The sequence below is a fragment of the Lactococcus sp. NH2-7C genome (assembly GCF_029953655.1).
Classification (GTDB): domain Bacteria; phylum Bacillota; class Bacilli; order Lactobacillales; family Streptococcaceae; genus Lactococcus; species Lactococcus lactis.
Map to the genome: position 1 here is coordinate 2,012,470 of NZ_CP124538.1, position 115,343 is coordinate 2,127,812.

106 protein-coding genes, 17 tRNA genes, 3 rRNA genes and 3 pseudogenes (2 of these 129 only partly in view) are annotated in these 115,343 nt (G+C 35.3%); 104 read left to right on the plus strand and 25 right to left on the minus strand.

Features of this window, described 5'->3' with window-relative positions; translation table 11 throughout:
• A protein-coding gene (locus QJV49_RS10125; RefSeq protein WP_225512688.1) for a transglycosylase domain-containing protein crosses the window boundary here: on the minus strand, positions 1-357 show its 5' end (the start). The gene continues 1,656 nt to the left of window position 1, outside the view; the window shows 357 of its 2,013 coding nt (coding positions 1-357); it begins with the start codon at positions 355-357; its stop codon lies off the left edge, out of view.
• 67 nt (positions 358-424) lie between these two features.
• The gene (gene recU, locus QJV49_RS10130; protein ID WP_225512680.1) at positions 425-1,063 is read right to left on the minus strand and encodes a Holliday junction resolvase RecU; all 639 of its coding nucleotides are present in this window, start codon (positions 1,061-1,063) and stop codon (positions 425-427) included.
• Positions 1,064-1,143: 80 nt separating this feature from the next.
• On the opposite strand from recU, the gene QJV49_RS10135 reads away from it, so the two are divergent.
• The 29 genes from QJV49_RS10135 (at position 1,144) to QJV49_RS10275 (ending at position 19,490) form a co-directional block, all read left to right on the plus strand.
• Positions 1,144-1,668: an SLOG family protein gene (locus tag QJV49_RS10135; RefSeq protein ID WP_225512681.1), complete on the plus strand. Its 525-nt coding sequence runs from the start codon at positions 1,144-1,146 to the stop codon at positions 1,666-1,668.
• 160 nt (positions 1,669-1,828) lie between these two features.
• Complete coding sequence (gene spx, locus QJV49_RS10140; RefSeq protein ID WP_010905435.1) at positions 1,829-2,215, plus strand: transcriptional regulator Spx; 387 nt, start codon at positions 1,829-1,831, stop codon at positions 2,213-2,215.
• A gap of 90 nt (positions 2,216-2,305) precedes the next feature.
• The gene (locus QJV49_RS10145) at positions 2,306-2,587 is read left to right on the plus strand and encodes a UPF0223 family protein (protein WP_225512682.1); all 282 of its coding nucleotides are present in this window, start codon (positions 2,306-2,308) and stop codon (positions 2,585-2,587) included.
• The gene (locus tag QJV49_RS10150; protein ID WP_225512683.1) at positions 2,553-3,332 is read left to right on the plus strand and encodes an inositol monophosphatase family protein; all 780 of its coding nucleotides are present in this window, start codon (positions 2,553-2,555) and stop codon (positions 3,330-3,332) included. The genes QJV49_RS10145 and QJV49_RS10150 overlap by 35 nt, the downstream gene beginning before the upstream one ends.
• Before the next feature lie 92 nt (positions 3,333-3,424).
• Positions 3,425-4,705 carry a UDP-N-acetylglucosamine 1-carboxyvinyltransferase gene (gene murA / locus QJV49_RS10155; RefSeq protein WP_225512684.1) on the plus strand — a complete coding sequence of 427 codons (1,281 nt, stop codon included), beginning with the start codon at positions 3,425-3,427 and terminating at the stop codon, positions 4,703-4,705.
• Complete coding sequence (locus QJV49_RS10160; RefSeq protein WP_225512685.1) at positions 4,705-4,896, plus strand: DNA-directed RNA polymerase subunit beta; 192 nt, start codon at positions 4,705-4,707, stop codon at positions 4,894-4,896. The genes murA and QJV49_RS10160 overlap by 1 nt, the downstream gene beginning before the upstream one ends.
• Positions 4,897-5,052: 156 nt before the next feature.
• Positions 5,053-6,336 carry a trigger factor gene (gene tig / locus QJV49_RS10165; protein WP_225512686.1) on the plus strand — a complete coding sequence of 428 codons (1,284 nt, stop codon included), beginning with the start codon at positions 5,053-5,055 and terminating at the stop codon, positions 6,334-6,336.
• A 409-nt stretch (positions 6,337-6,745) separates the two neighbouring features.
• Positions 6,746-8,292, plus strand: a 16S ribosomal RNA gene (locus QJV49_RS10170).
• Between the two features lie 93 nt (positions 8,293-8,385).
• Positions 8,386-8,458, plus strand: a tRNA-Ala gene (locus QJV49_RS10175).
• Positions 8,459-8,596: 138 nt separating this feature from the next.
• Positions 8,597-11,497 (plus strand): 23S ribosomal RNA (locus QJV49_RS10180).
• 83 nt (positions 11,498-11,580) lie between these two features.
• Positions 11,581-11,696 (plus strand): 5S ribosomal RNA (gene rrf, locus QJV49_RS10185).
• Together the 16S, 23S and 5S rRNA genes with 15 tRNA genes alongside form the textbook arrangement of a ribosomal RNA operon.
• Positions 11,697-11,699: 3 nt before the next feature.
• Positions 11,700-11,772 (plus strand) — tRNA-Val (locus QJV49_RS10190).
• Between the two features lie 29 nt (positions 11,773-11,801).
• A tRNA-Asp gene (locus tag QJV49_RS10195) sits at positions 11,802-11,874 on the plus strand.
• A 17-nt stretch (positions 11,875-11,891) separates the two neighbouring features.
• Positions 11,892-11,964 (plus strand) — tRNA-Lys (locus QJV49_RS10200).
• Between the two features lie 8 nt (positions 11,965-11,972).
• Positions 11,973-12,054: transfer RNA gene (locus QJV49_RS10205), tRNA-Leu, on the plus strand.
• A gap of 12 nt (positions 12,055-12,066) precedes the next feature.
• Positions 12,067-12,139: transfer RNA gene (locus tag QJV49_RS10210), tRNA-Thr, on the plus strand.
• 26 nt (positions 12,140-12,165) lie between these two features.
• Positions 12,166-12,237: transfer RNA gene (locus tag QJV49_RS10215), tRNA-Gly, on the plus strand.
• 39 nt (positions 12,238-12,276) lie between these two features.
• Positions 12,277-12,350 (plus strand) — tRNA-Arg (locus QJV49_RS10220).
• Positions 12,351-12,355: 5 nt separating this feature from the next.
• A tRNA-Pro gene (locus tag QJV49_RS10225) sits at positions 12,356-12,429 on the plus strand.
• A gap of 37 nt (positions 12,430-12,466) precedes the next feature.
• Positions 12,467-12,540 (plus strand) — tRNA-Met (locus tag QJV49_RS10230).
• A gap of 12 nt (positions 12,541-12,552) precedes the next feature.
• A tRNA-Ile gene (locus QJV49_RS10235) sits at positions 12,553-12,626 on the plus strand.
• Between the two features lie 7 nt (positions 12,627-12,633).
• A tRNA-Phe gene (locus tag QJV49_RS10240) sits at positions 12,634-12,706 on the plus strand.
• A 10-nt stretch (positions 12,707-12,716) separates the two neighbouring features.
• Positions 12,717-12,787 (plus strand) — tRNA-Gly (locus QJV49_RS10245).
• A 26-nt stretch (positions 12,788-12,813) separates the two neighbouring features.
• Positions 12,814-12,887 (plus strand) — tRNA-Ile (locus QJV49_RS10250).
• Between the two features lie 42 nt (positions 12,888-12,929).
• Positions 12,930-13,017: transfer RNA gene (locus QJV49_RS10255), tRNA-Ser, on the plus strand.
• Between the two features lie 179 nt (positions 13,018-13,196).
• Entirely contained in the window at positions 13,197-15,110 is a 1,914-nt protein-coding gene (dnaG, locus tag QJV49_RS10260; protein ID WP_225511537.1) for a DNA primase, read from the plus strand.
• A gap of 259 nt (positions 15,111-15,369) precedes the next feature.
• Complete coding sequence (rpoD, locus tag QJV49_RS10265) at positions 15,370-16,530, plus strand: RNA polymerase sigma factor RpoD (protein WP_026138868.1); 1,161 nt, start codon at positions 15,370-15,372, stop codon at positions 16,528-16,530.
• 324 nt (positions 16,531-16,854) lie between these two features.
• On the plus strand, positions 16,855-17,193 hold the full coding sequence (locus QJV49_RS10270) for a hypothetical protein (RefSeq protein ID WP_003130824.1): 339 nt from the start codon (positions 16,855-16,857) through the stop codon (positions 17,191-17,193).
• A gap of 50 nt (positions 17,194-17,243) precedes the next feature.
• Positions 17,244-19,490: an ATP-dependent Clp protease ATP-binding subunit gene (locus QJV49_RS10275; RefSeq protein WP_225511538.1), complete on the plus strand. Its 2,247-nt coding sequence runs from the start codon at positions 17,244-17,246 to the stop codon at positions 19,488-19,490.
• Positions 19,491-19,788: 298 nt separating this feature from the next.
• Here the strand turns inward: QJV49_RS10275 and QJV49_RS10280 are convergent, their stop codons facing one another.
• Entirely contained in the window at positions 19,789-20,259 is a 471-nt protein-coding gene (locus tag QJV49_RS10280) for an Rrf2 family transcriptional regulator (RefSeq protein ID WP_225511539.1), read from the minus strand.
• 172 nt (positions 20,260-20,431) lie between these two features.
• Here QJV49_RS10280 and gap point away from each other — a divergent pair, with 172 nt between their 5' ends.
• Entirely contained in the window at positions 20,432-21,445 is a 1,014-nt protein-coding gene (gene gap / locus QJV49_RS10285) for a type I glyceraldehyde-3-phosphate dehydrogenase (RefSeq protein WP_003130818.1), read from the plus strand.
• Between the two features lie 142 nt (positions 21,446-21,587).
• Here gap and def read toward each other — a convergent pair whose 3' ends face one another.
• Positions 21,588-22,223 carry a peptide deformylase gene (gene def, locus QJV49_RS10290; RefSeq protein WP_003130816.1) on the minus strand — a complete coding sequence of 212 codons (636 nt, stop codon included), beginning with the start codon at positions 22,221-22,223 and terminating at the stop codon, positions 21,588-21,590.
• A gap of 153 nt (positions 22,224-22,376) precedes the next feature.
• On the opposite strand from def, the gene QJV49_RS10295 reads away from it, so the two are divergent.
• From QJV49_RS10295 to QJV49_RS10310, 4 genes are all read left to right on the plus strand, one after another.
• On the plus strand, positions 22,377-22,832 hold the full coding sequence (locus tag QJV49_RS10295) for an RNA pyrophosphohydrolase (RefSeq protein WP_225511540.1): 456 nt from the start codon (positions 22,377-22,379) through the stop codon (positions 22,830-22,832).
• A 10-nt stretch (positions 22,833-22,842) separates the two neighbouring features.
• Positions 22,843-24,921, plus strand: a complete 2,079-nt coding sequence (gene uvrB, locus QJV49_RS10300; RefSeq protein ID WP_225511541.1) for an excinuclease ABC subunit UvrB — start codon at positions 22,843-22,845, stop codon at positions 24,919-24,921.
• Between the two features lie 195 nt (positions 24,922-25,116).
• Positions 25,117-25,926 (plus strand): ABC transporter substrate-binding protein, encoded by an 810-nt coding sequence (locus QJV49_RS10305; protein ID WP_081037457.1) that lies wholly within the window; start codon positions 25,117-25,119, stop codon positions 25,924-25,926.
• 14 nt (positions 25,927-25,940) lie between these two features.
• Entirely contained in the window at positions 25,941-27,059 is a 1,119-nt protein-coding gene (locus QJV49_RS10310) for a M20 family metallopeptidase (protein WP_225511542.1), read from the plus strand.
• Between the two features lie 67 nt (positions 27,060-27,126).
• Here the strand turns inward: QJV49_RS10310 and fabZ are convergent, their stop codons facing one another.
• Positions 27,127-27,582 (minus strand): 3-hydroxyacyl-ACP dehydratase FabZ, encoded by a 456-nt coding sequence (gene fabZ, locus QJV49_RS10315; RefSeq protein WP_003130498.1) that lies wholly within the window; start codon positions 27,580-27,582, stop codon positions 27,127-27,129.
• A 275-nt stretch (positions 27,583-27,857) separates the two neighbouring features.
• On the opposite strand from fabZ, the gene fabI reads away from it, so the two are divergent.
• From fabI to QJV49_RS10335, 4 genes are all read left to right on the plus strand, one after another.
• On the plus strand, positions 27,858-28,610 hold the full coding sequence (gene fabI / locus QJV49_RS10320; protein WP_012897290.1) for an enoyl-ACP reductase FabI: 753 nt from the start codon (positions 27,858-27,860) through the stop codon (positions 28,608-28,610).
• Between the two features lie 262 nt (positions 28,611-28,872).
• Positions 28,873-29,025, plus strand: a complete 153-nt coding sequence (locus QJV49_RS10325) for a hypothetical protein (protein WP_225511543.1) — start codon at positions 28,873-28,875, stop codon at positions 29,023-29,025.
• 323 nt (positions 29,026-29,348) lie between these two features.
• On the plus strand, positions 29,349-29,990 hold the full coding sequence (locus QJV49_RS10330) for an ATP-binding cassette domain-containing protein (RefSeq protein WP_225511544.1): 642 nt from the start codon (positions 29,349-29,351) through the stop codon (positions 29,988-29,990).
• A complete protein-coding gene (locus QJV49_RS10335; RefSeq protein WP_225511545.1) occupies positions 29,971-30,891 on the plus strand; it encodes an ABC transporter permease in 921 nt (306 codons plus the stop codon). The genes QJV49_RS10330 and QJV49_RS10335 overlap by 20 nt, the downstream gene beginning before the upstream one ends.
• Before the next feature lie 124 nt (positions 30,892-31,015).
• On the opposite strand, the gene yidC is transcribed toward QJV49_RS10335, so the two are convergent.
• The 6 genes from yidC to QJV49_RS10365 form a co-directional block, all read right to left on the minus strand.
• Positions 31,016-31,978, minus strand: a complete 963-nt coding sequence (gene yidC / locus QJV49_RS10340) for a membrane protein insertase YidC (protein WP_003130506.1) — start codon at positions 31,976-31,978, stop codon at positions 31,016-31,018.
• A 173-nt stretch (positions 31,979-32,151) separates the two neighbouring features.
• On the minus strand, positions 32,152-32,910 hold the full coding sequence (locus QJV49_RS10345; RefSeq protein ID WP_225511546.1) for an HAD-IIB family hydrolase: 759 nt from the start codon (positions 32,908-32,910) through the stop codon (positions 32,152-32,154).
• A gap of 94 nt (positions 32,911-33,004) precedes the next feature.
• Complete coding sequence (locus QJV49_RS10350) at positions 33,005-33,595, minus strand: ECF transporter S component (RefSeq protein ID WP_003130510.1); 591 nt, start codon at positions 33,593-33,595, stop codon at positions 33,005-33,007.
• 16 nt (positions 33,596-33,611) lie between these two features.
• Entirely contained in the window at positions 33,612-34,148 is a 537-nt protein-coding gene (gene coaC, locus QJV49_RS10355) for a phosphopantothenoylcysteine decarboxylase (RefSeq protein WP_017864177.1), read from the minus strand.
• Complete coding sequence (locus QJV49_RS10360; protein ID WP_225511547.1) at positions 34,141-34,836, minus strand: phosphopantothenate--cysteine ligase; 696 nt, start codon at positions 34,834-34,836, stop codon at positions 34,141-34,143. Before QJV49_RS10360 ends, coaC begins: the two co-directional genes overlap by 8 nt.
• 145 nt (positions 34,837-34,981) lie before the next feature.
• Positions 34,982-35,167, minus strand: a complete 186-nt coding sequence (locus tag QJV49_RS10365; protein ID WP_225511548.1) for a 2-hydroxymuconate tautomerase — start codon at positions 35,165-35,167, stop codon at positions 34,982-34,984.
• Between the two features lie 196 nt (positions 35,168-35,363).
• Between QJV49_RS10365 and QJV49_RS10370 the strand changes: the two genes are divergently transcribed.
• The 11 genes and pseudogenes from QJV49_RS10370 to QJV49_RS10420 all read left to right on the plus strand — a co-directional run bounded on the left by QJV49_RS10370 (position 35,364) and on the right by QJV49_RS10420 (position 45,317).
• Positions 35,364-37,691 (plus strand): cation-translocating P-type ATPase, encoded by a 2,328-nt coding sequence (locus QJV49_RS10370; RefSeq protein WP_225511549.1) that lies wholly within the window; start codon positions 35,364-35,366, stop codon positions 37,689-37,691.
• 27 nt (positions 37,692-37,718) lie between these two features.
• Positions 37,719-38,162: a GNAT family N-acetyltransferase gene (locus QJV49_RS10375; protein ID WP_225511550.1), complete on the plus strand. Its 444-nt coding sequence runs from the start codon at positions 37,719-37,721 to the stop codon at positions 38,160-38,162.
• Positions 38,163-38,268: 106 nt separating this feature from the next.
• Positions 38,269-39,294, plus strand: a pseudogene (locus tag QJV49_RS10380) (YdcF family protein).
• Between the two features lie 151 nt (positions 39,295-39,445).
• Positions 39,446-40,039 carry a lipoprotein BA_5634 family protein gene (locus QJV49_RS10385; protein WP_225511551.1) on the plus strand — a complete coding sequence of 198 codons (594 nt, stop codon included), beginning with the start codon at positions 39,446-39,448 and terminating at the stop codon, positions 40,037-40,039.
• 196 nt (positions 40,040-40,235) lie between these two features.
• Positions 40,236-40,718 (plus strand): TspO/MBR family protein, encoded by a 483-nt coding sequence (locus tag QJV49_RS10390; RefSeq protein WP_225511552.1) that lies wholly within the window; start codon positions 40,236-40,238, stop codon positions 40,716-40,718.
• A 118-nt stretch (positions 40,719-40,836) separates the two neighbouring features.
• The gene (locus tag QJV49_RS10395) at positions 40,837-41,238 is read left to right on the plus strand and encodes a DUF2177 family protein (protein WP_003130519.1); all 402 of its coding nucleotides are present in this window, start codon (positions 40,837-40,839) and stop codon (positions 41,236-41,238) included.
• A gap of 3 nt (positions 41,239-41,241) precedes the next feature.
• Positions 41,242-43,038 (plus strand): DAK2 domain-containing protein, encoded by a 1,797-nt coding sequence (locus QJV49_RS10400; RefSeq protein ID WP_225511553.1) that lies wholly within the window; start codon positions 41,242-41,244, stop codon positions 43,036-43,038.
• Positions 43,035-43,808, plus strand: a complete 774-nt coding sequence (locus tag QJV49_RS10405; protein WP_225511554.1) for a DUF1295 domain-containing protein — start codon at positions 43,035-43,037, stop codon at positions 43,806-43,808. Before QJV49_RS10400 ends, QJV49_RS10405 begins: the two co-directional genes overlap by 4 nt.
• A 146-nt stretch (positions 43,809-43,954) precedes the next feature.
• Complete coding sequence (locus QJV49_RS10410; RefSeq protein WP_225511555.1) at positions 43,955-44,317, plus strand: YxeA family protein; 363 nt, start codon at positions 43,955-43,957, stop codon at positions 44,315-44,317.
• A gap of 119 nt (positions 44,318-44,436) precedes the next feature.
• Positions 44,437-44,805 carry a glyoxalase/bleomycin resistance/dioxygenase family protein gene (locus QJV49_RS10415; protein ID WP_021723158.1) on the plus strand — a complete coding sequence of 123 codons (369 nt, stop codon included), beginning with the start codon at positions 44,437-44,439 and terminating at the stop codon, positions 44,803-44,805.
• A 227-nt stretch (positions 44,806-45,032) separates the two neighbouring features.
• A complete protein-coding gene (locus tag QJV49_RS10420) occupies positions 45,033-45,317 on the plus strand; it encodes a putative quinol monooxygenase (RefSeq protein WP_021723157.1) in 285 nt (94 codons plus the stop codon).
• Between the two features lie 302 nt (positions 45,318-45,619).
• Here the strand turns inward: QJV49_RS10420 and QJV49_RS10425 are convergent, their stop codons facing one another.
• From QJV49_RS10425 to QJV49_RS10440, 4 genes are all read right to left on the minus strand, one after another.
• Positions 45,620-46,318: a TIGR00266 family protein gene (locus QJV49_RS10425; protein WP_025017231.1), complete on the minus strand. Its 699-nt coding sequence runs from the start codon at positions 46,316-46,318 to the stop codon at positions 45,620-45,622.
• Positions 46,319-46,474: 156 nt separating this feature from the next.
• Positions 46,475-46,855, minus strand: a complete 381-nt coding sequence (locus tag QJV49_RS10430) for a hypothetical protein (protein ID WP_309568390.1) — start codon at positions 46,853-46,855, stop codon at positions 46,475-46,477.
• Entirely contained in the window at positions 46,815-48,281 is a 1,467-nt protein-coding gene (locus tag QJV49_RS10435; protein ID WP_225511557.1) for a Y-family DNA polymerase, read from the minus strand. The genes QJV49_RS10430 and QJV49_RS10435 overlap by 41 nt, the downstream gene beginning before the upstream one ends.
• Positions 48,282-48,813: 532 nt before the next feature.
• Positions 48,814-49,347, minus strand: a complete 534-nt coding sequence (locus QJV49_RS10440) for a GNAT family N-acetyltransferase (RefSeq protein WP_225511558.1) — start codon at positions 49,345-49,347, stop codon at positions 48,814-48,816.
• Between the two features lie 298 nt (positions 49,348-49,645).
• Between QJV49_RS10440 and QJV49_RS10445 the strand changes: the two genes are divergently transcribed.
• The gene (locus QJV49_RS10445) at positions 49,646-50,155 is read left to right on the plus strand and encodes a hypothetical protein (protein ID WP_225511559.1); all 510 of its coding nucleotides are present in this window, start codon (positions 49,646-49,648) and stop codon (positions 50,153-50,155) included.
• Between the two features lie 53 nt (positions 50,156-50,208).
• On the opposite strand, the gene QJV49_RS10450 is transcribed toward QJV49_RS10445, so the two are convergent.
• Entirely contained in the window at positions 50,209-50,640 is a 432-nt protein-coding gene (locus tag QJV49_RS10450) for a MarR family winged helix-turn-helix transcriptional regulator (RefSeq protein WP_225511560.1), read from the minus strand.
• 100 nt (positions 50,641-50,740) lie between these two features.
• Between QJV49_RS10450 and QJV49_RS10455 the strand changes: the two genes are divergently transcribed.
• The 14 genes and pseudogenes from QJV49_RS10455 to serB form a co-directional block, all read left to right on the plus strand.
• Positions 50,741-51,154 (plus strand): Ohr family peroxiredoxin, encoded by a 414-nt coding sequence (locus QJV49_RS10455; RefSeq protein ID WP_058203190.1) that lies wholly within the window; start codon positions 50,741-50,743, stop codon positions 51,152-51,154.
• Positions 51,155-51,700: 546 nt separating this feature from the next.
• Entirely contained in the window at positions 51,701-52,270 is a 570-nt protein-coding gene (locus QJV49_RS10460) for a thymidine kinase (RefSeq protein WP_225511561.1), read from the plus strand.
• A gap of 55 nt (positions 52,271-52,325) precedes the next feature.
• A complete protein-coding gene (locus QJV49_RS10465) occupies positions 52,326-52,769 on the plus strand; it encodes a hypothetical protein (protein WP_225511562.1) in 444 nt (147 codons plus the stop codon).
• A gap of 17 nt (positions 52,770-52,786) precedes the next feature.
• Positions 52,787-53,860: a peptide chain release factor 1 gene (prfA, locus tag QJV49_RS10470; RefSeq protein WP_003129495.1), complete on the plus strand. Its 1,074-nt coding sequence runs from the start codon at positions 52,787-52,789 to the stop codon at positions 53,858-53,860.
• A complete protein-coding gene (locus tag QJV49_RS10475) occupies positions 53,860-54,387 on the plus strand; it encodes a hypothetical protein (RefSeq protein ID WP_225511563.1) in 528 nt (175 codons plus the stop codon). Before prfA ends, QJV49_RS10475 begins: the two co-directional genes overlap by 1 nt.
• Positions 54,388-54,449: 62 nt before the next feature.
• Positions 54,450-55,205 (plus strand): oxygen-insensitive NADPH nitroreductase, encoded by a 756-nt coding sequence (nfsA, locus tag QJV49_RS10480; RefSeq protein WP_225511564.1) that lies wholly within the window; start codon positions 54,450-54,452, stop codon positions 55,203-55,205.
• Positions 55,206-55,310: 105 nt separating this feature from the next.
• Entirely contained in the window at positions 55,311-56,123 is an 813-nt protein-coding gene (gene prmC, locus QJV49_RS10485) for a peptide chain release factor N(5)-glutamine methyltransferase (protein WP_225511565.1), read from the plus strand.
• 33 nt (positions 56,124-56,156) lie between these two features.
• Positions 56,157-56,621: a GNAT family N-acetyltransferase gene (locus tag QJV49_RS10490; protein WP_225511566.1), complete on the plus strand. Its 465-nt coding sequence runs from the start codon at positions 56,157-56,159 to the stop codon at positions 56,619-56,621.
• A gap of 332 nt (positions 56,622-56,953) precedes the next feature.
• The gene (locus QJV49_RS10495; protein ID WP_026138870.1) at positions 56,954-57,538 is read left to right on the plus strand and encodes an L-threonylcarbamoyladenylate synthase; all 585 of its coding nucleotides are present in this window, start codon (positions 56,954-56,956) and stop codon (positions 57,536-57,538) included.
• A gap of 230 nt (positions 57,539-57,768) precedes the next feature.
• Positions 57,769-59,016, plus strand: a complete 1,248-nt coding sequence (gene glyA / locus QJV49_RS10500; RefSeq protein WP_225511567.1) for a serine hydroxymethyltransferase — start codon at positions 57,769-57,771, stop codon at positions 59,014-59,016.
• A gap of 160 nt (positions 59,017-59,176) precedes the next feature.
• Entirely contained in the window at positions 59,177-59,779 is a 603-nt protein-coding gene (locus tag QJV49_RS10505) for a lysozyme family protein (RefSeq protein ID WP_225511568.1), read from the plus strand.
• 126 nt (positions 59,780-59,905) lie between these two features.
• The gene (gene serC / locus QJV49_RS10510) at positions 59,906-61,003 is read left to right on the plus strand and encodes a 3-phosphoserine/phosphohydroxythreonine transaminase (RefSeq protein ID WP_225511569.1); all 1,098 of its coding nucleotides are present in this window, start codon (positions 59,906-59,908) and stop codon (positions 61,001-61,003) included.
• Positions 61,000-62,196 (plus strand): phosphoglycerate dehydrogenase, encoded by a 1,197-nt coding sequence (locus QJV49_RS10515; RefSeq protein WP_225511570.1) that lies wholly within the window; start codon positions 61,000-61,002, stop codon positions 62,194-62,196. Before serC ends, QJV49_RS10515 begins: the two co-directional genes overlap by 4 nt.
• A 21-nt stretch (positions 62,197-62,217) precedes the next feature.
• Positions 62,218-62,871 (plus strand): annotated as a pseudogene (serB, locus tag QJV49_RS10520) (phosphoserine phosphatase SerB); the annotation flags it as partial.
• A 221-nt stretch (positions 62,872-63,092) separates the two neighbouring features.
• On the opposite strand, the gene QJV49_RS10525 reads toward serB, so the two are convergent.
• Positions 63,093-63,386: an acylphosphatase gene (locus QJV49_RS10525; RefSeq protein ID WP_003129511.1), complete on the minus strand. Its 294-nt coding sequence runs from the start codon at positions 63,384-63,386 to the stop codon at positions 63,093-63,095.
• Between the two features lie 311 nt (positions 63,387-63,697).
• Between QJV49_RS10525 and QJV49_RS10530 the strand changes: the two genes are divergently transcribed.
• Entirely contained in the window at positions 63,698-64,456 is a 759-nt protein-coding gene (locus tag QJV49_RS10530; protein ID WP_225511572.1) for an RNA methyltransferase, read from the plus strand.
• 144 nt (positions 64,457-64,600) lie between these two features.
• Here QJV49_RS10530 and QJV49_RS10535 read toward each other — a convergent pair whose 3' ends face one another.
• Positions 64,601-65,044, minus strand: coding sequence for a flavodoxin (locus QJV49_RS10535; protein ID WP_003129515.1), 444 nt, complete (start codon positions 65,042-65,044; stop codon positions 64,601-64,603).
• Positions 65,045-65,191: 147 nt separating this feature from the next.
• A complete protein-coding gene (locus QJV49_RS10540) occupies positions 65,192-65,647 on the minus strand; it encodes a hypothetical protein (protein ID WP_225511573.1) in 456 nt (151 codons plus the stop codon).
• A gap of 997 nt (positions 65,648-66,644) precedes the next feature.
• Between QJV49_RS10540 and QJV49_RS10545 the strand changes: the two genes are divergently transcribed.
• Positions 66,645-67,499, plus strand: a complete 855-nt coding sequence (locus QJV49_RS10545; protein ID WP_225511574.1) for a methionyl aminopeptidase — start codon at positions 66,645-66,647, stop codon at positions 67,497-67,499.
• Positions 67,500-67,530: 31 nt separating this feature from the next.
• On the plus strand, positions 67,531-68,424 hold the full coding sequence (locus QJV49_RS10550) for a YihY/virulence factor BrkB family protein (RefSeq protein WP_225511575.1): 894 nt from the start codon (positions 67,531-67,533) through the stop codon (positions 68,422-68,424).
• Between the two features lie 162 nt (positions 68,425-68,586).
• Here QJV49_RS10550 and QJV49_RS10555 read toward each other — a convergent pair whose 3' ends face one another.
• Positions 68,587-69,033, minus strand: coding sequence for a GtrA family protein (locus QJV49_RS10555; RefSeq protein WP_003129522.1), 447 nt, complete (start codon positions 69,031-69,033; stop codon positions 68,587-68,589).
• A gap of 146 nt (positions 69,034-69,179) precedes the next feature.
• Between QJV49_RS10555 and QJV49_RS10560 the strand changes: the two genes are divergently transcribed.
• From QJV49_RS10560 to QJV49_RS10605, 10 genes are all read left to right on the plus strand, one after another.
• On the plus strand, positions 69,180-69,902 hold the full coding sequence (locus tag QJV49_RS10560) for a TIM44-like domain-containing protein (protein ID WP_225511756.1): 723 nt from the start codon (positions 69,180-69,182) through the stop codon (positions 69,900-69,902).
• 31 nt (positions 69,903-69,933) lie between these two features.
• The gene (locus QJV49_RS10565) at positions 69,934-70,209 is read left to right on the plus strand and encodes a DUF1294 domain-containing protein (protein WP_225511576.1); all 276 of its coding nucleotides are present in this window, start codon (positions 69,934-69,936) and stop codon (positions 70,207-70,209) included.
• 104 nt (positions 70,210-70,313) lie between these two features.
• The gene (locus QJV49_RS10570; protein ID WP_225511577.1) at positions 70,314-70,490 is read left to right on the plus strand and encodes a DUF3272 family protein; all 177 of its coding nucleotides are present in this window, start codon (positions 70,314-70,316) and stop codon (positions 70,488-70,490) included.
• 102 nt (positions 70,491-70,592) lie between these two features.
• Positions 70,593-71,522 (plus strand): HPr(Ser) kinase/phosphatase, encoded by a 930-nt coding sequence (gene hprK, locus QJV49_RS10575; RefSeq protein WP_015425943.1) that lies wholly within the window; start codon positions 70,593-70,595, stop codon positions 71,520-71,522.
• 63 nt (positions 71,523-71,585) lie between these two features.
• Positions 71,586-72,371, plus strand: a complete 786-nt coding sequence (lgt, locus tag QJV49_RS10580; protein ID WP_225511578.1) for a prolipoprotein diacylglyceryl transferase — start codon at positions 71,586-71,588, stop codon at positions 72,369-72,371.
• 166 nt (positions 72,372-72,537) lie between these two features.
• A complete protein-coding gene (locus QJV49_RS10585; RefSeq protein ID WP_003129531.1) occupies positions 72,538-72,957 on the plus strand; it encodes a DUF948 domain-containing protein in 420 nt (139 codons plus the stop codon).
• Between the two features lie 29 nt (positions 72,958-72,986).
• Positions 72,987-73,550: a YtxH domain-containing protein gene (locus QJV49_RS10590; protein ID WP_225511579.1), complete on the plus strand. Its 564-nt coding sequence runs from the start codon at positions 72,987-72,989 to the stop codon at positions 73,548-73,550.
• Positions 73,551-73,682: 132 nt separating this feature from the next.
• Positions 73,683-75,101, plus strand: coding sequence for an NADP-dependent phosphogluconate dehydrogenase (gene gndA, locus QJV49_RS10595; protein ID WP_225511580.1), 1,419 nt, complete (start codon positions 73,683-73,685; stop codon positions 75,099-75,101).
• A 177-nt stretch (positions 75,102-75,278) separates the two neighbouring features.
• Positions 75,279-77,291: a potassium transporter Kup gene (locus QJV49_RS10600; protein WP_225511757.1), complete on the plus strand. Its 2,013-nt coding sequence runs from the start codon at positions 75,279-75,281 to the stop codon at positions 77,289-77,291.
• 224 nt (positions 77,292-77,515) lie between these two features.
• Entirely contained in the window at positions 77,516-79,531 is a 2,016-nt protein-coding gene (locus tag QJV49_RS10605) for a potassium transporter Kup (RefSeq protein ID WP_103054508.1), read from the plus strand.
• Positions 79,532-79,595: 64 nt separating this feature from the next.
• Here QJV49_RS10605 and QJV49_RS10610 read toward each other — a convergent pair whose 3' ends face one another.
• Positions 79,596-79,766: a DUF3042 family protein gene (locus QJV49_RS10610; protein WP_021166348.1), complete on the minus strand. Its 171-nt coding sequence runs from the start codon at positions 79,764-79,766 to the stop codon at positions 79,596-79,598.
• A 194-nt stretch (positions 79,767-79,960) separates the two neighbouring features.
• Between QJV49_RS10610 and QJV49_RS10615 the strand changes: the two genes are divergently transcribed.
• The 18 genes from QJV49_RS10615 (at position 79,961) to eno (ending at position 97,457) form a co-directional block, all read left to right on the plus strand.
• Positions 79,961-80,626, plus strand: a complete 666-nt coding sequence (locus QJV49_RS10615; RefSeq protein WP_225511581.1) for a YitT family protein — start codon at positions 79,961-79,963, stop codon at positions 80,624-80,626.
• Between the two features lie 139 nt (positions 80,627-80,765).
• Positions 80,766-81,650, plus strand: coding sequence for a tRNA (adenosine(37)-N6)-dimethylallyltransferase MiaA (gene miaA, locus QJV49_RS10620; RefSeq protein WP_225511582.1), 885 nt, complete (start codon positions 80,766-80,768; stop codon positions 81,648-81,650).
• Positions 81,651-81,732: 82 nt separating this feature from the next.
• Positions 81,733-82,401, plus strand: a complete 669-nt coding sequence (locus tag QJV49_RS10625; RefSeq protein WP_225511583.1) for a hypothetical protein — start codon at positions 81,733-81,735, stop codon at positions 82,399-82,401.
• Positions 82,402-82,570: 169 nt separating this feature from the next.
• A complete protein-coding gene (locus tag QJV49_RS10630; RefSeq protein WP_003129543.1) occupies positions 82,571-83,467 on the plus strand; it encodes an SPFH domain-containing protein in 897 nt (298 codons plus the stop codon).
• A gap of 98 nt (positions 83,468-83,565) precedes the next feature.
• Positions 83,566-83,637, plus strand: a tRNA-Arg gene (locus QJV49_RS10635).
• 204 nt (positions 83,638-83,841) lie between these two features.
• Complete coding sequence (locus QJV49_RS10640) at positions 83,842-84,102, plus strand: SemiSWEET family transporter (protein ID WP_003129544.1); 261 nt, start codon at positions 83,842-83,844, stop codon at positions 84,100-84,102.
• Positions 84,103-84,258: 156 nt separating this feature from the next.
• A tRNA-Lys gene (locus QJV49_RS10645) sits at positions 84,259-84,331 on the plus strand.
• A gap of 127 nt (positions 84,332-84,458) precedes the next feature.
• On the plus strand, positions 84,459-85,382 hold the full coding sequence (gene rnz, locus QJV49_RS10650) for a ribonuclease Z (RefSeq protein WP_225511584.1): 924 nt from the start codon (positions 84,459-84,461) through the stop codon (positions 85,380-85,382).
• On the plus strand, positions 85,375-86,076 hold the full coding sequence (locus tag QJV49_RS10655) for an SDR family oxidoreductase (protein WP_225511585.1): 702 nt from the start codon (positions 85,375-85,377) through the stop codon (positions 86,074-86,076). Before rnz ends, QJV49_RS10655 begins: the two co-directional genes overlap by 8 nt.
• A 166-nt stretch (positions 86,077-86,242) precedes the next feature.
• Positions 86,243-88,471, plus strand: a complete 2,229-nt coding sequence (gene recJ, locus QJV49_RS10660) for a single-stranded-DNA-specific exonuclease RecJ (RefSeq protein WP_225511586.1) — start codon at positions 86,243-86,245, stop codon at positions 88,469-88,471.
• Between the two features lie 123 nt (positions 88,472-88,594).
• Positions 88,595-89,107 carry an adenine phosphoribosyltransferase gene (locus tag QJV49_RS10665; RefSeq protein ID WP_012897343.1) on the plus strand — a complete coding sequence of 171 codons (513 nt, stop codon included), beginning with the start codon at positions 88,595-88,597 and terminating at the stop codon, positions 89,105-89,107.
• A gap of 213 nt (positions 89,108-89,320) precedes the next feature.
• Positions 89,321-89,884, plus strand: a complete 564-nt coding sequence (gene rpoE / locus QJV49_RS10670) for a DNA-directed RNA polymerase subunit delta (RefSeq protein WP_225511587.1) — start codon at positions 89,321-89,323, stop codon at positions 89,882-89,884.
• A 136-nt stretch (positions 89,885-90,020) separates the two neighbouring features.
• The gene (mltG, locus tag QJV49_RS10675; RefSeq protein WP_225511588.1) at positions 90,021-91,673 is read left to right on the plus strand and encodes an endolytic transglycosylase MltG; all 1,653 of its coding nucleotides are present in this window, start codon (positions 90,021-90,023) and stop codon (positions 91,671-91,673) included.
• A gap of 58 nt (positions 91,674-91,731) precedes the next feature.
• Positions 91,732-92,205, plus strand: a complete 474-nt coding sequence (greA, locus tag QJV49_RS10680; protein WP_025016857.1) for a transcription elongation factor GreA — start codon at positions 91,732-91,734, stop codon at positions 92,203-92,205.
• A 176-nt stretch (positions 92,206-92,381) separates the two neighbouring features.
• The gene (locus QJV49_RS10685) at positions 92,382-92,837 is read left to right on the plus strand and encodes a CtsR family transcriptional regulator (RefSeq protein WP_058209439.1); all 456 of its coding nucleotides are present in this window, start codon (positions 92,382-92,384) and stop codon (positions 92,835-92,837) included.
• Positions 92,827-95,277, plus strand: coding sequence for an ATP-dependent Clp protease ATP-binding subunit (locus QJV49_RS10690; RefSeq protein WP_225511589.1), 2,451 nt, complete (start codon positions 92,827-92,829; stop codon positions 95,275-95,277). Before QJV49_RS10685 ends, QJV49_RS10690 begins: the two co-directional genes overlap by 11 nt.
• Before the next feature lie 134 nt (positions 95,278-95,411).
• Positions 95,412-95,969, plus strand: coding sequence for a ribosome hibernation-promoting factor, HPF/YfiA family (gene hpf, locus QJV49_RS10695; RefSeq protein WP_225511590.1), 558 nt, complete (start codon positions 95,412-95,414; stop codon positions 95,967-95,969).
• A 186-nt stretch (positions 95,970-96,155) separates the two neighbouring features.
• A complete protein-coding gene (gene eno / locus QJV49_RS10700) occupies positions 96,156-97,457 on the plus strand; it encodes a surface-displayed alpha-enolase (RefSeq protein WP_225511591.1) in 1,302 nt (433 codons plus the stop codon).
• 113 nt (positions 97,458-97,570) lie between these two features.
• Here eno and QJV49_RS10705 read toward each other — a convergent pair whose 3' ends face one another.
• The 4 genes from QJV49_RS10705 to QJV49_RS10720 all read right to left on the minus strand — a co-directional run bounded on the left by QJV49_RS10705 (position 97,571) and on the right by QJV49_RS10720 (position 101,607).
• The gene (locus QJV49_RS10705; protein WP_225511592.1) at positions 97,571-98,242 is read right to left on the minus strand and encodes an ABC transporter ATP-binding protein; all 672 of its coding nucleotides are present in this window, start codon (positions 98,240-98,242) and stop codon (positions 97,571-97,573) included.
• A 2-nt stretch (positions 98,243-98,244) separates the two neighbouring features.
• The gene (locus QJV49_RS10710) at positions 98,245-99,318 is read right to left on the minus strand and encodes an ABC transporter permease (RefSeq protein ID WP_225511593.1); all 1,074 of its coding nucleotides are present in this window, start codon (positions 99,316-99,318) and stop codon (positions 98,245-98,247) included.
• Positions 99,319-99,329: 11 nt separating this feature from the next.
• Positions 99,330-99,899, minus strand: coding sequence for a TetR/AcrR family transcriptional regulator (locus tag QJV49_RS10715; RefSeq protein ID WP_225511594.1), 570 nt, complete (start codon positions 99,897-99,899; stop codon positions 99,330-99,332).
• A 184-nt stretch (positions 99,900-100,083) separates the two neighbouring features.
• Positions 100,084-101,607, minus strand: coding sequence for a class I adenylate-forming enzyme family protein (locus tag QJV49_RS10720; RefSeq protein WP_225511595.1), 1,524 nt, complete (start codon positions 101,605-101,607; stop codon positions 100,084-100,086).
• A gap of 191 nt (positions 101,608-101,798) precedes the next feature.
• Between QJV49_RS10720 and QJV49_RS10725 the strand changes: the two are divergent.
• The 9 genes and pseudogenes from QJV49_RS10725 to acnA all read left to right on the plus strand — a co-directional run.
• Positions 101,799-102,716 (plus strand): annotated as a pseudogene (locus tag QJV49_RS10725) (magnesium transporter CorA family protein).
• A gap of 259 nt (positions 102,717-102,975) precedes the next feature.
• A complete protein-coding gene (pflB, locus tag QJV49_RS10730; protein WP_225511596.1) occupies positions 102,976-105,339 on the plus strand; it encodes a formate C-acetyltransferase in 2,364 nt (787 codons plus the stop codon).
• A gap of 132 nt (positions 105,340-105,471) precedes the next feature.
• Positions 105,472-106,131 (plus strand): dephospho-CoA kinase, encoded by a 660-nt coding sequence (coaE, locus tag QJV49_RS10735; protein ID WP_225511597.1) that lies wholly within the window; start codon positions 105,472-105,474, stop codon positions 106,129-106,131.
• Between the two features lie 2 nt (positions 106,132-106,133).
• Positions 106,134-107,351, plus strand: a complete 1,218-nt coding sequence (locus QJV49_RS10740; protein WP_225511598.1) for a multidrug efflux MFS transporter — start codon at positions 106,134-106,136, stop codon at positions 107,349-107,351.
• Positions 107,348-107,494, plus strand: coding sequence for a 50S ribosomal protein L33 (gene rpmG, locus QJV49_RS10745; protein WP_003129585.1), 147 nt, complete (start codon positions 107,348-107,350; stop codon positions 107,492-107,494). Before QJV49_RS10740 ends, rpmG begins: the two co-directional genes overlap by 4 nt.
• 339 nt (positions 107,495-107,833) lie before the next feature.
• Entirely contained in the window at positions 107,834-109,096 is a 1,263-nt protein-coding gene (locus QJV49_RS10750; protein WP_225511599.1) for an FtsW/RodA/SpoVE family cell cycle protein, read from the plus strand.
• Positions 109,097-109,201: 105 nt separating this feature from the next.
• Positions 109,202-112,615 (plus strand): pyruvate carboxylase, encoded by a 3,414-nt coding sequence (locus QJV49_RS10755; RefSeq protein WP_225511600.1) that lies wholly within the window; start codon positions 109,202-109,204, stop codon positions 112,613-112,615.
• 125 nt (positions 112,616-112,740) lie between these two features.
• Complete coding sequence (locus QJV49_RS10760) at positions 112,741-114,066, plus strand: citrate/2-methylcitrate synthase (protein ID WP_225511601.1); 1,326 nt, start codon at positions 112,741-112,743, stop codon at positions 114,064-114,066.
• Positions 114,063-115,343, plus strand: partial view of an aconitate hydratase AcnA gene (acnA, locus tag QJV49_RS10765; RefSeq protein ID WP_225511602.1) — the 5' portion only. 1,266 nt of this gene lie beyond the right edge of the window; 1,281 of the gene's 2,547 nt are visible here — the first part of the coding sequence; it begins with the start codon at positions 114,063-114,065; the stop codon falls past the right edge of the window. Before QJV49_RS10760 ends, acnA begins: the two co-directional genes overlap by 4 nt.

Here is a 115,343-nt window from a genome sequence, read left to right on the forward strand (position 1 = left end):
AGTGGATCCACCATTTAGAGAGCCACCTTTTAGGTTGTTAACAAAAGCTCCAGCAATCCGAATAGGGTCAATTCCACGAGTATTAAAAAAACGGTGATCTTCAATAGAGGTAACAGCATTAACTAAGGCGACCGGGATGTTATCTGTTTTAACAAGATTTCTTTGTTCAGCTCCCAAAGTTGCCACAAGATTCTCACTAGAGTCATAGACTTTCGGAGAAGGTTTGGATTCTAATTTATCCAAACTGAGTGTAGGGGCATCTTTAGCGTAATAGATGAAAACTGCACCCCCAGCGGCCAGTGCTAGAATAATTAAAGAAAAGAAGGCAATTAAGAAGAGTTTTACTGCCGTCCACATTTTCGATTTAGCAGATCCACGTTTTGCACGTTTTTTTTGCTTATTTTTCTTAGATTTAGTAGAAATTTTACTGTACCTCACAAAGTTTATTCACAATTTCTAGATATGGAATTCTAGGGATGTGGTTTGTTTCGATTTTATAGCCCTTTTCGCGAATGTAAGAAATCGGAATTGACTTTAAACCGTTTTTTTCGTAATAAAAAGTAATCAAGCGCGAAGAAGGAAGAAGATATGTTTCATTTAGCCTTGCAAAATGCAAGAGAACAAAAGCAATTCCCCCTTGAGATAGGACATTATTCATATGAACAATTTGATGTTCATGGAAATTTTTTAAAGGAAAAACTGTTTTTTGTTGTGTTTCTTTTGCTTCGAAATCAATATAATGCCCTTTATAGACTCCAGAATAGTCAGTAGTTGAGGCTTGCCTGAAATAAGCCTCCGTGATTTTTGCACGACTTCTTTGTGGATAATCTACCTTAACAATTTGTATTGGAGTTGGTTTTTTGTGGATAACCGCAAGCCCATGAGAAAGATAATAATCATTTGTTGCATTAATTTCAGCTTCAAAATTCATTCCTCGCTTACCGAAGGCAACAATCCCTTTAGTTTTTGAGATGCTTTTTTTAGTTACTGACGGCCCTGTCTGTGTTTTTTTCTTAGGAACAGTGCTGTGAGTTCGCAACCTTCCATTAGGATAATTAACCATTCTGTTTTCTACCTTTATAAAATTCTCAGTTAGTTATATAATGTCTATTATAACATAAATTTTACAAGGGGAAAATATTTATGAATTCACTACTAATCATGGGTTATACAAGTTTCGACCTGGGTATTTTCAATGAAAAAGACATAAAGATATCAATAATAAAAAAAACAATTAGAAGAAAATTAATCAATTTTTTGGAGGATGGACTTCGTTGGATTATTTTTACAGGTAACTTAGGATTTGAATATTGGGCATTAGAAGTAGCAAAGGAACTTCAAACAGATTATGAATTTCAGATTGGAACAATTTTTTCCTTTGAAACACATGGGCAAAATTGGAATGAAAATAACCAAGTAAAACTTGCGGCTTTTAAACAAGTAGATTTTGTGAAATATGCTTTTGAAAGTTATGATAGTCCCACTCAATTCCGTCAGTATAATGATTTTTTACTGGAAAATACAGAAGCGGCCTTTGTTTTTTACGATGAAGAAAATGAGACAAAATTAAAATATATGGTTGAAAAAATGAAACAAAGCCCTAATTATGAAGTTTTTTTGCTTGATTTTGAAGATTTACAAGAAACATTTGAGGAGATGAATGAATAATTTCGTAATTTTTGGAATAAAATAATGGGTCAAAACTATAACGTCACTTTTTTTGCCGTATTAATTTTGGTATAATACTTAGCAGATGTAAATTAGTTTTTATCCAATGAGGAGAAAAAATAAGCTTACTGATAATTTTAAAAGGATGGGAAATAGGACTGTGATTGATTTATATTTGTCGCCATCATGTACCAGTTGCCGTAAAGCGCGCGCTTGGTTGCAAAGCCATAAGGTTCCCTTTGTAGAGCACAACATTTTGACACAACCGATGACAACAAACGATTTGCGTCATATCTTGACGAAAACGGAAAATGGAACAGAAGATATTATTTCGACACGGTCAAAAGTTTTTCAAAAATTGGCTGTGGATGTTGATAATTTGACTATTAATGAGCTATTAGATTTGGTAACAGAATTTCCAAACCTATTAAGACGTCCAATTATTACTGACTCAAAGCACCTACAAATAGGTTTTAATGAAGATGAAATTCGTGCATTTTTACCACGTGAGTATCGACGTGCAGAGATGTTAAGTACAATAGATTAAGATTTAAGCAACAAAATTTACTGACAGAATTTCTGTCAGTAAATTTTGTTGCATTTTATAGATTTTTAGCCCGACCAAGGCAGGAGAAACATGAAAGAAAATTATAATTATCCTCTTGATTTAAGTTGGAGTACTACGGAAATGACAGAAGTGCTTTCTTTTTTCAATCAAGTTGAAAAATTTTATGAAAGTAAAGTTGAAAAAGAAGTTTTTCTAGAATCCTATACTGCTTTCAAAAAGATCGTACCCTCAAAAATGCAAGAAAAACAGCTTGGACGTGATTTTGAACTAAGCAGTGGTTACTCACTTTATCATGCAGTCAAGGAGGTAAAAGCCAGTGGAAAACGATTTGTCAGTGCTGACAAGGCTTGAATTAGCAAAAGATTGGGTAAAAGATGCCGGAACTTTCTTAAAAGAAAATATCAGTTCCCCCTTGGAAATTATCGAAAAGACTCGCTATGATGACTTAGTGACAAATTTTGATAAAGCAGTTCAAAAGCAAATAATAGCTAGCATTCTCCATCATTTTCCCGAAGATAAAATTCTAGCTGAAGAAGACGATGAGAAAATAAAGTTCAATTCAGAAATTCCACATTTGTGGGTGTTAGATCCCATCGATGGGACAACAAATTTTATTGTGCAAAAAGATAATTTTGCCGTGATGCTTGCTTATTATGAGTATGGCATTGGAAAATTTGGCCTGATTCTTGATGTAATGAAGGATAAACTCTATTGGTGTGATACCCACAAAGCCTTTTGTAATCAAAAGGAACTTGAACTCAAAAGAAGACCCTTGTCTCAAAGCTTGCTTGGAGTTAACAGCTTTATGTATAGATCCAATAGTGGAGGTTTATTAGATTTAAGCCATCAAACTTTAGGCGTCCGTATCATTGGCAGTGCAGGCATCAGTTATGGTCATCTTTTGGAAGGAAAAATAATTGGCTATTTTAGTAATCTTCAACCTTGGGATTATGCAGCTGGAAGTATCATTGCAGAAAAAATAGGATATGTTACACTGACAATATCTGGTAATCCCCCCCAATTTAACTGCCGGGAGCAAGTGTTTACTGCTCCCTCCTACTTAATTTCTGAAATACAAAAATACATCAAAAATTAAATATGATGAAATATTTCTGAAAAATTGAGGGTGTTTTTATGATATAATCTAAAAATATAAAATAAAAAATAGAGGAAAAATAGGAATTAATAATGGATAAAATAATTGTAAAAGGCGGGCAAACAAGACTTCAAGGTGAAGTTGAAATTGAAGGAGCTAAGAACGCCGTTCTTCCTCTTCTTGCAGCAACATTACTCGCTAGTGAGGGGGAAGTTATACTTACTAATGTCCCTATTTTAAGTGACGTTTTTATGATGAATAATTTAGTTGATCATCTTGGAGCTGCGATCAGTTTTGACCAAGAATCCAAAAAAATTATTGCTAATTCAAATACTGAAATAAAAACAACTGCTCCATATGAGTATGTCAGTAAAATGCGTGCTTCAATCGTTGTCATGGGACCGATTTTAGCTCGTAACGGTCAAGCTCGAGTTTCAATGCCAGGAGGCTGCTCAATAGGTTCTCGTCCAATAGACTTGCATCTACGTGGGTTTGAACAAATGGGGGCTACAATTACTCAAAATGCTGGCTATATTGAAGCTAAAGCGGACAAATTAAAAGGAGCTCATATCTATCTTGATTTTCCATCAGTAGGAGCTACTCAAAATCTTATTCTTGCAGCGACATTAGCCGAAGGAACAACAACACTTGAAAATGCGGCACGTGAACCAGAAATCGTTGACTTAGCAAATCTTTTAAATAAAATGGGAGCAAATGTTAAAGGCGCTGGAACAGATACAGTCATAATTAAAGGTGTGGAAAAAATGCACGGTGCAAAACATTCCGTTGTTCAAGACCGAATTGAAGCAGGAACTTTTATGGTGGCCGCTGCAATGACCCAAGGAGATGTTTTAATTAAGGATGCAATTGCTGAACACAACCGTCCTTTGATCTCAAAACTTAGTGAAATGGGTGTTAACTTTACTCAAGAAGAAACAGGTTTACGAGTGGTTGGTCCTCAAAAACTTAAAGCAACAAGTGTCAAAACTTTGCCACATCCAGGATTCCCTACCGATATGCAATCTCAAATGACAGCTGCTCAGGCTATTGCAGCTGGAGAATCTGTAATGGTAGAAACAGTGTTTGAAAATCGCTTCCAACATTTAGAAGAAATGCGTCGTATGGGATTGGAAGTTGATATCACAAGAAATACAGCTTTAATTCAAGGAAATTCTAATTTGCAAGGAGCAGCAGTAAAATCAACAGATTTAAGAGCGAGTGCTGCCTTAATTCTTTTGGGATTAGTTGCTCAAGGTCAAACAACTGTAAGAAGACTGAGCCATTTAGATCGTGGATATTACAAATTCCATGAAAAATTGAAAAATTTAGGCGCTGATATTGTTCGCGTTAAAGACGAAGACGGAGAAGAATAATGTTTAAGAAAACCATAAAATTTTTAGGACTAAGAGTATCTCTCATTATTTTAGTGATAGTCCTATTAGTTGTTGCCGCCGTTTTAGGACTTATGGTTGGTTATGGTTTTCTAGGTGGAGGAAATCCATCGAACATTTTCAATCATGATTTATGGAAAGAAGTCATGACTAAACTCAGTCCAACAAAATAATAAAATGCTCGATTTTCTAGGAATCGAGCATTTATTTTTACAAAAAATAACATATTATAGGCTCAAAAAGCTAGTATTTCTTGAAATATAGCGGATTTTATGCTATTCTTGAAAGGTATGAATTTCTGAGTTTAGGCTCAAAATAAGGAGAAAAAAATGACTGTAAGTTTTGAAAAAACTAGTGATACTAAAGGTACACTCTCATTTTCAATTGATCAAGAAACAATTAAAACTGGGCTTGATAAAGCCTTTAATAAAGTAAAAGCTAACATTAGCGTTCCTGGTTTCCGTAAAGGGAAAATCAGCCGTCAAATGTTCAATAAAATGTATGGCGAAGAAGCACTTTTTGAGGAAGCTTTAAATGCTGTTCTTCCAACTGCTTATGATGCAGCTGTAAAAGAAGCTGGTATCGAACCAGTTGCACAACCAAAAATTGATGTTTCAAAAATGGAAAAAGGTTCTGACTGGGAATTGACTGCAGAAGTTGTTGTAAAACCAACAGTTTCACTTGGGGACTACAAAGACCTTACAGTTGAAGTAGAAGCAACAAAAGAAGTTACTGACGAAGAAGTTGAAACGCGCTTGACTAACTCTCAAAACAATTTAGCTGAACTTGTAGTAAAAGAAACTGCTGCTGAAAATGGTGATACTGTTGTTATTGACTTCGTTGGTTCAGTTGATGGTGTTGAATTTGAAGGTGGAAAAGGTTCTAACCACAGCCTTGAACTTGGTTCAGGTCAATTCATTCCAGGATTTGAAGAACAACTTGTTGGAACTAAAGCTGGTGAAACTGTAGAAGTTAAAGTTACATTCCCAGAAAACTATCAAGCTGAAGACCTTGCTGGTAAAGAAGCACTCTTTGTTACAACTGTTAATGAAGTAAAAGCAAAAGAATTGCCAGAACTTGATGATGAACTTGCTAAAGATATTGACGAAGAAGTTGAAACTTTGGATGAGCTTAAAGCTAAATTCCGTAAAGAACTTGAAGAATCAAAAGCAGAAGCTTATGATGATGCTGTAGAAACTGCTGCAATCGAAGCTGCTGTTGCCAATGCTGAAATCAAAGAAATTCCAGAAGAAATGATTCACGAAGAAGTTCATCGCGCTATGAACGAATTTCTTGGTGGAATGCAACAACAAGGAATCTCTCCAGAAATGTACTTCCAAATTACTGGAACTTCTGAAGATGATCTTCATAAACAATATGAAGCAGACGCTGACAAACGCGTGCGTACAAACTTGGTAATTGAAGCAATCGCTACTGCTGAAAACTTTACAACTTCAGATGAAGAAGTTAAAGCAGAAATTGAAGATCTTGCTGGTCAATACAACATGCCTGTTGAACAAGTTGAAAAACTTCTTCCAGTTGATATGCTTAAACATGATATTGCAATGAAAAAAGCAGTAGAAGTTATTGCAACAACAGCAAAAGTAAAATAATTATATATAATAATGATAAAAAAATAAGCGTCAGTAACTACTGGTGCTTATTTTTTTATCATTAATTCGAATTTTGAGTGAGATTTAGTTCATGGATTTATCATAATAAGTAAAAAATCAATCTAATTGTGAGTATAAGTTATAAAAAAAATATGTAGTAAAACATGATAACAGCGGGGTTTAACGGATGTAAGCTAAAAAAAACCGTAAAAGGGACAGTTAATTGTTGACAAGTCGGAGTAGGTTTGATAGAATATAATAGTTGTCGCGAGAGACGTGAGTCGAAGAGCGACAAGCTAGACCATTGAAAACTGAATAAAGAAGAATGACTCATGTGATGTCTAAGGACATCAAAAATCTGTCAATCAATAATGAAAGACAAGCCAGTCACTACGGTGACTTAAATACTTTATTTGAGAGTTTGATCCTGGCTCAGGACGAACGCTGGCGGCGTGCCTAATACATGCAAGTTGAGCGCTGAAGGAAGGTACTTGTACCGACTGGATGAGCAGCGAACGGGTGAGTAACGCGTGGGGAATCTGCCTTTGAGCGGGGGACAACATTTGGAAACGAATGCTAATACCGCATAAAAACTTTAAACACAAGTTTTAAGTTTGAAAGATGCAATTGCATCACTCAGAGATGATCCCGCGTTGTATTAGCTAGTTGGTGAGGTAAAGGCTCACCAAGGCGATGATACATAGCCGACCTGAGAGGGTGATCGGCCACATTGGGACTGAGACACGGCCCAAACTCCTACGGGAGGCAGCAGTAGGGAATCTTCGGCAATGGACGAAAGTCTGACCGAGCAACGCCGCGTGAGTGAAGAAGGTTTTCGGATCGTAAAACTCTGTTGGTAGAGAAGAACGTTGGTGAGAGTGGAAAGCTCATCAAGTGACGGTAACTACCCAGAAAGGGACGGCTAACTACGTGCCAGCAGCCGCGGTAATACGTAGGTCCCGAGCGTTGTCCGGATTTATTGGGCGTAAAGCGAGCGCAGGTGGTTTATTAAGTCTGGTGTAAAAGGCAGTGGCTCAACCATTGTATGCATTGGAAACTGGTAGACTTGAGTGCAGGAGAGGAGAGTGGAATTCCATGTGTAGCGGTGAAATGCGTAGATATATGGAGGAACACCGGTGGCGAAAGCGGCTCTCTGGCCTGTAACTGACACTGAGGCTCGAAAGCGTGGGGAGCAAACAGGATTAGATACCCTGGTAGTCCACGCCGTAAACGATGAGTGCTAGATGTAGGGAGCTATAAGTTCTCTGTATCGCAGCTAACGCAATAAGCACTCCGCCTGGGGAGTACGACCGCAAGGTTGAAACTCAAAGGAATTGACGGGGGCCCGCACAAGCGGTGGAGCATGTGGTTTAATTCGAAGCAACGCGAAGAACCTTACCAGGTCTTGACATACTCGTGCTATTCCTAGAGATAGGAAGTTCCTTCGGGACACGGGATACAGGTGGTGCATGGTTGTCGTCAGCTCGTGTCGTGAGATGTTGGGTTAAGTCCCGCAACGAGCGCAACCCCTATTGTTAGTTGCCATCATTAAGTTGGGCACTCTAACGAGACTGCCGGTGATAAACCGGAGGAAGGTGGGGATGACGTCAAATCATCATGCCCCTTATGACCTGGGCTACACACGTGCTACAATGGATGGTACAACGAGTCGCGAGACAGTGATGTTTAGCTAATCTCTTAAAACCATTCTCAGTTCGGATTGTAGGCTGCAACTCGCCTACATGAAGTCGGAATCGCTAGTAATCGCGGATCAGCACGCCGCGGTGAATACGTTCCCGGGCCTTGTACACACCGCCCGTCACACCACGGGAGTTGGGAGTACCCGAAGTAGGTTGCCTAACCGCAAGGAGGGCGCTTCCTAAGGTAAGACCGATGACTGGGGTGAAGTCGTAACAAGGTAGCCGTATCGGAAGGTGCGGCTGGATCACCTCCTTTCTAAGGAATATATACAAAGACGTGAGCATTCAACTTTATTCAGTTTTGAGGGGTTTAGTCATAAACCTAAGCAAGAATCAACTTCTTGATTGTGGGGCCTTAGCTCAGCTGGGAGAGCGCCTGCTTTGCACGCAGGAGGTCAGCGGTTCGATCCCGCTAGGCTCCATTGTCAGACAAGACGTTAAAATCACTTGAACATTGAAAACTAAATAACAATATCTAATAACGATAAATAAACCAAAAGCTGTGAATTTTAAAGAATTTACAAACTTATACTTGAAAAACGATGATTTTAAATCATCATGGCAAAGTTAATAAGGGCGCACGGTGGATGCCTTGGCACTAAGAGCCGAAGAAGGACGTGACTAACGACGATATTCTAGGGGGAGCAGTAAGTACGCATTGATCCCTAGGTCTCCGAATGGGGAAACCCAGCTGCTACTAGCAGTTATTCATGAGTGAATACATAGCTCATGTAAAGGTAACGCAGAGAACTGAAACATCTAAGTACCTGCAGGAAGAGAAAGTAAAAACGATTTCGTAAGTAGCGGCGAGCGAACGCGAAGAAGGGCAAACCAAGAAGCTTGCTTCTTGGGGTTGTAGGACTGCAACGTGGACTTAAGCATTATAGTCGAATAACCTGGGAAGGTTAATCAAAGAGGGTAATAATCCCGTAGACGAAATAGCGCTTATACCTAGCAGTATCCTGAGTAGGGCTGGACACGCGAAATCCAGTTTGAATCCGGGAGGACCATCTCCCAACCCTAAATACTCCTTAGTGACCGATAGTGAACCAGTACCGTGAGGGAAAGGTGAAAAGAACCCCGAGAGGGGAGTGAAATAGCACCTGAAACCGTGTGCCTACAAGAAGTTCGAGCCCGTTAATGGGTGAGAGCGTGCCTTTTGTAGAATGAACCGGCGAGTTACGTTATGATGCGAGGTTAAGTTGAAGAGACGGAGCCGTAGGGAAACCGAGTCTGAATAGGGCGACTTAGTATCATGATGTAGACCCGAAACCTAGTGACCTATCCATGAGCAGGGTGAAGGTGTGGTAAGACGCACTGGAGGCCCGAACCAGGACACGTTGAAAAGTGTTTGGATGACTTGTGGATAGCGGAGAAATTCCAAACGAACTGGGAGATAGCTGGTTCTCTCCGAAATAGCTTTAGGGCTAGCGTCGAAATGTAAGTGTATTGGAGGTAGAGCACTGTTTGGGTGAGGGGTCCGTCTAGGATTACCAATCTCAGATAAACTCCGAATGCTAATACACATGTTCGGCAGTCAGACTGCGAGTGCTAAGATCCGTAGTCGAAAGGGAAACAGCCCAGACCAACAGCTAAGGTCCCAAAATATATGTTAAGTGGAAAAGGATGTGGGGTTGCACAGACAACTAGGATGTTAGCTCAGAAGCAGCTATCATTCAAAGAGTGCGTAATAGCTCACTAGTCGAGTGACCCTGCGCCGAAAATGTACCGGGGCTAAACATATTACCGAAGCTTTGGATTGATATTTTATCAATGGTAGGAGAGCGTTCTTAACCGCGAAGAAGGTATACCGTGAGGAGTGCTGGAGCGTTAAGAAGTGAGAATGCCGGTATGAGTAGCGCAAGATAAGTGAGAATCTTATCCACCGTAAGACTAAGGTTTCCAGGGGAAGGCTCGTCCGCCCTGGGTTAGTCGGGACCTAAGGCGAGGCCGAAAGGCGTAGTCGATGGACAACTGGTTGATATTCCAGTACTAGATATGATCGTGATGGAGGGACGCAGTAGGCTAAGAGATGCCAGTTAATGGATTCTGGTCTAAGCAGTGAGGTGTGAGATGTGTCAAATGCATTTCTCTCTAACATTGAGCTGTGATGGGGAAGCAACTACGGTTGCGAACTCTCTGATGTCACACTGCCAAGAAAAGCTTCTAGCGTAAAGTCATATCTACCCGTACCGCAAACCGACACAGGTAGTCGAGGCGAGTAGCCTCAGGTGATCGAGAGAACTCTCGTTAAGGAACTCGGCAAAATAGCCCCGTAACTTCGGGAGAAGGGGTGCTGGTGTAAAAGCCAGCCGCAGTGAATAGGCCCAAGCAACTGTTTATCAAAAACACAGCTCTCTGCTAAACCGCAAGGTGATGTATAGGGGGTGACGCCTGCCCGGTGCTGGAAGGTTAAGAGGAGTGCTTAGACGTAAGTCGAAGGTATGAATTGAAGCCCCAGTAAACGGCGGCCGTAACTATAACGGTCCTAAGGTAGCGAAATTCCTTGTCGGGTAAGTTCCGACCCGCACGAAAGGCGTAATGATTTGGGCACTGTCTCAACGAGAGACTCGGTGAAATTTTAGTACCTGTGAAGATGCAGGTTACCCGCGACAGGACGGAAAGACCCCATGGAGCTTTACTGTAGTTTGATATTGAGTACCTGTAAGTCATGTACAGGATAGGTAGGAGCCATTGAAATAGGGACGCTAGTTTCTATTGAGGCGTTGTTGGGATACTACCCTTGACTTATGGTTACTCTAACCCGCTGGCATAATCGGCCAGGGAGACAGTGTCTGACGGACAGTTTGACTGGGGCGGTCGCCTCCTAAAGAGTAACGGAGGCGCTCAAAGGTTGGCTCAGATTGGTTGGAAATCAATCGTAGAGTGTAAAGGTAAAAGCCAGCTTGACTGCGAGAGCTACAACTCGAGCAGGTAGGAAACTAGGACTTAGTGATCCGGTGGTACCGCATGGAAGGGCCATCGCTCAACGGATAAAAGCTACCCTGGGGATAACAGGCTTATCTCCCCCAAGAGTTCACATCGACGGGGAGGTTTGGCACCTCGATGTCGGCTCGTCGCATCCTGGGGCTGTAGTCGGTCCCAAGGGTTGGGCTGTTCGCCCATTAAAGCGGCACGCGAGCTGGGTTCAGAACGTCGTGAGACAGTTCGGTCCCTATCCGTCGCGGGCGTAGGTAATTTGAGAGGATCTGTCCTTAGTACGAGAGGACCGGGATGGACTTACCGCTGGTGTACCAGTTGTTCCGCCAGGAGCACGGCTGGATAGCTATGTAGGGAAGGGATAAGCGCTGAAAGCATCTAAGTGCGAAGCCCACCTCAAGATGAGATTACCCATTCGTAAGAATTAAGAGCCCAGAGAGATGATCTGGTAGATAGGCTGGAAGTGGAAGAGTTGCGAGACTTGGAGCGGACCAGTACTAATCGCTCGAGGACTTTACCAAAAGAGTCAAATATAAAAAGCTTAAGGTTTAGAAGTTAGAAGAATTGTTATTTAGTTTTGAATGTTCAAGGTAACATTTAATGATTTGGTCATCATTGCGATGGAGATACACCTGTTCCCATGTCGAACACAGAAGTTAAGTCCATCTACGGCGGAAGTACTTGGGGGTTGCCCCCTGGGAGATAGGCAAGTGGCCAAGTTTTGGGAGTTTAGCTCAGCTGGGAGAGCATCTGCCTTACAAGCAGAGGGTCAGCGGTTCGATCCCGTTAACTCCCATTGGTTGTTTCAGCCATTAAGTGAATAAAGGTTCTGTAGTGTAGCGGTTATCACGTCGCCCTGTCACGGCGAAGATCGCGGGTTCGATTCCCGTCAGAACCGTTAGTAGAAATACTAATGACTCGTTAGCTCAGTTGGTAGAGCATTTGACTTTTAATCAAAGGGTCGCTGGTTCGAGCCCAGCACGGGTCATAATCCTAGCGGATGTGGCGGAATTGGCAGACGCACTAGATTTAGGATCTAGCGCTTAACGGCGTGGGGGTTCAAGTCCCTTCATCCGCATACTAGGTATTAGCCGACTTAGCTCAGTTGGTAGAGCATCTGATTTGTAATCAGAGGGTCGCGTGTTCGAATCATGTAGTCGGCATTGTCGTTAAGACACAAAGTTTAAGTGCGAACGTAGTTCAGGGGTAGAACACAACCTTGCCATGGTTGGGGTCGCGAGTTCGAATCTCGTCGTTCGCTTACTAGTATTATTGCTAGTTATATATCTAATTGTTATTTGCAGGCGTGGCTCAACTGGATAGAGTACCTGACTACGAATCAGGCGGTTGTAGGTTCGAATCCTACCGCTTGCATATAACGGGAAGTAGCTCAGCTTGGTAGAGTACTTGGTTTGGGACCAAGGTGTCGCAGGTTCGAATCCTGTCTTCCCGATTGATGTTTTTACATCAATTTGACTTAGGTCAAAAATGGCGGTGTAGCTCAGCTGGCTAGAGCGTTCGGTTCATACCCGAGAGGTCGGGGGTTCGATCCCCTTCGCCGCTATATTTATCAGCTGGATCTTTAGCTCAGTTGGTTAGAGCTATCGGCTCATAACCGATCGGTCGCTGGTTCGAATCCAGCAAGATCCATATCTTTGGCTCGGTAGCTCAGTTGGTAGAGCAATGGATTGAAGCTCCATGTGTCGGCGGTTCGATTCCGTCTCGCGCCATTCTTTGTTAGCGGATGTAGTTTAATGGTAGAACCCCAGCCTTCCAAGCTGGCTACGCGAGTTCGATTCTCGTCATCCGCTTAGTTTTCAATTGAAAACAGTAATTTGGGAGTTTAGCTCAGTTGGTTAGAGCACTGTGTTGATAACGCAGGGGTCCCAGGTTCGAATCCTGGAATTCCCATAATGGATATGTAACGTATCTATTCATTGTTAATAAGCCTATGGGGGGTTACTCAAGAGGCTGAAGAGGACGGTTTGCTAAATCGTTAGGTCGGGAAACCGGCGCGAGGGTTCGAATCCCTTACCCCCCTTTGTTCGACGTCTATTCTTTAATAGGCGTCTTTTAGACTTTAAAGCCATAAACTCAGTAAGATTTCGTAAGTTATATTTATTTTAGAAAATGAATGATGATTATGAACCTTTCTGAAGTGTTATACTTATTTTATGAGATTACTTTTATGATTAATCGTAGGGAAGGAAGGGGGAGATTATGGTTTCACTTGACACTGAGGTTGTTAATGATTTAAAGTCAAAAGTTAATATTGCTGATTTAATTTCACAGTATGTTGCTTTAAGTCGTACAGGTAAGAATTATATTGGTTTATGCCCTTTTCATGGTGAGAAAACTCCTTCCTTTAATGTAAATGCTGAAAAAGGTTTTTATCATTGTTTTGGTTGTGGGCGCTCTGGTGATGTGATTGAGTTTTTAAAAGAATACAATCAAGTTGGATTCGTTGATGCTGTTAAGGAACTGGCTGATTTTGCAGGAGTTACTCTTAACATTTCTGATGATAGAGAAGAAAAAAATAATCCAAATGCACCATTGTTTGAAATCAATAACCAGGCTGCTCGTTTATACAATATTCTATTGATGTCAACGGAGTTGGGTGAACGGGCTAGGAAATATCTTGAGGAGCGGGGGATTACTGATGATGTAATCAAGAGATTTAATATTGGTTTAGCTCCTGAAGAAAATGATTTTATTTTTAAAAATTTATCAAATAAGTTTGATGAAGAAATTATGGCAAAGTCTGGTTTATTTCATTTCTCAAATAATAAAGTTTTTGATGCTTTTACGAACCGAATCATGTTTCCAATCACCAACGAATATGGACAGACAATTGGTTTTTCTGGACGTAAATGGCAGGAAAATGATGATTCTAAAGCCAAATATATTAATACTTCAGCAACAACTATATTTGATAAATCTTATGAACTTTGGAATTTAGATAAAGCAAAACCAACAATTTCAAAGCAGCATGAAGTCTATTTAATGGAAGGTTTTATGGATGTTATTGCGTCTTATAAAGCTGGAATAAATAATGTTGTTGCCTCAATGGGGACGGCATTAACCGAAAAACACGTCCGCCGTTTGAAACAAATGGCAAAAAAATTCGTATTAGTTTATGATGGAGATTCTGCTGGGCAAAATGCAATTTATAAGGCCATTGATTTGATTGGTGAATCTGCTGTACAGATTGTAAAGGTTCCAGAAGGACTTGATCCAGATGAGTATTCTAAAAATTATGGTTTGAAGGGATTATCTGCCTTAATGGAAACGGGGCGTATTCAACCCATTGAATTTTTAATTGATTATTTGAGACCTGAAAACCTTGCTAATTTACAAACGCAACTTGATTTTATTGAACAGATTTCTCCTATGATTGCAAAGCTCCCATCAATTACGGCGCAGGATGCTTATATAAGAAAATTAGTTGAGATTTTGCCTGATTTCGAGTATAATCAAGTGGAGCAGGCTGTAAATTTACGGCGTGAAAATATGACAATTACTGACCATTCTGTCAGTAATTTAGAAGCTTCAAGTTTGACCGAAAGTTTTACTGACGAAAATGATTATTCTAGTCTTGAATCGGTCATGCCTGTAGATTTTGAGGAGGCTTATTATGAGAATAATGTTAAAACTCAACAAACTTACAGAAGAAGTGAACCGGCTCAAGTTATTCAGCCATCTGTTCAGGTTCCTAAGTTGTCACGTTCGGAAAAGGCCGAAGAAATGCTACTCCATCGAATGATTTATCATTCATCAGTTTTGAAAAAATTTTCTCAAGATGAAAATTTTAGATTCGTCCATAAGCGTTATCAGGATTTATTTGATAAAATCTTGCTTGAAGCAATGGTTTATGAGCAAATTGATGAATCACACTTAGCAAGTGAGCTGTCAGACGAAGAACGTAGTCTGTTTTACCAGATTATAAGTTTAGATTTACCTGATACAGCATCAAGTCAGGAAATCAATGACTTAGTTTCCATTTTTTCTAATGAAATGGAACAAATAAAATTTGAAGAACTCATTCAACAGTTGGCAACTGCTGAGAAAGCAGGAAACAAAGAACGTGTCTTAGAGTTGACTCTTCAGATTATTAACCAAAAGAAAAAATTATGATAATTTTTTACTGACAATTGGCTAGTCTATTTAATGACAGTTTTGTCAGTAGTTTTACCCAAAGAGGAGGAGCGAATTGGCAGCAAATAAAAAAAGAATAAGTCAAATTTCAAAAGAAACTGGCGTTCAAAACCGTGTTTTGGTTGAGAAGGCTCAAGAAATTGGCTTACTTGTAAAATCACATTCAAGTTCAGTTGGACCTGGTGAAGAACGTCGTCTTCTTGAAGCATTAAATGTTAAACCTGTTGTTGTTGAAAAGATGGATAGTCCTAAGACATTAGCAAGAGTTGAAGTCAAAGAAAATGGTGATACTTTTAACGTAAAAGCTTATGAAAAAGCAGTTAAAAGCTATATTACCAAACGTAAACCTTTGGGTGAAGCGCTTGATGAAGAAATCATGGATGAACTTTCTGTTAAATTTGGGATTGTTGATGATGCGCTTGAAGACTTGTTTAAACAAATTCAAGATGCAGGAATTTCAATTGTGGATAAAGATGGAAATCCAAGTCCTTTGGCTCTTGTTACTGATGAAATTGAAAAAGAAGAAGTTTCAGATACTGCAATGGATGAAATTGTTACGAATGTTCGTATCGATGACCCTGTTCGCATGTATCTTAAAGAAATCGGTCGTTATCCGTTGATTTCTCTTGATGAAGAAACAAAACTTGCTGAAGCAATTATTGCTGGTGGTGAAGGGGCAGAATTTGCGAAACAAATGCTTGCCGAAGCTAACTTGCGTTTGGTTGTTTCAATTGCAAAACGTTATTCTGGACGTGGAATGCAATTTTTGGACTTGATTCAAGAAGGAAATATGGGCTTGATGAAGGCTGTGGATAAATTTGACCATACAAAAGGATTCAAGTTCTCGACTTATGCCACATGGTGGATTCGACAAGCAATTACACGTGCGATTGCTGACCAAGCCCGCACGATTCGTATTCCAGTGCATATGGTTGAAACAATCAATAAATTGATTCGTGTTCAACGTAATCTTTTGCAAGAACTCGGACGCGATCCTTCACCAGAAGAAATTGGTAAAGAGTTGCACATGGCGCCAGATAAAGTTCGTGAAGTTCTGAAAATTGCTCAAGAACCAGTCTCACTCGAAACACCTATCGGTGAAGAAGATGATTCACATCTTGGTGACTTCATTGAGGATGATGTAATCGAATCACCTGTTGATTATACAAACCGTATTCTTTTACGTGAACAGTTAGATGAAGTCATGGATACTTTGACTGACCGTGAAGAAAATGTTTTGAGAATGCGTTTTGGTCTTGATGATGGACGCATGCATACTTTGGAAGATGTTGGTAAACAATTCAAAGTAACACGTGAACGTATTCGTCAGATTGAAGCAAAAGCAATCAAAAAACTTCGTCACCCACGTCGTTCTAAACCATTGCGTGACTTTATGTAATTTAAAAACTTACTGATGGAAGTGTCAGTAAGTTTTTTTAATAGGAATTGTTAAATTATATTTAACATACTTATTCGTAAAAATTTTTATATTATATTATATTTTGGCTCTACTGACAGCTTTGTCAGTATTTTTTTATCAAAAATTTATTTATAAAGTTCAAAAGACTTGCTAAATTTTCCTAAAATGATTATAATAAAAATATCAATGGTCAAATATGGTCAAACTTTTTATTTTAAAAGGGAGAAATGATTTATTGATTTTTTAAATTTGATGTAAAATGAAAGTAACCGTTATCACTTAAATTATAAATAAGGAGAGAAAATGACGACTACTGTCTATTTTGAAAAAAATGGTGGCATTGATATTGAACTTAGAGGAGCAAGAAAAGTTCTTTCTTTAAGAAAACATATCAAGATTGACCCGGAAAATTTGGAATCTGTTCAACTTGTTTCTGATATGAAAAAACCAAAATTCTATAAAAAAGTAGCAGGAACTAACGCTTGGTATTACGGCGGTTGGTTCAGAGAAAACGGCGAAAATGAGTTTTGGGATGTCCGAAATAACGAGCGAGTTCTAGTCATCACCACAAAAAATTTCAAATATAAAAAACTTTACATCGAAGTTGGTCCTGATTTTAGATTAAATCCTTCCAAGCTGTGAAGGAAAAATTAGTTTAAAATTAATTACTGAGAATTAAGAGGAGGAAAGCGATGCTTTGTCAAAATTGTAATATTAATGAAGCTACGATTCACCTTTACACAAGTGTAAATGGTCAGAAAAAACAAATTGATTTGTGCCAAAACTGTTATCAAATTATGAAATCTGGCGGTCAAGAAGCTTTATTTGGCGCAGGAAATGCCTCAAATGGAAATTCTGATGAACCATTTAATCCATTTAATGATATCTTTAGTGCTTTGCACGGTCAAGATTTTAATGGAGCAGCAAGCACTCAAACTCCACCAACACAAACAGGTGGACGTGGTCCGCGCGGTCCGCAAAATCCTCGGGCAAAACAACCTAAAGGAATGTTAGAAGAATTTGGAATTAACATTACAGAGTCAGCTCGTCGTGGTGAAATTGACCCAGTGATTGGGCGTGATGAAGAAATCAAACGGGTCATTGAGATTTTAAATCGCAGGACTAAGAATAATCCTGTGTTAATTGGTGAACCTGGTGTTGGTAAAACAGCAGTTGTTGAAGGTTTAGCGCAAAAAATTGTGGACGGAGATGTGCCACAAAAACTACAAAATAAAGAAGTGATTCGTCTTGATGTTGTTTCTCTTGTTCAAGGAACAGGAATTCGGGGTCAATTTGAAGAACGAATGCAAAAATTAATGGATGAAATCAGAAAACGTAATGATGTGATTATGTTTATTGATGAAATCCATGAAATTGTTGGTGCTGGTTCTGCCGGAGATGGCAATATGGATGCGGGAAATATCCTAAAACCTGCGCTTGCGCGTGGTGAGCTTCAATTGGTCGGAGCAACAACGCTCAATGAATATCGCATCATTGAAAAAGATGCTGCGCTTGAACGTCGGATGCAACCTGTCAAAGTTGATGAACCATCAGTTGAAGAAACGATTACGATTCTTCGAGGGATTCAACCACGCTATGAAGATTATCATCACGTGAAATACACTGATGAGGCGATTGAAGCAGCTGCTCATTTGTCAAATCGTTACATTCAAGATCGTTTCTTACCAGATAAAGCCATTGACCTTTTGGATGAGTCGGGTTCTAAGAAAAATCTAACATTGAAATTTGTTGATCCTGAAGATATCAATCGTCGAATTGCAGAAGCAGAAAAGAAGAAAAATGAAGCGACTCAAGCTGAAGATTTTGAAAAAGCCGCTCATTTCCGTGATCAAATCAGCAAACTTCGTGAATTGCAAAATCATGAGGTTTCAGATGAAGAAAGTCCAGTCATCACTGAGAAAGATATTGAGCAAATTGTGGAACAAAAAACTCAAATTCCAGTTGGTGATTTGAAAGAAAAAGAACAAACCCAATTGATTAATTTGGCTGATGATTTGAAAGCACATGTGATTGGTCAGGATGAAGCAGTGGATAAGATTGCTAAAGCTATCCGTCGTTCTCGTGTGGGACTTGGTAAACCTAATCGTCCAATTGGATCTTTCCTTTTCGTTGGTCCAACAGGTGTTGGTAAAACAGAACTTGCTAAGCAATTGGCTAAAGAATTATTTGGCTCAAGCGAAAGTATGATTCGTTTTGACATGTCGGAATACATGGAAAAACATTCGGTGGCCAAATTGATTGGAGCCCCTCCAGGATATGTGGGTTATGAAGAAGCTGGTCAATTGACTGAACGTGTTCGTCGTAATCCCTACAGTTTGATTTTATTAGATGAAATCGAAAAAGCACATCCAGATGTGATGCACATGTTCTTGCAAATTCTTGAAGATGGACGTCTGACAGACGCACAAGGACGGACAGTATCCTTTAAAGATAGTTTGATTATTATGACTTCTAATGCCGGAACTGGTAAAGTTGAAGCCTCTGTAGGATTTGGTGCTGCTCGTGAGGGACGAACTAAATCAGTGCTTGGTCAACTTGGCGATTTCTTTAGCCCTGAATTCATGAACCGTTTTGACGGAATTATTGAATTCTCTGCTTTGAGCAAAGAAAACCTCCTTAAAATTGTTGATTTGATGCTTGATGAAGTCAACGAACAAATTGGACGTAATGATATTCATCTTAGTGTCACTCAAGCAGCAAAAGAAAAATTAGTTGATTTAGGTTACAATCCAGCAATGGGTGCAAGACCACTTCGTAGAACGATTCAAGAAAATATCGAAGATTCAATTGCTGACTTCTATATTGAACATCCTGAGTACAAAGAATTGGTTGCTGATTTGATTGATGATAAAATTGTTATCTCTAATCAAGCTCAAGAAGCAGCAGAAACGACTGATGAAGAAGTTCCTGCTGAATAAAAAATGTCTGTCAGTAAAATTTTTAGTGACAGAAAAAATAAAATAATAAAACAATGAAATAAAGAAATAATGAAATAATGAAAAATTGCTGACATGAATCTTGTCAGCAATTTTTCTATCTACAACTTCAATGCTCCCCGTGGTCGCATTGAACTGACATGAATCTTGTCAGCAATTTTTCTATCTACAAGTTCAATACTCCGCTTGGTTGCATTGAACTGACATGAATCTCGTCAGCAATTTTTTCGATTCACAACTTCATTGTTAGTAATGAATTGACAGTCTGTCAGTAAATTATTTAATCCATTTCATCAATCCATTCATCAAGATAACCAAGATTATAATTATATTGAGTTTCATCAGCAACTTGGGCTAGTGAAACATTTGATAGTGTTCTGACAAGTGTATTTTCAATTTCATCAAGAGCGCTTGTAATGGCACAGCGTTTGGCTTTACCAGACTCTTCGCCAATAAAGTTTTGCAAAAGACCTTGACTTTGAAAAATTCGACCCCGTCCTTCGATGGCCAAAAAGACATCGTAAAAACTAATATCATGAAGGTCTTTGTTGAGTGAAAAACCGCCATTTTTCCCAGGAGTAGAGCGTAAAAGTCCCTCATCAACTAAAGATTTAATAATTTTTTTGAGATATGAAGGCGAAACTTTGAGACGATTGGCAAGTGCAATTGATGACATGGTCCGATTTTCAGGAAGTCTTGCCAAAATAAGTAATACATAAACAGATTGTTCCCAACCAGATGATAATTTCATGATGAAGCTCCTTAAATATTTTAAATTAAAAAAGATTGACACTAAGACAAAAAAGTAGTATCATTTACATTAGAGATAAGAGATATCTCCAATAACTATAATCATTTATTTCTATTATAGCAGAAAAAGAGAAGAATCTCATCATCTAAATAAAAAAACGGAGGACTACGTCATGGTAGTTAAAGTTGGTATTAACGGTTTTGGTCGTATTGGACGTTTGGCATTACGTCGAATTCAAGAAGTCGAAGGAGTTGAAGTAGCACATATCAACGATTTGACAGACCCAGCAATGCTTGCACATTTGCTAAAATATGATACAACTCAAGGACGTTTTAAAGGGACTGTTGAAGTCAAAGAAGATGGTTTTGATGTCAACGGAAAATTTGTGAAAGTTACGGCTGAACGTAATCCAGAAGACATTCAATGGGCTGATTCTGGTGTTGAAATTGTGCTTGAAGCCACAGGTTTCTTTGCCACTAAAGAAAAAGCTGAAAAACATTTGCATCCTGGTGGAGCTAAGAAAGTTTTGATTACAGCACCTGGTGGAAATGATGTTAAAACTGTTGTCTTCAATACAAACCACACAATTCTTGATGGAACTGAAACAGTTATCTCTGCCGGTTCTTGTACTACAAATAGCTTAGCACCAATGGCGGACGCTTTAAATAAAAACTTTGGTGTTAAAGGTGGAACAATGACCACTGTTCACTCTTATACTGGTGACCAAATGACACTTGATGGTCCCCATCGTGGTGGGGACTTCCGTCGTGCGCGTGCTGCTGCCGAAAACATTGTTCCAGCGTCAAGTGGAGCGGCTAAAGCAATTGGTCTTGTTTTGCCTGAACTTTCTGGTTTGATGAAAGGTCATGCTCAACGTGTTTCAACTCCAACAGGATCAATTACCGAACTTGTCACTGTACTTGAAAAACACGTTACAGTTGACGAAATCAATGAAGCAATGAAAGCTGCCGCTGATGAAAGCTTTGGCTATAATGTTGATGAAATTGTTTCATCTGATATTATCGGTATGGCTTATGGTTCACTTTTTGATGCTACATTAACTGAAGTGACTGACTTAAAAGACGGTGGACAATTAGTTAAAACAGCTGCTTGGTATGATAATGAAATGAGTTTCACTGCTCAATTAATTCGTACTCTTGAATATTTTGCAAAAATTGCTAAATAAGAATTTACCTTTATCATTTTCTAAAAACTTGTCAGTAACTTTTACTGACAAGAATTAAAAATTAGAAAATGAAATAAAAAATTACTGACGGAAATTCTGTCAGTAATTTTTCTATTCATAAATTCATCAGTAAATTTGGCGATTATTTAACAATAATCATACCATCTTTAATTTCCCAAGGGTCATTCATATTGATGTGGTCATAGAACATAACACCGTTCGTGTGGTCAATCTCATGCTGAACACAAATTGCTGGGAAATCTTTTAAGCGAATTTTTTTCTTTTCGCCTTCTTTATTGTAGTATTCCACAGTGACACGAGCATGACGAACGACATAACCTGGAACTTCCCGGTCAACAGAAAGACAACCTTCGCCACCTTCAACAGCAGCATCTTGGACAGAGTGGCTAACCACTTTTGCATTATACATGATTTCACGCATTTTGTAAGCTTCTTTAGGTGGAATTTCATTTCCATCTTCATCAACTTCAGGTTCATTTGGAATCAAAACGGCAATGACTTTTTTGAGCAAGCCAAGTTGGTTTGCTGCAAGTCCAACTCCACCACGGAGTCCCATTTTTTCAGCCATGACAGGATCTTGAGAATTATGCAAGAACTGCAACATTTTTTCTCCTAAGATAATGTCTTCATCTGACAATGGCAAGGTTACATCATTTGCCACTTCACGTAAAGTTGGATAACCTTCACGAATAATATCGTCCATGCTAATCATGTGACTTGCTTTAATTAAATTTGCTTGAATTTCATCACGATTCATTATTAATAAAACTTCCTTATCTTTTTTTGAATATAAATTAATTATAGCATATTTTTAGCGATGAAAATGGTAAAATTGTATTAGAAGATTAATAATAAGACAAATTTTACATCTATAGAATTCGGTAAACCTATTACTAAAAAGAGGATAAAAATGAAAGAATACAGACAAAATGTTGCAGCCATTATTCTCAACAAAGAAAACAAAATTTGGCTAGGTAAACGAGCAGACGGGATGAGCTGGGGCTTCCCACAAGGTGGAATTGAAGCTGGTGAAAAACCAGAGACAGCTATTATTCGAGAACTCTCAGAAGAAATTGGCACAAAAGATTTTGAAATCATTGGACAATATCCAGGAACTTTAAAATATGATTTTCCTAAAGAGATGAAATTTCCAACTTGGACTTTTGCTGGACAAGAACAACATTATTTTCTTGTACGATTGCACGAAGGAGCAAAAATTAATCTTGAAAGCCATCCTGAAGAAATTGAATTTTCAACTTATCAATTTTTAGGACTTTCTGAAATTCGTAAAATGGATTTTGGCTTTAAAAATGATGTTTATCATCAAGCATTAGATTATTTTTCAAAGGTAATAGAAAAGAATTAAAGGAAAAAGAATGGCTATAGAAAGAATAACAGATAATAAATTTGAACTTGTTTCAAAATATGAGCCAGCCGGTGACCAAGGTGAGGCGATTGCTGAGTTAGTAGATAATATTGAGAATGGGGAAAAAGCTCAAATTTTACGGGGAGCAACAGGAACAGGGAAAACTTACACCATGAGTCAAGTGATTGCACGGACAGGTAAACCTACTCTTGTTATGGCTCATAATAAAACACTGGCTGGTCAATTATACAGTGAATTTAAAGAATTTTTCCCAAATAATGCAGTGGAGTATTTCGTATCCTACTATGATTATTATCAACCAGAAGCCTATGTTCCAAGTTCTGACACCTATATTGAAAAAGACAGTTCGGTCAATGATGAAATTGACAAATTGCGTCACAGTGCGACCTCAAGCTTATTGGAACGTAATGATGTGATTGTTGTGGCCTCAGTTTCTTGTATTTATGGTTTGGGTTCACCCAAAGAGTATCAAGATTCGGTGGTTTCATTGCGCCCAGGTCAAGAAATTTCTCGTGACCAACTTTTAAACGATTTGGTAGGAATTCAATTTGAACGAAATGATATTGACTTTCAACGGGGCTGTTTTCGGGTTCGTGGGGATGTTGTAGAAGTTTTTCCAGCCTCTCGTGATGAGCATGCCTTTCGCGTTGAATTTTTCGGTGATAAAATTGACCGTATCCGTGAAATTGAAGTATTGACCGGACAAGTTTTAGGTGAAGTGGACCATTTGGCAATTTTCCCAGCGACACATTTCATGACAAATGATGACCGTATGGAAGAATCAATTGCCAAGATAGAAGCAGAATTAGAAGAGCAATTAAAAGTTTTCCGCTCAGAAGGAAAACTCCTTGAAGCTCAACGTTTAGAACAAAGAACCAACTACGATATCGAAATGCTCCGTGAAATGGGTTATTGTAATGGGGTCGAAAACTATTCACGTCATATGGATGGGCGTGAGGAAGGCGAACCTCCTTATACCTTGCTTGATTTCTTTCCTGATGATTTCATGATTATGATTGATGAATCACATATGACAATGGGGCAAGTAAAAGGAATGTATAACGGTGACAGAGCCCGTAAAGAAATGCTTTGTAATTATGGCTTTCGTCTGCCTTCAGCCCTTGATAACCGTCCTTTAAAAAGAGAAGAATTTGAAAGTCATGTGCATCAAATTGTTTATGTTTCAGCAACCCCTGGCGACTATGAGATGGAGCAGACCGATACTATTGTTGAACAAATCATTCGTCCAACAGGTCTATTAGATCCTGTCGTAGAAGTTCGACCAATGATGGGACAAATCGATGATTTAGTTGGTGAAATTCATAAACGAGCTGAGAAAAATGAACGAGTATTTGTTACGACTTTGACTAAAAAGATGTCCGAAGATTTGACGGCCTATTTCAAGGAAATGGGGATAAAAGTTAAATATATGCACTCGGATATCAAAACATTAGAACGAACCGAAATTATTCGGGATTTGCGTTTAGGAGTCTTTGATGTTCTGGTGGGAATAAATCTGCTTCGCGAAGGGATTGACGTGCCAGAAGTTTCTTTAGTAGCGATTTTGGATGCTGATAAAGAAGGATTTTTACGTAATGAACGTGGTTTGATTCAGACGATCGGTCGTGCGGCACGTAATAGTGAAGGGCACGTTATTCTTTATTCTGATATGGCTAAACCACTCGACGAAAATGATCCTGTGGATAAAGAAATCTTAGATAGTGGTTATTATACAGAATACGAGGGTCAAAAGTATAAAATAACGCGTTCAATGAAACATGCGATGGATGAAACAGCCCGCAGGCGTGAAATTCAAATGGCTTATAATGAAGAACATGGAATCACACCTCAAACGATCAAAAAAGAAATTCGTGATTTGATTGCCATTACTAAGAAAACTGATTCTGGTGAGATTGAAGAAGTCGATGCAAGTGCAATGACTAAGAAAGAACGTAAAGCATTAGTCAAAAAACTTGAAAAAGAAATGCAACAAGCGGCTAGCGCCCTCGACTTTGAAGGAGCTGCTCAGTTACGTGATATGGTATTAGAATTACGTGCGATGGATTGATTAATAATTAATAAAAATTCACTCATTGAGTGAATTTTTATTTTGCATCAAGTATAAAAGTACAGTTTTTATCTAAAAATCTTTGTTTTTTTAATAATTATAATATAAATATGCAAAAATTCTTGACAAAATAATTTTAAAATGTATAATTATACTTATTCTATTTATAAAAGAGGTTTAAGGATGAACAAGAAGATGAAAAAATTAGCATTGGGAATGGTCGGTTTGGCCGCAGTAGCAACATTAGCAGCTTGTGGAAATGGAAAATCGGCTACTAATCAAGTGGATAAAGTAAAAAAAGCCGGCGTATTGAAAGTTGCTTTATCTCCAGATTATCCACCCTTTGAATTCCAAATTATTAAAGATGGTAAGAATACAGTCGTGGGCTCTGATGTTGATTTGGCCAATGCTATTGGTAAAAAGCTAGGAGTTAAAGTGAAAATTGAAAGCATGGACTTTAACAATGTTTTAGCTAGTTTAAATACAGGAAAAGCAGATATTGCGATTTCGGGAATTTCAAAGGAACCTAGTCGTGAAAAATCTGTCAATTTCTCAGATGTATATTATACAGCAAGTAATTATTTAGTTGTGAAAAAATCTGATTTAAGTAAATATAGTTCAGTAGATGATTTCAAAGGTAAAAAAGTAGCGGCACAAAAAGGGTCAACTCAAGAAGGAATTGTAACCAGTCAATTCAAAGGAGCAACAGAGATTGCCTTGCCACAAATTGGCGATGAAATCAATGAAGTCAAAGGGGGACAAGTACAAGGAGCCGTGATTGAAAACCTTATTGCTAAGAGTTATGTCGCAGCTAATTCAGATTTAGCGATTGCTAATGTGGATGTAAAAACGCCAAAAGATAGTTATGGTTCAGCGGTTGCACTTCCTAAAGGTTCAGATGAATTAACAAAGGTTGTCAATTCTGTCATTAAAGAAGAATTGAAGAACGGACAAATTAATAAAGATATTCAAAAGAACTACACGCTTTCTGAAAATAATAAATAGTTTGGTGGAAATTTATGGAAAAAGCTGTAGACTTATTAAAAAGTTTGGTTAATATTCCGTCAAGTTCAGGAAATGAAGAAGAGATTTTAATATTTCTTGAAAAATGGTTTATTGAGAAGCAATTTGATTTTGTTATTCGCAAAGAAACTTTTGTCGCCGGACAAATTAAAGCAAAAGGTAAAAAAGAACAAAAAAAAGAAGCCATTATCTTAACTGGGCATGTTGATACTGTCGTTTCAGGTCATTTAGCTGACTGGAAATTTTCGCCTACCGATGCAAGAGTAGAAGAGGGAAAACTCTTTGGACTTGGTGCGAGTGATATGAAAGGTGGCGATGTTGGAAACTTACTTGCTGCTGCAAGTTTTATTGGTAAAGATTTAAGTCAAGATATTTGGGTCGTGGGGACGGCTAACGAAGAACTTGATGGTAAGGGTTCAGAAGATTTTGCTCGTTATTTTAGTGAAAATTGGAGCTATGACTCAGCTTGTTGCATTATTGCAGAACCAACTGATTTAGAGAAGATTTATATTGGGCAACGTGGAAATCATTTTATGAAGCTACATTTTTCTGGGAAGGCTGGTCATGCTTCGGTACAAGAACATTTTCAGCAAAGCGCTTTAGGGGCGGTTACTTATTTTCTAGAAAATATTGAGAAAATCGTTGAAGACTTGAAAATTTACAAAAATAGTCAGCTTGGTCTGCCAACTTTTGTAGTGACATCAATTCTCTCTGGGGATGAAAATTCTCCTAATAAAACAGCCGACTTCGCTGAACTTGTGGTTGACTGTCGTTTAACTCCTGAATTGGAAGAGGTATTTGAGCAAGTCATGAGTGAGTTAGCTGTGCAGTATCATTTTACTTATGAAGATACTGTGACACCTGTTTTATCAACTTTGACCGATAATCAAGCTCCATTCATTCAGTTACTGACAGACTTATCTGGCGCGAAAACAACGGCGGATTCGGGTTCTAATGATCAAGGATTTTTTGAAAATGTTGGGATTAGAACGGTTGTTTTTGGACCAGGACAGCATGAACAATGCCACATTGCAAATGAATCTATTATTCTTGAAAAGTTGGAAGAACATATTGAAATTTTACAATCCTTTATTAAAAAAATGCAGGAGAGTTAAGATATTTACTGACAAATCCTGTATATAATAAAAAAATTTACTGACAAAGACTGTCAGTAAATTTTTTTTAGTTTGTTTGTTCAGCTGCTTCATCAACGATGAAAGTGAACTGACAAGTGGTTACTTTTTTACCATCAACATAAGCTGCGGCATCAGCAGTTCCTACTTTTCCACGGAATTTTGTAATTTCAAATTCAAGTTTCATTACATCACCAGGAGTGACTTTTTGACGGAATTTTGCTTTATCAATTCCACCAATATAAGCCATTTTTCCTTGAAATTCTTCTTTTTTGAGAATCAAAATTGAACCAGCTTGAGCGAGTGATTCAAGAATCAAAACACCAGGGAAAGTTGGATTACCAGGGAAATGTCCATTAAAAACTTCTTCGTTAATCGTTACATTTTTCGTTGCAACAATTTTATTTTCAGAAATTTCATCAACGTAGTCAATAAACATGATAGGATAGCGGTTCGGAATAACTTCCATCACTTCTGTAGCAGTCATAGCGTATTTTTTAGTCATTTTTTATTCCTTTTCTTATTAAAAATTAATGAAAAGCCCGAGTAATCAGGGAAAAAGAGCCATCACTCTAACTTGACAGTTCAACATTTTTAAGTTAAAATTTTATGTATCAAGTATTTTGATATACAAAACCTTTTACAATTAATATTATCAATTTCTTGTGAGAGTGTCAACTTTTTTATATGACTTGTAAAGGTAAAGTGATTAAATTTATTTTTTTTTATTTGCTAGTCGCTTAAACCTGATTATTTTAAAGAAAAGGACTTATTTTATTTATGTTTTTAGAAGGTAAAAAAATTGTTATCATGGGTGTTGCTAACAATAAATCTATTGCTTGGGGCTGTGCTAAAGCAATGAAAGATCAAGGTGCAACATTAATTTATACTTACCAAAATGAACGAATGGAAAAACAATTAGCTAAATTGGCTGAACCAGAAGATTTGCTCATTGAATGTGATGTAACTTCTGATGAATCTATTCGCCGTGCTTTTGGTACAATTGAGGCACGTGTCGGTAAAATTGACGGACTTGTTCATGCCATTGCTTACTCTAAAAAAGAAGAGCTTGGTGGGAATGTTACAGATATCTCTCGCGATGGTTATGCCCTTGCTCAAGATATTTCAGCTTACAGCTTGCTTGCTGTTGCTAAAGCAGCAAAACCATTGCTTAAAAAAGGTTCTGGTATCGTAACTTTGACTTACATGGGTTCAGTTCGTGCCATTCCTAACTACAATGTTATGGGAATTGCTAAAGCAGCTCTTGAATCTACAGTTCGTTATCTTGCTGCTGAAATGGCACATGTAGGTGTCCATGTGAACGGAATTTCTGCAGGAGCAATTAAAACACTTGCGGTTTCTGGAGTTTCAGGTTACAAAGATTTGATTAAAGAATCTGACAGCCGTACAGCTGACGGTGTTGGTGTAACAATTGATGAAGTTGGTCAAACAGCTGCTTTCCTTGTTAGCCCACTTGCCTCAGGTGTCATTGGTGATATTGTTTATGTTGATAAAGGTGTTCATTTAACATAAGAATAAAGAGAAAAATACTGATTATTTTTATCTAGATTGATAAAAATAATCAGTATTTTTTTGACCTCGAAGTAATGTAAAAGAAATTTAATATTAACAAAAAATATATTGAAGTAAATAAGTTAAAGCTCTATCATTGTTTTAACGAATAATTGTTATTATCCAGAATCTTTTTGAATATAGTGGCTTATCTCTCTCTTTTGTAGAAAAATTGAATTAAAGAAGGAATGTCAATTTAATTATTTAATATGGAGGTATAAATATGAAACTCATGAAGAAAACTCTTGTAACTCTCGCAGTCACCCTGGGGATGTCAGCTGCTCTAAGTACGGCTGTAAATGCGACAACTAAAACAACTAATGCTTCTATTTCTGTTTTAAATATTATCACAATGGCGGATCGTGTCTATTTCTAGTATAATGGAAAAGCGATTAGTACAGCTACAGCTTTTCAGAGTGCTCATAGTTTTACTCCGACAAACTGGGTCACTCAAAATGGAATTTCACTTATTAATAAAAACGGTTATTGGGGACGAATTTATCAAGGAAAATATACTGTGGGCTCAGGTATAAATGCTGGAAAATTTGGTCATGTGGGAATTAGTTTTAATAAGTATATACGGACAACTATTCTTGGAAATGGTCAATGGACCTATTCTACATTTAATTGATAATATTAGTGAAAATATGTACATGATTAAAATTTAGTTGTGTACATATTTTTTATAAAGGAGAATAAATGGTAATTGAGATTCAAAATCTATCTTTTAATTTCAAAACACAAAATATTTTTGAGAATACAACAGTTTCTTTCACAGAAGGTAAAATCTCGTTTATTATGGCGCCAAACGGTAGAGGTAAGACAACACTATTGAAACTTATTTTAGGAAGTCTAAATGCAAACCAAGGTCTTATAAATAATCCAGCTAAAAATAATGATACATATGTTCTATTTGATAATTTAGAACTCTATAAAAATTTAACTGGAATGGACAATATTCTTTTTTTTACAAATTTTAGATATTCTACATCGACAATTGAAGAGAGAGCTCAACGGTATCTTTCAGAAGAAAGACTGTCAAAACGAGTATCAACCTATTCTCTTGGTGAAGGGAAAAGATTATCATTGATTATATGGAACCTATTAGAACCTTCTTTAACGATGATGGATGAAGTGACAAACGGATTGGATTATGAGAGTTTAAATATTCTTAAAGAAGACCTTATCAGGTCAAAAAATGAGAAAATTATTTTATTAACAGGTCATCAATTTGAGTTTTACGAAGAGATTATTGATGATTTATATGTGATAAAAAATAAAAAAATTTTAAAGGTGGATAAAGGAGGTTTGAAAAAAATTTATGAAAGTAACTTTAATTAAAGAGATTTTCTATCTTAGCAAATCCAAAATTTATCTAGTAATTTTTGGAATAATAATCGGCTTATTGATTTTAGGAATATTCCAAGCAAGCCTTAATTTAAAAGGAGCTGAGAGTCTTTTTGTGGAGGACAGACAATCCGATATTAATTTTCAAAAAAATATTCATAAAGAGTATTCTATTTCTAATAATGGCAATCAATCTATACTTAATAATGCCACTCGCTATGATTATGAGCAATTAAATCAAGCCAATCAAGCAATCAGTTTTGTGGGATTTCCACAATTCATATTTAAATCTTATGGGATGACAATTATTTCTTTACTTGCTGGTTTCTTTGGAATACTTGTTGCAAACTATGATTATAAATTTGGGACCTTCAAAAGGAGACTTGGACAACAGGGGTGGAAGATAATTTTATTAGGAAAATCTGTTGGGATAGTTGTATCATTAATTGTAATGTATTTGCTTATTTTTAGTTTGGCAGCTTGTTCTGGTGAAGTTTTACACTTATTCTTTAAGTCTGAAAACGCTGGAAAATATGGGCAATCATTGTTTCCACTTATTAATTCAGATAGTTTTTATTTATTATTTTTTAGCTTTGTGATTGGATTAGCATTAGCAATGATGTGTTTTGCGTTAACTTTAGCCAGTAAACGAGCAAACCTGATAGGGAGTGCTTTTATGATTTATTTATTTATCTTACCAAATACTGGTTGCTTCGATTGGAGTAATATGACATTAAATATTTTTGCACCATTTGGTAACCATCTAGGTGTGCCACCTCTTTCAATGACCCAAATCTCTCCTTTATTTATTTTAGTGCTATTTGTGACTTATCTTTTAATTATTCTTACTGGAGGAATGTTGATATTTTTTAAGCATACACGCTATAATATATAAGAAAAGTTACTGACAGAACTCTCATTTTAATCTGAACTAGAAATTATAGATTCAATAAATAAAAAAATCACTGACAGAAATTTTATCAGTGACTTTTTATTTTTTTATATCTTGTCAGTAAAAATTACTTACGATTTTGTTTACCAGCATTTCGTCCGCCAGATTTACGTTCCTTTTCATTGCGTTCACTTGTGATTTCTTTGAAATTTTCTTGAACAGAAGTAGGTGTAACATCTTTGAGACCTTCATTATTGATTTTTGGAGGATTTTTTGTAAATTCTTCATCAATACGACGGCGCATTCTTGGTTTCATGATGAAGGTAATGATGATTTGTTGGATAACAATAACAAAACCACCAACTGCCCAGTAAAGTGCTACTCCAGCAGGTGACATGAATGAGAAGACAACAATCATTGCCGGACTCATAATCAACATTGCCATTCCTGATTTCTTTTGTTCAGGGGTCATTGACAAAGTTGAAATCCAGGTTTGGATGAAGTAAAGCACCCCAGAGATAATAACCAAGACCACACTTGGATGTCCTAAAGGAATCCCATAAAATGTTGAACTTGAAATTCCCGTTGTATAGGCTGCAGCATTATAAAGAGCGATAAAGAAAGGCCATTGAATCAACATTGGTAAGCAACCAATTGATGAAAGCATGTTAATTCCATTATCTTTTTGGGCTGCCATCAATGCTTGTTGAGCTGCCATTTTTTCTTCAGGAGTTTGTGCTTTTTTGAGTCGTTCTTGCAAAGGAGCAAATACAGGAGCAAGATAAGCCATTTTTTCTTGCATATAAGTTGATTTGTAGGCTTGATTCAAACCTAAAGGCAAGATGAGAAAACGGATAATCAGAGTAACAAAAATAATTCCCCAACCATAACCCATGTGCAAGTTATTAGCGAATAAGTCAACAAAAGCAGACATTGGACGAACCAAAAAATTATAGGTAATTCCATGAGTAGCTGCTTCGGTTGGAACGCGGACTCCATCAACAACGTGTGTTTGAACACAGCCAGATAGGAATAACAATCCGGCTGTCATTAAACCAGTCAATGTTAATTTCTTTTTCAAATTTTTCAATATAAGTTCACCTTCTATAAATTAAACATACTCATCTATTTTACCTAAAATTCAGATGAATTTCAATAGGACTAAAGGATGAAAAGCCATTCTGTAGTTTAAAATCTTCAATAATATTTTCTGTCAGCAAAAGAAAAAAGCTGTCAGTAGTGACAGCTTTTATCAGTGGAAAATTAAGCTTCTTCCATCGCAATAATTGCTTTTAGAATAGCTGCAGTTTCTTTCCAGTCACGAACAGTGATTGTTTCAATTCCCATTTGAACAACAGGGTAATCATTTCCGCCAGGTTGAGTCATGTCACCAAAGTAAAGAATTTCTTCTTTAGTAACATTAAGTTCTTCCATCAAATGATTCATCCCAAATTCTTTATTTTGACCTGGAACAAAACCGTTAATAGTTGTTGTTCCAGCAACTTCAAATTCAAATTCTGGAGCATATTGGCCAGCCAATTTAGCAATTTCATTACGTTTTGTCATGTCTGGGTCCCAAGCTTGTTTAGCTTCAACACCAGCTTTTTGACCGATTGCTGAGTAAGCAATCATCGATTCACGATTTTCATTAATTTCATCGCCAGGGGCAAGAACAGATTCATCCCAATGTCCAAGCTCTTTAGCAGCTTTTTCAAGTGCACCCATAATTGCGTTAGCTTGTTCATCAGTCAAAGCGTAATTGAAGACCTGTTTCCATTCGCCATCTTTGTGAGCATAATATTGAGTCCCTTGGGCAACAAACAAATGGAAATTATCCAGATTTGCAGATTCAGGCAAATTATTAATAATTTGAATCAAAAATTGATCATATTTTTGACCAGAAATTGGTGCAATGATATATTTTTGAGACAAAGTAGCCAACAATTCAGCCATCTCAGGGAAAATCGGCATTTTTGGTTCATTGAGTGTGTTGTCAATGTCGAAACTTAATATTTTTTTCATAAGTTTTCTCCTATTTTTTTCTTATCAACGCTTACATTATAACATTTTTTTAATAAAAAAAACAATCTAATAAAAATAGATTGTTTTTTTTCAATTATGAATTGCCTCTTGCTTTACTTAAAGCAGGGACAATTGCCATTGTTAAAATCACAGCGATGATCACTTCTGCAATAGAATTTCCTGTGATAATTGAAGCAAGCAAAGCTCCGAAGGTTTGTTTGGTTACATCATGAAAGAAGAGGAAGATGAAACTTAAAACCAAAAGTGTATTAGTTGCTGTTCCAACAAAAGCGGCTAAACCAGCTCCAAAACGATTTTGTGCCAAACGATAAACGAGGGCAGGAAGAATTCCGACTAGAACACGCGGAACGATGGCAATAACCAATGCCCAGATAGAACCATGATTTGTTCCAGGAACAGGCTGTAAGGGACTAAACATAAAGCTAGAAGGTAGGGTTACGATTGTTGAATTAATAACACTAATCAATCCCATCACTAGACCCAGAAATGCTCCTTTACGAACTCCAAGAACAATTGAACCAATGATTACTGGAATATGGAGCAAAGTTGGAACGATTGGTAAAGGCCAAACGCTATAGATAATTTGACTCAAAAGTTGGACAACGACCATAATTGCAATAAAAATGGACAAGATTGCCACATCAGACGCTTTTGATTTTTTCATAAATACCTCATTTATTTTATAAAGAATTTTTTAAATCCGATAGAATATCAGGTAAGTCGGCGAGTGCTCCCTCACCAAAATCTCCACAAGCGAGCAAAGATTTTTTCGGTTGAATCATATTATAATCTATTTTCTTAAGAATCTCAATGTTTTTTTGCGTCAAAGGATGTTGATACATTTTAGTATTCATTGCAGGGGCAAAATATTTTGGTACAGAAGGTTCAAGAGCAAGGGCTACAGAAGTGATAATATCATCAGCTCGGCCTTGCGCCAAACGACTAATTGTATCAGCAGTTGCAGGTGCAACAAGGAAAAGCTCAGTATTTTTAGCTAAATCAATATGATTAACCAATTCAGGACGTTCTTCGTCCATAATATCCAAGTGAACCTTATTTTTGGACAAAACTTGTAGAGTTAAAGGAGTGATGAACTGAGTAGCGCTTTTTGTCATTAAAACTGTCACATCATGTCCCTCTTTTGTCAGTAAAGAAGTTAAATCTGCTGCTTTGTAAGCTGCAATTGAACCTGTTACCGCAAGTGTAATTTTAGTCATTTTTTAATTCCTCCGAGGTTTTTAAAAGTCTGTCAGCAATTTCAGCCTTTGTTTTTAAAGTAATTTCATGATTTTCACTGACCAAAAATGCTTGATGGTCATTTCCATGAATGTTTTCTAAATCATTCGCTAAAATAAAATCAGCATGATTTGTCAGTAATTTTTCTCTGGCCACAGAAAGAAGTTCAGTTTTTTCTACACCAACCAATAATTTAAAACCAAAAAGCAAAACATTTGGATTCCATTCTTTAATGTAAGAAATAATCTTTGGTGTTTTTTCTAGGAGCATGATTTGATAATCAGATTTTGAAGAAATTTTCCCAACTTTTTCAGGACGAAAATTTAAAAGTTCATCTTTAGAAAACTTGTCAGTAAAATTTTCAAGACCTGTCATATAAATAGGACGATAATCACTGACAGCCATACTATGGATAACAACATCCATATCAGGCACTAAGGCTTTCATTTGTTCATAAAGGTCATGAGTTCCTTCAATCGGAATATAGGTCAGCCTGTCAGTAAATTCAGGAAGTTTAGCCTGAAGTCCAGCTAATAAAAAGACTTCATGACCAGCACTTAAAAATTTTTCAGCAGTCACTTTTCCCAGACTTCCTGTCGCAAAATTACTAATGCCCCGAACGTTGTCAATAGGTTCCGTTGTTCCACCAGAAGTAATCAAAACTTTCATTTTTCACCAGTTTCTTTTAGAGTTGCTTTCATTTTATCCTAATAAAAATATTTTTTCAAGAGAAGTTTATTTACTAAAAATTTACTGACAGCTTAAATAAAAAAGCCATCAATTACTGACAGCTTTGATTGGCTCAAGTGAAAACTTATTTCTTCTTTTTCATTTCTCCGCCTTGATAGAGCATTCCTTCTGGAAGATCATTAAAAATGACATGAATTGCTGAAGTAGGTGCTCCAGCATGTTTTGAAATTGTTTCAGTAATTTCTTTAGCAATTATAGCTTTTTGCTCAACAGTACGACCCTCAAAAAGTTCAACATGGACATATGGCATAATAAATTCTCTTTTCTATATGATTATGAGGATATTTTATCATATTTAAATAGAAAAAAGTTTAACGAATCAAAAATAACATTTTTACCGTTTGCAGGACTTCTCAGAACTATGTTAAGATAGAACAAAGTATTCTTTAAAATAATATATAAAAACAATCAAAAAATGAAATTGAGAAGAAATAGAGAGTAAAAATATGTCTTTAAAAGGATTAACAAGTCTTGAGGTTGAAGAACGGATTCACCAAGGGAAAATAAATAAAAATATAGATGAGACGGATCGCCCTGTTTGGGAAATTGTAAAACGAAATACTTTTACATTTTTCAACTTAATATTTGCAGTCATTGCAATTCTAATCAGTTTAGTTCAAGCGTGGAATCAGCTTATTTTCTTACCGATTATTATCATCAATACAATTGTCGGAATTTATCAAGAAATCAAAGCCAAACGATATTTGGACCAAATGACTCTCCTGCACGCTCCGCAATCCACAGTGATAAGGAATGGTCAACAAGAAAAAATTGCTTCAGATGATTTGGTTGAAGAAGATATTATTATTCTTAAAACAGGAAATCAAATTGTCGCTGACGCTCGCATTGTCGAAGGAAGTATTTTTGTCAATGAATCACTTTTAACAGGTGAAGCTGACGAAATTGAAAAAAATGTTGATGACAAACTTCTGTCAGGAAGTTTTGTTGTGTCAGGAGAAGCCAAAGTCATTTTGGAAAAGGTCGGAAAAGATTCCTACATTTCCAAATTAACAGAACAAGCCAAATTAGTTGACCATGGTGAAGACTCTGAAATGTTACGTGCCCTCAATAAATTATTAAAGTGGGTCAGCTTTATTATTCTTCCGATAGCAGTCATTTTATTTACCCAAAATTACTTTGTCAATCATAATACACTTCAAACCAGTGTTGTAGCAATGGTGGCAGCGGTTATTGGAATGATTCCAGAGGGGTTGTATCTTTTAACAACCATTGCCTTAACCCTCAGTAGTGTGAAATTGGCTCGTAATCAAGTACTATTGCACAATATGAAAAGTATTGAATCCTTAGCGCGTGTTGATGTTTTATGTGTCGATAAAACAGGAACAATCACAGAACCCAGAATGTCAGTTGAGCAAGTATTTGCTAGTCCAAGTAGTAATATAAACGAACAGAAATTTATGTTCCTTTTATCTAACTACATCTCAGCAAATACAGATGACAATGATACTATGAAAGCGATTCGAGAGTTTATGCTTGCAAAAGGTGATCTTCAAAATCAAATGACTGGTGTTAAAAAAATTATTCCATTTTCATCAAAAGTAAAATATAGTGCTGTTTGTTTTGAAAATGAAAGTTATCTTTTAGGAGCGCCAGAAATTGTTTTAGGAAAAACTTATGAAAAAATTAGCTCTGAAATCAGTCATCTTTTAGAAGAAGGTTTTCGTGTCTTAGTTTTAGCAGGAACAAAAGAAAAAAATTATGACCAACTTAATTTAGGGGCTTATGCACTTGGTTACATTGTGTTAGCCAATCCCATCAGAGAAAATGCTAAATCGACATTTAATTACTTTGCAGAGCAAGGAGTCAATATCAAAGTCATTTCAGGTGATAACCCTCAAACCGTGTCGGCAGTTGCAAAAAGAGCAGGAATTACCGGCGCTGAACGTTTCATTGATGCAAATTTATTGAAAACAAAAGAAGATTTAGACCAAGCGGTTGAAACATATACCGTTTTTGGACGTGTGACACCTGACCAAAAACGCCGTCTCGTTCAAGCCCTCAAACGTAAAGATCATACTGTCGCAATGACTGGAGATGGTGTTAATGATATTTTAGCCATGAAGAGTGCTGATTGTAGCATTGCCATGGCTTCCGGAAGTGATGCTGCGACTCAAGTTGCACAAGTTGTCTTATTAGATTCAGATTTTGGACATATGACACAAGTGGTCACAGAAGGACGTCGAGTCGTCAATAACGTTCAACGTTCAGCCATTCTTTTCCTTGTAAAAAATCTCTTTTCAATCATCTTGGCAATTATCTCAGCAATCTTTGTCTTCACTTATCCCTTACAAGCTTCACAACTTTCACTTATCAGTTTATTCACCATTGGGATTCCAGGATTCTTACTCTCTTTAGAAGAAAATGACAAACGAATTGAAAAAGATTTTATTAAAAATGTTATCTTAAAAGCACTACCAGCCAGCTTGACTGAAATTACGGCCGTTTTAGGAGTCGTTATTGCTGGAGCTGCCTTCAAATTGACGGCATCAGAAATTTCAACTTCAGCAGTTATTTTGCTAGCTGTTGTTGGATTTATGATTTTAACTAAAATCAGTGCACCACTCAACCGTTTTAAAATGGGAATTATCATTTTTAATATTGTTGGTATAATTATCTCAGGTTTCATGTTCAATTCCCTCTTTTCTATCAGCAAAATTTCGTTGGACAGTTTTGTTCTGGTTGCACTGCTTTCCCTCTTTTCTGAATCACTTTTCAGAAACTTTGATTCTCTTCTAAAAAAATATTTCAAATAACAAATAATAATTAAATAGAAAGATTAAATGAACGAAATAAGTAAAGTAAAAAGAAGCCAAGTTCTTATTGAAAAATTGGTAAACTTGTGGGAAAATTCGGTTAAAGCCAGTCATTTATTTTTATCAAACAAAGAGATAGAAGAAATAAAAAAATATGTTCCTAAAGCCCTAAGAGAAATTGAACATTTGATAGTTGAAACAGATAAGACAGAAAATCCGATAGCCTTCATGGGAATTTATAAAAACAAACTTGAAATGTTATTTATTAGCCCTGCACACATGAAAACAGGATTAGGCAGAAAGTTAATTGAAGAAGCAATTGAAAATTATTCGGTAAATGAACTTGTAGTGAATGAACAAAATCCGAAAGCCAAAGGATTTTATGAGCATTTAGGCTTTAAAGTTTATAAAAGAAATCCGATTGATGAACAAGGAAATCAATATCCAATTCTTTTTATGCATTTGGGTTGATAATCAAAAATCTCACATTTGAACAGTGGGATTTTTTTAATACATGCGAAGAGATTAGGGTAGAAGGCTATGTTATAATAGAATAGATTAAACACAAGGAGTTTGAATGGCTTTTTTAATAATATCCCTGATTATCATGCTAATTGGCCTGCTAAGATTAAAAATCAATAAAAGAAGTATAATAGGAGGAATTTTTCTAGCCTCAGGTCTGATATTGAGCCTAGCCTCTCTGCTTTTTGAATTATTAAACCTTATTTATCTTTATCTTCCGTCGGGTGATTTTGCAACCTTGATCATTGCTTATGGAATCCTTCCCTTAATATTTTTATAGGTCTGTGGATATTTCATTTTTAACTCAAAAACAATGAGAACTAAAGAAGGGAAAAGTGCCACTGCAAAATTATCTGCTCTATTTGGCTTAAATTTGCTTATTGCCTTTCCAGCACTCTTTATGTTATTAACATTTTCAACAAAAACAATACCACAAATAATCTGGTACATTCTTCTTTATATTTTACTTATTGATATAATTCTCTGTTTTTTGTTTGCTGCCTACATTTTATATTCATGGATGAGCCAAATGATTCCTTTACAAAAAAAGATAGATTATATTATCATTTTGGGTTCAGGTGTTAGAAGTGAAGAAGTTCCACCCTTGTTAAAGAGTCGATTGGACAAAGGAATTGAATATTACCAGAAAAATCCTACAGCCAAATTTGTTGTTAGTGGCGGACAGGGGGCAGATGAGCCTGTATCAGAAGCCTTCGCCATGCGGAAATACCTTCAATCACAAAACATTCCTAATCATCAAATTCTTTTTGAAGATAAATCCACCACTACTTATGAGAACATGTTATTTTCTAAAAGGATAATTAATGAGGATTGGTCAGATAAAGAAATGCCCCCTTCAATCATTTTTTCAACCAATAATTATCATGTTCTCAGGGGAAGTTTATATGCGCAAAGAGTAAAATTAAAAGCCCAAGGAGTAGGGGCACCTACAGCACTTTATTTCTTACCTACGGCCTTAATTCGTGAATATATCGCATTACTCCTACATAGAAAAATTATTCTTTTTAGTGTATTGGGAGGTGTTTTAATGCTTATTATTATCTCCCTTCTTCCTATTTAAAAAATATTAGCAAACCTCAAGAAAGAGATGTCTTTCTTGAGGTTTTTAGTACTCGTTTTTTCATTACAAAAATGTAAGAAGGAGACATAGAACTTGATGTTAGAATGAAAGGGTAGCTAAATTGTAAAAAGAAAAAAAGGAAAGATATAGAATGAAGAAAATACTAATAGCGCTAATTATCATGGTACCAATTGCCATTACCGGATTCCTCGGTTATGACTTTTTCAAAAAAAATTTTGCTCATGTTCACGGTATAATCATGTATAGTGATAATAAGGATGAAGCAGATACTATATTAGAAAATAATAAAAAATATATTGAAAAAAGTTTAACTGTAGAAGGTAAATACAGTTCAAAATCAGATGTCTTAGTCTTGAATACTCAAGCTGCTAATAAATTAATAAAGGAAAAAGTTTTTAATAACGTAACCAAAAAAGGAGATAAGTTTAAATTTAAGACAGTAGAAAACTTATCAGCTGAGCCAGCTTTGTGGACAGGAAAGGAAGATAAAACAATAACTGATGATAAAGAACAGTCAGTGAAACCTAAAAGTACAAAATATATTGTTCTAGGAGAATACAGTGCCACTTCTAAGATATTGATTCTTAATGATGAAGATTATCAAAAATTTGATGCAAAAGCTAAATTTGTAAGTGTAATAAAAGAAAAACGAGATGCTGATAAAGTGCTTAAAAGCTACATTACGAGTGGTTTAATTCCCTCACAGATATTCCCTTACAAATAATAAAAACGACTAAAAATAACTCTTATAAAATGTTACTGGAAATTTTTCTAGTGACATTTTTATTTTTATACAAATTAAAGATGATTATACTAAGTTATAAAGTTATCAAGCGAATAAGCCAGCTTAACTCACTATTTATGTAATAATATAGGTACAGTAATTAAAAGAACGCATACATAATGAAGGGGAGAGAAGTATGACTAGTAATAAACTAAAAGCATTGGGACAACTAATATTATTTATTGTAGGAATTGAGCTAATTGGTGGCCTATCTGGCCTCTTGGCGGGGGATATTAAGGGTATTTATAATAATCTTAAACTCCCACCCCTAGCGCCACCAGACTATCTTTTTGGGATTGTTTGGCCTGTATTATATGCTCTTATCGCCATTTCCGCCTATTTGATTTTTTATAAGCTCAAAACTCAAAGGAGTGAGGCCCAAAATGCTTTATTCTATTTTGGAATACAACTTATCTTAAACTTTATTTGGAGTATTATTTTTTTCAAAGGCTATTTTTGGTTAGGAGTTATTATTATTCTCTTACTAGATTTTATTGTTTATCTCTGCATCATTAAATTTTCAAAAATTAATAAGTGGTCTGCATTCCTTCTAATTCCTTATTTTATTTGGATTATTTTCGCAACATATTTGAGTATATCAGTTGCTATCTTGAACTAAATAATTTGAGGAGAATCTGATGGTTTGGGCAATAAATAATGATTATATAACATAAAATTTTTGATATTTATGAGTATATACATCTGTAAAACTGAAAGTCATAGATTGGAGAAAAATAATGAATTTTATTAAACCCTTTATTATAAGTGGAGTAATTTTTTTAATTTTAGATATTTGCTGGCTCTTTTTTGCAAATAAAAAAATCTATCAGCCAAATATTGGTAACTTGATGGGAGATTTTAAAGTTATTCCGGCCATTATCTTCTATATTATTTATCTAGGAGCACTAACATTTTTTGTATTAATGCCCGGACTTGAAAAAAATAGTATAACTTACGTCTTACTGAGTGGTGCTCTACTAGGATTAGTATGTTATTCTACATACGATTTAACAAATTTGGCATCAATTAAAGACTGGTCACTAATGGTAACAATAATTGATATTATTTGGGGGACTTTTGTAAGCTCTTTGAGTGCAAGTCTTTCATTTCTTGTGATTACAAAGTTTATGGAAGGATAAATAATGGAAAAGGTAAAATCTGAAGACCGTCTACTAGAAAGTATCATAGCAGGAGCGCAAAAGGTTATTAACGGAAAGGATGAACTAAACAAAATAAATGTATTCCCAGTTGCCGATGGGGATACAGGGAGTAATTTAGCATCTTTAATGCAAACAATTATTGATAATTTATCTAATAATAATTATTCAACGAACCTTTTATTCGATGAAGTAGCTTCGGCAGCGCTCATTGGGGCTCGGGGAAATTCTGGAATTATTTTTGCCCAGTACTTAAATGCCGTTTCAGATTACTATAGTGTATATGAAACTAATTTAGAGATACTTGTTTTAGCTTTCAACAGAGCAGTAAAGAGCGCCTATGATTCTTTGATCGAGCCCAAAGAAGGAACGATTTTATCAGTTATGAGAAGATGGGCAGAAGTATTAATGATTACTTTTCAAGAAAGTACATCTTTTGAAAAAGCCTTACTAGAAGCCAAAGGAGAAGCTTGGAAAGCTCTTAAGGAAACACAATTTCAGATGTCAATTTTAAAAAAGAATAAACTTGTTGACTCTGGAGCGAAAGGTTTTTACTACTTTATATCTGGTTTTACTGATGCTTACTGTGGAGAAAAGGTAAGCGAGATACAAGAAGAACTTATCCCCACTATAAAAGAATTAAATAAAGAAGAGATTAAAGAACACTTTATATCTGAAGCACCTAAAAACCGGTATTGTTCAGAATTTATTATCAAAGAGCCGATAAGACAAGAAAATGATTTAAAAGAATCACTAAGGAAATTGGGAGATTCTTTAGTTATCGCTGGAAATAAAAAGCAAATAAAGATTCATATCCATACTAACCATCCAGAAAATATATTAGCATTCTTACAAAAAAACGGAACGATCATCTATCAAAAAGTTGATGATATGCAATTACAGTATGAAATATCACAAAATAGAAAATCATCCATTGCTATTGTCACAGATTCTGTTGCCGATCTATCTGCTGATTTTATACTTGAAAATCAAATTTTTGTTTTACCTTTGAATGTTTCAGTAGGAGAGCAAGACTTTTTAGATAAACTTACAATCAATCCTCAAATTTTTTCAGAAAAGTATAATAAGAATTTAAAAATGACAACTTCTCAACCAAGCATTCAATCTGTTGATTCACTTTTCTCCTTTTTAGAAGGAAAATATGAACATATCATCGTGATTTCAGTTTCTTCAAAACTAAGTGGCACTTATCAACTTATCAACCAAAGAATTACAGCAAAGAAATCCTTAGAAAATCGAGTACATCTTATAGATTCCAAATTAAATTCAGTAGCTCAAGGACTACTAGTTAAACAAGTTGCCAAATTGATTAGTGAAGAACGTTCTATTGAATCAGTACTTAATGAAACAGAAAAAATAACTGACCGGATATTTATTTATGTGGCAGTAGAAGATTTATCGCCAATGATAAATTCGGGAAGAATTCCAAAAATTTTGGGAGAAATCGCACAAAAACTTTCAATGCATCCAATTATTAGTCTTGATAAAAGAGGAAACGGAAAGCTAATTGGTGCTTCTTTTAGTCAAACTAAGAGTATGAATAAGATTCTGAAAAAAATTATCCTACTATCAAAAGAAGGACAAATCGAAGAATTAGCTTTGACACATGTTTTATCCGAAGAATCAGCTTTAAAGATAAATGAACTATTGAAAGAAAAAACTACTAAAAACTGTGAAATTATAGACAGTTCAGCAGCAATTGGAATTTCTGCGGGGATTGGAAGTTTAGCAATTGCCGGACTATTAAAGGAGGTCAAATGATTTATATAGCCGTTTTGGTAACTTTATTACTTTATTTCATCTGTTGGTTTCTTATTGCGACATCTAAGAAGAATTACGGATTGATAGACATTGCTTGGGGCGGAGGATTCGTTCTTACAGCTGTGGTCTCTTATTTATTTGCTCCGAGAATTACGATTCAAAATAGTCTAATCTTAGTATTAGTTATACTATGGGGAGTACGTTTAGCAATTCATTTAGGAAGACGAAATTGGAATAAACCCGAGGATTATCGCTATACAAATATGCGTAAAAGGTGGGGCAATAATTTTCCAAAATTGAAAGCTTTTCTCACGGTATTTATGGTGCAATATCTTTTGTTAATCATTATTTCACTCCCAATTATTCAAGTCAATTCAAATGTTAATTCTCAATTTTATTGGTGGCAAATTTTAGGTATAATAATTTGGATATTTGGCTTTATCTTTGAAGTTTTTGGAGATCGTCAGTTAGAAGTCTTTAAAAAACTACCCCAAAATAAAGGAAAACTATTAACTAGTGGCCTGTGGTCACTAACACGACATCCTAATTATTTTGGCGAGTCAATGTGTTGGTGGGGAATATTCTTAATCTCTTTGACGACTTTATCAACGCTTTGGTTGGTTATTAGTCCACTATTGATTACTAGTCTCCTTTTATTTGTATCTGGTGTACCAATTCTTGAAAAAAAATATAAGAATCGTGAAGATTTTAAAGAATATGCAAAAAATACCCCGAAGTTTGTTCCTTTTATTGGTAAAAAGGGCTTGTAGACTAAGTTCTCAATCATAAAGGCCCATAATTTTAGTAATTTCCTTTTTATTCTTATATAAAACAACATTCGTATGCTTTCAAAATTGTAAGCTTATTAATCCAGCTCCTTGATATAATAAGGGTATAAAATAAAGGAGAATATATTGTGAAGAAAGTATTAGTAGGATTGTTAGCTATTATGGTTATGATAATCGCTTCTGGGTATAGATATTATAAAATGAATTATGGTGGGGAAAGTTACTATGTTCAAATATTAGTTAATGGTGAGCGGGAAGAGACGACTGCTGATGATCATACACCAATGGTAATTTATCACTACAAACTTGATTCTTTCAATTCAAAAGGAGATAAAAAGTTAGTAAAGTTTATGGCTAGTCATAATTTAAGAAACCAAGCCTATTTAGAACTGACTTATAACAAGCATAAAGGTGTAACAAACTGGAATGAGGTCCAAGAGAAAGAAATACCAAAACCTGCATTAAAAGAGCTACAAAGCTTAGAAAACTAATTTCTATTTTCCTTATCTAGATAAAGAATTTGTAAGCTAGGGAGCTAAAAGAAGTTAGTGGATAGATTAAATATTTTAGCGATATAATGATAGTGTTAAAGGAAAAAAGGAAAATAAATATGGCTTTTAATATCTGTGTAAATCTTTATGTAAAAGAAGTAGAAAAAGAAGTAGATTTTTTCAGGTCAATCGGTTTTTTAGAAATTGAAAGACATAAGATGGAAAACTCAGATTCAGTTGTAATTGCACCGCTATCAGATGGCAATGCTTTTTTACAAATTTGGGATATCGAGTTTATAAAAAAAGTCTCACCCGAAGTTGCGAATGATAAACCTTCATTACTATTTACAGTAGATAATATAGAAGAGATGAATGAAAAATTAAAGAAGATTACTCCTACAACAAGCGACTTGATGGATGCTAACGGGAAAAAAGCATTTAATTTCCAAAGCCCTTCGGGTAACTATTATGCTTTTATGGAAATTTAATTATATCTAATTTTATAATAGTCCTTAAAACTGTCATTAAAGGCAGTTCTTTTTATTTAAATGAGAAAATAAAGAAATCATATAAATTTTTATTCTGTGTAATCTAAAATATTTGCAAAAACAAGTAAAATATTTTATTATATGACTTATCAATCATTGACTCGTCAAGTATTTATTTTTCCAAAAATTGAAAAATAAACATTAATAAATAAAAAGGAATAAAAATTATGATTATTGTAAATGCTAAATTTTATATTAAAGAAGATAAAAAATCTCAATTCTTAAAAGAGATAGAAGGTCTGATTTCAGCTTCCAAAAAGGATGAAGGATGTCTGGAATACTCTCTTTATGAATCTACGGATAATCAGCTAGAATTTGTGATGATAGAAAATTGGGAATCACAGGAAGCGATCGAAAAACATAACACTAATCCCCTTTTGCTAGCATTCGCTAAGAACTTGAGCACTTATAGTTCAAAACAACCAGTTCTACAAATTGCGGAAACAAAGTAAAAAATAATTAACAATATAAAAAGATAGAGCAAGAAAAATATTGCTCTATCTTTTTATATTATAGGGAAAGAAATTAGTGAAGAATCTTATAGGGTTTAGAAGGTAAAACGGGGAAAGGAAAAGTAATGGCACAACTATATTTTAGCTATGGAAATATTACTGGATTCCTTTATAACAATGCATTATAGAAACTAAAATAAAATTTAGTGTGCAGAATTTAAAAGACATAAAACAACAAGATATTATTGAAAAATAAGGAAACTTATAAAATAAAAAGCCACTAAAGTTTAGTGACTTTTTATTTATCCTTTACTTGGTATGAATGGAATGATTGACTGTGCGAGGGCTTCAACATTTCTACTTTGAATCAGGATTTTTCCCTTACCTCGAAATTTATTAACTAACCCTTCTCCTGTCTTAAAACCAAATGTTCCGGAAGCAACTTCAATTGAATAACTCAAAGATTCAGTCCATGCTAAAACATGTTGATTATCAACTACAAAATCTTCTGTTCCATCAAGAGCTATTTCTACAATATCCCCGTAACCGCTGATTAACATCTTTCCGCTGCCCTGTGTTTTCATCACAAAAAGACCACCAGTTCCTCCAAATAATGCTCCATCTAATTTTTGACGTTCCATTATGTAATGGACACCACCCTCACTAACGAGGAATGCCCCTGTGTTAAGATTCCACTGTTCTTGACCGACAAGAATTTCCTTGATTGAACCAAGGCTAGCAGGAGCAAGCGAAATTTTACCATTTGCACCTATTGCGCTTGCCTTAGTAATAAAGAAACTTTCTCCACTTGTAATTGAACGACCAAGAGCTTTTAAAGCACCTCCAAGTCCTCCTTTTCCATTGCTGTTCATTTTTCCTTCAAGTTTAACAGCAGCGTTATGGTAGACCATCGCTCCAGACTCAATTTGAATCTCTTCATTATTGTCAAGACTAATCTCCACTAGTGGTGCCATTGATGTTGAACTTAGTTGATATTCCATAAATCTTCTCCTTTTGAACTTATTCTTTAAACAATTATATCATGAGATGTCATCTGAATAAATATTAAAAATTATTCTTATTTATGAAATTATTGTATTCAAAGAAGCTATAGTAATAAAAAAGCATGTTTGGACATAACATGCTTTTTTCATTAATTATGAAATATTTATAATTTTTTCGATAGATATGAGGTGAATTTTATCTGTGGATTTTATTCTAACTTGATTATTGATAAATTCTGATACAAAACCAAAAGCTTCAGTTATTTTATCCTTAGATTGATATTTAATTTTGACTTGTACTTGATTAGTAAATGACTGGTTGAGAAGATGAAGTATAATGTGATGTGATAAAGGTTGTAAGATTTTATCACTATTTTGCTCTTTAACAAATGCATTTTGGGCCTCGGTCAACTCTCCGGTCGCAAATGATCCCCATTTCATCATTCCTCTATCCTGATATGCTCGAATGACTTCATAGGAACTATAAGAACGGTCAACTGACATCTTTATCCTCCTTATTTTGACTTGCTGCATGACCTCCAATAAGTTTATTTCGATAAATCACACGTGAACCTTCGGATAAACTACTTGCTTTTTGAATGGATAGAAAATCGAATTTTTCTCTGATTTCGTCAATGGCTTTTTGAAGGGATTCCTGCTTTTCGTTGGATTGATTTTCTTCAACAGTTTCAAATAAAGAAAGTTGTTTGACCGAATTATCAGAGAGTTGATTGCCACTTATTCCTATTTTCCTTACTGCTCCACCTTGATATTTTTCACGAAATAAACGAATTGCGAGGTCTTGCAGTTCCTTTGTATTTTGTGTTGCTTCAATATTGCGTGAAATTTTAATAGAAGAGTGTTCAGAGCTTGCTGCAGCACCCACATAAAGTGAAAGATTGCTTGCCATTCTTCCTCCCTTTCTTAGCCTTATCGCTAAGTTTTCAGCCATTTCTTTAATCACAAGTTCTATTTCTTTTTGTTTATGGTAGTCACGAGGTAGAATTTGAGAATTGCTGAAGCTAGAAGATTTAGGAATATATTTTTCCCTTACATTACTTTCATCAATTCCATTTGCATGGAAAAAATGTTGGAGTCCAATTGTTCCTAATTTTTGTTTAAGGAGAAGAGGGTCAGCATTTGCAAGCTCTTTAATGGAACTGATTCCTAACTTGTTCAAACGTTTCTCAGTTCGTTTTCCAATTCCCCAGAAGTCAGTCATCTTAGGAAGAGTCCAGAGCTTACTAGGCACATCTTCATACCGTATTAATGCTCTCATATTCTGATTATGTTTGGCATAGTTATCCATGGCAAGTTTTGCAAGTAGAGGATTATCACCCATCCCTACAGTTACATATAGCCCTAACTTATCCAAAATTTCACGTTGTAAATCTAAAGCAATCAGATTCATTTGCTCATATCGGTTTCTAATATCAGGATAGAAGAAGTTAAGAGATTCTGTGATATCTAAAAATGATTCATCAATTGAGTAAGAGTGAATTTCTTCAATTGATGTGTAATTGGTTAGAATTTCAGTAACTTTGATTTTATAATCTACATAGAGCTGCATTTGAGGCGGAACAAGCCATGTTCGTTTTGCCCAAGATTCGATGAAAGCGACATGCTGCAAAGTTGGTTCAGTCCGTTGTCCGTAAATATCCGTATGTGTTCGATACCATTGTGGGAAATTGAATTTCCTTGTTTCAATAATAAAGGGTAAATCACTGGCACGACTTATGTTTTTCATTCCAAAGACTTTTTTAAAAGTAGGACTAGAGGCAAGCGTTAAACCTTTAGTGTTATCTGCACGACTCATGACGCAAAGAGAAGTTGTCAAAGGGTTAAGATTTCGTTGAACGCACTCAATAGAAGCGTAATTTGATTTGACATCTTCAAAAAGGATAGCTCTGCGAGGTTCAAGTGAGTAGTCAAAAAAGTTATTTAATTTATGTTTATCCATCTCTCCCCTTCAGTAACATATTTAATACAAAATATCTGTTTATCTGATATTATACTCTAAAAAAAACCATTAATCAATGGATGATATCAGAAAAAATAGTAAAAAGATAAAAAATATCTCAGTTTGTTCCTTCCCCCAAAAAAAGAGCTTATTTTCTGCTATAGTTAGATTTAGAGAAGGGCAAAGAAGTTCTGTATTTGATTCATTATTTAAAAAATATCTATCAAAATTTTGAATATAGTAATGGTGACTTAAATATTGAAGCAAACGACCACAAACACCAGAAGATAAAAATATTTAAGAATAATTGATGTAAGTTTTAGGAAAACTCCAATTTTTAAGAAAGATATTTAATCAGTTCAAATATGCAAATATTACTGGTCCTTTTTGTAGCAGTGAATTTAAAGAAATCATAATAAAATTTAATGGGGAGAATTTAAAATAAATTAAAAAATATTGTTAAAAAAAGAAAATTTATAAAATAAAAAACCACTAAAAAAATAGTGGTTTTTACTTATTTTTATATTTTTAATTATTTAATACAAAATTCATAAAATACGCAATCGTCCCATCCTTTGTTATCAAAGCTCTTGAGATTGGTTCTCCCGCGAAATACAAATTGATGTTTTTCATAAAGTTTCTGTGCAGGTGTATTTTTAAAATTAGTATCTAATCTAATAGTTACCATACTATTACTTTTGCCAAAATCTTTAATAAAGTTGATCATGGCACTTGCAATTCCTTGATTTAATTTTTTAGGATCTATAATTAAAGTATGGATTACCAATATTTGATTAGGATCAATCTCTGAATTGTCCCAAGTAATATTTTCATACTCTTTATCTGATTGATTATTTAGAATCATAGTACCTGAAACAGTATCATTTGAATCATAACAAACAAAGAGCTGAGATAAGTCAATTGCTTTTAGAGCCGTATCAATTGAGGGATAAATATTTTTTATCCAACTGGTTTGTTTTTCATCAATCAATGGTAAAGAATTATCATAGAATTCAGCAACTGCGGGTTTATCTTGCTCTGTAGCAAGGCGTACAAAGTATTTCATCTTATATTCTCCTATTTTAAGGTTGGAAAATTATAGCATAAAAAAGCATGAATGTAAACTCTTTCTTTAATTTTTATCAGGGATTTTTGTATATGTTATCAAAGTGGTATATTGCATGTTTTATATGTTATGCATTTCTTATTGTTCTTAAGTATTATTTAACAAGCATTTAAAGGGTATAGTTTTTTTATATAACTAAAAAAGTCAGTTTTTTTCATAATTGGTATTGTTTTGGTGTAATGTATATGGTACAATGCTCTTTGTGTGTAATTTGAAAAAAATAAAGGAAAAATTAAAAATGAAAATTAAAAAAATTATCATAGCAGCCACCACTTTTGCAATAGTTTTTAGTACGTGTATTGGTATCAAATCATTAGCGGATAATTATTGGACTGGACATGGAGAAATTCAGACAATTAACAACAATATTGATACACTATCAAATCGAGTTAAAAGTAAAAATCAAGTGATTTCTGATTTAAATAAGACCATAGCAAACTTAAAAAGTTCAGTTGATTCACAAAGTTCGCAAGTCAATTCGCTACAAACTCAATTAACGCAAGCTAATATAGACAAACAAAATGAAATCAATGCAAAGATAAATGAAATCAATACAAAAATTGCAGAAGGAAATCAAAAAGTAGCTGATAAACAAAAAGAGGTTGATGTAGCAAACCAAACAATCTCTCACTTAAACCAACAACTTAATGATTTACGGCAAAAGTCTGGACAGGACAATGACCAAGCACTGCGAGAAGTTCAAGATACTCGAGCAAAATCTGATAAGGCTGTACAAGATGCACAATAAATAAAAAGTCCCTGACTTAGGTCAGGTTTTTTTATATAAATAAGCATAAATATTTAAATTTCTGTTTTCAAACTTTTATTTAAAGTAAGTAATTGCGAGAGAAGTAAGTCATAATTAATATTCTCGTTGCAAGAAACTAAACTGTCACCAATTTCAAGAGAGATAGAAGGTAATTCCTTTTTAACTTGTGCTCCCTTATCTGTGAGAAATAACTCAACACTTCTTTCATCTTTATCAGAACGTTTTCTTATAATGTATCCCTTTGCTTCCAATCTTTTTAGCAGAGGGCTTAATGTACCGGAATCTAAAGAGAGTTCTTCACCTAATTTATTTATTGTCATCTCGTTTTCAATTGCTAACATAGCGATAAATCCAGTATAAGTAAGCGAATATCTATTTAAATAAGAATTATATTTTTTTATAATTTCTTTTGAAGCAATGTATAATTGAAAACATAATTCCTTACTAAGAATATTGTCTGTCATATTTTCTCCCATCATTTCATTATATCTGAATCTATATATTTGTCAAACGTAATTGTATTTAGTACAATTATATTGTAAACAACTTAAAAAGGAGATTTCAATGAAAAAAATATTTTCTACAAAAATGATAAATACTGGCGGTCGAAATGGCGAAGTCCATTCTCCAGATAAAAGTTTTAATTTAGATATTGTTGCACCAGGCAGAAAGGTTGAAGGAGCAACAAACCCAGAGCAATTATTTGCTGCAGGATATAGCGCTTGTTTTAATAGTGCTTTAGACTATATTAAAAAATCAAAAAATATAGAGGGTGAATCAACCATTGAAGTTACAGTTTCTCTCTATAATTTAAGTCAAAATGAAATTCCAGATGTAGTATTAGGAGTTGATATTACAGGACATATCGAAGGAGTGAGTGCTGAAGAAACAGAAGAACTCTTGAAACTAACACATAAAACTTGCCCATATTCCCGCGCTACTCAGGGTAATATTGAAGTAACGATAAAGGCTATCTAAAGACTTTTTCTACAATCAGTTTTCCAAGATTAAACTTTTTACTAAGTTTAGGGAGCGCAAAACTCTTATTATTTTTTCTTTTGATAATATATTGAAAATAAAAGATAACAATAATTAATGCAAGATTTAAAGTACAAAAATTAGCGAGGAGCTCATTAAGAATTTTAAAGGTAAAAAGCCAATAAAAAAATATTGGTTTTTTATTTTTAAAAATTTTTGAATACGTGTTTTCATCTCGAGTGCAAGAAGAAATAAGAAAATAGATAAGTAGTTGAAATGCGAGTTCAAAAAAGGAGTATATTGCTGAAAAATTATATAGATATATATTAAATGAAGTAACCTTTCCAAACTTTGAGCGATTAATAAAATAGAGAGAAGGGTTAAAATATAAATGAAATATGATATAATTTAAGTTGTGTTTTAATTTGACCTCGTTGAGTAAAAATTAGAGAAATCGAGAAAGTTTATGAAGTAATCTTTAGGAATTTTGAAGTACAAAACTTTTGATATTAATGGTTTAGAAGCAAAAAAATAAAAGGAAAAGTAATGGCGCAATTATATTTCAAATATGGGACGATGAATTCAGGAAAATCCATTGAGATTTTGAAAGTCGCTCATAATTACGAGGAACAGGGTAAGCCTGTTTTATTAATGACTTCAAGTCTAGATACGCGGGCAGGGGTTGGAACGGTTGCCAGCCGAATTGGGATGAAGGCTGAAGCTGTCGCGATTGATGAAGAAATGTCTGTTTTTGATTATGTGGATGCTTTACCTGACAAACCTTTTTGTGTGCTGATTGATGAGGCACAATTTTTAAATAAAAAACATGTCTATGATTTTGCGCGTGTTGTGGATGAACTAAATGTTCCAGTCATGGCTTTTGGTTTGAAAAATGATTTTCGTAATGAGCTTTTTGAAGGCTCGAAATATTTACTTTTGCTTGCGGACAAAATCGAAGAAATTAAAACGATTTGTTGGTATTGTAGTAAAAAGGCAACAATGGTGATTCGGACAATTGATGGAAAACCAGTTTATGAAGGTGAACAGTTGCAGATTGGTGGAAACGAAACCTATATTCCTGTTTGTCGTAAACATTATTTTAAGCCAGAAATTTAAAAAATAAGATTAGAATTTTATACGGACAGACTTTATATCAAGAGGGAGGAACTCGATGTTTTATCATTTTAAAGGAACGATTACTGGTGAGGATTATCAAAGAATTCTTGGTCAAATGACCAAGCGGATGATGCTTGTTTTTTCAGGAATTATGCTTATTTTTTTGGTTATTAATTTATTTATGAGTAAGGGGCAATGGCTTTGGCCGGTTGTTTCTGCTTTGCTTGTTCTTGTTTTAGGAAATCTTTTTTTACATTGGCAATTGAAAAGTCGTTTTTTGAAAAATTTTAAGCCACAAGAACTTGATATGTATGTGACAGAGGAACAAATTAAAGCTCAAATGAATGTACGTAATGTTGAAATTTTTTCAGATCGTGTTCACTTTTTTCAAGGGAGAAATCAGGTAATGATCTTTAAAAAGGACATGCTACAAGATGTGACACAATGGGATTCATTTGTCAGTATGGCCAAAAATTTACCATTAAAAACTAAAAAATAATTAAAGGAAATAGAGAAATGTTTGATCAGTTAGAATCAATAGTTGGAAGATATGAAGAATTGGGTGAGTTATTGTCTGACCCTGAGGTGGTTTCGGATACGAAGCGTTTTATGGAATTATCGCGTGAAGAAGCAGATTTACGTGATAAAGTAGCGACTTATAATGAATACAAAAAAGTTCTTGAAACAATTTCTGATAGTGAAGAAATGCTTGGTGAAGGTGGACTTGATGATGATATGAAAGAAATGCTCAAAGAAGAACTTTCATCAGCAAAATCACAAAAAGAGCTTTTGGAAGAAGAAATCAAAATTTTGCTTTTGCCAAAAGACCCAAATGATGGAAAAAATATTATTTTAGAAATTCGTGGAGCTGCAGGTGGTGATGAAGCTGCACTTTTTGCTGGTGATTTGTTGAATATGTACCAACATTTTTCTGAATCACAAGGTTGGAAGTTTGAAATTATGGAAGCAAATATCACTGGGATTGGTGGCTATAAAGAGGTTTCAGCTTTAATTTCTGGTCCATCTGTTTATTCAAAATTGAAATATGAATCTGGTGCTCATCGAGTACAACGTGTCCCTGTAACTGAGACACAAGGGCGTGTCCATACATCAACGGCTACTGTTCTTGTTATGCCTGAGGTTGAAGAATTTGAAATGACAATCGACCAAAAAGATTTACGTGTGGATATTTACCATGCCTCTGGTGCTGGTGGACAGAATGTCAATAAGGTTGCTACTGCGGTACGTATGGTCCATTTACCAACTGGGATTAAAGTGGAAATGCAAGAAGAACGGACGCAACAAAAAAATCGGGATAAAGCTATTAAATTGTTGAATACAAAAGTTTTTGATTATTATCAACAAATTGAATTGGATAAGCAAAATGCAGAACGTAAATCAACAGTCGGAACTGGGGATCGTTCTGAGCGGATTAGAACTTACAATTTCCCACAAAACCGCGTGACTGATCACCGGATTGGTTTGACTTTGCAAAAGTTGGATAGTATTTTATCCGGGAAAATGGATGAAGTGATTGATGCTTTGATTGTCTATGACCAAACTAAAAAATTAGAAGAATTAAATAAATAATGGATTTTAAATTTGAAGATTTTGTTATTCGAGAAGTGGGACATGAAAATAGGAAAATGCAAACTTCAAAAAAGGTGAATAATGTTTCAACAGATGTGACTATTTTTAAAGTCAAAGGCTTTGATTTATCTTTTGATTTACTTTATTGTAGGGGTGAAAATGGAGATGTTTGGGTAGTTGCGGAAAAGATAGAGTCTCTTTCTAAACATTTGCACCGAGCGCAAAGAACTCGGATGTCAATTGAAAATTATAAAGAAAAGCAATATTGTCGACTTTGGCAAGAAGTAAAAAAAGATGAAGACTGGAGTCGGACCAAGAAAAGTTTACCTTTGTCTGAATTGGGAAAATATAGTAAAAATCCTTTACGTCAATCTTTCTCAGAACTTGGAGCAAAACTTGGAACTTTAGAAGAGTTGGTTTCCGAAACGAATCAAAATCGAAAACAGTATGCTTTGCTTTTTCCAGCTCAAGAAGTAAAAATCCCTTTATGTGCTTATCTTTTAACTCGAATTTCACCTCTTATTTAGCAGAGAATCTTGTAAAATAATGATTATTTATAAAAATTATTAGTAGTGAGGAACTTATTTTGATGAATGATGAAACAATCATGAATCCAATGATTGAAAAAATGTTGCTCCACGCATCAGTTCGTGATTTTAAAGCAGAGCCTTTATCGGCTGATGTCAAGGATCTGCTGCTAAAAGCTGCACAGTCTGGAGCTTCATCTAATTTTCTACAAGCTTATTCAATCATTGAGATAGCGGATAATGATTTGCGTCGTGAACTGGCTAAGATATCAGGTTCAGATGATTATGTGAATCAAACAGGTGTTTTTTATATATTTGTGGCTGACTGGTATCGACAAGCTCAGATTTTACGGACAGAAAATAAGGATGTGAAAGCTCTCCAGAACATGGAAGCATTGACAGTTGCCATTGTTGATACTACAATTGCTGCACAGAATATGGCGATAGCAGCAGAATCTATGGGGCTTGGAATCTGTTACATTGGTGGGATTCGTAATGATATTGCTAAAGTGGCAGATTTACTGGATTTACCAGAATTGACTGTTCCACTTTTTGGTCTTACAATTGGGATACCAAAAACACGAAATGAAGTTAAACCACGTTTACTAAGAGCAAATATTTTGTCAGTTAATGCTTATAACCGTGTGGCAGTGAGTGATTTACAGGCTTATAATGAACAAACTTCAGATTATTATGCCAATCGGAGTCGTCATCAAAAATCTACTGATTGGACGCAGGAAATGAGTAATTTTCTGACAAATCCACGCCGCGAGGATGTTGCCAAATTTTTGAAAAAGCAAGGATTTACATTAAACTGAAAAGTTGATTAAGCCTGATTTTATTGGGCTTTTTTGCTATACTTGGAAGAGTAATTTAAAAAGATATTAGAAAAATAATTTATATTGGAAAGTAGAAAAATAAAAATGCTTTGGATTGAAGCTGTGCGAACTTTGTCAGCAGATTTAGAAGACCCTTTTGAGTTGGAATTTGTCTGGCGAAATTTACATGAACTTGATAAATTATCTTGGTTGAATTTAATGCGAGAAAAAATTACTGACCAAGAATTAAAATTACTGACAGAAGTGTCAGAACGTCTTCATCAGAATGAGCCCCCACAATATATAGTCGGTTGGGCGGAATTCCGTGATTTGAAATTGAAGGTCGATGGTCGTGTCTTAATTCCCCGTCCTGAAACTGAAGAATTAGTGGAAATGATTTTGGCTGAAAATGAGAATGATTCCCTCAAAATTTTAGATATTGGAACAGGGTCAGGAGCGATTGCCATTTCTCTAGCTCAAGCGCGTGAAAATTGGTCAGTAAATGCTTCTGATATTTCTAAAGAGGCACTAACTTTAGCAGCTGAAAATGCTGAAATAAATCAGGCTAATTTGGAATTCATTCAATCAGATGTACTAGATAAAATTACTGACAGCTTTGATATTATCGTTTCTAATCCGCCATATATTGCTTTTGATGAAACTTATGAAATGGATAATTCTGTCATTAAATATGAACCTGATTTAGCGCTTTTTGCGGAAAATCAGGGATTAGCAATTTATCAAAAAATTGCTGACCAAGCGGTCAATCATCTGACCGATAATGGAAAAATTTATTTGGAAATTGGTTATAAGCAAGGACAAGCTGTTCAAGCTATGTTTCAAGAAAAATTTACTGACAAGCTTGTTAGTATTCATCAGGATATATTTGGAAAAGATCGAATGATCAGTGTCAAATGATAAAAGCTACTGTTGCTATATTTAAGGAGAAAAATGAATTCTTTAATTTTTGAACAAGTATTTCAGCAAAAAGAAGATTTTTTACCAATATTATTATTAGCTGATGATGGACCACATTTAGAAAATTATCTGGAAAATGGTGATTTATTTACTCTGTCATTAAAAAATGGCAAGACCGTTGCTTGTGCTGTAGTCATAAAAAAACAAAAAAATACTTTTGAAATTGAGAATTTCGCGGTAGAGACTAGTTTTCAAGGACAGGGATTTGGTCAACAAATGATGAAACAACTCATCACTTATTTGAAAGAAAATTTAGCAGCTGATGAGCTAATTCTTGGGACAGATGATGTTTCAAACAATGTAGCTTTCTATGAAAAATGCGGCTTCACAATTACTCATAAAATTTCCAATTATTTTCTTGATAATTATGATCATCCTATTTTTGAAGGAAAAAAACAGTTAAAAGATAAAATATATTTAAGAAAGAAGTTAAAATGAAAGTTGAAAATGATTTACGAACAATGTCCTCTTTTTTGCAAGTGCAATTAAAAGATATCAAAACTTTGATTGAGTCAAACAAGATAAACCAAGCTAAAGAAAATTTGAAGTTTGTGCAAGGGGGACTCAATAATTTTGCTAATGAACTTGAAAAAGTCGAAGGTGGATTTTATGGTATTATTGGCTTTCTCTTTCGTCGCCCCTACAAAGTACCCGATGATTTGAAAAATATTAGAGAAAATCTTTTTATTGAAGCAAAAACATTACAAAAAGAACTAGACAAGCAATCAGAAAAAGAGAATAACAATAAAAATCGTTTATCAGCTAGAGCTATCAAAGCACTAAAATCTGGTCAGTTAGCTATTTTACCGACAGAGACAGTTTACGGTCTCTTTGCAGATGCGATGAATGAAGAAGCAGTCCAAAAACTCTATTCAGTTAAAGGACGTCCAACAGAAAAAGCTTTAAATATGAATATTTCAAGCTTTGAAGATATTTTAAAATATTCAATCAATCAACCAGTCTATCTCCAAAAAATTGTGGAAGCCTTTCTTCCTGGCCCTTTAACCATTATTTTAGAGGCATCTAAAGACGTTCCTGAATGGATTCATATTGGAAAAAGTACTGTTGGTTTTAGAATGCCAAATATTGCAGTAACCCAAAAAATTATCAAAGAAGTCGGTGTTTTGGTCGGACCTTCTGCCAATTTAAGTGGTTCTAAAAGTCCAAGTTTCTTTGCCGATTTAAGTCCTGAAATTTTAGAAAATGCCGCAGTCGCTGTTCAAGATGATAGCATCTATGGACTAGATACAACAATCATCGATTTGACGCAAGAAAAACCAAAATTACTGCGTCAAGGAGCTGTTACTAAAGAAGAATTACTTAAAAAAGTTCCTGAACTTGGTCAAATTGAATAAAATAAACTGAAAAAAGTAATCTAAAAATTTCCGAACATTCTTTGGTAATGATGAGATTTACAAGCCAACTTATTTCAAAAAAGAGCCTTTAGCCGATATAATAGTTTTAGAGTTAAAAGTTTGCTTGCGAAAGTAAACTAAAATTAACTGATTAAGTTTATAGCGCCAATGACTATAAAATTCTACTTATATTTTTTTAAATATACCCAAAAGACATACAAGGAGAACCAATGATTTTTGATAAAGAAGATTTTGAAAGTTTTGACCCGGAATTGTGGGCAGCCATTCATGCTGAGGAAATTCGTCAGCAACAAAATATTGAATTAATTGCTTCAGAAAATATTGTTTCAAAAGCAGTTATGGCAGCGCAAGGTTCTGTTTTGACAAATAAATATGCTGAAGGCTATCCTGGGAAACGTTATTATGGTGGAACAGAAGCGGTTGATGTTGTAGAAAATTTGGCTATTGAACGAGCAAAAGAACTTTTCGGTGCAAAATTTGCCAATGTTCAACCTCATTCAGGTTCTCAAGCAAATGCGGCAGCTTATATGGCATTAATTCAACCCGGAGACACAGTCTTAGGAATGGATTTAAATGCTGGTGGTCACTTGACTCATGGGGCTTCAGTCAATTTTTCAGGAAAAACTTATCATTTTGTTCCTTATGGAGTTAATTCTGAAACTGAGCTTTTAGATTATGATGAAATTTTAAAAATTGCTAAAGAAGTTCAACCTAAACTGATTGTTGCTGGCGCTTCTGCCTATTCACGCCTGATTGATTTTGCTAAGTTCCGTGAAATCGCTGATAGTGTTGGAGCAAAATTAATGGTTGATATGGCTCATATTGCTGGATTGGTAGCAACTGGTGCGCATCCTAATCCACTTCCTTATGCTGATGTCGTTACAACAACAACTCATAAGACACTCCGTGGACCACGTGGTGGAATGATATTAACTAATGATGAAGCTTTGGCCAAGAAAATTAACTCCGCAATTTTCCCTGGAACTCAAGGTGGACCTTTAGAACATATCATTGCAGCAAAAGCAGTAGCTTTTAAAGAAGCACTTGACCCAGAATTCACGACATATATCGAACAAGTCATTAAAAATACGCAGGCAATGGCTGAGGAATTTACTAAAGTGGACGGCTTACGATTGATTGCTGGGGGTTCAGATAATCATTTGCTTAATCTTAAAGTTTTAGACTTAGGAATTAATGGAAAAGAAGCTCAAGATTTATTGGATAGCGTTCACATCACGCTTAATAAAGAAGCAATTCCTGATGAAACATTGTCACCGTTTAAGACTTCAGGTGTACGTATTGGAGCAGCAGCTATTACTTCAAGAGGATTTAAAGAAGATGAAGCGAGAAAAGTTGCACAATTAGTTTCCAAAGCGTTGGTTAATCATGATAATCAAGAAAAACTTGAGGAAGTTAGAAAAGCAGCTTTAGAGCTGACTCATCAATTTCCCTTATAATATCAGAAAAAATTAGACAAAGAAAATTTGTCTAATTTTTTATTGTTAAGCTAAATTTAAAAGAGAAGTGTTATAATATAACTTATATAAAAATGACTGCAAAAAATAATGAGATGTGCTAGTAAAGAATAAGAGCAGTCAGAAAATTTAGGTAAGTGAAATGTTTAAAAAATTAATTGGATTAATAGTACTGATACTTCTTGTATTCAGTGGTTTTTATGTTTACCGTATGCATGAAAATGTGAAACACGTAATGTCTTATGAGGCAGAAGTTGAAAAAACCCTTGAAGCACAAGGCTTGAGTGGTGATACAAAGTTGGCTTTGGCAATTATTTATACAGAAACTAAAGGGAAACAAGTTGATATTATGCAATCAAGTGAAAGCTTGAATGGTACAACAAATACTTTCGCAACAGAGCAAGAAAGTATTAAACAAGGCATTTCTAATTTGTCAAAAGTCTTAGAATATGCTTCTCAAAAAAAGGTTGACGCTTGGGCAGGAGTTCAGGCTTATAACTATGGGAAGGCCTATGTTGATTACATAGCTGCTCATGGTGGAAAGAACACTATCGCTCTTTCTAAGGATTATTCTCGAGATGTCGTTGCGCCAAGTTTAGGAAATACAACAGGTGAAACTTATTATCATTTGACTCTTGATTCTTTGATTTATAACAAAGGAAAACTCTATTCTAATGGTGGGAATATTTTCTATGCTAAAGAGGTTGAATGGAATATGTTCTTACTTGATTTACTAAATTGGTAAATTACTGTAAAGGCAGAAAAACACAGTTGACTGTGCTTTTTTGTCGAACAGTATTTTTTTATATTTGAATTATCAGAAAATTATACTATAATAGTGTTTAATAAATAATTTGAGGAAGTGAAATCGATGATTTATAATTTTGGTGCAGGACCCAGTGTACTTCCAAAGGAAGTCTTGAAAAAGGTCCAAGAAGAACTGTTAGACTTTGAAAAAAGTGGCATGTCAGTGATGGAAATTTCGCATCGATCCAAGGCTTTCCAAAAAGTAATTGATGAGGCTGAGAACGATTTGCGTGATTTGATGTCGATTCCTCAAAACTATAAAATTTTGTTTTTACAAGGGGGTGCTTCCAGTCAATTTTCAATGGTTCCAATGAATTTGGCAATTGGAAAAAAGGCTTATTACAATATTTCGGGGGCCTTTGGCGAAAAGGCTTATGATGAAGCGGTAAAATTGAGTCATTTCCTTGATTTAATGCCGATTAGTTTGGGATCAACTAAAAAAGATAATTATAATCATCTATTGAAAATTGATAAATCTAAAATTGATGAAACTAATGGGGCCTATCTTCATTTGACAACCAATAATACGATTGAAGGAACAAGTATTTTTCCTGAAAATTTGCCTGAGTTTGCAAGTCTTCCTTTGGTTGCTGATATGAGTTCAAATATTTTAGCGGTTGATTATGATGTAAGTAAATTTGGATTAATTTATGCTGGAGCTCAGAAAAATTTAGGTATTGCTGGTTTAACCATTGTCATTATTCGTGAAGACTTACTGAATGAAAATGAAAGCCTCGCATCAATGATGGATTATAAGATTTTGGCTAAGAATGGCTCGATGTACAATACCCCTCCTACTTTTGCAATTTATGTGGCAGGACTGGTTTTCAAATGGGTAAAAGCGCAAGGTGGCGTGAAAAAGCTCGAAGAATTGAACCAGAGAAAAGCTCAATTGTTGTATGATTTAATTGACCAATCTGACTTTTATCAGAACCCAATCAAAAATAAAAATGAGCGGTCGATTTGCAATGTTGTTTTTACAAGTCCAAATCAAGGATTGGATGAGCTATTCACCCAAAAAGCTGAAGAAAAAGGTTTCAAATCACTCAAAGGTCATCGTTCTGTGGGAGGAATGAGAGCAAGTATTTACAACGCCTTTCCTCTAGAGGGTGTTGTTGAATTAGTGAAATTTATGAAAGAATTTGAAGAGGAATATAAATGACTTATCATATCAAAACAATTGGAAATAATATCGACCAAATCGCATTAGATGAAATAGGCGAAGACTTTCTTGTTAATCAAGTGTCAGAAGATGAAGCTGACGCATTTATTTGTCGTGCTCAGCCTTTCCATGATTATGAATTTTCAAAAGCACTTTTGGCGATTGGACGTGCTGGTGCTGGTTTTAATAATATTCCGATCGAGAAGTGTGCCAGTAAAGGAATTGTAGTCTTTAATGCGCCTGGTGGGAATGCCAATGCGGTTAAAGAATTAGTTTTGTCAATGATGATTTTTGGAACGCGTAATTTAAAACCAGCAAACAAATGGTTGACTGGTCAAAAAGGTGATGATAATACCATTGATGGGGCGGTTGAACATGGGAAAAAGGCATTTTCTGGTTCTGAAATTTCAGGAAAAACTTTAGGGGTAATTGGCCTTGGAAATATTGGTTCAAAAGTTGCCAATGATGCACAGCGTTTGGGAATGAAAGTTATTGGTTATGACCCATATCTTTCAATTGAGCATGCTTGGAATTTATCGCATCATGTTAAAAGAGTGAATGATTTAGCTGAGATTTTTGAGAAGGCAGATTATATCACGGTTCATACGCCAGCAACGGATGAAACAAGAGAAATGTTAAATTGGGAAAATTTATCCAAGTGTAAAAAAGGAGTGATTTTGCTCAATTATGCACGAGATGAGATTACGGATAAAGAAGCAGTGCTTAAAGCGATTGATGAGGGAATTGTCCGCTTTTTTGGTACGGATTTTGGTTCTGAAAAATTTTATCATCATCCACAAGTTTTTTTAACTCCTCATTTAGGCGGCTCAACGGTGGAAGCCAGTTTAAATTGCACAAGAATGGCTCTGGATTCTGTTCAAACTTATTTGAAAACTGGCGAAATTATTAATTCAGTCAATTTTCCACGTGTTTTGCAAGAGTTGAATACGCCTTATCGTGTGACCTTAATCAATAAAAATGTGCCTAATGTTGTGGCTCAAATTTCACTTGCGGTGGCTGCAGAAAATATCAATATTGCTAATATTGTTAATCGTGGTCAAGGCGATTATGCCTATACTCTACTTGATTTAGATGAAAAAGATGAAGGAAAGTTGGCGGCCTTAGTTTCACGTTTTGAGGCTGCTGATAATATTATTCGTGTTCGCTTAATTGAAAATCAGAATTTATTTTAAAAAACGAATGGAAAAAGGAAGAAAATGGCTGCAAAAGGATTGCTTGTGATGGATGTGGATAGCACATTGATTGAAGAGGAGGTCATTGATCTCTTTGGGGAAAAAGCGGGTGTGGGTGATAAGATTTCAGAAATTACGGCTGCCGCTATGTCTGGTGAAATTGATTTTAAGGAATCTTTGAAGGAAAGAGTGGCTTTGCTTTCAGGTTTGCCCACAACTATTTTTGACGATGTCTACAAAGAAATTCATTTAACTACAGGTGCAATAGGATTAATTGAAACTTTGCATGCGAAAGGCTGGAAAGTTGGCCTTGTTTCTGGTGGTTTTCATGAAATAGTTGATAAAATAGCAAAAGATTTAAAAATAGATTATGTTTTTGCCAATCGGCTAGCTGTGGAAAAAGGTTATTTAACTGGCGAAACTTACGGGACCATTGTGGATAAAAATGTCAAAGTGGACAGGCTCAAACAATGGGCGAAGGAAAATAATTTGAATTTATCTGAGGTCATTGCTGTAGGTGATGGTGCAAATGATATCCCAATGTTAAATACAGCTGGTCTTGGGATTGCTTTTTGTGCAAAACCTGCAGTCAAATCTGCTGTTTCCTATCATATTGATAAGCGAAATTTACTGACCGTTTTGGAATTTGTGGATAAACTTGCTGATAAAGAATAAAATGTAAATGTAAAAAATTACTGACGGAATTTCCGTCAGTAATTTTCTTATCTGCCGCTTCAATGCTCGTTTCAGTCGCATTGAACTGACGGAAATTCTATCATAGGATAGTCGTTAGCGCTTCAGCGCTTATGAATATGCTAGAATTTTCATCAGTAATTTTTCTATACTCGTCTTGGTCGCATTGAACTGACAAGCTTTTTGTCAGTATTTTTTAATTTCTAATATTTGATATTGAAGTCTGTGAAATCAGGAAAATTTGCAGGGCTTGATTTGACATCAGTGACTTTAGCAAAGGGTGAAAGACGTCCTTTACTTGATTTTTCCCCACGAACAATGGCAGTGAATTCTTCTAATTTTTTTTCATCCTCTGTTTGCGCGAGAATTTCAACTGTACCGTCATCATTATTCCAAACACGCCCTAAAATGCCCAGTTCACGCGCACTTATGATAACAAAATAACGAAATCCGACGCCCTGAACGCGCCCAGAAACAATCATTTTTACTTTGAACATCTTAAGACCTCCTAGCTTTATGTTGTTGAAATGATAATAATTAAAACGTTTTCTTTTATTATAACATAAGCACAAGCAAGATTGACAAAAATCTGATAAAAGTTTCACTGCTTATGCTTTGCTGTCCAAACCAAAGGAATCTATGTTTTTCATAAGTCACAATCACTCAGTGGCAAATTATCCTTTTTAGATGAAAGAACTAGCATATCTGTAAGCCAGTAAAATGGCAACAGCTATCCTACACTTCATTTGATTAGATACTGGCAATGTAAAACTTTGTTTCGCCTTACTGGCTATGATATAATTGGAGAATGGAAATCATCAGTTCAAAAGATAATAAAAAAATTAAAGAAGCAAGAAAATTGCTGACAAAAAAATACCGCAAAAATTCATATCTCATAGAAGGATTTCATTTGTTGGAGGAAGCACTGAAAGCTGGCCATCCAATAAAACAAATTTTTGTTGAAGAAAATAAACTGACTAAACTGACAGAAATAATTGGGTCTGAAAAATCACTGACAGACTTATCTGTAAATTTGGTCAGTAAAGAAGTGTTGAAATCTTTAGCTGACAGCGAAAGTCCACAAGGACTGATTGCTGAAGTGACAAAAATTGAAGAAGTCATTGATTTTTCAGCAGCAAAGTTTTTACTTTTAGAAAACGTACAAGACCCAGGAAATGTAGGGACAATGATTAGAACAGCTGATGCGGCTGGATTTTCGGCTGTTATATTACTTGGAGAAACCGCAGATATTTACAGTCCAAAGGTCATGCGGTCTATGCAAGGCTCAAATTTTCATTTGCCTCTTGTACGAATGGCTAAAGAAGATTGTTTTGCTCAACTTAAAAAAGCAGGCATTTCAATATTGACGACCACGCTGTCAGCAAATTCTGTGTCTTATAAAATAATCAATGAACCACACTTCGCATTGATTATGGGAAATGAAGGGGCCGGAGTTTCTGACGAAGCCATTAAAGCTGCTGACAAACTCGTTCATATTGACATGCCAGGACAAGCAGAATCTTTAAATGTGGCTGTAGCAGCTGGAATTTTGATGTTTTCATTATAAAATTACTGACAAATCAGTCCAAACAACCGAATATCAAATTGGTAGACAAAAAAATTACTGACAGAACCTCCGTCAGTAATTTTTTTGCATTTATATTTATTTTTCCGTCTTTGTCAGTAATTTTTATCACTTATCTTAACTCAATCAGTTAAAGTGAGCCGCCAAAGTTTCCGCAAAGGCTTCGAGATGAGCTTCGTCTTCATCTTCAGGAGACAAGTCAACACGAACAAGTTCAGCTCCTTTTGTTGCGCCAGTTTTTTCAAATTGCGCTTCAAACATATCGACACAGATACAGAAGTCATCATAGAAAGTATCACCTGACCCGAAACAACCGTAAATTTTACCAGATAAATCAACCTCAGCTAATTCTTCATAAAAATCAACAATTTCGTCAGGTAACTCACCGTCACCATAAGTGTAAGTTCCAACGATACAAAGATCAGCATCAGCCATCTCGTCGGCATCAACAGAAGAACATTCGTCAAGTTCTACTTCAAAACCTAATTCTTCAAGTTTATCAGCGACAATATCGGCACAAGCTTCAGTATTTCCTGTCATACTTGCATATACAATTTTTGCTAATGGCATTTTTTCACTCTCCTATAAGATGCAAGGGGCCAACAATTTAGCGCTCCAAGCTCAGTTAATTGATTAAAGTTCATCTATCTATTATTGAGATAATTCAATTCAATTATATCAAAAAACAAGTGAAATCAAAGCTAAAAACTACGGATTTTATTTGTTGACCTTCTTTTGTGAAAGGAACATGGCTGGAATAGCAACCATAGTTAAAACAATCGAAGAGACAAGAAAGCCAAGTTGATAACCATTAAGCGTGACCGCTTTTTCAACAGAAGTTTTTGCTCTTGCAATGACAGTCGGTGTTAAATTAGTGTGCATCGCCGCTAATTGATGTAGTTTAGTTGTCATCTGTCCAGCAATTTCAGACGTCACAACCGCCGTCACAACTGCCGAGATGACGGCTGAACCAACGTTTTGAATGATTATTTGTCCTACTGATGTACCCGGAATATCTTTTTTCTCTAAACCAATGAAAATATCAGTCATCATTGGAATTTGCAAACCACCAATCCCCATTCCAAAAACAAATAAAACCAGTTTCAACCAAATCAAATTTGTATTTTCATGAACAAAAATGAAAGGAATCGTTCCAAGAAATGAAATAAGCACTATAGGTCGGGGACAATCATTTTACCAATCAAGGGTTGTGTCACAAAAATTATGAGCCCTTGTGAAATCAACATTAGACCTGCTTTAATTACTGGAAAGCCTTTTGTATTTTGAAAGAAAAGTGGCAGTAAAATTATAGGGCCATTAGAAGCAATTCTAGTTAAAAAGATTCAAATATTGGATGAAATAAAATTTTTAGATTTGAAAAATTTAATCGAAAGCACAGTATTATTGTTGCGCATGCGATAAATAATAAACAAGACTAAATCAATGATGAAAAAGTAATCATTTGACTGTTGAAAAAATTTTTAGAATCCCTTTAGCTCTTCATAATCCCATAAATTAATCCACGGAGCAGCCGCCAAAAGGGGTGTTCCAAACCAGTCTAGTTTAGCTTTCAAGTGAAGGATTTGAAAGAACTCAGATAAAAATGTTTAAGGAGGATTGCAAGAAATTCTACCGAAATATTGACAGAGAAAATCCAGTGCCAATTTGCTCCAGATACAATTGCACCACCAAACACTGGCCCAATAATTGGTCCAAGAATAATAGCAGTAGAAACAACAACATCAATTGATCAAGTTTATCTGAAGGTGTAATTTGCATCAGCAAGGTTGTCATCAATTGCTCTTTGAACGTCAATTTGTGAATGATAAGCAAATTAATGAATGGATAGATGAAGTTTTACTGCCAATTTATATAAAAAACACCTATTAATAGGGAAATTTATGGTAAAATAAAGTGTATTTATACTAAATAGACTGTTTTGGATTACAAAAAAATCTGTTCAGTTGAATTAGCATTCAAAGTAATTTTGAAAAGGCTCATGATTGTCGAAGAAAATTCTTATAGATAAAGTCATAAATACTATCTTATAAGGATTCAGTAACCCCAGTAAATGAAAATTTATTTTTCGATGAAGTATGAGTCACTTCAAAATATTAATTTAAATAAAAAGAACTGAGTTTTTCTCAGAACTTTAGAAGGAAAGAATAAATTGATTACATTAAAATCGCAACGTGAAATCGAGCAAATGGAACGTAGTAGCAAAATCTTGGCGGATATCCACATTGGTCTTCGTGATTTGATTAAACCAGGGATTGACATGTGGGAAATTGAAGAGTATGTCCGCAAAGTTTGTAAAGAAAAAAATGTTTTACCTTTACAAATTGGAGTAGATGAAGGAAATTATAATCCATTTCCTTATGCCACTTGCTGCTGTTTGAATGATGAAGTGGCTCACGCATTTCCACGTCACCAAATTCTTAAAGATGGTGATTTGATTAAGGTTGACATGGTCCTTGGTTTGGTTGAAGATGGCTCAGTTGACGTTTCAAAACTTAATTTTGACGATGCTGAATCAATGGTTAAATATCAAGAAGAATTTCGCGGTGGCGTTGCAGACTCTTGTTGGGCTTACGCTGTAGGTGAAGTTTCTGACGAAGTGAAAAATTTGATGGAAGTGACTCGCGAATGTCTCTATCTTGGAATTGAACAAGCCAAAGTAGGCAACCGTATCGGTGATATTGGGGCAGCTATCCAAGAATATGCTGAAAGTCGTGGCTATGGTGTCGTTCGTGATCTCGTAGGACATGGCGTTGGACCAACAATGCATGAAGAACCAATGGTGCCACACTACGGGCGCGCTGGACGTGGGCTTCGTTTACGCGAAGGAATGGTCTTAACAATTGAACCAATGATTAACACTGGAGGTTGGGAAATTGACCATGATGGTGAACGTGGTTACGTTACACTGGACGGAAGTTTATCTTGTCAATACGAACACCAGTTTGTTATCACTAAAGATGGTCCTGTGATTTTGACTTCTCAAGGCGAAGAACGGACTTATTAAGAAGTAAAAGGAAAAACAGATGAGAGGAAAGATGAAAAAAGTTATACAAAAAATTGCTGAGCTAACGACAACTTTTATGACTTTTTTCAAAAGTTCAGAAATGAGTCTGTCTTCAATTGCTGTTGCGTATTACCTTTTACTTGCAATCTTTCCTCTAGGATTGATTGTTGGAAATATTTTACCCTTCTTACATATCAATACAACAGCTTTATTGAGCTTTTTGTCTGAGCAACTCCCAAGTGATGTTTACAAAGGAATTGAACCAGTCATTAATAATCTCTTAAATCAAAGAAATACAGGCTTACTTTCACTCTCTGTTTTGGCAGGTTTTTGGACCTTTTCAAGAGCCTTGTCTGCTCTACAAATGTCAATGAATAAAGCTTATGAAGTCTTTAATCATCGAGACTTTATTGTCAGTCGAATTATCGGTTTAGCTGCTGGATTTGCGATTTTACTCTTTCTTTACTTTTCAATTGTTCTCTCTACTTTTGGGCAATTAATTCTTGAACAAGTTCATCGCTTATTTCCTTTTGATGATCATCTCTACCGAACTTTGCATAATATGACTTTACCAGCGATTGCTGTAGCGACCTTCTTATCTTTGATGATGCTTTATTTTATCCTACCAAATGTTAAAATAAGAAAATTAAGATACACCATGCCTGGAACAATATTTTCAACTTTTGTTCTTGTTTTTCTAACCAACTGGATTGCAAAATATGTTAGCTTTGCTCTTCAGCGATTAGATGACTTGAAATTGATTGGGTCATTGGTTGTCTTTGCACTGATGATTTGGTTTATTTTCATCGCCCGCGTTTTGATTATTGGTGTCATATTAAATGCTGTTTATCAAAAAACAAAAGTTGGTAAGATTGAAACACGACGTGGTGAAATTGTTGAATTCATAAAGGAAATTAGAAAATAAAAAATACTAATAAAACTGAAAAAAAATACTGACAGAAAATCTGTCAGTTTTTTTTTCTATCCGCCGATTCAATGCTCACTTTGCTTACATTGAACTGTCAGTATTTTTTCATCTTGTCAGTAATTTTTTATCTGATATAATTTCTATCAGTAAAAAATTAGTTTATTCTGTTAAATTTTTATCTTTTTTGAAGACAAAGAATTTTGAATAAAGATAGTTAATAACAATAATTAAAACTTGAACGACGAGGTTAAGAGCAGCAACCATATTATTTTTAGAAAGTCCAAAAAGATTCATCAAAATATCAGGATGTTGGTCAATGAACCACCAGTTAATAAAAATGGATAGGAGTAAAAGAACAATTCGTCCTGAAGTAAAATTGATGAAATCACGTAACAAGTTTGATGATTCATGTTTGAAAACAAAAAGTTTATTGGTAAAAAATGCAAAAATAATACTTGAAGCTTGAGCGGCAGTTTCTGAACCCCAGCCAGAATGCCAAGCTTGCCAAGTTAACCATTTGACAAAGGCATAAACTGCTGTTGCTAGGACTCCGAAAATGAGATATCTAACAGTTTCAGATTTAAAAAGATTCATGAGTTTTTTCATGAGGTAATTATATCACACTCTTTTAATAGACTCCACTAAAAGTAGCAATTTAACGGATGTTTCAAATAAAGAGGGAAATAGGGTATAATAGCAAAATAAATATAATAAAATCAGTGACAAAGAAAAGGAAATAATTTTTGAATCGAATGATGAAGAAAATGGTTGTTTTATTGCTCATCAGTGGCTTAGTTTTAGTCACACCTCATGCTTTTGCAACAGCAGGAGGATTTCGAGGTGGAGGAAATAGAAGTACAAGAACTGGCGGTAATTTTGGAGGTGGAAATACCAACAGTCATTATAATAATACTGGTTCTAATAGCTATACTTCTAATTCTAGGTCATCTAGAATGGGGAGCAGATATAATAGAAATAGCATTTTTAGTGGGCTTGTTGCACTAATCGCCCTAGCTTTTTACTTTTTGAAAAAAAGTCTTAAACTTCCTTTTAGAAAAAGAGAGTATTATCAGGAAAAGACATTGAATGATCCAGCTTTGGAAGAAGAAATAGAAGAAATTTTTCTAAAAGTTCAAGATGCTTGGGATAAACAAGACTTACGAGCTTTGTCAGCAGCTTATGGTGATAATTTACATGAAAAACATGAAAAAGTTCTCCAAAAGATGAGAGATAAAGGTCAAATTAATCATACGCGTAGTGTGGTTTTGGATGGAATCACGCGTTATAAAGAAGTAAAAGATAATCAATTTGAAGTTGATCTCTATTTTGTAGCTATTGACTACCTTGTTTCTGTTAATTCTGGTCAAATTATTGCGGGAAATACTCAGGAAAGACGGGCGTTTAAACAACGTTGGACTTTTAGTGGTCAAAAAGGGGCTCTTCGAGTTGAGAAAATGAAAGAATTTAAAATCTAATGATATTTAGTATAGATATGAAAGGAGAAAAATGATTCTTTATTTATTAGTTTTATTAGCAGTTTGGAATCTTATTGTTTTTGTTTTTTATGCGGTGGATAAGTACAAGGCCCAACATCATCTGTGGAGAATTCCTGAAAAAGTTTTACTTGCCCAAGCACTTTTAGGTGGAGGAATTGGAGCAATTTTGGCTGGGCATCTCTGTCATCATAAAACTAGAAAATGGTATTTTAATTTTTCATGGTATGTGGGACTATTTATCGATGCTGGACTTATCTTTTTAATTGTCAAATTCTTTGCTAAATAAATCATCAAATTGGAAAGTTTTTTAGAAAATAATAAGCTTTTTTATTAAGTATTATTCAACACAATCCATTGACATTTCTGGCGTAAAAATGTCATAATAGAGGCATGCCTAAACAACGATTTTATTCTTTTATGATTGGAACGGTAATCGAAGCTTGGATTTTTAGCTGGTCCTTCCTTTCTGCTTCGTGGTTTTTAGCCACGTTTTTCGGCTTTCTTTTAGTACGCCGAATCTTCCTTGCTTATCGCTTGGATAAATTTATACGTGATATGAAAATGTGATTTTTATCACAATTTTTATTATAAAAGTACTGACAAAGTTTTATGACGAAAAATATTCTCTGTCAGTTGTTCTTATTTATGAAATAATAGGGGAGACTTAAAATGGCGGTGTCAGTTCAAGATTTACTTGACAAAATTCATTTTCATGTGATTTACTCAACAGAAACAGCATTAGCAAAAGAAATCACAACTTCAGAAATTATGCGTCCAGGTTTAGAAATGGCTGGGTATTTTGACTATTTCACACCCGAACGAATTCAACTTTTTGGGATGAAAGAGTGGTCATACATGATGACTGTGGTTGGAGATAATCGCTATGACCTCCTGAAAAAAGTCATGGCCAAAGAAACACCAGTTGTTATTGTTGCACGTAATTTAGAAATTCCTAGTGAAATGGTGGCGGCAGCTAAAAAGTCTGACATTGTTTTACTTCAATCACGTGAAGCAACCAGCCGTTTGAACTCAGTATTGACCTCATTTCTTGATGAACGTTTAGCTGAAAGAACGACTGTTCATGGTGTTTTGATGGACATTTTTGGGGTCGGCGTCCTTATTCAAGGGGCTAGTGGAATTGGTAAATCAGAAACTGGTCTTGAGTTAGTCAAACGTGGCCACCGATTAGTTGCTGATGACCGCGTAGATGTTTTTCAACGAGATGCATTCACACTTTCTGGGGAACCTGCAGAAATTTTGCGCAATATGATTGAAATTCGTGGCGTTGGGATTATTGACGTGATGAGTCTTTTTGGTGCTGGTGCTGTTAAAGATTCAACGGATATTGATATGGCTATTTATTTAGAATACTACGATAAGGAAAAAGCATTTGACCGTTTGGGAAATGCACCGACTATTGTTGAATTTTCTGATGTTGAAGTCCCACAAACTCGTATTCCTGTAAAAACTGGGCGGAATGTATCAGTAATTGTTGAAGCTGCGGTGATGAATTTTAGAGCTAAGCAAATGGGCTTTGATGCAACAAAAACTTTTGAAGATCGTCTCACTGATTTAATCAGTCATAATAAAGAATCATAAGATAAAACTTAGAAGTTACTGACAGGAAATTCTGTCAGTAAATTTAGAAAACTGATAAAAAATATGAATAATCTATTTCCTTTTTTAGCTTTAAATAAGATTGCACTCCAATTAGGGCCACTAGCCATTCACTGGTATGCTATTTTTATTGTGAGTGGTGCCGCATTAGCCGTTTGGCTCGCATGTAGAGAAGCCCCAAAACGTAATATAAAAACCGACGATATTATTGATTTTGTTCTCTTTGCCTTTCCTTTAGGAATTGTTGGAGCGAGACTTTATTATGTCATTTTCCAATGGTCTTACTATAGTCAACATCCTTCACAAATCATTGCCATGTGGGATGGTGGCGGAGCTATCTATGGAAGCTTAATCGCTGGAGCAATTGTTCTCTTTGTCTTTAGCTATTATCGAATGATTCATCCGCTAGATTTGCTTGATATTACTATCCCGGGTGTTTTTCTTGCTCAGGCAATGGGACGTTGGGGGAATTTTGTCAATCAAGAAGCCTATGGAAAAATTGTTTCAAATTTAGACTGGCTACCTACTTTCATCAGAAATCAAATGTTTATTGATGGCCATTATCGAATGCCTACCTTCCTATTTGAAAGTATTGGTACACTAAGCGGTTTTATTCTGGTCATGGTCTTTAGACATCGAATTAAAGGCTTAAAACGTGGGGATATTTTTAGTTTCTATCTCGTCTGGTATGGAGCCGTTCGTTTTATTGTCGAAGGAATGCGAACAGATAGCCTAATGTTAGGACCTGCTCGTGTGTCACAATGGCTTTCAGTTTTATTAGTGATTGTAGGACTTATTCTCTTTATTTATCGCAGAATGAAAAAAAATTAAGAAGTCTATCTTGAAGGATAGACTTTTTGTCATAAAAAAATGTAAGTTATATTAGAAAATAGCGAAACAATTTGTTATAATGAAGTCAAATAGAATCGCTTTCATCAAAATGAAAGAAGATTGAAAAATGGGTGCTGATTTTATACCCGAATAAAGAGGAGGAAACGTGGGAAATATTGCATTATTGATTATCGCGATAGCATTTGCTGTATTGGTGGTCTTCTTAGTTATTGTATTACATAAAGTTTCGAAGGTTGTGGAAGAAGCCAACCGTACGGTCAAATTAGTTTCTAGCGATGTAGATGTCTTACTTCATCAAGCTGATGGAATAATGACTAAAGCCAATACCTTGCTTGATGATGTTAATGGGAAAGTCGCCACGATTGACCCTTTGTTTACAGCAGTTGCTGACTTGTCTGAAAGTGTTTCAGATATCAATGCTTCAAGTCGTAAACTTGTGACACGTCTTAATAGAGGTTCAACAAAACGAAAAACAACTTCAGCTTCAGCAGTTGTTTTGGCAAAAACAGCCAAAAAATTCTTTGTCAAAAAAGATAAAACTGAAGCGGGTGTAAAAGTAAATTAAACTTGCTTACGAAAGAAAGGACTTAACCGATGTCAAAAAAAACAGGATTTCTAGTTGGTGCTTTAGTTGGTGCCGCAGCTGCTCTATTTTTAGCTCCTAAAAAAGGAAGCGAACTCCGTGAAGAAGCTGGAAAAATTTATGATGATTTAAAAGAAAACCCTCAAGAAACATTGACTGGAATGAGAGATACTGCTCTTGATTTCTCAGCTGAAAAATTTAATGAAATCAAAGAAAAATTTGATTCAGGTGAAATTTCAGCTGACAAGGCCAAAGAATTTTTACTTTCAAAACGTGATTTAATTATGGAAAAAGTTGACTCAGGTGAACTGTCTAAAGATTCAGTTGTTGATTTCTTCAATGATACTAAAGATGCTGTCGTTGAAAAAATTAATTCAATGAAAGACAGTGGAGAAGAACTCTTTGATGAAAATGAATCAGACATCTCAGAAGAAGCCGCAGAAGTTGTGGCTAAGTTCAGTGATGCCAAAGATGAAGTGAAAGAAGATATTGATACTGAGTCTCTTGCTGAAGAAGCGAAAAAAATTGCTGACAAAGCCAAAGAATTAACAAATTTTCCTGACGAAAAAGAATAAAATTTAAAATCTGTCTTTAAGGCAGATTTTTTTATCATGTAAAATATTTACATACTTAACTATGGTAATTGGAAATAAATTGCGTTATACTATATAGTATAGAATATAAAGAAATACTCTGGAGGATTTCAAATGGCACAAGCAAACTTTGGTGTTGTCGGAATGGCTGTAATGGGGAAAAACCTTGCACTCAATGTAGAGTCACGTGGTTATACCGTTGCAATTTACAACCGTACGACTTCAAAAACTGAAGAAGTTTATAAAGAACATCAAGATAAGAATCTTGTTTTCACTAAAACACTTGAAGAATTTGTTGGAAGTCTTGAAAAACCACGTCGTATCATGCTCATGGTTCAAGCAGGAGCAGCGACAGATGCGACAATTAAATCACTTTTACCACTCTTGGATAAAGGTGATATCTTGATTGATGGTGGAAATACTCATTTCCCAGACACAATGCGTCGTAATGCTGAACTTGCAGACTCAGGTATTAACTTCATCGGTACAGGAGTTTCTGGTGGTGAAAAAGGGGCGCTTTTAGGCCCATCAATGATGCCTGGTGGTCAAAAAGAAGCCTACGATTTGGTTGCACCAATTTTTGAACAAATCGCAGCTAAAGCTCCTCAAGATGGTAAACCATGTGTGGCTTACATGGGAGCAAACGGTGCTGGACATTACATTAAAATGGTTCACAACGGAATTGAGTACGGCGATATGCAATTGATTGCTGAATCTTATGATTTGTTGAAACGTGTTCTTGGTCTTAGCAATGCAGAAATTCAAGCCATTTTTGAAGAATGGAATGAAGGCGAACTTGATAGCTACCTCATTGAAATCACTAAAGAAGTATTGAAACGTAAAGATGATGAAGGTGAAGGCTACATCGTTGATAAAATTCTTGATAAAGCAGGAAATAAAGGAACTGGTAAATGGACTTCAGAGTCTGCCCTTGACCTTGGTGTACCACTTCCATTGATTACAGAATCAGTATTTGCTCGTTACATTTCAACTTATAAAGATGAACGTGTTAAAGCAAGCAAAGTTTTATCTGGACCAGCAGTTAATTTCTCAGGCGATAAAAAAGAAGTCATTGAAAAAATCCGCAAAGCGCTATATTTCTCAAAAATCATGAGTTATGCCCAAGGATTTGCTCAACTTCGTAAAGCTTCTGAAGAATTTGATTGGGACTTGCCTTACGGTACAATTGCACAAATTTGGCGTGCTGGATGTATCATCCGTGCAGAATTCCTCCAAAATATTACTGATGCTTTCGACAAAGATAGCGAACTTGAAAATCTCTTGCTTGATGACTACTTTGTAGACATCACAAAACGTTATCAAGAAGCTGTTCGTGATGTAGTTTCACTTGCTGTTCAAGCAGGAATCCCAATTCCAACATTTACATCAGCAATCAGCTACTATGATAGCTATCGCTCTGAAAATCTTCCAGCAAACTTGATTCAAGCCCAACGTGATTACTTCGGTGCTCACACTTATGAACGTACAGACAAAGCTGGAATCTTCCACTACGACTGGTACACAGAAGATTAAGTTAAAAAATAATAAATTAAAAGCTAGAATTTTCTAGCTTTTTTTATAAAATTAAGGGTATTATTTAGACCATTTTTTAACAAAAAATCAAGAAATTGTTATATGATTTAGGTAATCGAATGTGAATTATTTACTTTGATAAATTTTATGGAACTAGAGAAAGTTGAGGAAATTAGAATGGGTTCTGAATCTAATCGCTCATTTAATAAAGCAACAGGTGCCGGTTTCATCATCGCAATGGGAATTGTTTATGGCGACATCGGAACGAGTCCTCTTTACACAATGGAATCAATTGTCCAAGGCCAAGGGGGGCTTGAGCGAATCTCAGAAACGTCAATTATTGGGGCACTTTCACTCATTATCTGGACTCTGACATTAATTACAACAGTCAAATATGTGTGGATTGCTTTAAAAGCGGATAACAATCATGAAGGTGGAATTTTTTCCTTATTTACTCTTGTTCGTAAGTATGCAAAATGGTTAATTATTCCGGCAATGATTGGCGGAGCTGCTTTGCTTTCAGATGGAGCCTTAACGCCTGCCGTAACGGTTACATCAGCAATAGAAGGCTTGAGGTCAATTCCTGCTTTTCATGAAGCTTTTGGTCAGCAGCAATTACCGATTGTCATCATAACCTTGGCGATTTTAGCGCTTTTATTTTTAATTCAGCGATTTGGAACTTCAATCGTTGGTAAAGTATTTGGACCGGTCATGTTTATTTGGTTTAGTTTTCTTGGAATTACGGGTTTGATTAATCTCTTTGGTGATTTTTCTGTCCTCCAAGCAATTAATCCTTACTGGGCAATTCATTTACTTTTAAGCCCAGAAAATAAAGCTGGAATTTTTGTTTTAGGTTCAGTCTTTCTGGCAACAACGGGGGCAGAAGCTCTTTATTCCGATTTAGGACACGTTGGTCGGGGAAATATTCATGTCAGTTGGCCTTTTGTTAAAGTTTGTATCATCTTGTCCTACTGTGGGCAAGGGGCTTGGCTTTTACAAAATCGTGGGGAATCTTTAGGAGACATCAATCCGTTTTTTGCTGTCCTCCCTCAAAATTTAATCATTTTTTCAGTAATTTTAGCAACTTTGGCGGCAATTATTGCCTCACAGGCATTGATTTCTGGTTCATTTACTCTTGTGTCAGAAGCTATTCGGCTTAAACTCCTTCCTCGATTAAGAATTTTTTATCCAGGAGAAACTTTCGGACAATTATATATTCCAGCCGTAAATTTGGGACTCTGGTTGGCAGCAAGTTTTATTGTTGTTTATTTCCAAAGTTCTGCTCACATGGAAGCTGCTTATGGTTTAGCAATTACAGTAACCATGCTTATGACAACAACTTTGTTAACTGTCTATTTAAGTCACTATCAAAAAGTTAAAAAAGTATTTGTTGGCTTATTTTTCACCGTTTTTATCTTTATTGAAGGCTTGTTTTTTGCAGCTTCCGCTGTAAAATTTATGCATGGCGGTTATGTCGTTGTGATTATTGCTACCATGATTCTATTTGTTATGGCAATCTGGCATAAATCTGACCAACTTTTCTATAAATATCTTAAAGCTTCAAATCTTAATGACTATAAAGAACAAATGAATAAACTTCGTAAAGATGAAACTTACGACCTTTATCATACGAATGTCGTTTATTTAACGGCTAAAATGAATAAAGAATGGATTGATCGTTCAATCTTGTATTCTATTTTGGATAAGCGTCCTAAAAAAGCTAAAGTTTACTGGTTTGTGAAGGTTAATGTCACAGATGAGCCTTATACTTCTGAATACGAAGTGGATATGCTAGGAACTGATTTTATTGTCTGTGTTAATCTTTATCTCGGTTTTCATATGCGTCAAGAAATTCCTCGGTATTTACGAACGATTGTGTCCAATTTGATGGAGTCAGGACGATTACCACAACAAAATCAAACTTATAGTATTACACCAGGACGCAAGGTTGGGGATTTCCGTTTTATTATTTTAGAAGAAAAACTAATTAATGCAAGACAAATGCCTGGCTTTGAACGATTCGTTCTTCAAACAAAAGAGCAAATTAAAAAAATTACAGCTTCGCCAGCACGTTGGTTTGGTCTTCACTTTTCAGAAGTGACGGTTGAAACTGTTCCTTTGGTTCTATCGGATGTTAAAAATTTGGAAATTCACGAACGGATTTCAGAAGAAAATCAAGGAGAAGCATAATAAAATAAAAGCAATCAAAAGATAGCTTACTGTTGCTATCATCGCTTTTGTGATGATTACTGTATTATATATAAAACTGTGAGAAATAAATAAATATAATTTCCCGCAGTTTTTTTTGAATAAACAGGGGATAATCTGCTATAATAAAGCTATTAAAAAACGAGCTACGCTTCGTTTTATTTTATTTGACTATTTTCGTTGAAGAAAGTTGAGGAGTTACAAAAGTGGGTCAAGTACACTTACATAATCGGTCGTTTAATAAAGCGACATCTGCAGGATTCCTAATTGCTTTAGGGATTGTTTACGGCGATATCGGAACAAGTCCACTTTATGCCATGCAGGCCATTGTTCGAGGACAGGGAGGATTAGCAAATCTTTCTGAAAGCTTTATTTTGGGGGCTGTTTCTCTTGTAATTTGGACTTTAACATTAATTACAACTGTTAAATATGTTCTGATTGCTTTGAAAGCAGATAACCATCATGAGGGTGGGATTTTTTCACTCTTTACCCTTGTTAGACGAATGAGAAAATGGTTGATAATTCCAGCAATGATAGGTGGAGCGACGTTGCTTGCAGATGGGGCATTAACCCCAGCTGTAACGGTTACTTCAGCCATTGAAGGTCTAAGGGGAGTAACACATGTTTACTCAAATCAGACGGCGGTCATGGTAACCACTTTGATAATCCTAGCTTTTCTCTTTTTGATTCAGAGATTTGGGGCAAGTTTGGTTGGTCGTTTATTTGGACCAATTATGTTTATCTGGTTTGGCTTTTTGGGTGTAAGTGGATTGATTAATTCTTTTCTTGACTTATCAATTTTAAAAGCAATCAATCCTTATTATGCGATTCACTTATTATTTAGTCCAGAAAATAAAGCTGGTTTCTTTATTTTGGGTTCTATTTTCTTGGTAACGACTGGGGCAGAGGCGCTTTACTCTGACTTAGGACACGTTGGGCGTGGAAATATTTATGTCAGCTGGCCATTTGTTAAAATCTGTATTATCTTATCTTACTGTGGGCAAGGTGCGTGGCTTTTAGCTCACCGTGGTGAACACATTGAAAAACTTAATCCTTTCTTTGCTGTTTTACCTGATAATATGGTTATTTATGTCGTTATCTTATCAACATTGGCGGCGATTATCGCATCGCAAGCACTGATTTCGGGTTCATTTACTTTGGTGTCTGAAGCGATTCGTTTGAAACTTTTGCCACTGTTCAAAATTTATTATCCAGGGCAAACTTTGGGACAACTTTATATTCCAGCAGTTAACTTTGCTCTTTGGGTAACGACTTCATTCTTTGTTTTGTATTTTAAAACTTCCGAACATATGGAAGCCGCTTATAGCTTGGCCATTACAATTACCATGTTGATGACAACGACCCTTTTGACTTATTTCTTAATTCAAAAAGGAACGCCAAAAATTGCCATTGCTTTTATTTCTATTGGTCTCTTTTGTATTGAAGGCTCATTCTTTGCGGCTTCTCTTGTCCAATTTATAAATGGAGCATATATTGTGGTTCTGATTGCCTTGGCAATTATCTTCGTTATGTTCATCTGGAACAAGTCACATAAGATTGTCATGAAATATATCAAATCATTGAATATTAATGAGTATAAAAATCAGCTTAATGCTTTGCGTCATGACGAATCTTATGATTTATATCAAACAAATGTGGTTTATTTAACAAGCAAAATGGACCATGAATGGATTGACCGTTCAATCTTATATTCAATCTTGGATAAACGGCCAAAACGTGCAGAATGTTATTGGTTTGTAAATGTAAAAGTTACTGACGAGCCTTATACTTCTGAGTATAAAGTAGATATGATGGATACTGACTTCATTGTTCGTGTAAATCTCTATCTTGGATTCCGTATGCGTCAAGAAGTTCCACGCTATTTAAGAACAATTGTGACGGATTTGATGGAATCAGGACGTTTGCCACGTCAGCATCAACATTACAGTATCACTCCAGGACGTAAAGTTGGAGATTTCCGCTTTGTCGTTGTTGAAGAAAAGCTAATGAACGCACGTCAAATGCCAGGCTTCGAGCGTTTTGTTCTTCAAACTAAAGCACAAATCAAGAGAATTACGGCTTCACCAATTCGTTGGTTTGGTCTTCAATTCTCGGAAGTAACTGTTGAAACGGTTCCCTTGGTTCTTTCAGATGTACGTAATCTGGAAATTCATGAACGATTGGAACAGGTGGATGAAGCAGAAGCTTCAGCAACTCATTAAAGAATATAAAAAACTTACTGACAAAATTTCTGTCAGTAAGTTTTTATTTCTGTCAGTAAAATTATTAACGAGCAAGTCGTTTTCTAGCGGCTTCTTTTCGTTTTTGGGCGATAAATTCGGCCTTGTCAGCAGAAGGAAAATAACCTTTTTTCTTGGCAATTAATAGAGCTGTACCCGCAACAAGAATTTCGACAGATTTCCCAATGAGATAGCCTTGAATAAATTTATTTTTCATTTGGTAACTCCTTTATATTTTATTTTAAAATTTCTCTATCTTCATTATAAATCAAAAAATGTGAAAACGCTAACGAAGCACTTCTGAAAAAGAAAGTCTTTTTAATAATTAACTGGTTAAGGTTAAGATTAGGCGCATGTGATATATTAGTAGCAGTTGTAATAAATAAATGATAAAGAAAGAAGGTAAGAAATATGACAATTATAGGTGTAAAAATTGACAAAAAGTTTATGAGGGACTTACTCATACTTATTTTAGGTGTCGGACTTTATGTACTCTCAGTTCAGTTATTCGTCATCCCTAATCGTCTAGCAAGTAATGGTGTCGCTGGTTTTTCTGTACTTATGGATTTTGTTTTTGGCATCAACCCAGCCTTGACTTTCTTTTTGGTAAATGTACCACTTTTCATTTTTGGAGGGCGTTCGCTTCCGCGGAGAATTTTATTACTGAGCATTCCTGGAGCGCTTGCCATGAGTGGTTGGTTAATGGTTTATGAAGCATTAGGAGTTACTGGTTTCCAATTCTCACATGTTATTTTTGCTGGAATTTTCGATGGACTTCTCTCAGGATTTGGGGCAGGATTAGTTATTATTTCTGAAGGAACATTTGGAGGATCAATCTTATTGAGTCGAATTTTGGAGGAGCAGTGGAACTTTAAAATTGACAAGGTTTTGTTTATGGTCGATGTCATCGTTCTAAGTGTTTCCTTATTAACATTCTTGTCACTTCCTAACTTTGCTGTCACATTACTCTCATGCTATATCTTTAGTAAAATGACTCTGATTGTGGGACGTGAAGATTATCGAAAATCTTTAATGAATCGTGGAAAAAGAATTTATCAAAAAGTTTTTGCTGCTTAGAAACTTTAAAAATAATAGAATAAAAATTACTGACAGAAATTTAGTTGTCAGTAATTTTTTCTTGTCAGTGCTTGAATTTACAGGCTATTTCTGAAATAATAGAGAATGAAAATGGTGAGAGTGAGTCATAAAAAAATAAATGAAAAATAATAAAGTTTTAGTGGTTGTCGGACCTACAGCTGTGGGGAAAACAGCACTTGGCATTGATTTAGCAATCAAATTTAAGGGTGAAATTATTTCTGGTGATTCTCAACAAGTTTATCAAGGGTTAGATATTGGAACTGCTAAGGTGACTAAGGCTGAACAAGCCCAAGTTCCTCATCATTTGATTGATGTTCGTAAATGGACAGAAAATTTTTCAGTTCATGATTTTGTTATTGAAGCTAACCAATTAATTAAAGAAATTCTTGACCAAGGAAAAGTGCCAATCATCGTTGGAGGAACTGGTTTATATATTCAATCTCTTATCGAAGGCTATCATCTTGGTGGACAAGAAAATCATGAAGAAATGATGAAACTTCGTGAAGAATTATCTCTTTTAACTGATGAGGAATTATTTTCAAAAGTGATTAAAATAAATCCAGAGATTTCTGAGTTAAATCGTAGACGGGCAATTCGATTTTTGGAGTTGCGAACTTTCGGATCTCAAGATGAAAATTTGGGTTCTGATTATGATTTTTTGCTTATTGGATTAAATGCTGACAGAAAAGTGCTTTATGATCGAATTAATCAGCGTGTTGATCAAATGATGCTTGAGGGTTTATTAGATGAAGCCAGAACTTTGTATGAGCAAGCGCCAGAAGTTCAAGCAGCAAAAGGAATTGGTTATAAAGAATTTTTCCCTTATTTTTCAGGGGACATTAGTTTGGAAGAAGCTGTTGAGTTGGTCAAAAGAAATTCAAGACGCTATGCTAAGCGACAATTGACTTGGTTTAAAAATCGAATGTCTGTCGAATTTGAAGATGTTTTTTCAAAAAAATATCCTGACTCAGTTTTTGATAAAGTCACTCAGTTTTTGAACTGACGCATTTTCTTAAAAATGTTATAATGAAAAAGATTGAAAAAAGGACTTTACAGGTAAATTTTATTAAAAATGGAGAGAAAAAATGACTGATAAAAAATGGATTGACTTGGGAATGAAATATGGTGGCTTCATGGCTCAAGACCATATCTTTTTAGAAAATAGACTAGCTGCCTTGACCGATGTAAAAGATAAAAGACTTTTGGTGACTCCACCAGCATCGGTTTTAAATGCATATTTTGCCGAACTTTATCAAAAGCGCTCACCGAAAGACGCAACAGATTATTTCTTTGAACTTTCTAAAGCTTTTGATATTTTTGAAGAAAATCCAGATTTCCAACTTGAAGGAAAAAATGGTTCTGAAAATTTCAGATTTATTCGACTCAATCTTTCTGGAAAATCATTTGGTTTTGCATATAAAAATGAAGCAGAAGAAGCAATTATTTTCAGTGAATTTCCGGTAAAAGTGACAGCGGAATTGATGTTTGAAATTGCACAAATTTTCCCTCATTATCTATTAGTGGAAGAAGACGGAAAATTGACAATGAAACCTGCCCAATTCCGAAGTGAATTTGAAAAAGTGAAAGACTTAACAGCCTTGACTGAACAAGCAGAAAATGGGGAATATATTCGCTTATCAGGATACAATATTGAAGATTTACTAGAACAAGCCGAAGAAATTGGATTCTTAAGTCCTTTACGTTTTGGTCGTGACGGACGTAAACACTTTGTTTATATTACAAAAGGCTTTTAAACATTAGTTAATAAACTATCAAAAAAATTGCATTTCTCTTTAATAAGTGATAGACTATGTGAAAACGATTACTGGTAATGCTGTCAGTAATTAAAAAGACTGATTTTTTCATAATTACTGACAGAAAAGTTTGTCAGTAACTTTTGGTCTATTATAAGGAGGAACTTTTATGATTTTTATTCCACTTGTTGTTTTAGCAATTATACTACTCATTTTAATCTTTAGTCTGAGTACAATTGTATTTGTTGTTAAACAGCAAACCGTTGCGATTGTCGAACGTTTTGGGAAGTACCAATTTACTGCAAACCCTGGTTTTCATCTGAAACTTCCTTGGGGAATTGATCGGATTGCTGCTAGAGTTCAATTGCGTTTATTACAAACAGAAATGACAGTTGAAACCAAAACTGCGGACAATGTTTTTGTTACGATGAATATTGCAACGCAATATCGAGTAAACGAACAATCCATCAAAGACGCATACTATAAACTAATGAATCCAGGTGAACAAATTAAGGCTTATATTGAAGATGCTCTTCGTTCAGCAGTACCAAAGTTGACTTTGGATGATGTTTTTGAAAAAAAAGATGAGATCGCTCTTGAAGTTCAAAAAACAGTTGCTGAAGAAATGCAAACTTATGGTTATATTATCGTAAAAACGCTGATTACTAAAGTCGAACCTGATGCTGAAGTTAAGCAATCTATGAATGAAATCAATGCGGCACAACGTAAACAAGATGCCAGCCAAATGTTGGCAAATGCTAATAAAATTCAAGTTGTAACTGCCGCTGAAGCAGAAGCTGAAAAAGACCGTCTGCACGGGGTAGGGATTGCTGAACAACGTAAGGCCATCGTTGACGGTTTAGCTCAACAAATTACCGAAATCAAAAAGCTTGGTGTGGCACTTGATGAAGAACAAATTATGGCGATTTTGTTAACTAACCAATATTTAGATACCTTGAATCAATTTGCTGCAGGTGGAAATTCAACCATTTTCCTTCCAAGCGGAGCTGAAGGAGCAGAAAGTTTAAGGACTCAGATTTTATCAGCCATTAAAGCAGGTAAATAAAGTAAAAATGGAAAGCTATCGATGGATAGCTTTTTTTATTATAGCAAGCTTCTTCTTGCAATTTTTTTTGAAATTAGGTAGAATAAAGTGATTGTAGCGCGTCCGTAGTGTAATGGATATCACGTAAGATTCCGGTTCTTGAGATGGGGGTTCGATTCCCTCCGGACGCATTTAATTAAGTAAATAAACCGCTCGGTTGAGCGGTTTTTATTGTTTTTGTGCCAAACATGTGCCAATGACTATGTTTTATAGAATCCCAAATATGTTATAATAAGGTATTGATTCGAAGGTAAAAAGACTAGGTTTTAAATTTAAAAAATAGTTAGAATGAAACCGCGAGTTTTTTGATATTATCATTTTACAGGAGGGCTTTTATGAATCAAGAGAAATTTATTAAGTATTTAAGTTGGGTAGCGACTGGGATGTCGGTAATGATGTATGTGTCATATCTTCCGCAAATTGCTAACAATCTTAGTGGAATGAAAGGAAATCCTATTCAGCCCCTTGTTGCTGCAATTAATTGTACACTTTGGGTCACTTATGGAATTGGCAAAAAGCCTAGAGATTTAGCTTTGGCAACGGCAAACTTTCCAGGTATAATTTTTGGATTGGTCACATTTTTTACTGCCCTTTGATGATGAAAAAAATGATTAATTGGACCTGTGTGTGGCCATTATCAGAGATAAATAAATAATAAATTTTAAAAAAATAAAAAAATTACAGCTGAGACTAGAAATTTCAGAAAGTCTGTGTTATAATATATTTCGTCGTGAAAATGATGCTTTAAGCATGACTCGTTAGCTCAGTTGGTAGAGCATTTGACTTTTAATCAAAGGGTCGCTGGTTCGAGCCCAGCACGGGTCACTAATTTATTGAAGAAAAGATTGTGGGGAAGTTTCACAATCTTTTCTTGTTTTGAAAAATAATTCTCATTTTTGAGAAAATAAAGTTTTAATTTGCCTTAAGGTGAGTTGAAACTGATGGAGGTTCAATGGAAATCCAATTTTTAGGGACTGGGGCTGGTCAGCCTTCTAAATCAAGAAACACTCAGGCAATTGCCTTGAAAATGCTTGATGAGCGTAATGAAATTTGGCTTTTTGACTGTGGTGAAGCAACGCAACATCAAATTTTAAATACTACAATTAAGCCACGAAAAATTACTAAGATTTTTATTACACATTTACATGGGGATCATATTTTTGGCTTGCCTGGTTTTTTGTCTAGTAGAAGTTTTCAAAGTTCAGATGAACAAACTGATTTGGAGCTTTATGGCCCTGTGGGAATTAAAGATTTTGTTTTGACCGCTTTTAGAATCTCGGGTTCACGCTTAGCTTATCGTATCAATTTTCATGAAATTGATTCGGCTGGAAAAATCTTTGAAGATGATAGTTTTGAAGTCCATACAGATTTGCTTGACCATACTATTTTCTGCTTGGGTTATCGCGTCGTAGAAAAAAATCGAATAGGTGAACTCGATGCCAATGCTTTAAAAGAAGCTGGGCTTCCTTTCGGACCCCTTTTTGGTAAAATAAAAAAAGGTGAGATTGTTCAGTATGAAGGAAAAACTTTCGATCCTAAAGATTATATCGGAGCGGATAAAGCTGGTAAAATAGTCACGATTTTAGGCGATACAAGAAAATCGAATGTTGCAGTACGCTTGGCTTATGGAGCGGACTTATTGGTTCATGAGGCAACTTATGAAGCAAATGAAAGTAAAATGGCAAGAGCACATGGTCATTCAACGACTAAACAAGCAGCAGAAGTCGCCAAAGAAGCTGGAGTTAATCGATTGTTATTGACTCATATTAGTGCACGCTATGTTGGAACTTTGGTGGGACAATTGGTGCGTGAGGCACAGACTGTTCATTCCAACACCTTTGTGGTTAAGGATTTTTACGAGGAAAAAATTGGTTAGAAATATTGTAATTACAGGTGCAACTGGTGATATTGCTAAAGAAATTGTCAAATCTTTACCTAAAGAAAATGACCATTTAATTTTGGTTTCACGTAGCCGTAAGACTCTGATTGAACTCTATGGTCAGCTTGAAAATGTTACATTACTGACCAATGATGAACTTTTGACTAATGAGCAATCTTTTGTTGTGGATATTTTGATTAATAATGCTGGTTTTGGTATTTTTAAAGAATTCACTGAACTTACGGATGGGGAAATTACAGAACAGTTTGTCATTAATACTTTAATGCCTATCCAGTTGACCAGACTCTTAGAACCGAAAGTTCAATTGATTAATATTGCTTCAATTGCTGGAAAGTTACCAACAGGAAAGTCAAGTATTTATGCTGCTTCTAAGGCGGCTTTGATTACATTTTCAGATGCTTTGCGTATGGAAAATCCACAATTAATCGTGACTACTGTGAATACCGGACCTGTAAAAACCAAATTTCACAAAGATAATGGAGATTATCTGGAAAAAGTGGGGAAAAATGCAATTTCAGCATCCAAAGTTGCTGACAAAGTTGTGAATAACTTGGGAAAAAGGAAAAGAGAAATCAATTTACCTTGGACTTTATCCACAGCTGCTAAATTGCGAGCTATTTTTCCTTCGCTTTTTGATTTTATATCAGCCAAATTTTTTAATTTTAAATAGAATTTTATTACTAACAGAAACATAATGCAATTCCTGTCAGTAAATTATAGAAAAGTTTAGGATTTTATTAAATAAAAGAAAAATAATCTCTAAACTTAGCCATTTTTTTCGAGTAATTTATGCTAAAATAATTGAATTGAGCATAGAAAAGATAAAGAGAATTAAAATGATAAAAGCAAAATATGATTGGAAAGTGGCTGATACAGCCATTTCCGAAGATTTTCTAAAGATAGCGAAAAAACATAAATTAGATGAATTGACAAGTCGCGTGCTTTATCAAAGAGGAATTCATGCAGAAGCTGAAATTGAGCAATTTTTAAAGCCAAGTTTAGAAAATTTACATGACCCTTTTCTACTTCATGATATGGAAAAAGCAACAGGGCGTATTTTATCAGCAATTGAGCAAGGTGAAAATATTTTAATTTATGGTGACTATGATGCTGACGGAATGACTGCAGCATCAGTCATGAAGTCCGCTCTGGATGAATTAGGAGCTGAGTCTCAAGTTTATTTGCCCAATCGTTTTACTGACGGTTACGGGCCAAATCTTGACGTTTATCAGTACTATATTAAGAATGAAAATATCAATCTTATTATTACTGTAGATAATGGGGTTGCTGGCTTGGAGGCAATTACCTGGGCACAGGAAAATGGAGTGGATGTAATTGTTACCGATCATCACTCAATTCCTGATCAACTTCCCCCTGCTTATGCCATTGTCCACCCAGAACATCCTGATAGTCAATATCCTTTCAAATATTTGGCAGGAGTTGGCGTTGCCTTCAAAGTTGCCTGTGCTCTTTTAGAATATGCACCTAGTGAAATGCTTGATTTAGTTGCAATTGGTACAATTGCTGACATGGTCAGTTTGACTGATGAGAACCGAATTTTAGTGGCTCATGGTCTAAAAGTTTTGGCCCAAACAGAGCGTGCCGGTTTACAAGAATTAATGAAGTACGCTGGGGTTGATTTTGATAAAATCACTGAGGAAACGGTTGGTTTTCAAATTGCTCCTCGTTTAAATGCTTTGGGGCGCCTTGATGACCCAAACCCAGCCATTGAATTGCTGACAGGCTGGGACGAAGATGAAGCGCATGAAATTGCCAAAATGATTGACCAAAGAAATTCTGAGCGAAAAGAGATTGTGGAAAAAATTCACAATGAAGCTCTGAGTATGCTGACAGATGAACCTGTTCAAATTTTATATCACAAGGACTGGCATAAAGGTGTCTTAGGAATTGTTGCGGGTCGTTTGTTAGAAGCCATCCATAAGCCAGTGATTATGTTAGCCCAAGAAGATGGAATTTTGCGAGGGTCTGCTCGGTCAATTGAAAATTTTGATATCTTCAAGGCATTAAACGCGCATCGTGAACTTTTTATTGCTTTTGGTGGTCATAAACAAGCCGCAGGGATGACTTTAAGTCTGGAAAACGTAGAAGCAGTTAAAAAGGCAATGATTGATTATATCGTGGACAATAATTTAGATATGTCTAAAAAAAGCCCCTTGGAAATTGCTGATCGTTGCCACCTAGACGATATTTCTCTTTCTACAATCACTAATTTAGCAAAATTGGCTCCCTTTGGCATGGATAATCCTAAACCTCGATTTTTAATCGAGGATTATAAGGTGATTCAAAGCCGAAGTATGGGGAAAGACAATGCTCATCTTAAATTAAAAATTCAGGAAGAAAAGCAACAAATTGATGCTGTATATTTTCAACATGGTTCAGAAGAATTGGAATTTGAACAAGCACAAACAAAATTAGTTGCGACACTTTCAAGTAATAGTTGGAACGGAAATACGAGTCTTCAATTAATGATTGAAGATGCTGATTCAGTTGGTGTGGAGCTCCTTGATATAAGAAGCAAGCAAATTCCTATGCCAAAAGAGGCTAATATTTTTTCTCAAAATCAACTAAAACATGGTATAATGGAAGATGTGCTTGTCATCGAAGAGGCACCTGTAGATTTAACAGGTTTGTCAGTATTAAAAGAAGCTGTCAGTAAAGCAGCGTCGGATGATTTTAAAATGATTTATTTTAAAAATAAAATCACTGATAGCTATTATTTAACAGGAAGTGGAACACGAGAAGAATTTGCAAGACTCTATAAAGCAATTTATCAATTCCCAGAATTTGATATTCGCTATAAATTAAAATCACTTGCAGATTATTTGAAAATCCCTCATCTCTTGCTTGTCAAGATGATAAAAATCTTTGAAGAACTTAAATTTGTCAGTATCGACAATGGCTTAATGACGGTTAATAAAACGGCCAATAAACGCGAAATTTCTGAAAGTACAATTTATCAAGAACTAGAAAAAATTGTAAAAATGCAAGAACTTTTTGCTTTAGCACCCGTCAAAGAAATTTATCAAAATTTATTAGAAAAATAATTTCGTTTTTATAAAAAAGTTACTGACGAAAATGTTTGAACCGGTAAAGGTAAAGCTGTCAGTAAAAATAACGAACTTATGTTAGAAAAAAGGAGCACTGACAATTCTGTCAGTAACAAAAACATGGAATTAAAAGACTATATTGCAACAATTGAAAACTATCCTAAAGAAGGCGTAGTTTTTCGCGACATCAGCCCTTTGATGGCAGACGGAAATGCCTATAACTATGCTGCTACCGAAATTGTTCAGTATGCAAGAGATAAAGAAATAGATATGGTTGTAGGTCCAGAAGCGCGTGGTTTCATCATTGGATGTCCAGTTGCTTTTGCCCTTGGTGTAGGATTTGCTCCAGTTCGTAAGCCTGGTAAATTACCTCGTGAAGTCATTGAAGCAACTTACGAAAAAGAATACGGAACAGACACACTCACAATGCATTCAGACAGCATCAAACCAGGGCAACGCGTCTTGATTGTTGATGATTTGCTTGCAACTGGTGGAACAATTGCTGCAACAATTGAACTTGTTGAAAAAATGGGTGGTATTGTTGTTGGTTGTGCCTTTCTTATCGAGCTTGATGAACTTAAAGGCCGTGAAAAAATTGGAGATTATGACTATAAAGTCTTAATGCACTATTAATTTTTTTGCTGTCACTCGCCCAAAAATTTCTGTCATTAATCTTTATTATAAAATAAAGTATTAGATTCAAGTAAAGCGTAAGCAGATGGAGCTTTTTTGGCGTAAAATATTGACAGCAAGCTAATTTTGATATACACTATAAAAAGAAAATCCACATAGGGTTCATTTATATAAATGAAGCCACATATTATTAGGAAAAGAGAGAGTAAAAACTTGAAAATTACAGCCTTAGAAGGACAAAAAATCTCAGAACTTTCAATGATTGAAGTTGCTCATGCTTTATTGGAGCAAAATGGCAAAGAAATGCAATTCTCTGAAATCATCAGAGCGATTCAAGATTATTTGGAAAAATCAGATGATGAAATTAAAGCTAGTATTTCTCGTTTTTATACAGAAATCAATACAGACGGAAGTTTCATTCCATTAGGAAATAATATCTGGGCACTTCGCTCATGGTATGCCATTGATGAGATTGACGAAGAAGTTATCGCTCTCGATGAAATTGAAGACGAAGAAGAAGAAAAACCAGCTAAGAAACGCAAAAAAGTCAACGCTTTTGGTATCGAAGACGAAATCGATCCAGAGGATGAAGAAGGCGCAAAAGAAACAGCCGAAGAAGATATGTCATACGATACTCAAGCAGAAGACGAAGATAAAGACGACGTTGCTGCTTATGACGCAGAACTTGCAGAAGTTGAACTTGAAAATGTAGATGAAGATGTTGACATCGATGTAGAAGACGATGAAGATGATTCAGACGATACTGATGAAGACTAAAACACATAAAAAGTGAGGCATCAGCCTCACTTTTATGAATATTCTCTTTTTATTTGTAAAAAATTAAAAGAACGGTTACAATTAGGAAAAGTAAAATTTTATTATTGAGCGAAAGCTAATCATAAGGAGAAAAAATTTGGTGGACAAAGAAACAACTGAATTTTCTCGAGGAAGTTTTAAAGAAAAAATACTTCGCCAACTTGAAGAAAATGCAGCGAAACAAGCAGAAACTAAGTTCCCAGACCCTGAAGATTTCGAACGTCCCAGCAAGAGTGACTCAGAAGAGTCTGAGCGAAAAATCGAACCAAGGAAAGTTGATCTTGAGCCTTTCAAACTCCCTGTCTTTGATTTTCCTGCAGCGGATGATAACGAAGAAGAACCTTTTGTAGAAAATGAAGACCTTTCTCATGAAAGTGATTCGTTGCGTCAAAAATTAGATGGAGTGGTTTCAGAGGAAGCGCAAAACCAAGATATTTCTCCTCAATTTTCAAGAAGTGAATCAAATGTTCAAGACGAAAACCTTGAACAAAATCAATTTTCAGAAGAAAAAAAATCAGAAAAAATGGTTAAACATCAACCTTCAAGAAGAACCAACAGTTCTTCTAAAAAAGCTTCTTCTAGCAAGAAAAATAAAAATAAGAACAAAAATAAGAAAAAGAAAAAAGTAACAGCAGGTAAAATCATTGCTGTGATTGTTGTTCTTTTAGTTTTAGTTGTTGGAGGAACAGGTTGGTATGGCTATAACTTTGTAAAATCAGGCATTCAACCTTTGGACTCTAAGAATGCAACAGCTAAGTCAATCAATATTCCTGCTGGTTCAAGTAGTAAGCAAATTGGTGAAATTTTGCAAAGACAATCCATTATTAAAAATGGAATGGTTTTTCAGTATTATACAAAATTTAAAAATTATTCAGAGTTTAAAAGCGGCTATTATAATCTTGCACCAAACATGAGCTTATCTACGATTGCTAGTAAACTTGAAGAAGGCGGAACAGAAAAACCTGTTGCTCCAACCTTAGGTAAAATTTTAGTCCCTGAAGGCTATACGCTAACACAAATTGCAAAAGCTGTTACAGTTAATAGTGGAAGCAATGAAAAGAATGCAAAAACGCCATTTTCTGAAGCAGACTTTATGAAAACTGTTCAGGATCCAACCTTTATCGCTAAAATGGTTAAGGCTTATCCTAAACTGTTCGCAAGCTTGCCAACAAAAGATTCAGGAATCAAATACCAATTAGAAGGTTACTTGTTCCCGGCGACTTATGATTACACAAAATCATCGACAGTTGAATCAGTCATTGAAAATATGATTCAAGCAGCCAATACTCAGCTCACTCCTTACTATGATACAATTGCTCAAAAGAATTTGACTGTCAATGAAGTTTTGAGTTTAGCAGCTTTGGTTGAAAAAGAAGCCAACAACGATGATGATCGACGCAATGTTGCTGGAACCTTCTATAATCGTATGAATGCTGGAATGACTTTGGGTTCTAATTTGTCAATTCTTTATGCCGAAGGTAAACTTGGTGAAAAAACAAGCCTTTCAGAGGATGCTAATATTGACACCAATTTAGATTCACCATATAATTTGTACACAAATACTGGATTTGGTCCTGGTCCTGTCGATAGCCCAAGTCTGTCATCTATTAAAGCAGTACTTGAGCCTGCTCAAAATGACTACTTGTACTTTGTTGCCGATGTGACTACAGGAAAAGTTTATTTTGCGAAAACATTAGCTGAACAAAATGCGAATGTTCAAAAATATGTGAATGATAAAATAAGTAGCTAAGTTATCATTAATTTAGATTTAATTAAAAGAGAAAAAAGTTTATAAAAAGGAAAGAAATATAATGGAAAAAACATTCCCAATGACCCAAGAAGGGCTTGATAAATTAAAATTAGAACTTGAAAATTTAAAACTTGTGAAACGTCCAGAAGTCATTGATCGTATCAAAGTTGCTCGTAGCTATGGTGACCTTTCAGAAAACTCAGAGTACGAAGCAGCTAAAGATGAACAAGCCTTTATTGAAGGACGTATTTCAACTGTTGAAACAATGATTCGTTATGCTGAAATTGTTGATAACGCAAAAATTGCTAAAGACGAAGTAGCACTTGGTAAAAACGTAACTTTTGTTGAAGTTGGAGAAACTGACGAAGAATCTTATCAAATTGTCGGTACTGCTGAAGCGGATCCATTTTCAGGAAAAATTTCTAATGAATCACCAATTGCTCGAGTTTTGATTGGTAAAAAAGTTGGAGACATCGTAAATGTTCCACTTCCAGTTGGCGAAATGACAGTTAAAATTGTAAAAGTTGACTGATTATTTTAGAATGTAATAAATAAAAAAGCCGTCAGTAACGGTTTTTTTATTTTTCTACCTTTAATTCTGTCAGTAAGTTAAAATTGCTATTTTTGGTAAAAATAATATTTTTCAGGTATAATAGTCAGTAATAGTCAAAGATTATTTAGAAAATGGATGAAAGAAAGGATGGAGCGATGGCAGGTCAAAAAAATACATCAGATATCATTGAAGCTTATTTAAGAAAGCTTTTAGAAGAAGCACAAGTCATTGAAATTAAACGAGCGGACTTAGCCAATCAATTTGATGTCGTGCCGAGTCAGATTAATTATGTTATAAAAACACGATTTACAGCCTCAAAAGGCTTTGATGTGGAATCAAAACGTGGTGGTGGTGGATACATCAAAATTGTGAAGTATCAATATTCTGCTCGTCATGAATTCTTAACGGCTCTTTACCAGAAGATTCCAGCTAATCTCTCAAGTAAAGCTGCCCATGATATCGTTCAACTTCTCTTTGATGAGAAAGTACTGACAGAGCGTGAGGGAAATCTACTTTTGTTAGTCATTACTGACGGAGCCATTAGTCCCTTTACTCGTGGTATAATGATGAAAAGTATAATAAACAGATTGGACCGTGACGATGAAATTTGAAAATATAAAATATACACCAACGCTTGACCGAATTTTAGAAAAAGCGGAAGAGTATGCTCACCAATATCAATATGGCACTATTGAAAGTGCTCATTTATTGGCAGCAATGGCTACGACTTCAGGCTCAATTGCTTACAGCCTTCTTGCTGGAATGAATGTTGATTCTTCTGACTTACTGATTGATTTAGAGGATTTATCAAGTCATGTTAAGGTTAAACGCTCAACTTTACGTTTTTCACCACGTGCAGAAGAAGTGATGACTGCGGCAAGCTTTTTAGCAATTCATAACAACTCAGAAGCCGTTGGAACAGAACACTTGCTTTATGCCCTACTTCAAGTAGAAGATGGATTTGGTCTTCAACTTCTAAAATTGCAAAAAATCAATCTTGTATCTTTGCGAAAAGAGCTTGAGAAAAGAACTGGACTAAAAGTTCCAGAAAGTAAAAAAGCTGTGACCCCAATGTCAAAACGCAAGATGGCAAAGGGAGTTGCAGAAAATTCAACGACGCCAACATTAGACTCTGTATCCTCAGATTTAACCGAAGAAGCTCGTTTGGGTAAACTTGACCCAATGATTGGACGAGAAGCAGAAATTGACCGTTTGATTCATATTCTCAGCCGCAGAACAAAAAATAATCCTGTCTTAGTTGGAGAGCCCGGTGTTGGGAAATCAGCAATTATTGAAGGCTTGGCCCAAAGAATTGTCAATGGTCAAGTTCCAATTGGTCTGATGAATAGTCGGATTATGGCTTTGAATATGGCGACTGTTGTTGCTGGGACAAAATTTAGAGGCGAATTTGAAGACCGTTTGACAGCTATCGTTGAGGAAGTCAGCAGTGATCCAGATGTCATTATTTTCATTGATGAATTACACACAATCATCGGTGCTGGTGGCGGTATGGATTCTGTCAATGATGCCGCGAATATTTTGAAACCTGCGCTTGCTCGTGGTGATTTTCAAATGGTCGGAGCAACAACCTATCATGAATATCAAAAATATATTGAAAAAGATGAAGCTTTAGAACGCCGTTTGGCGAGAATAAATGTTGATGAGCCAAGTCCAGATGAAGCGATTGCCATTTTACAAGGCTTGCGTGAAAAATTTGAAGATTATCATCAAGTGAAATTTACTGACCAAGCCATTAAAAGTGCTGTAATGCTCAGTGTTCGTTATATGACTAGTCGAAAATTGCCTGACAAAGCCATTGATTTACTTGATGAAGCTGCAGCAGCGGTGAAAATTTCTGTCAAAAATCAACAAGCAAAACGTCTTGATTTAGAAAAAGAATTATTTGAAGCTCAAGAAGAATTATCAGAAGCGGTCATTAAACTTGACATCAAAGCATCTCGTACAAAAGAAAAAGCAGTTGAAAAAATTGCTGACAAGATTTATAAATTCTCAGTAAAAGAAGATAAACGTCAAGAAGTTACTGACCAAGCTGTTGTTGCTGTTGCCTCAACACTGACAGGTGTTCCAATCACACAAATGACTAAGTCTGAAAGTGATCGTTTAATCAATCTTGAAAAAGAATTACACAAACGGGTTGTTGGACAAGAAGAAGCTATTTCTGCCGTTTCAAGAGCCATTCGTCGAGCGCGTTCTGGTGTTGCTGACAGCCGTCGTCCAATGGGGTCTTTCATGTTCCTCGGACCAACAGGGGTCGGTAAAACCGAACTTGCTAAAGCACTGGCTGACAGCGTATTTGGTAGTGAAGATAATCTGATTCGTGTTGATATGAGTGAATTCATGGAAAAACATTCAACTTCACGCTTGATTGGAGCTCCTCCAGGGTATGTAGGTTATGATGAGGGTGGTCAATTGACAGAACGTGTTCGTAATAAACCTTATTCTGTTGTTCTTTTAGATGAAGTCGAAAAAGCTCATCCGGATGTTTTCAACATCATGTTGCAAATTCTAGATGATGGATTTGTGACTGATACTAAAGGCCGCAAAGTTGATTTCAGAAATACAATTATTATTATGACTTCAAACTTGGGAGCGACAGCGCTCCGTGATGATAAGACAGTTGGCTTTGGCGCTAAAAATATTACAGCTGATTATTCAGCCATGAAATCAAGAATTTTAGAAGAGCTTAAACGTCATTATCGTCCTGAGTTTCTTAATCGAATTGATGAAAATATTGTTTTCCATTCATTGGAAAGTCAAGAGATTGAACAAATTGTTAAAATAATGAGCAAATCTTTGATTAAACGTTTGGCAGAACAAGATATTCATGTTAAACTCACACCGTCAGCGGTGAAATTAATTGCTGAAGTAGGCTTTGACCCAGAATATGGTGCACGTCCGCTACGTAAAGCACTTCAAAAAGAAGTTGAAGACCTTTTAAGTGAACAACTCCTTTCTGGTGAAATCAAAGCAGGTAATCATGTTTCAATTGGTGCATCTAATAAAAAAATTAAAATCGCTCAAATTGTTTGAGGTGAAAGCTGTTTCATGTTATAATTAAATTAGAAATAAAGGAAAGGACAGTTCGAAAAGATTCAGAAGTCCTGAAAATTCCAAACGTTTAAGGGCTTCATTGAAACAAAAAGAACTGTTGAAGAGGTACTCTTATGATCAAATTTAATATCCGTGGCGAAAACGTCGAAGTGACTGATGCAATCCGCGCTTATGTTGAAGATAAAATCGGAAAACTTGATAAATATTTCAACGATGGTCATGAAGTAACAGCCTATGTTAATCTTAAAGTTTACACTGAAAAACGAGCTAAAGTTGAAGTAACTCTTCCAGCCAAAAACGTTACTTTACGTGCAGAAGACACTTCACAAGATATGTATTCTTCAATTGATTTTGTGGAAGAAAAACTCGAACGTCAAATTCGTAAATATAAGACACGTATGAACCGCAAACCACGTAATGCTGTTCCAACAGGACAAGCTTTTGGTGACGAGTTTGCACCATTAGAAAAAGCCGATGAAGTTGCCGAAGACCATGTAGATATCGTGCGTACTAAACATGTCGCATTGAAACCAATGGATGCTGAAGAAGCAGTGCTTCAGATGGATATGTTGGGACATGATTTTTACGTCTTTACAGATGCTGATAGTAATGGAACACATGTTGTTTATCGCCGTACAGATGGTCGATATGGTTTAATTGAAACAGAATAAAAAAATAAGGATAGATTTTCTATCCTTTTTTATTAATATTCAAATAAGAAAAATCCAAAATGTAAGCGTAAAACCTTTTAAAGTTTAGGTTTGCGAAGATTTTCACTTGAAAAATCTTTCAAAAAATAGTAAAATCAAAGATGTATTAAGAGTGCAGACGCACTTAAAAATAATAAGGAGACTAAAATGTCAATTATTACTGATATTTATGCTCGCGAAGTCCTTGACTCACGCGGTAACCCAACACTTGAAGTTGAAGTTTACACTGAAGACGGTGCATTCGGTCGTGGTATGGTACCTTCAGGTGCTTCTACTGGTGAACATGAAGCGGTTGAACTTCGTGATGGCGACAAATCTCGCTACAACGGACTTGGTACTCAAAAAGCTGTTGACAACGTAAACAACATCATCGCTGAAGCTATCATCGGTTATGAAGTTACAGATCAACAAGCTATTGACCGTGCAATGATCGCTCTTGACGGTACTGAAAACAAAGGTAAATTGGGAGCCAACGCTATCCTTGGTGTTTCTATCGCTGCTGCTCGTGCTGCTGCTGATGAACTTGGTGTTCCACTTTACAACTACCTTGGCGGATTCAATGCTAAAGTATTGCCAACTCCAATGATGAACATCATCAATGGTGGTTCTCACTCAGACGCTCCAATCGCTTTCCAAGAATTCATGATCGTACCAGTTGGTGCACCTACATTCAAAGAAGCACTTCGTTGGGGTGCTGAAATCTTCCACGCTCTTAAGAAAATTCTTAAAGATCGTGGACTTGAAACAGCTGTCGGTGACGAAGGTGGATTCGCTCCTAAATTCGACGGAACTGAAGACGGTGTAGAAACTATCCTTAAAGCAATCGAAGCAGCTGGTTACAAAGCTGGTGAAGATGGCGTTATGATCGGTTTCGACTGTGCATCATCAGAATTCTACGAAAACGGTGTTTACGACTATACTAAATTCGAAGGCGAAGGTGGTAAAAAACTTTCAGCTTCTGAACAAGTTGACTACCTTGAAGAACTCGTTTCTAAATACCCAATCATCACTATTGAAGATGGTATGGACGAAAACGACTGGGATGGATGGAAAATCCTTACAGAACGTCTTGGTAAAAAAGTTCAACTCGTTGGTGACGACTTCTTCGTTACAAATACTAAATATCTTGAACGTGGTATCCGTGAAAATGCTTCAAACGCTATCTTGATCAAAGTTAACCAAATCGGTACTTTGACAGAAACTTTCGAAGCTATTGAAATGGCTAAAGAAGCTGGTTTCACAGCAATCGTTTCTCACCGTTCTGGTGAAACTGAAGATTCAACAATCTCAGATATCGCTGTTGCAACTAACGCTGGTCAAATCAAAACTGGTTCACTTTCACGTACAGACCGTATGGCTAAATACAACCAATTGCTTCGTATCGAAGACCAATTGGCTGAAGTGGCTCAATACAAAGGTCTTAAAGCATTCTACAACCTTAAAAAATAAGGTTTATCAATGAATGATTTAGATATAATCCTTCTCTTTCTTTAGAGAAGGATTATTTTTTATAAAAATACTATACGAAAAAACTACTAGTAAGCTAGTAGTTTTTATTTTATTTAGATTTTTGATAAGAGTCCATCTTCAATCTTATAAACACTGTCACTATTTTTAATCATTCTTTGGTCATGAGTGACCATGATTGTTGCTTTATTCTTTAAATGAGCTTCTTGTCTCAATAATTCAACAACCTGATAAGCGTGTTCAGTGTCTAAACTTGCTGTTGGTTCATCGGCCAAAATTAAATTTGGTTCATTAAAGAGAGCACGAGCAATAGCTGCCCTTTGTCTTTCACCACCAGAAAGGTCACTAGGGTATTTATTTTTAAGGTCTAAGATATCAAGTGACTCAAGAAGTTCATTCCCTTTTTTAGAACTTAATTTTTCATGGTTTATTTTATCAATTAATAGAAATTGCTCTTCAAGTGTTAAATAAGGAATCAAATTTGAGCTTTGTAGGATGAAACCTATCTCTTTAAATCTAAGTTTAGAACGTTTTTTTTCTGACAATGGTGTAAAATCTAAACCATTGATTGAAATATTCCCAGAAGTTGGGCTTTGTAAACCACCTGCAATTGTGAGAAATGTACTTTTTCCTGAACCGGATGGACCAATAATTGAAACAAATTCCCCTTGATTCACTTCTAGATTAATTCCTTTGAGGGCTTGTATTTCATTATGACCACTACCGAATATTTTTTTTACATTGTCCATTTTAAGAATTGTTTTCATTTTTAACCTCCAATGGCTTTTGTTGGATCAATCTTGCGAATGGTGATGATTGAAAAAAGTGACCCAATAATTGACACGATGATAAGAATTAAAGCATACAGCAACCAGTTTGTAAGACTAATTTCAAATGGCATTGCATCCGGCAAGATAAAGCTAGTTCCATAACTTGCTATAAAAGCAACGAAGACGCCAACTAAACTAATGATAAAGCTTTGACCAAGTAAAGAGTTCATTATTATGCGATTTGAAATTCCTTGGGCTTTCATTATGCCAAAAATCGGAACTTTTTGAAGAGTGATCACATACATAAAGACTCCAATAATCAACAGTACAATCAGAAATAAGAAGTAAATCATTGCGCTGAGTGTCATATTTTGAGCAGAATAACCTGGAATATCGTTAATTAAATCAGAAATAGAGATGACTTTATATTGATTTGAAATAGAAGAATCAATCTTAACTTTTCCAGATTTTACAACGATAGCATTAACAGAAGAAGCTGAAGTGCTTTTTTCACCAAATTTGATCTGATTCAAAGCAGAAAACGAGGTATAGATAACAGGCGAGGCAGAATAAGAAGAGGATTTTGAAATTCCGACAATTTTTATTTTAATATTATTATTTCCCACGGAAACTTCTTGACCGATTTTATATCCTTGATTTGCCAGTTTTTTGGAGATAATCATTTCTAAATGATTGTCAGTATATTTTTTCCCTTCAAGAACTTCTGGCATGATTTTAGAGTTATCAGGAAGGGCGATGACAGCGATATTGTCTCGCTCGCTCTTTGATTTACGCATAGAAGTAGAAAACAAAGATAATTCTGAACCATTTTCTACATGAATATGTTCTAAATCGTCAAACGTAATTTGTGAAGCAGAAATAATATTATTTGAACTTGTTGATAAAACGACTTTTTCGGCCTTCCAATCAAGAACGGCTTGTTTAAATTGACTGGCAAGTCCTACAGATAGTCCGGACAGGATAAAGACTACATAAGCGATTAAAAAAATAATAGCTCCGATTAAGGTGTAACGAGCTTTATTATAACGTATTTCTCTTAGTGCTAAAAACATAAAATCTCCTTTCAGTTTTTTCTGTCAGTAATATAATTAAGTAAACCTTCGGTGACTAATTTGATTTCTTTATCATAATTTTCAATAAAAGTTTTCTTAGTCCAATTTTCACTGAATAATCTGTAAACGAGATTATGAACAACTGATTTTAATACTTGTGAAACTGGATTATCATTTTCACTCGCTGGGACAGTTGCTGAACTTTTAGGTTTCCAATCTCTTTCAAGTTCATAAGTCCAATCTAAAAATCGATATTTATAAAGTTGGTATTGAGGGGAATCAATTAAATTTTCAAGAAGGAGATATTTGTATTTATCTAGAGCCTCTTCAATGGAATTATCTCTTAATAAATTAAAAAATAAATCATGAATCTCAAGGGTTTCTTGAGAAAGAATATAGAAATAAGCGTCTTTTAAATCTTCAAAATACTGATAAAAACTTCCCCTCGGAATATCAAGATCTTTTACGATGTGCATGATTTTTGCCTCGTGAAAAGAATGATTTTGAAATTCATTTAAACAAGCATTATATACGCGATTGCGTTTTTCGTCAGATAGACTAAAATAGGTTGATTTAGGCATTTTTTCTCCAATTCATTCAATTTATGACACTGTGTCATTTATTGAATTCTAACAAATAAATTGATTAATATCAATTATTTAAATTTTTAAGCAAAAAAACTACTGACAGTTTTGTCAGTAGTTTTGATAATAAATTTTCTGATAAATAAGTAGTTGACAGCTCTGTCAGTAAAATTAGGAACACTTATTTAGCCAAATCTCTTTCAAGAGCTAATCGTTGAACTTTCATTGTTGCTGTACGAGGAATTTCATCGTAAGCCATGAGAATAGGTTCATTTAAAAATGGCAAATCAACAATTGAAGCCCACCAAGCTGACCAATCCATTTCCGCATTTTCAGCTAGAGCCAAAATAGGTTGTGGTTTGCCTGATTTATCACGAATAATCACAACTTCATCTAAGAAGTCGTGCTGGTCTAATAGAAGATCTTCTATTGCTAAATTAGATTCAATTTTATCAATTAAATCAACTTGTCTGTCGTGTAAAAAGAGAATTCCATCTTCATTCATAAGGCCCCAATCGCCAGTATCCCACCAGTCGCCATAGACTTCTTTATTGAAACGTTCTTCTTCCTTATAGTAAGTCAAAGCTCTTCCTTTCGAGAGGAAGTGGATTCTTCCAGGGGTGCCTGCAGGGCATTCATTCCCATTTTCATCGGCAATACGTGCTTTAGATAATCCAGGCATACCAATTCCCATTTCACGGGCATTAGTGTCTGCTAAAGTTGATAACCGGTGCTTTTTCCAAATCATTGGACCACATTCTGATTGTCCATAAATTTGTAGAAAGACTGGATCTTTTTGATTAGAGGCAGAAAGAAAAGTGTGCATTGTTTCTTTATTAATTGCATCAAAAGTTGAGTGAAGGTAACGAATTGAGGCAAAAATCTCAGGTTCTTGCTTGGCAAGGTTGGCTAGACGGACAAAATCGTTTGGATGAGTTTCAAAAGCATAAGGTTGATGTTTAGCAAAAAGGTCGACAAGATTATCTTTTGCTAAATCATTGAGTGGCATCAAACCAAAACCGAAGGTCATTGCTGATGAAACACCAATATTAAAACGAGAATGAACAGGAGAAATATGGAAAGCTAAGATTTCTTCCTTATCAGGCATCCAATCCATTACAGTTCTTTGAAGCACCCAACGCCAACCCATCGAATTAGCAGAGTGAGCGATTAATTTTGGTACACCAGTTGTTCCAGAAGTATGAGTGAGGTAAGCAATCTCATCACTTGCTAATTGCTGACTGTCAGCAATTTGAGTGGGTTTTTCCAAAGCAAATTTACTGACAGAAAGTTTTTTAGAATCTTCAAGATTCTTCATTTCATTTACAGTTTTGTCAGTGACTTGGTCATAAATGAGCCAAGGATTACCTAAACGTCCAGCTAAAATGTCCATTGTTTCGGCAGGAAGATGATAAGAAATCATTGCTGGAACAGCGCCCAGATAAGAAACAGCAACAGCTAAAAGATAGGTATCAAAGGCACTTGATTTAAAAATAATGACTTTATCAGATTTTTTGATTCCTAGCTCAGACAAGAGACTTGCCTTATCAACAATTGCTTGATGGGTCTTTTTGTAAGTCGTTTCTAGAGCTAGTTCAGGGAAAGCTCCAGCAGCCTCGTCAAAAATAATTGGGCTATCAGGAAACTGTTCAGCTGATTTTTTAAAGTTTAGATACAAATTTAGGGGTTCGTGTTTGAATTTCAAAAAAAATCTCCTCAAGTTAATAAGTTTATTATATCACAAAGTATTCTTTGAACCAATAGATAATGTAAATGTTTTCTTAAGTCGTAGAGAATAAAATACTCGGAAAAAAAGTCTAAAATCTGCTACAATTAAGGGGACACTAAGAGGATTTCAATTCTCTTTAATCAGGAAAAGAAGGGATAGATAGGAAAATGATTAAAAATTATGAACTATCCAACGAAAAAAAATTAATTTCAACCTCTGAAATGAAGAATTTCACCTATGTTCTCAATCCGACACGTGAAGAAATTGGGAATATTTCTGAATACTATGATTTCCCTTTTGACTATTTATCAGGAATTTTGGATGATTATGAAAATGCACGTTTTGAAACAGATGATAATGATAATAATCTGATTCTCTTACAATATCCTGCACTTTCTAATTATGGATAAGTTGCGACTTTTCCATATTCTTTGGTTTGGACTAAAAATGAATCGGTTATTTTAGCACTTAATCATGAAATTGATAATGGCCTAATTTTCGAGCGTGAATATGATTATAAGCGCTACAAGCATCAAGTTATTTTTCAAGTGATGTATCAAATGACACACACTTTCCATGATTATTTGAGAGATTTCCGAACAAGACGTCGCAGACTTGAATTAGGAATCAAAAACTCCACAAAAAATGACCAAATAGTTGATTTAATCGCTATTCAAGCAAGCTTAATATATTTTGAAGATGCCCTGCACAACAATATTCAAGTCCTTCAAAATTTTATTGATTATTTAAGAGAAGATGACGAAGACGGTTTTGCTGAAAAGATTTACGATATTTTTGTCGAAACAGATCAAGCCTATACAGAAACTAAGATTCAGCTCAAATTACTGGAAAATCTACGAGATTTATTCTCAAACATTGTCTCTAATAATTTGAATATCGTGATGAAAATCATGACGTCAGCTACTTTCGTTCTAGGGATTCCAGCAGTAATTGTTGGTTTTTACGGAATGAATGTTCCGATTCCTGGCCAAAATTTTAATTGGATGGTCTGGCTTATTTTAGTTTTGGGAATTTTATTATGTGTTTGGGTCACTTGGTGGTTACATAAAAAAGATATGTTATAAAATGGAGAGAAATCTCCATTTTTTGTTCTTTGTGAAAAAAATAATTAAGGATTGCAGATTACCAAGTTAGCAATGTTTGTTAAAACTATTTTGTGAATTGTTTTTGAAAACGTTTTAAAAAAGTATAACAGATATTAAAATAATTGGAACTGTATTAGTAAAGAATCTGTAATTTCTCTTGAATTCTGTTTGCTATTCTCAAACTGTATGATATAATGAAGTTGTAATTTGAAACAGAAAGAACAAAGGAGATTTCAAAATGAAAACCGAAGTTACGGAAAATATCTTTGAACAAGCTTGGGATGGTTTTAAAGGAACCAACTGGCGTGATAAAGCAAGCGTTACTCGCTTTGTACAAGAAAACTACAAACCATATGATGGTGATGAAAGCTTTCTTGCTGGGCCAACAGAACGTACACTTAAAGTAAAGAAAATTATTGAAGACACGAAAGCTCACTATGAAGAAGTTGGTTTTCCCTTCGATACTGACCGCGTAACCTCTATTGATAAAATCCCTGCCGGATATATCGATGCTAATGATAAAGAACTTGAACTCATCTATGGGATGCAAAACAGTGAACTTTTCCGCTTGAATTTCATGCCTAAAGGTGGACTTCGTGTGGCTGAAAAGATTTTGACAGAACATGGTCTTTCAGTTGACCCAGGTTTGCATGATGTTTTATCACAAACAATGACTTCTGTAAATGATGGAATCTTCCGTGCTTATACTTCAGCGATTCGTAAAGCGCGTCACGCTCATACGGTAACGGGTTTACCAGATGCATACTCGCGTGGACGTATCATTGGTGTTTATGCTCGTCTTGCACTTTACGGTGCTGATTACCTCATGAAGGAAAAAGCAAAAGAATGGGATGCAATCACTGAGATTAACGATGAAAATATCCGTTTAAAAGAAGAAATTAACATGCAATACCAAGCTTTGCAACAAGTTGTAAACTTTGGTGCTTTGTATGGTCTTGATGTTTCACGTCCAGCTATGAACGTAAAAGAAGCAATTCAATGGGTTAATATCGCATATATGGCTGTATGTCGTGTTATTAATGGAGCTGCAACTTCACTTGGACGTGTTCCAATCGTTCTTGATATCTTTGCAGAACGTGACCTTGCTCGTGGAACATTTACTGAACAAGAAATTCAAGAATTTGTTGATGATTTCGTTTTGAAACTTCGTACAATGAAATTCGCTCGTGCAGCTGCTTATGATGAACTTTATTCTGGTGACCCAACATTCATCACAACATCTATGGCTGGTATGGGGAATGATGGACGTCACCGTGTCACTAAAATGGACTACCGTTTCTTGAACACCCTTGATACAATCGGAAATGCTCCAGAACCAAACTTGACAGTTCTTTGGGATTCTAAACTCCCTTACTCATTCAAACGTTACGCAATGTCTATGAGCCACAAACACTCATCTATCCAATATGAAGGTGTTGAAACAATGGCTAAGGATGGATATGGCGAAATGTCATGTATCTCTTGTTGTGTTTCACCACTTGATCCAGAAAATGAAGAAGGACGTCATAACCTCCAATACTTTGGTGCGCGTGTTAACGTCTTGAAAGCAATGTTGACTGGTTTGAACGGTGGTTATGATGACGTTCATAAAGATTATAAAGTATTCGACATTGAACCTGTTCGTGACGAAATCCTTGACTATGATACAGTTATGGAAAACTTTGATAAATCTCTCAACTGGTTGACTGATACTTATGTTGATGCAATGAATATCATTCATTACATGACTGATAAATACAACTATGAAGCAGTTCAAATGGCATTCTTGCCTACTAAAGTTCGTGCTAACATGGGATTTGGTATCTGTGGATTCGCAAATACAGTTGATTCGCTTTCAGCAATTAAATATGCTAAAGTTAAAACATTGCGTGATGAAAATGGCTATATCTACGATTATGAAGTAGAAGGTGATTTCCCTCGTTATGGTGAAGATGATGATCGTGCTGATGATATTGCTAAACTTGTCATGAAAATGTACCATGAAAAATTAGCTTCACACAAACTTTACAAAAATGCAGAAGCTACTGTTTCACTTTTGACAATTACATCTAACGTTGCTTACTCTAAACAAACTGGTAATTCTCCAGTACACAAAGGGGTATTCCTCAATGAAGATGGTACAGTAAACAAATCTAAACTTGAATTCTTCTCACCAGGTGCTAACCCATCTAATAAAGCTAAAGGTGGTTGGTTGCAAAACCTTCGCTCATTGGCTAAATTGGAATTCAAAGATGCAAATGATGGTATTTCATTGACTACTCAAGTTTCACCTCGTGCACTTGGTAAAACTCGCGATGAACAAGTGGATAATTTGGTTCAAATTCTTGATGGATACTTCACACCGGGTGCTTTGATTAATGGTACTGAATTTGCAGGTCAACACGTTAACTTGAACGTAATGGATCTTAAAGATGTTTATGATAAAATCATGCGCGGTGAAGATGTTATCGTTCGTATCTCTGGTTACTGTGTTAATACTAAATACCTCACACCAGAACAAAAACAAGAATTAACTGAACGTGTCTTCCATGAAGTTCTTTCAAACGATGATGAAGAAGTAATGCACACTTCAAACATCTAATTCTTAAAAAATTAATGAATATTTGGTCTGTCAGTTTTACTGACAGACTTTTTTTACGAAAAAATTAATCATAATAGTTAAAAACTATTGTTTTTAGTTTAAGAAAATTAATTTTTATGCTAAAATAGATGAATGAAAATGGTAATTGGATTGACAGGTGGAATTGCGAGTGGGAAATCAACGGTGGTTGATTTTTTGATTTCTGAGGGTTATCAAGTGATTGATGCTGACAAAGTTGTCCGTCAATTACAAGAACCTGGTGGAAAACTTTACAAGGCAATAGTAGAAACTTACGGTTTAGATTTTATTGCTGACAATGGACAGTTAAATCGCGAAAAATTAGGAGCTTTAGTTTTTTCTGATCCAAAGCAGCGTGAGAAATTATCAAACTTACAAGATGAAATTATTCGTACAGAATTATATGATAGACGAGATGACTTATTAAAAAAAATGACTGACAAGTCTGTCAGTAAAAATTTTAATTCAAAGAGTCAAGGAAAAAATCTGTCAGTAAATAAGCCAATATTTATGGATATTCCGTTATTAATTGAATACAATTATACCGGCTTTGATGAAATATGGTTGGTCAGCTTACCTGAAAAAATACAATTAGAAAGACTGATGGCAAGAAATAAGTTTACGGAAGAAGAAGCTAAAAAACGAATTTCCTCACAAATGCCATTGTCAGAAAAACAAAAAGTCGCTGATGTCATTCTGGATAATTCTGGAACGATTGAAGCACTAAAAAAACAAATCCAGCGAGAACTAGCTAGGATAGAAGAACAGAAATAGAGGTGAATCGCACGAAAACAGTTAATTGGAAAAGGAATTTATTTATAACATGGATTGGCTGCTTTTTTGTAGGTTCATCATTTTCACTCGTCATGCCCTTTCTCCCCTTGTATATTCAAGGACTGGGCGTAAGCGGTGGGAATGTTGAACTTTACTCAGGGTTAGCTTTTTCTTTGCCAGCCTTAGCTTCAGGTTTAGTTGCCCCCATTTGGGGACGTCTAGCTGATGAGCATGGGCGTAAAGTGATGATGGTACGTGCCAGTATCGTCATGACCCTAACAATGGGAGGAATAGCTTTTGTCCCTAATGTTTGGTGGTTACTTGGATTACGTTTGCTAATGGGATTTTTCTCAGGCTATATCCCTAACTCAACAGCAATGATTGCTTCACAAGCTCCAAAAGATAAATCAGGCTATGCCCTGGGAACATTAGCAACGGCAATGGTTTCTGGAACACTGATTGGTCCTTCAGTTGGTGGGTTATTAGCTGAGTGGTTTGGCATGGCAAATGTTTTTTTGATTGTCGGCGCTCTGTTAGCCTTAGCAACTTTACTGACCATTTTCTTTGTTCATGAAAACTTTGAACCGATTGCTAAAGGTGAAATGTTATCTAGTAAAGAAATTATCAATAAAGTCAGTAACAAACAAATTCTTTTTGGATTATTAGTTACAACATTTATTATTCAAATCACCTCGCAATCCATTGAACCATTTGTGACCCTGTATATCAAAACGTTGACGACAAGCACGAATAATTTGATGTTTATTTCAGGTCTAATTGTGTCAGCAGTTGGATTATCAGCAATGTTATCATCAAGTTTTCTAGGACGCTTGGGAGATAAATACGGTTCGCATCGTTTAATTTTGATTGGGCTTGTTTTTACATTTATTATTTATTTACCCATGGCTTTTGTGCAAAGTCCGCTCCAACTTGGGATATTACGCTTCCTTCTTGGATTTGGAACTGGTGCCTTGATGCCGTCAGTAAATTCTTTACTTTCAAAAATTACCCCCAAAGAAGGTGTCAGCAGAATTTTTGCTTACGCACAAATGTGCTCTAATTTAGGAATGGTAACAGGTCCATTGGTCGGATCAGCAATTGCAGGTTATATCAGTTATCGAGCAGCAATTGTAGGGACAAGTCTTTTTGTCATTGTTAATATTATTTGGTCCTTTATTAATTTCCGAAAATATCTGCGGAAACGGAGTATTATGGAATGAGAGTAAAAATCACATTAATTTGTAGTTCTTGTGGGAATAAAAATTATATTAGTAGTAAAAATAAAGCAACCCATCCGGAAAAAGTTGAAACAATGAAGTTTTGTCCCAAAGAACGAATTGTTACACTTCATCGTGAAGGTTAGACAGCAAGAATTATCTTGCTGTTTTTTTATTTATAATAAGTTTTTACTATGTACACTTATTAAGAATTGTGATAATATTATATAATAAAGTAAACAATATTTCATTAGAGGTGTTTTATGCAAAAAAAGACATTATTTTTTCATTATAATAGCAGTTGATGGAGACAGAAAAAAATTTTAATCATAATTTTGTGGACTATTTATAAAAGAAAAAATTCAGTTTAAAAAATATATTCGGAAATACCTTATCTTTGGGTGGTAGAAACTTATAAGCACTTTGAAAATCTTTATAAATTATTCAACTCATGCTATAATAATATGAATGAGGAAAAAAAGATAATGAATTTAAATAAGAATAATTTTTTAAACTACTCTATATTGATTCCATACCTAATTCTTGCAGGAATTGGTATTGTAATGGTTTTTTCAACCACGGTTCCTGATCAGTTACAAAAAGGATTAAATCCTTATAAATTAGTAATTAACCAAACAGCATTCGTATTATTGAGTCTCATTATGATTGCAGTGATTTACCGTCTGAAACTTAGAGCCCTTAAGAATAGAAAAATGATAGGAACAATAATGGTTATTTTGATTCTGTCATTAATATTTTGTAGAATAATGCCTTCCAGTTTTGCTCTGACAGCACCCGTAAATGGAGCAAGAGGTTGGATTCATATTCCAGGAATCGGAACGGTGCAGCCAGCAGAATTTGCCAAAGTTTTTATTATCTGGTATTTAGCCTCAGTTTTTTCAACAAAACAAGAAGAAATTGAAAAACGTGATATAAATGAGATTTTTAAAGGAAAGACGCTCTTTCAGAAACTGTTTGGTGGTTGGCGATTACCCGTAGTTGCCATTTTATTGGTTGACCTTATCATGCCTGACCTAGGTAATACTTTGATTATTGCTGCAGTTGCTTTGATAATGATTGGAGCCAGCGGTATATCTTGGCGTTGGTATTCCGGCTATTCAAAATTAATTCTATCTTTGATGGCCATTTTCTTAGGATTTCTTTTCATTGTAGGTGGAAATATCATTCCAAGTTTCTTACCCATCGCTTATATTAATAAACGATTTGAAGCTTTCGTCAATCCTTTCACAGATTTAGCCAATTCTGGACACCAGCTAGCTAATTCATACTATGCTATAGTTAATGGTGGTTGGACAGGTCGTGGTTTGGGAAATTCAATTCAAAAAAATGGTTTCTTACCAGAAGCTCAAACTGACTTTATCTTTCCAATTGTCGTAGAAGAATTAGGGATCATTGGTGGAATTATTATTCTTGCTATCCTCTTTTTCTTGATAAGTAGAATGTTAATTGTTGGAATTCGTGCTAAGAGTGCTTTTAATTCACTAATTATGATTGGAGTCTCTGGTTTATTACTAGTTCAAGTATTTGTCAATGTGGGTGGAGCGATTGGGATTATTCCAGAAACAGGAGTAACCTTTCCCTTTCTATCACAAGGTGGTTCCTCCTTCCTTGTTTTATCGCTAGGAATTGCCTTTGCTTTAAATATTTCAGCTGATGAGAAACGAAGAGAAGTTTCTGAACTCTCTAATCACTATAGTAGTAGTGTCCCAAATTATGAAAACGATTGACAAATGTCAGTCGTTTAAAAGTGTATAAAAGATTTTTTATAATATATGAAAGAGTGAAAGGTATTGATAAATACCTTTCCAAGCAAGCCTCATTAAGGAGTCAAAATGAAAAAACTACTCGTCGCCAATCGTGGAGAAATCGCCGTTCGTGTCTTTCGTGCCTGTAATGAACTCGGACTTTCTACAGTAGCCGTCTACGCAAGAGAAGATGAATATTCTGTTCATCGTTTTAAAGCAGATGAATCTTATCTAATCGGTCAAGGAAAAAAACCAATTGATGCTTATTTGGATATTGATGATATCATTCGTGTTGCCCTTGAGTCAGGAGCAGATGCCATTCATCCAGGTTATGGACTCTTATCTGAAAATCTTGAATTTGCAACCAAAGTTCGTGCAGCAGGACTAGTATTTGTGGGTCCTGAACTTCATCATTTGGATATTTTCGGTGATAAAATCAAAGCTAAAGCAGCTGCCGATGAAGCAAAAGTGCCAGGAATTCCCGGAACAAATGGGGCAGTAGATATCGACGGTGCTTTAGAGTTTGCTAAAACATACGGTTATCCAGTTATGATTAAGGCGGCATTAGGTGGCGGTGGCCGTGGAATGAGAGTTGCGCGTAATGAAAATGAGATGCGTGATGGATATGCTCGAGCAAAATCAGAAGCAATCGGAGCTTTCGGTTCTGGTGAAATCTATGTTGAAAAATATATTGAAAATCCTAAACATATCGAAGTTCAAATTCTTGGAGATAGCCACGGAAATATTGTTCACCTGCACGAACGTGACTGTTCAGTACAACGGCGTAATCAAAAAGTCATTGAAATTGCGCCAGCCGTAGGACTTTCACCAGAGTTCCGTAACGAAATATGTGAAGCGGCAGTTAAACTTTGTAAAAATGTTGGCTATATTAATGCAGGTACAGTTGAGTTTCTCGTTAAAGATGATAAATTTTATTTTATCGAAGTAAATCCACGTGTACAAGTTGAACATACGATTACGGAACTTATCACAGGTGTAGATATTGTCCAAGCTCAAATCTTGATTGCTCAAGGGAAAGACTTACATACTGAAATTGGACTTCCAACACAGTCTGAAATTCCGCTTTTAGGTTCAGCAATTCAATGTCGAATCACAACAGAAGATCCGCAAAATGGATTCTTGCCAGACACGGGGAAAATTGATACCTACCGTTCACCAGGTGGTTTTGGTGTACGTTTAGATGTCGGAAATGCCTATGCTGGATATGAAGTAACTCCATATTTTGATTCACTTTTAGTAAAAGTTTGTACCTTTGCCAATGAATTTAGTGATAGCGTAAGAAAAATGGACCGGGTTCTCCATGAATTCCGTATTCGTGGTGTCAAAACAAATATTCCTTTCTTGATTAATGTGATTGCTAATGAAAACTTCACAAGTGGTCAAGCAACCACAACCTTTATTGATAATACACCAAGTCTGTTCAACTTCCCACGCTTACGTGACCGTGGAACAAAAACGCTGCATTATTTATCAATGATTACAGTTAATGGCTTCCCAGGAATTGAAAATACTGAAAAACGTCATTTTGAAGAACCACGTCAACCTCTTCTTAATCTTGAAAAGAAAAAGACAGCCAAAAATATCTTAGATGACCAAGGTGCTGATGCCGTTGTTGATTATGTTAAAAATACAAAAGAAGTATTATTAACAGATACAACTTTACGTGATGCTCACCAATCCCTCCTAGCTACTCGATTACGTTTACAAGATATGAAAGGAATTGCCCAAGCAATTGACCAAGGACTACCAGAACTTTTCTCAGCTGAAATGTGGGGTGGTGCAACCTTTGATGTGGCTTATCGTTTCTTGAATGAATCACCATGGTATCGTCTGCGTAAACTACGTAAACTCATGCCAAATACCATGTTCCAAATGCTCTTCCGTGGTTCAAATGCAGTTGGCTACCAAAACTATCCAGATAATGTAATTGAAGAATTTATCCGAGTAGCGGCGCATGAAGGTATCGATGTTTTCCGTATCTTTGATAGTCTCAACTGGTTACCACAAATGGAAAAATCCATTCAAGCCGTTCGCGATAATGGAAAAATTGCAGAAGCAACCATTTGTTATACGGGAGATATCTTAGACCCAAGCCGACCAAAATATAATATTCAATACTATAAAGACTTAGCAAAAGAATTAGAAGCAACAGGTGCTCATATCTTGGCAGTTAAAGATATGGCAGGTTTATTGAAACCTCAAGCTGCCTATCGTTTGATTTCAGAATTAAAAGATACCGTTGATTTGCCAATTCATTTGCATACACACGATACTTCAGGAAATGGAATTATTACATATTCTGGTGCCACTCAAGCAGGTGTAGACATTATTGACGTAGCAACAGCGAGTCTTGCTGGTGGAACATCTCAACCATCAATGCAATCTATTTACTATGCACTTGAACACGGTCCTCGCCATGCCTCAATTAATGTAAAAAATGCTGAACAAATCGACCATTATTGGGAAGATGTGCGTAAATATTACGCACCATTTGAAGCTGGTATTACAAGTCCTCAGACAGAAGTTTACATGCATGAAATGCCTGGTGGTCAATACACTAACCTAAAATCTCAGGCAGCAGCAGTTGGTCTTGGGCATCGTTTTGATGAAATCAAACAAATGTATCGTAAAGTTAATATGATGTTTGGAGATATTATTAAAGTAACTCCTTCTTCAAAAGTGGTTGGAGATATGGCTCTCTTTATGATTCAAAATGATTTAACAGAAGAAGATGTTTATGCGCGTGGTAACGAACTTAATTTCCCAGAATCTGTAGTTTCATTCTTCCGTGGAGATTTAGGACAACCAGTGGGTGGCTTCCCAGAAAAATTACAAAAAATTATCGTAAAAGATAAATCTGTCATTACTGACCGTCCAGGATTACATGCAGAAAAAGTTAATTTTGAAACTGTTAAAGCTGACCTAGAACAAAAAATTGGCTATGAACCAGGAGATCACGAAGTCATCTCATATATCATGTATCCACAAGTTTTCCTTGATTATCAAAAAATGCAAAGAGAATTTGGAGCAGTTACACTACTTGATACTCCTACTTTCTTACATGGAATGCGTCTCAATGAAAAAATTGAAGTACAAATTGAAAAAGGTAAAACACTCAGCATTCGTTTAGATGAAATAGGGGAACCTGACCTCGCTGGAAATCGTGTTCTCTTCTTTAACCTAAATGGTCAACGTAGAGAAGTCGTAATTAATGACCAATCTGTACAAACTCAAGTTGTGGCTAAACGCAAAGCTGAAACAGGAAATCCAAACCAAATTGGAGCTACTATGCCAGGTTCTGTTCTTGAAATTTTAGTTAAAGCTGGTGACAAAGTTCAAAAAGGCCAAGCCTTGATGGTTACTGAAGCCATGAAAATGGAAACAACTATTGAAGCACCATTTGATGGTGAAATTGTTGCTCTTCACGTGATTAAAGGTGAAGCAATTCAAACTCAAGATCTATTAATTGAAATTAATTAATATCAATTCAAACCTACCTTTTGGGTAGGTTTTTTTATTTTATTAAAAATTAATATTTAAATTTTCAGAAAATATATAATTTTCGAAATAAAAAGTGTATAATAATGAAATAGATGGAGGTTTTTATGAATTTATTAAGTAAAGAAGGAAAAATGATTAAAAATTCACAAATTCCTAGTGAATTTTACAAAAAGTACAATGTTAAAAAAGGTTTAAGAGATATTAATGGGAAAGGAGTTTTAGCGGGTTTAACCAATATTTCGGCGATACATTCTTTTGATAAAGAAGGAAATCAAATTCCCGGTATTTTAGAATATAGAGCTTATAATATTAAAGATATTATCAATGATTTAAGAAAAGAAAATCGTTTTGGTTTTGAAGAGATGACTTATCTATTGTTATTTGGAGAACTTCCCACGGCAAATGAACTTCAGGAATTTCAAAACCTTTTAGCCAGTAGGAGAACTCTACCAGAATTTTTTGTCCGTGAAACTATTTTAACCAACCCTTCAAGTGACGTGATGAATTCGATGAGCCGTTGTATACTAGCTCTTGCTAGTTACGATGAGAAAGTTTCAGATATCTCGATTGAAAATGTTTTAGAACAATCTTTGGGACTTATTGCTGATTTTCCACTTCTTGCGATTTACAGTTACCAATCTTATGTTCATTATTTTAAAAAAGAAAGTCTTTATATCCATTATCCTGATCCAAAAATGACGACCGCTGAGAATATTTTACGAATGCTTCGCCCAGACTGCCATTACACAGAGATAGAGGCTAAAGTATTAGATATTGCCTTGATTCTTCATATGGAACATGGTGGAGGTAACAATTCGACTTTTACGACTCATGTGGTCACCTCAAGTGGAACAGATACTTATGCTACAATTGCTGCTGCCCTTTCCAGTTTAAAAGGGCCTAAACACGGTGGGGCTAATATTAAGGCAGCAAAAATGTTAGAAAATTTAAAAGAAAATATTTCTAATTATGAAGATGACGCTGAAATAGAAAAGTATCTCCATAAAATCTTAAATAAAGAAGTTTTTGATAAGCAAGGATTAATTTATGGTATTGGTCACGCCATTTATAGTGTAAGCGACCCACGATTTGAGGTTTTTAAATCCTATGTAGAGACTTTAGTAAAAGAAAAAGGATTGGAAGAGGAATTCAAGTTATATGAAAAAGTTGCAAGTCTAGCTCCGAAAGTAATATCGGAAAATCGAAAAATATATAAAACGATTTGTCCAAATGTTGATTTTTACTCTGGCTTTGTCTATAAAATATTAGGAATTCCACAAGAATTATTTACTCCATTATTTGCGATTGCTAGAATTGTAGGTTGGTTAGCACATCGTATTGAAGAACTAATTAATATGAATAAGATTATCCGTCCAGCCTATGAAAGTGTCTTAGAATCAAAAAACTATATAAAGTTGGGGGAAAGATGAAAAAAATAAATATTTCTAATAAAATATACCATTATTATGATATCTCAGAAACTGAAAGAATTGAAGATTTTCCATATAGTTTACGAGTCCTTTTAGAAAGTTTGATTAGACAGAAAAATGATGAGAATATTAATCAGGCGCATATTCAATCCGTTAAAGATTATTTAAAAGGAGAAGTTGGTCAAGAAACAGTTTTCTTACCAAGCCGTGTTGTTCTTCAGGATTTCACAGGAGTTCCAGCTATTGTTGACCTTGCAGCAATGAGAGACGCAATGGTTGAATTAGGAAAGAATCCTGAATTAATTAACCCAGAAATTCCAGTGGATTTGGTAATTGACCATTCTGTTCAAGTAGATTTTCAAGGAAATGAAGAAGCTTTTCTGTTAAATTCAAAAAAAGAATTTGAACGTAATCGTGAACGTTACGAATTTTTAAAATGGGCAGAACAATCTTTTGATAACTTTAGAGTAGTCCCTCCAGCAACAGGTATTATTCATCAAGTTAATATTGAATATTTAAGTGAAGTAATTTCCGAAAAAAATGGCGTTTTATATCCAGATAGTGTTTTTGGTACAGATAGTCATACAACAATGATTAATGCCCTTGGTGTTCTTGGTTGGGGAGTAGGAGGAATTGAAGCTGAAGCGGTGATGCTCGGGGAGCCTAGTTCATTGACTGTTCCAGAAGTAGTAGGAGTAAGATTAATAGGTAAGTTAGGAGCATTTGCTACTGCAACAGATTTAGCTTTGACAATCACAAAAATTTTACGAGATGAAAAAGTGGTAGGAAAATTCGTTGAATTTTTTGGAGAAGGACTAAAAAATTTAAGTTTAGCAGATAGAGCGACAATTTCAAACATGGCTCCTGAGTATGGTGCCACCTGTGGATATTTTCCGATTGATAATGAAACTTTGAAATATCTTCGGGCGACAAATCGTTCTGAGGAATTGGTTGAGAGAGTAGAAACTTATGCAAAGGCAAATAAGTTATTTTATGATGAAAAACATGAACCATACTACAATAAGACGATTAATGTTGATTTAAGTGAAGTAGCAACACGATTATCAGGTCCCTCTCGTCCCCAAGATATGCTTGAATTGTCTGAGTTAGCAAATAACTTTGAAGACTTTGCTAAAAAACAAAGGCCTCTGAAAGAAGAGGATGGAAAAATTGCAATTGCCGCTATTACAAGTTGTACCAATACGAGTAATCCACATGTTATGATGATGGCAGGATTACTTGCAAAAAATGCAGTAGAACAAGGGCTTACGGTTCCT

Bases quoted from the DNA above. Each gene is read 5' to 3' on its own strand.
- recU (WP_225512680.1), bottom strand. From the start codon at position 1,063: ATGGTTAATTATCCTAATGGAAGGTTGCGAACTCACAGCACTGTTCCT.
- QJV49_RS10135 (WP_225512681.1), top strand. From the start codon at position 1,144: ATGAATTCACTACTAATCATGGGTTATACAAGTTTCGACCTGGGTATT.
- QJV49_RS10145 (WP_225512682.1), top strand. From the start codon at position 2,306: ATGAAAGAAAATTATAATTATCCTCTTGATTTAAGTTGGAGTACTACG.
- murA (WP_225512684.1), top strand. From the start codon at position 3,425: ATGGATAAAATAATTGTAAAAGGCGGGCAAACAAGACTTCAAGGTGAA.
- QJV49_RS10160 (WP_225512685.1), top strand. From the start codon at position 4,705: ATGTTTAAGAAAACCATAAAATTTTTAGGACTAAGAGTATCTCTCATT.
- tig (WP_225512686.1), top strand. From the start codon at position 5,053: ATGACTGTAAGTTTTGAAAAAACTAGTGATACTAAAGGTACACTCTCA.
- dnaG (WP_225511537.1), top strand. From the start codon at position 13,197: ATGGTTTCACTTGACACTGAGGTTGTTAATGATTTAAAGTCAAAAGTT.
- rpoD (WP_026138868.1), top strand. From the start codon at position 15,370: ATGGATAGTCCTAAGACATTAGCAAGAGTTGAAGTCAAAGAAAATGGT.
- QJV49_RS10270 (WP_003130824.1), top strand. From the start codon at position 16,855: ATGACGACTACTGTCTATTTTGAAAAAAATGGTGGCATTGATATTGAA.
- QJV49_RS10275 (WP_225511538.1), top strand. From the start codon at position 17,244: ATGCTTTGTCAAAATTGTAATATTAATGAAGCTACGATTCACCTTTAC.
- QJV49_RS10280 (WP_225511539.1), bottom strand. From the start codon at position 20,259: ATGAAATTATCATCTGGTTGGGAACAATCTGTTTATGTATTACTTATT.
- gap (WP_003130818.1), top strand. From the start codon at position 20,432: ATGGTAGTTAAAGTTGGTATTAACGGTTTTGGTCGTATTGGACGTTTG.
- def (WP_003130816.1), bottom strand. From the start codon at position 22,223: ATGAATCGTGATGAAATTCAAGCAAATTTAATTAAAGCAAGTCACATG.
- QJV49_RS10295 (WP_225511540.1), top strand. From the start codon at position 22,377: ATGAAAGAATACAGACAAAATGTTGCAGCCATTATTCTCAACAAAGAA.
- uvrB (WP_225511541.1), top strand. From the start codon at position 22,843: ATGGCTATAGAAAGAATAACAGATAATAAATTTGAACTTGTTTCAAAA.
- QJV49_RS10305 (WP_081037457.1), top strand. From the start codon at position 25,117: ATGAAAAAATTAGCATTGGGAATGGTCGGTTTGGCCGCAGTAGCAACA.
- QJV49_RS10310 (WP_225511542.1), top strand. From the start codon at position 25,941: ATGGAAAAAGCTGTAGACTTATTAAAAAGTTTGGTTAATATTCCGTCA.
- fabZ (WP_003130498.1), bottom strand. From the start codon at position 27,582: ATGACTAAAAAATACGCTATGACTGCTACAGAAGTGATGGAAGTTATT.
- fabI (WP_012897290.1), top strand. From the start codon at position 27,858: ATGTTTTTAGAAGGTAAAAAAATTGTTATCATGGGTGTTGCTAACAAT.
- QJV49_RS10325 (WP_225511543.1), top strand. From the start codon at position 28,873: ATGAAACTCATGAAGAAAACTCTTGTAACTCTCGCAGTCACCCTGGGG.
- QJV49_RS10330 (WP_225511544.1), top strand. From the start codon at position 29,349: ATGGTAATTGAGATTCAAAATCTATCTTTTAATTTCAAAACACAAAAT.
- QJV49_RS10335 (WP_225511545.1), top strand. From the start codon at position 29,971: ATGAAAGTAACTTTAATTAAAGAGATTTTCTATCTTAGCAAATCCAAA.
- QJV49_RS10345 (WP_225511546.1), bottom strand. From the start codon at position 32,910: ATGAAAAAAATATTAAGTTTCGACATTGACAACACACTCAATGAACCA.
- QJV49_RS10350 (WP_003130510.1), bottom strand. From the start codon at position 33,595: ATGAAAAAATCAAAAGCGTCTGATGTGGCAATCTTGTCCATTTTTATT.
- coaC (WP_017864177.1), bottom strand. From the start codon at position 34,148: ATGACTAAAATTACACTTGCGGTAACAGGTTCAATTGCAGCTTACAAA.
- QJV49_RS10360 (WP_225511547.1), bottom strand. From the start codon at position 34,836: ATGAAAGTTTTGATTACTTCTGGTGGAACAACGGAACCTATTGACAAC.
- QJV49_RS10365 (WP_225511548.1), bottom strand. From the start codon at position 35,167: ATGCCATATGTCCATGTTGAACTTTTTGAGGGTCGTACTGTTGAGCAA.
- QJV49_RS10370 (WP_225511549.1), top strand. From the start codon at position 35,364: ATGTCTTTAAAAGGATTAACAAGTCTTGAGGTTGAAGAACGGATTCAC.
- QJV49_RS10375 (WP_225511550.1), top strand. From the start codon at position 37,719: ATGAACGAAATAAGTAAAGTAAAAAGAAGCCAAGTTCTTATTGAAAAA.
- QJV49_RS10385 (WP_225511551.1), top strand. From the start codon at position 39,446: ATGAAGAAAATACTAATAGCGCTAATTATCATGGTACCAATTGCCATT.
- QJV49_RS10390 (WP_225511552.1), top strand. From the start codon at position 40,236: ATGACTAGTAATAAACTAAAAGCATTGGGACAACTAATATTATTTATT.
- QJV49_RS10395 (WP_003130519.1), top strand. From the start codon at position 40,837: ATGAATTTTATTAAACCCTTTATTATAAGTGGAGTAATTTTTTTAATT.
- QJV49_RS10400 (WP_225511553.1), top strand. From the start codon at position 41,242: ATGGAAAAGGTAAAATCTGAAGACCGTCTACTAGAAAGTATCATAGCA.
- QJV49_RS10405 (WP_225511554.1), top strand. From the start codon at position 43,035: ATGATTTATATAGCCGTTTTGGTAACTTTATTACTTTATTTCATCTGT.
- QJV49_RS10415 (WP_021723158.1), top strand. From the start codon at position 44,437: ATGGCTTTTAATATCTGTGTAAATCTTTATGTAAAAGAAGTAGAAAAA.
- QJV49_RS10420 (WP_021723157.1), top strand. From the start codon at position 45,033: ATGATTATTGTAAATGCTAAATTTTATATTAAAGAAGATAAAAAATCT.
- QJV49_RS10425 (WP_025017231.1), bottom strand. From the start codon at position 46,318: ATGGAATATCAACTAAGTTCAACATCAATGGCACCACTAGTGGAGATT.
- QJV49_RS10430 (WP_309568390.1), bottom strand. From the start codon at position 46,855: ATGCAGCAAGTCAAAATAAGGAGGATAAAGATGTCAGTTGACCGTTCT.
- QJV49_RS10435 (WP_225511557.1), bottom strand. From the start codon at position 48,281: ATGGATAAACATAAATTAAATAACTTTTTTGACTACTCACTTGAACCT.
- QJV49_RS10440 (WP_225511558.1), bottom strand. From the start codon at position 49,347: ATGAAATACTTTGTACGCCTTGCTACAGAGCAAGATAAACCCGCAGTT.
- QJV49_RS10445 (WP_225511559.1), top strand. From the start codon at position 49,646: ATGAAAATTAAAAAAATTATCATAGCAGCCACCACTTTTGCAATAGTT.
- QJV49_RS10450 (WP_225511560.1), bottom strand. From the start codon at position 50,640: ATGACAGACAATATTCTTAGTAAGGAATTATGTTTTCAATTATACATT.
- QJV49_RS10455 (WP_058203190.1), top strand. From the start codon at position 50,741: ATGAAAAAAATATTTTCTACAAAAATGATAAATACTGGCGGTCGAAAT.
- QJV49_RS10460 (WP_225511561.1), top strand. From the start codon at position 51,701: ATGGCGCAATTATATTTCAAATATGGGACGATGAATTCAGGAAAATCC.
- QJV49_RS10465 (WP_225511562.1), top strand. From the start codon at position 52,326: ATGTTTTATCATTTTAAAGGAACGATTACTGGTGAGGATTATCAAAGA.
- prfA (WP_003129495.1), top strand. From the start codon at position 52,787: ATGTTTGATCAGTTAGAATCAATAGTTGGAAGATATGAAGAATTGGGT.
- QJV49_RS10475 (WP_225511563.1), top strand. From the start codon at position 53,860: ATGGATTTTAAATTTGAAGATTTTGTTATTCGAGAAGTGGGACATGAA.
- nfsA (WP_225511564.1), top strand. From the start codon at position 54,450: ATGAATGATGAAACAATCATGAATCCAATGATTGAAAAAATGTTGCTC.
- prmC (WP_225511565.1), top strand. From the start codon at position 55,311: ATGCTTTGGATTGAAGCTGTGCGAACTTTGTCAGCAGATTTAGAAGAC.
- QJV49_RS10490 (WP_225511566.1), top strand. From the start codon at position 56,157: ATGAATTCTTTAATTTTTGAACAAGTATTTCAGCAAAAAGAAGATTTT.
- glyA (WP_225511567.1), top strand. From the start codon at position 57,769: ATGATTTTTGATAAAGAAGATTTTGAAAGTTTTGACCCGGAATTGTGG.
- QJV49_RS10505 (WP_225511568.1), top strand. From the start codon at position 59,177: ATGTTTAAAAAATTAATTGGATTAATAGTACTGATACTTCTTGTATTC.
- serC (WP_225511569.1), top strand. From the start codon at position 59,906: ATGATTTATAATTTTGGTGCAGGACCCAGTGTACTTCCAAAGGAAGTC.
- QJV49_RS10515 (WP_225511570.1), top strand. From the start codon at position 61,000: ATGACTTATCATATCAAAACAATTGGAAATAATATCGACCAAATCGCA.
- QJV49_RS10525 (WP_003129511.1), bottom strand. From the start codon at position 63,386: ATGTTCAAAGTAAAAATGATTGTTTCTGGGCGCGTTCAGGGCGTCGGA.
- QJV49_RS10530 (WP_225511572.1), top strand. From the start codon at position 63,698: ATGGAAATCATCAGTTCAAAAGATAATAAAAAAATTAAAGAAGCAAGA.
- QJV49_RS10535 (WP_003129515.1), bottom strand. From the start codon at position 65,044: ATGCCATTAGCAAAAATTGTATATGCAAGTATGACAGGAAATACTGAA.
- QJV49_RS10550 (WP_225511575.1), top strand. From the start codon at position 67,531: ATGAAAAAAGTTATACAAAAAATTGCTGAGCTAACGACAACTTTTATG.
- QJV49_RS10555 (WP_003129522.1), bottom strand. From the start codon at position 69,033: ATGAAAAAACTCATGAATCTTTTTAAATCTGAAACTGTTAGATATCTC.
- QJV49_RS10560 (WP_225511756.1), top strand. From the start codon at position 69,180: ATGATGAAGAAAATGGTTGTTTTATTGCTCATCAGTGGCTTAGTTTTA.
- QJV49_RS10565 (WP_225511576.1), top strand. From the start codon at position 69,934: ATGATTCTTTATTTATTAGTTTTATTAGCAGTTTGGAATCTTATTGTT.
- QJV49_RS10570 (WP_225511577.1), top strand. From the start codon at position 70,314: ATGCCTAAACAACGATTTTATTCTTTTATGATTGGAACGGTAATCGAA.
- hprK (WP_015425943.1), top strand. From the start codon at position 70,593: ATGGCGGTGTCAGTTCAAGATTTACTTGACAAAATTCATTTTCATGTG.
- lgt (WP_225511578.1), top strand. From the start codon at position 71,586: ATGAATAATCTATTTCCTTTTTTAGCTTTAAATAAGATTGCACTCCAA.
- QJV49_RS10590 (WP_225511579.1), top strand. From the start codon at position 72,987: ATGTCAAAAAAAACAGGATTTCTAGTTGGTGCTTTAGTTGGTGCCGCA.
- gndA (WP_225511580.1), top strand. From the start codon at position 73,683: ATGGCACAAGCAAACTTTGGTGTTGTCGGAATGGCTGTAATGGGGAAA.
- QJV49_RS10600 (WP_225511757.1), top strand. From the start codon at position 75,279: ATGGGTTCTGAATCTAATCGCTCATTTAATAAAGCAACAGGTGCCGGT.
- QJV49_RS10610 (WP_021166348.1), bottom strand. From the start codon at position 79,766: ATGAAAAATAAATTTATTCAAGGCTATCTCATTGGGAAATCTGTCGAA.
- QJV49_RS10615 (WP_225511581.1), top strand. From the start codon at position 79,961: ATGACAATTATAGGTGTAAAAATTGACAAAAAGTTTATGAGGGACTTA.
- miaA (WP_225511582.1), top strand. From the start codon at position 80,766: ATGAAAAATAATAAAGTTTTAGTGGTTGTCGGACCTACAGCTGTGGGG.
- QJV49_RS10625 (WP_225511583.1), top strand. From the start codon at position 81,733: ATGACTGATAAAAAATGGATTGACTTGGGAATGAAATATGGTGGCTTC.
- QJV49_RS10630 (WP_003129543.1), top strand. From the start codon at position 82,571: ATGATTTTTATTCCACTTGTTGTTTTAGCAATTATACTACTCATTTTA.
- QJV49_RS10640 (WP_003129544.1), top strand. From the start codon at position 83,842: ATGAATCAAGAGAAATTTATTAAGTATTTAAGTTGGGTAGCGACTGGG.
- rnz (WP_225511584.1), top strand. From the start codon at position 84,459: ATGGAAATCCAATTTTTAGGGACTGGGGCTGGTCAGCCTTCTAAATCA.
- recJ (WP_225511586.1), top strand. From the start codon at position 86,243: ATGATAAAAGCAAAATATGATTGGAAAGTGGCTGATACAGCCATTTCC.
- QJV49_RS10665 (WP_012897343.1), top strand. From the start codon at position 88,595: ATGGAATTAAAAGACTATATTGCAACAATTGAAAACTATCCTAAAGAA.
- QJV49_RS10685 (WP_058209439.1), top strand. From the start codon at position 92,382: ATGGCAGGTCAAAAAAATACATCAGATATCATTGAAGCTTATTTAAGA.
- QJV49_RS10690 (WP_225511589.1), top strand. From the start codon at position 92,827: ATGAAATTTGAAAATATAAAATATACACCAACGCTTGACCGAATTTTA.
- hpf (WP_225511590.1), top strand. From the start codon at position 95,412: ATGATCAAATTTAATATCCGTGGCGAAAACGTCGAAGTGACTGATGCA.
- eno (WP_225511591.1), top strand. From the start codon at position 96,156: ATGTCAATTATTACTGATATTTATGCTCGCGAAGTCCTTGACTCACGC.
- QJV49_RS10705 (WP_225511592.1), bottom strand. From the start codon at position 98,242: ATGAAAACAATTCTTAAAATGGACAATGTAAAAAAAATATTCGGTAGT.
- QJV49_RS10710 (WP_225511593.1), bottom strand. From the start codon at position 99,318: ATGTTTTTAGCACTAAGAGAAATACGTTATAATAAAGCTCGTTACACC.
- QJV49_RS10715 (WP_225511594.1), bottom strand. From the start codon at position 99,899: ATGCCTAAATCAACCTATTTTAGTCTATCTGACGAAAAACGCAATCGC.
- pflB (WP_225511596.1), top strand. From the start codon at position 102,976: ATGAAAACCGAAGTTACGGAAAATATCTTTGAACAAGCTTGGGATGGT.
- coaE (WP_225511597.1), top strand. From the start codon at position 105,472: ATGAAAATGGTAATTGGATTGACAGGTGGAATTGCGAGTGGGAAATCA.
- rpmG (WP_003129585.1), top strand. From the start codon at position 107,348: ATGAGAGTAAAAATCACATTAATTTGTAGTTCTTGTGGGAATAAAAAT.
- QJV49_RS10750 (WP_225511599.1), top strand. From the start codon at position 107,834: ATGAATTTAAATAAGAATAATTTTTTAAACTACTCTATATTGATTCCA.
- QJV49_RS10755 (WP_225511600.1), top strand. From the start codon at position 109,202: ATGAAAAAACTACTCGTCGCCAATCGTGGAGAAATCGCCGTTCGTGTC.
- QJV49_RS10760 (WP_225511601.1), top strand. From the start codon at position 112,741: ATGAATTTATTAAGTAAAGAAGGAAAAATGATTAAAAATTCACAAATT.